This window comes from Leptolyngbya sp. AN10, assembly GCF_050565645.1.
GTDB lineage: Bacteria > Cyanobacteriota > Cyanobacteriia > Leptolyngbyales > Leptolyngbyaceae > Leptolyngbya.
This window is the reverse complement of record NZ_JBNXVP010000006.1, coordinates 225,362-326,761: the sequence shown is the minus strand read 5'-3', so window position 1 is coordinate 326,761 and position 101,400 is coordinate 225,362. Positions and strand designations below refer to the sequence as shown.

The following is a 101,400-nucleotide window of genomic DNA, read 5'->3' as shown; positions in this document are numbered from 1 at the left end:
ATCGTAGACTACGAACGACGACGACAAGCAGGCAAATCCATCGGCAGTGGACGAGTAGAAAAGGCGGTTGACCAAGTGATTGGCTATCGTCAAAAGCGCAAGGGTAAAAGTTGGAGACCCCAAGGTAGTCGCGCACTCGGATTGCTCAAGGTGCTTGAACTCAATGGCAAGTGGCAGCAGTTTTGGAGTGCTCAATCTGCCCTCGTCTGAATCAACAGATTATTTAGAGGTGGAAACAATATACGCTCAAGTCTATTACTTGAGTACTAAATGGTTAGCAATTCGCCCTATTCCTAATTTGTTAATAACTTACAGAGGGTTGCAGACCTCTGCCTCTTTCGTTCCTTCTCGATGAATCTAATTGTAGCGAAAGCGGTCTCAATTTATCTGAATGGACTACAAAGTGTATTCATTCGTGCCCTGTAGCTTCTCATGCCATCGCACGCAAGAGCAGCATTGCGACTTGGCAGCGATCTCGCTCAGACTAATTCTGCGTCGCCTTTCGCTCCATCTCATGCCAAATCGGTCATTGCGCCTTTGCTCAATCTCAGTCAGGTTGACTTTGGTACAAATCTTTCATTCCGTCTCACGCCAAATCGCTCATTGCGACTCTTGACAACTAAAACCCAGGAACTATGTCAGTTTCAAGCTGCTTTTTGGCAAAGCTCCACTCTTGTACTACTTTCCTTGTTTGGAAAAGGGGTGATCAAGCAAGGGCGATCGTGAAACCCACAGCCACTCAGGAATTAGGAATTGGCAAAGGTACTGGAAATATAACTCCCGCTCCGGTTGCCAAAATATCGAGAAGAATTCGTAGCTACTTTGGAGAACCAAGCCCTACCCCTAACAAATCAGAAGAACCTTTCTGCTAAAGGCGTTTAGATCCTTGATGCTTTGCAGCCTCGCTTTGCGTCCGCCTCCCCGTGCCCGTTTGCGTTCAGGCTTCGCCGTAATCTGACTGGCTTCATCCGCTTGCTCAAAGCTGGGTAGCAAAGCATCAAAGGCTTTGCGATTCAGCCCGGTTAACGCTCGCAGCAATCGGTCTTGGTTCAAGGCGCGTTCAAGATTGAGCATGAGACTGAGTTGACTGATTCTTCAGTACATTATCCCCTATTCCCCAACAACTCTAATAACTTTGCACAATAGCTAACCAATTTTGAACACGCAATTATTTCACAGCCGCTTCGTTCCCACTCTCAGCCGCCAATTGCTCTAATCGCTCTTGTTGGTCTTGAGAGATACAGGTTTCGATCACATCCTCTAAATCGCCTTCTAGGACTGGATTCAATGCGAAGTTCTGCCCCAGTCGGTGATCAGTTACACGATTGTCCTTGTAGTTGTAGGTGCGAATCTTTTCCGATCGCTCTCCCGTCCCAACCTGCGATCGACGCATCGAAGTAATCGCATCCTGCTGCTCTCGCAACTTAATGTCATACAACTCCGCCCAGAGCATTTGCATCGCACGTAATCAGCTTTGTTCAGTCTCCAGTATATCGATCAAGGGTTTTAGATCGATGTACATGGTGCGATAGGGCATATCTGGCGGTACGCTTTCATTGGAATCGGCAAATTCAAACCCCAGCTTAGTGTAAAAGCCAGACGCATCATAAGCAGGTTCAGTGTCTCGATCGTACAACGCATCCACGGTTACAAATCTTACACCCACGACCGGAACAATTTCAGTAGTGATGTACTCGATCGCCCATTCTACAAGATGACGACCTGCACCTTTCGCACGTCGATCGACTGCCAATAACCCAATCTTGATCGCGGGAAATGTTCGATATTTCACGCCTTCTTCTGCAAGAATTGGATCTTCAACTTGCAGTTTGTCGGCTAGAAGCGTGATGTATCCAGCTAGAGAGTCGCCAACTCGGATGATCCAGCAGTGACAAATATAAGCATCAACTTCTCGACGAATTCTGCCTTGTTTCTAGTAAGTGACGAATTCTCCTCTTAGACAACGAAACCCCTGACCAAGATTCAGGAGTTCCGGAGTGAGTCGCTCGATCGCAATCTGCGAAAAGTCGATTCCCTCAAATTTACTTTGACTGGGCATTCTTTTGGGCTTGGCGACGACGGGCAGCAATGCGTTTGGCGAGATCAAGAGCGCGATCGTTGGTCACAGCTTGACCAGATTCGATCGCGTCGATCAATTTCTTCGCTGCTTCACCGATGACTGGCTTAGATTGCGTGTGAAGAGGATATTTCATAGAAGTTTTTGAGCTTTATTCTTCTGATTGTAGCAATGTTGCTGATAGGAGTTGAGCGATCGACAATCCGTTTAGCCAGGTCAAAAGCGCGATCGTGTTATCTTGGGAACAAGTTCTCGACAAGCTTTAATCATGTCCCTTGCACAGCATCAGCAGTCTCAAGCCTATCCTTCCCCAGACGTTCTAGCGTATATGGAACGGCAGGCAGAATTGTTTGAACAATCCAAAGCGCAATGGATAGAACAATTCCTCAACCAATATGTCTGGTTTGAGGATGGGCAAGTTCTAGATTCAGATGAAAATCACGAAGCTTTAGTGTTAAGAGTATACGGAGACGGTGAACCTCGTCCGCTCTTTATCCGAAAGGTCGTCAAAGTCGAACCTCAATTTTTTGTACGATCGCCTCTCCGCCTCTCGTAACTAATGGGAACCTACCGCTACACTCGAATCGGCTCAGAGATTCCCGCAATTCCCATCATCCCACTAGAACTGATCAAGCCCGGACGATTTGAACGACCCTCAGTGATTGGGCAGGGAATTCTTGATACTGGCTCAGATTGCACTCTGATTCCAATTCCTTGGCTGATGCAGGTTCAAGCTCAAGTTGCTGACCGTCCCACACGAATTCCAGTTGGAGGAGTCGTGAGTTTAGCAATTCCTTATGAAGTTGGACTACGCTTTGATCAACATCGCCATCTTGTCTTTCGGGTCTATGGCTGTTCGATTGATGAGATTGGAGATTTAGCGATCGTTGGTCGAGATTTATTAAATCTGTATGTGGTAGAGTTCAACGGTTTAGAAGGAGTCTTTTCGATCACCTAAAACTCAGCATTCTTTTCGGCTTGGCAACGACGGGCAGTGATGCGTTTGGCGAGATTGAGAGCGCGATCGTTCGTTACAGCTTGACCAGATTCGATCGCGTCGATCAATTTCTTCGCTGCTTCACCGATGACTGGCTTGGATTGGGTGTGAAGAGGGTACTTCATATAAGTTTTTGAGCTTTATTCTTCTGATTGTAGCAATGTTGCTGATAAGAGTGGAGCGATCGACAATCCGTTTAGCCAGGTCAAGAGCGCGATCGTTGATTACGAATTGATCGGAGCGCGATCTCTTCGATTCTGATTCGCTATTTCAGCAAGTTGAAACGCTCTTCGGGCTTGTAGATTCTCCATGTAAGCAACTAACCTATCTGGAATTTGAAGCGGAAACTGTACTGCAAGCCGAAGCGCAGATACAAGGCACGTACAAAGTAGAATGTCTGCTACTGTAAATGTCTGACCCAGCAAATAAGACTTAGGATCTTTAAGCCAACTTTCTGCAACTAAAATTTGCTGATTGAATCCACTAATTGCCACTTCGACCGCTTCTGGTGAAGGTTGGTAGTATTCAACTAAACTGCCTCCGTGTTTAGCAATGATGTAGAGCGTATGGGCATCTAACTCAGTCATCACATAGAAACACATTTGGAAGAATCGCGATCGCTGCTCAAGATCTGAATTAGGAAGAAACTTTCCTTCACCATACTTTTCTGCCAAGTAAATACAAATTGCAGCACTTTCAGAGATGATGAAGCTACCATCCTGTAAACACGGAATCTTCCGCCCAGGATGTATGGCAGAGTAAGCAGAGGTTTTTGTTTGTTCAGAACGAGATTGGATAGGCTCAGTTTTGTAAGGAATGTTTAATTCATGAAGTATCCAATGAACTCGTAACGATCGTAAACTTCCGACACCGTAAACAATCAGGTTGTCCATTGATCAACCTACTTTACAGCCGCCTCATTCCCACTTTCAGCCGCTAATTGCTCTAATCGCTCTTGTTGGTCTTGAGAAATACAAGTCTCAATCACGTCTTCGAGGTCGCCTTCTAAGACTGGATTCAGTGCAAAGTTTTGTCCCAAACGGTGATCGGTCACGCGATTGTCTTTGTAGTTGTAGGTGCGAATCTTCTCCGATCGCTCTCCCGTCCCAACCTGCGATCGACGCATCGAAGTAATCGCATCCTGCTGCTCTCGCAACTTAATGTCATACAACTTCGCCCGAAGAATCTGCATCGCCCGTTCCCGGTTCTGAAGCTGCGATCGCTCTTCGGTACAAAAAACCCGAATCCCCGTCGGCTTATGAATCAAATCTACTGCGGTTTCAACTTTGTTGACGTTCTGACCACCTGCACCGCCCGATCGAGCCGTCTTCATTTCAATATCCTTCGGATCGATGTGAACTTCCACATCATCCACTTCAGGCATCACAGCCACGGTTGCGGTCGAAGTGTGAACCCGTCCGGATGCTTCTGTCACCGGAACCCGCTGCACCCGATGAACGCCCGCTTCAAATTTCAGCTTGCTATAAACGCGATCGCCCTGAACTTCCATCACCGCCTCTTTGAATCCGCCCAAGCCTTCTGCTAGTGATTCACTCGCCATTTTGACGCGCCATCCTTGACGCTCCGCAAACCGCGAATACATTCTCACCAAATCACCCGCCCAAATGCTGGCTTCATCGCCTCCAGTTCCTGCCCGAATTTCCAACATGATGTTCTTATCATCATTCGGATCGCTCGGAAGCAAGAGAATTTTTAATCGATTTTCTAATTCTTGCAGCTTGGATTGGAGTTCTTCCACTTCCATCGCTGCCATTTCTTGCATTTCAAGATCGCCGACCGACTCTTTCAAGAGTTGTCGTGCTCCAGCAAGATCTTGCTCAGTTTTGCGCCAAAGCTCATACGTATTGACCGTTTCCTCTAACGACGATCGAGATTTTGCCACGCGCTGAAACTCACCCGGATCTCTAGCGATATCCGGGTCTGCGAGTCTCCGCGTCAATTCGTTAAAGGTTTGCTCAACCGAATTTAGTTTGTCAATCAGGTATGCTTCAGCCATCGAACGCGCCTCAAAAAATAAGAAAATTTCGGTGAAAAGACAATCGCGGCAACTCAAAACGCGATCGTCAAAAGAGTTTTCAACCGAGTTGTCCTACTTTTGTTCTTCGCTGCTCATGCCATACTTCCGCAAGAACCGCTCCACACGTCCCTCAGTGTCAATAATCTTCTGAGTTCCGGTGAAAAACGGATGCGTTCCTGACCACACATCAACGTGCAATTCTGGCTTGGTCGATCCTACGGTCGCAACGTGTTCGCCGTTACAGAAAACCTTTGCTTCAGGATACCAAGTCGGATGAATGCCTTTTTTTGCCATTGCCTTTTCTCCAGTGTTCTATCTCTAGTGTAACAATTAGCGTTTCGAGAACTGGGGAGCTTTCCGAGCCTTGCGAAGACCGTATTTTCTCCGCTCTTTCGCTCTCGGATCACGGGTCAAGTAACCTTCGACTTTGAGCGGCTTCCGGTTTTCGGGATCAAGTTCGCACAAAGCACGAGCAACACCGAGTTTGATCGCGTCTGCTTGTCCGGTCAATCCGCCACCGTGAGCAGTGACTAAAATATCGTATTCGCTTTCTAAACCGAGGGTTTCTAACGGCGCTTTTGCACCTGAAAGATACTCAGCGTTGAATTGAAGATACAGATCTCCGGGCTTGCCGTTGATCGTGATCGCGCCCTCACCGGGAACGAGACGGACACGAGCGATCGCATTCTTGCGGCGACCTGTGCCCTGATACATCACTCTTCCTTCTGTCGCTTGCATGGATTATTTGTCTCCCGGAATCGTATTGATTTCTAACACTTTGGGTTGCTGTGCAGCATGAGGATGATCAGTACCTGCATACACTTTCATTTTGGTGAATAGTTGGCGACCCAGTGAATTCTTCGGCAGCATTCCTTTTACAGCTTGCTCGATGATGCGCTCTGGCAATCTTGCTTGCAGCTTTTCAAAGGATTCGGTTTTCATTCCACCCGGACGACCGGAGTGACGACGATATACTTTCTGGCTGGCTTTTTTGCCAGTGACAACGACTTTTTCCGCATTGATCACCACGACGAAATCGCCTGTGTCTAAGTGCGGGGTGTAAGTCGGTTTGTTTTTGCCGCGAAGTACCATCGCGATTTCGGTTGCCAAACGTCCGAGGCGTTGATCCGCTGCGTCCACAACGTACCAATCGCGCTGGATCTCAGCGACCGGAGGTAGGTAGGTTTTGTTTTCCATGAGCTTGGGGTTTAGTTAAAAAGGAGTCAGTTCGGGAGCAGTCGATCGAGGTGGTAAAACCAGTTTCGGCTGTGAATCAAACCAAAGTTCCGGGGGAAAAGGCATCTCAGGATAGCCCACTCTCAGCAAGCAGAGTCCTTGAGGGGGAGCCGCATACCGCACTTCGTCGCGCCGTTCTTCTGTCCACAAGCGCGTAAAGTCCTGAATCGATCGATCACCACGTCCCACTTCAACCAGCAATCCCACTAGAAGCCGCATCATGCCATACAGAAATCCACTTGCTTGGACTTCGATGTAGAGAAACGAATCTTGTCTCACACATTCCGCCGCTTGGATATCGACCCAAGCATGAGGACGGCTCGAATTTGCCCGCTGAAAAGCTGCCATGTGATGACGACCTAGCATTGGGTCTAACGCCTTCTGAATCTTAGATTCATCTAGCGGGGCGTGGTAGTAGTGCCAAGACAACGATCGAGCAAATAAGTTCGGTCGCGCCTCGGTATAGATCGTATAACGGTATCGCCGCCAGGTTGCGGAAAAGCGCGCGTGCCAGTCTGAAGGAACTGCCGCCGATGCCCGAATCAACACATCATCAGGGAGTCGAGCATTGATCACATCTGCCCATCGGTGTGCCGGGATCAGAGAAGTCACATCGAAATGTGCTATCTGAGCCGCTGCATGAACGCCCGTATCGGTTCGTCCTGCCGCGTGAATTACCATCGGATGACCAACCACAGACGCGATCGCAGTTTCAATCTCTTCCTGAACAGAGCGATGATTCGGTTGCCGTTGCCACCCATAAAAGCGAGTGCCCAAATACTGAATCAGTAGAGCAACTCTTTGCGGGGACGGCTGAGCAGTGGACATCTTAGGTCAATTCGATAATTGCCATTTCAGCATTGTCACCGCGACGACGAACCGTTCTCAAAATGCGGGTATATCCGCCTTTACGATCGGCATATCGTTGTGGGGCTTGCTCGAACAAAGCATGAACAAGCTGCTTATCGTAGATGTATCCCATCGCTTGACGACGAGCCGCGAGAGAGCCGTCTTTTGCGAGGGTGATCATTTTTTCAGCTTCCGATCGCACTGCTTGAGCGCGAATCTTGGTCGTTTGGATTCGACCGTTGCGGATCAGTTCAGTGGTTAATGCTCTGAGAAGAGCTTTCCGCTGATCCGCAGGTTTGCCCAACATTGGGACTCTACAACCGTGACGCATAGCTTTTTACTAGGATTTAGATTTTTCTTGCGGCAGGGTGATCCCCAACCGTTGTTGCAGTGCTTCGACGACTTCCTCGGCAGACTTTGCCCCGAAATTCTTTATTTCGAGTAGGTCTTCTTGGCTGTAGTCGAGCAAGTCCGCGACCGAGTTGATTTGAGCGCGTTTCAGACAGTTGTAAGCTCTGACTGAAAGTTGCAACTCTTCGATCGGGATTTGATTTTCGATCCGCTCATCGCTCATTCCATCATCATCCGAAGGCTCGAACGTGATGTCTTTCAGCGGGTTAAACAGATCAACCAGGATATTTGCCGCCTGACTCAGCGCTTCTTGCGGAGTCAAACTGCCATTTGTCCAGATTTCCATGATCAAACGGTCTTTTTCAGCCGTTCCACCTTGGCGAGCATCTTCGACGCTGTACTGCACCTTTCTCACGGGCATGAATACAGAGTCGATTTGCAAAAAGTCGAGCGCGGTATCATCAGTGAACTTGCCAGCCCCCCGATAACCTTTCCCCTTCTCAATCTTGAACTCCATCTCTAACGTTGCGTTAGGCGCGAGTGTTGCAACATATTGATCCGGATCAACCATCTCCACTTCCGAAGGCAGATCAAAGCTTTCAGCCGTCACGGTCGCTTGACCTTGAACCAAAAGCCGCCCGATCTGAGGCTGCGAAGAATACGTTCTGAACACCATTTTTTTCATGTTCAGCATGATATCCAGCACATCCTCCCGAACGCCCGGAATCGTTGCAAACTCGTGAGTTACGCCTGCAATTCTGACCGCCGTTACCGCTGCGCCTTCTAAGTTCGACAGCAACACGCGACGAAGCGCATTTCCAACCGTCGTTCCTTGTCCCCGCTCTAGCGGCTCCAAAATGAACTTACTGTATTGGCTTTGATCCTGTTCCGTCGTGGTATCAATACATTCGACCTGAAACTGTGCCACGGAGTAGCCTCCCTTTCTCCTTGAGTGTGAGGAATTATTCCTCGATTTGACATCCAACCCGTTTCGTGCCGTCCATTATAGACAGCAAAATCACGATTAAACGCGACGGCGTTTCGGCGGACGACAACCGTTGTGAGGAATCGGGGTGACATCGCGGATCAGGGTGATTTCGATTCCAGTCCCCTGTAACGCTCGAATCGCGGTTTCGCGTCCGGCTCCAGGTCCGCTCACCATCACTTCAAGCTGACGCATTCCTTGATCCATCGCGCGACGAGCGGCAGCTTCGGCAGCGGTTTGAGCCGCAAAGGGAGTTCCCTTCTTTGCACCTTTAAAGCCACTCGATCCCGCTGATGCCCAAGAGATTACCTCTCCTTGAGTATCCGAGATCGTAACGATCGTATTGTTGAAGGTCGATTGAATGTGAGCGACCCCACTGGGGATGTTCTTTTTCGCCTTGCGCGGACCCGTTTTCCGCTGCGGTTGTCTTGCCATGTCAAATCTCTTAATTTACGCTGCTACGTTCCTACAAGCTGTGATTACCCGGAGGCAATCAACCCTATTTCTTACCGGGAGCTTTTTTCTTCCCAGCAACCGTCCGACGACCGCCCCGACGAGTCCGTGCATTGGTTCGAGTCCGCTGACCCCGCACAGGCAAGCCCATCCGATGCCGCCGACCGCGATAGCAACCGATATCCATCAATCGCTTGATCGACATCGATTCAAACCGTCGCAGGTCTCCTTCAATCTGATAGCCACCTTCTACGGCTTCCCGTAGAGCGCTAACATCTGCTTCTGTGAGATCTTTTACGCGGGTGTCGGGATTGACACCTGATTTCGCGATGATTTCTCTAGACCGGGTGGGTCCAATTCCGTAGATATATCGAAGACCAATTTCCACTCGCTTGTCGCGTGGTAGGTCTACGCCCGCAATCCGCGCCACGTTGACTTCTCCCTAAAAATAGATAAACAGTCGAAAATGTCTGCCGTGTTGGGGGTTTCCCAGCGGCAGACGCACACAAGAAATCTCGTTAACCCTGGCGTTGTTTGTGCTTTGGGTTTTCACAGATCACCATGACGCGCCCTTTCCGACGGATGACGCGACATTTCTCGCAAATTCGTTTCACTGAGGCTCGTACTTTCATGCCCGTATCTCGGCAACATTACAAACACAATATCCTAACAATTTTATATAACGCTTGTCAAAGGGATCTTTTGATGCAAGGTTAGCGACCGCCTTTATTTTTGAGTCGGTAGGTGATGCGTCCTTTGGTGAGGTCGTAGGGGGTGAGTTCGACTTTGACGCGATCGCCCGGAAGGATTTTGATATAGTTGCGTCGAATTTTTCCAGAGATGTGCGCAAGCACGTTGAAGCCGTTGTCGAGGTCTACCCGAAACATGGCGTTTGGCAGCGAATCGACGACGGTTCCTTCCATTTCAATCAGGTCTTGTTTAGACAAGCGGCATTTTCCTCCAATTAGAACGGGTTGGGGTTGCATTTTACCCTATATGAGTGTAGATCATTCAGCCCCTTTTCGACATTTTTTGGGAGGAAGGGCGATCGCACGACGGCTAAATTTAAGCTCTGAAACAAACGCTCTACTGATTAACTCTCTAAACTAAAATTGAAGGGCTACACACCGAGGTCAAACTTATGACAACTCGCCAACGACGGTACAGCAAAGAAGAGTTAGCCCGACGTGGAAAAGAGCTTTATGAGTCTCAGATTCGTCAACAAGTCGAGCCAAATAACTTTGGGAAAATTGTCGCGATCGATATTGAGACCGGAGCATTTGAAGTTGACGAGGATACGTTAGTCGCATCCGATCGACTTTTAGAAAGGTATCCTGATGCTCAAACTTGGTTCATCCGAATTGGACATCGTGGAGTTCATCGCTTTGGCTGGCATCGATCGTCGGAGAAAGCATGATTACGGGTGTTGTGAATGCGAACGGTGAAGCAATGCTTCGGGTATTATTCGTCCTACACCATTTTCGGGTGGATATTTTACACAACTCAGATTGAAGAATGCGTAGGAATACTATAACTATTTACAGGCAGTAGTTATGGACAGCACTATTTCGATGAACGAACTAGACACAGAGCATCTCTTCATATATGCGGATCGTATCAACGCTTCAATTGAGACTGATCCTTCATTAGCAATAGGATCTACCAAAGAGCTAATCGAGGCTACACTCAAAACTATTCTGAATGGATGTAGTTTTAAATACGATGATAAGCAGGATGATATCCCAAAACTTTTGAAGAAGGTTCAGCAAGTTTTAGAGCTAAATCCAAATGATGTAGATGGCGCTAAGAAAGGTTCTGACGTAATAAAGAAGGTTTTGAACAATCTTGGCTCGATCGCTGTTGGTATAGCAGAATTGAGAAACCTTTACGGTTCTGGACACGGCAAAGGAGGAAGAATTCAAGGTATTACCTCTCGTCATGCAAGATTAGTTGCTAACACTGGGACAGCGTTATGTACTTTTCTCCTAGAAACCTACGAACATAGGGAGAATATTAAACTCGAACATCTAAAAGCTCAACAATGGCAAAATCTGCACACTTTGTCATTCAATCCGCCAAAGAGTGTGACGTGCATTGCTTTCCATCCAGTAGAACAAATTCTTGCAAGTGGTGGTGAAGATCACATGATAAGGATTTGGCAATTAGATACGGGAGAAGTCTGCTACCAATACAAGAGGTACTACCATAGTCAAAGTTCAGGGGATGTAAATTCTCTGACTTTTAGCCACAACGGAACGTTTATAATCAGTACAGGTTTCGTCAGTGGTACAAAATACCTGCAAGACTCAGAACAGCGCAAAGTTCAACTTCTGGACTGGGCAACTGGAAATGTTGTTACATCTTTACCGAAATCTACTCGGTTTGATTCCAAAAATTCGATCTCTCTATGCCCCGGTCAAGATGTGATCGCGTTTGACAGCATGAGAAACGTAGAGATTTACAGTTCTGATCTGAAGCAGCATCTGAAAACCTTGAAGGGGCATACCGATTCGATTAATAACCCAAGTTGCGGGTTAGGCAAGCCAGAGAAACTTTGTATCGATGAGCGCAAAGAAACCAGCGCAGCGATTGCTGCGCGTCTGGTGTAGAGCATTGCGCTTTACGTGCGAGCATTGCGCTTTACGTGCTAGGAGATAAAAGCAGAGTCGAGCGTCAGGGTGAAGATGAACGTTGCAAGTTTGAGCAGAAACCCATCCAGCGTGACGGCATGAATCGTCTTGGGAAAGCGGAGTGTGATTTGGCTAAAGACGGTTTCAATCGGATGGCGAGTGACTTGTTTGATGTACGCCATTGCAGGCGAATCGGGACGGGTAGAATTGCGCTTGCGAGCGATCTGTAAAACAATGCCATCCGTGTCGTGCAAGTCATCTTCCGCTTGATAATCAGTGTAGGCGGCATCACCATAGACCTCAGCATTCTCCGGCAGTGATAACGGCAAAGCATTGAGTCCCCGCACATCGTTGGCTTCACCAGGGAGAAAGGCAAATTCAACCGGAACACCTGCACTCGTTGCCAGTAGTTGAACGCGAATGCCATAGAAATAGCGCTTTTTGGAGGCAATATAGCCGCGATAATCTTCAGAGCGAACTAATCGAACTTGCGGAATGCGAATGTTATCGCAAAGCGGAACTGGAAAGGAATCCAGCAAGTATTCAGTCGTGGAATTGACTGACTTGAGAATAGTGCCCAAGTAGTCAAACAGGTCGAGTAATGGCAGAAACAAGCGATGCCAGCGGCGATTGAACCGGGACTTACTCAGCATCTGCGGCATTAATTCGTGGTCTTTGAGATAGTTGATTGCACTTTGATGATTGCCGCTAAAGAACCGAGCCGACACTAAGGCAGTGGTGATCACTTCGGCATCACTTAGTTGAGCGCGGCAGTCATCTTGATGTCCGATGGCTTTAAGCAAGTCGTCGGTAATTGCATAAATCGCTATAATTTCGTCAAGCATTTTTCTTCTCTTCGAGGGTCAACATCTTGAAGAGATTTTATTGGCTTTGCTCCCTGACCGCTTCTAACTAGCAACTTGGGTTAATAGACGATGGATGAAGCGGTAGCGTCCGCCAACAAGTTGGCGGAATAGCCTTAATGACCCGAAGTTAAGATCGTCAAGGAATCGCCATCTAGACGACTATCCCAGAAGCCAATAAATTCATCTCGTCCAATCAATTCTCTGAAATTCCACCAAAGTGTTCGCTCAGCACCGTCACCTACGGTATCTGTTGTAATATCACCGCCATATAGCAGAATTCGACTCAGAGCATTGTTGAACAATCGACATACCACTTCAGGCAGGTGCAGACATCCTGCACAGGCTCCGCCCAGCGTTTCTTCACAGTAGGGATCGAACATACAATCTTCTCGTTCTTCCAGCAAGCTTTTACAGGCTTGATCGAGCCGTTGTTCAAAAAAGGTTTTCAGTCCTCCAAGCGAAAACTCTTGTAAGCGATTCACAAAGACAATTGTTTGATTCAAGCTTAAAAGTAAATGCTCGGAGAGGGCTGTCTCACCAAAGCTACTTTGATCTGCAATCGCTCGAATCATTAGATGAGTTGCGCTGTGAATCGCTGAGCCAACTAGCCAAGGAATTAGGAAGCTGGCTTCTAGACGATCATTAAATGCTGGACCACTTCGACTGTGGATTCGGCTATGCCGCTCTAGTAGCCATAGAGTGGGTTCTGCAATCGTGTCAGGATTGGGAGCAAGATTGTTAATGTGCAACCAACGGACAATTCGAGCAGCATCAAACTGGAAGGACATTGCTTCAGTTGGCAGCTTATACACGGGAGCCGGAATCCAATTTCCATTTGGTGCGTCTCCGGATAATTCAAATCTACTGCGGTTAAATGCCCACAGTACGGCTGCTTCAGGTTGGTGCGACAGCCGCGTGTATCCGTATGCAAGGTGCATGATGGGTAGATTTTGAATAATTTCAACTTGATTAATGCCAAGTCTGGATCGCATATCATTTCTTGCAGCTTCCAAGTTTGCGCTGAACGCTGAACCAAGGTGAGCGAGACGCTGAATTGCATCATCAATATTTTCGCGCTTAAGGTCAAGTAGCACTCCTCGGTTGATTAACTGCTCTCGAAGAATTCGAGCATTATCCTGTTCAGGTGTTAACTCATCTCCACGATCGCGTCTTTCCTGTTCAGTCTGAGGGTCGCCCAACAGATTCAACACCTGTGGCGAAATTTTCTCTAGCGCACTTCGTAGTTCAGCTACGACGGGTCCGCCTGCGTCTTGTTCTTGAATCTTCTTTTTCTCGGCTAAAATATTCTGGATTGTGGCTTCATCCAAAAAAGCCTTCATTGACTGTATTGTTTGCTCCAAATCCTTCTGGTCTTGAGCAGTTCCCTGCCCAATCGCGCGTGCCGCATCTGAAAGATTAATTAAATTTTTGCCTCGCTCATCAATGTAACCAAGATGCAATGCTAGAAGAATCGAAAAAGCTTCGGTTTCGGGCAAAGTTTTGAAGCACTTGTCGTAATTGTCGGTAGGATCGATTCTTGAAATTGAGTGAACGACCTGTATCTTCTTATCAGAGACAGGAGAAAGCATCATTGCAGGATTGGGCTGTTTCCCTGTTTGCTCTTCCACCGCATTAGCAATTCTCGCCTGCTTCATAATGGACGTTGGAGGCAAAGCTCGAAAGATTTTTTTTGTGTGGGTACAGCCAGGAACTCTGCAACGCCAACGTTTTGAAGTAGTTCGTTCCAAAATTAAAAATTCATATCCATGTTCTGGGCACGGATCAGGGATGAGTTGAAGCATTGTGCCATCCGCATGAGCAAACACGAATGGAATTTCATTCAGCGTTGGGTGTTTGCACCGATGACAAGGCAAATCGGGTTTTTCACGCCATCGCACTTCTTCGATGTTACGAAGCGCTCCACACTTTGCACATTCTCGTACTTTGAGCCGTCTACCCTGTACCGACGAAATGTCCACAAATATAATGTCTGCGGTGCGATCAATAAAAGCTTGCATCTGAGAATCAACCATTCTCCACCGACTGAGTTCTTGTCTCACCGCATCTTTGAGATCGCGACTGAGTTTCTCTTGCTTACGAGCAAAATGCTTTGTAATTTCAGCCGTACCTGCTGGGATCGTCACAACAGCACCTGGCTCAAAGCGATGCAAAACTTGCCCTTTGGCACGAGTATATTTTGGCTTAGACATCATTCACCCCTCATCGTTGTTAGTAAACATTGACATCAATTCCAGGATCGACATCCCGAAGCGACAGCAGAAGTCGAAAATTGTAAGGAATGTCGTGCTTGGTCAAACCACTGGTTACATGCTGAACTTCCCCAGAATCTTGAACAATCTTGTTGATTTGAGATAGAAACGCATCAGTGAGAAGTTCTAATGGCTCATCGAAAACTTGCCCTTCTGCCCAATCATCTGGATTTAGTGTTGAACGTACTTCTTCGACAACCGCTTTCAAGTTGATCGGCGATCGCCCTTGTCCCGCTCCTTCAATCAAGTCACGAAGATTTTTCAACTTGTCGATTTCTGCAAGATCAATTTCTTGGCTGTTCGATCGTGAAGCTGGACCATCAATGTGCAACAAACGCCCCAAGAGTAAACCAAAGGCAGTTCGATACAGTGCATTGTGGGCGAAGCGGTCAATCGGAACGGTTTCGACCATTTGATCGAGATACTCATGCGCTTTCACGAAGTAATCGAAAATCGCACGCTCACGGGCACGAACAGGACGGAGAAGAACAAAAACCAAGCCGGGGATTGTTCGTCCTGCACGACTGGAAGCTTGAATATACTCAGCCGTCGTGTTTGTCCAGCCATAGAAAATCATCAAATTGAGTCGATCGATATCTACTCCGTGAGAAATCATACTGGTCGCAACCACATCAGATAAACGCTCCTGGCTATCCGCATCCAAATCTTTTTGCGGAGTTTCCATGCGTTGCAGCACTGCTTTAACGGTTTCTAGATCATCATCACCAGACAGGGTAACGGCTTCAGGTAGAATCGTGTTCGCCCGATCTTCGTCAAAAATTTCGCGAAGTCCAGCTTTGACTTGCTCATTGATTGAGCGCCGAATATCTGAGCCATCATTCTTTGAGTTGACGTAAGTGCAGCAGAGACTATGCTCATCGATAAATTGAAGGAATTCTGCATCGGTTAGGGTTGGTAGCCCATATTCAACTTTGAAACGTGATGGCTCACTCCGAATAATTTCTAGCTCAGTACGAATTGCTTGAAGGAGTGACATTGTGGCATCCAATGGTTGACTTCCAGTTGGACGGATGCCAACAAACCCTCTCGTGACATATTGACTGTGGGTATTTGCATAGAAACTGCGCCCTCGATCGGGTCCACGCTCTGGAAACTGAGACAGAGATCGCCAATAAAGGTGGCGAATTTGCTGCGTCGCACCCTCGATCGTGGCAGTTGCCGCTAGGATTCTAGGACGAATCGCACCTCGCTCTTGATGAATCGCATCAATGAGAGCTTCATAATGACCATCAAATGTTCCTAACTCTTCGCGCAACAGGTGTAATTCGTCCTGGAAAATTAAAGGAATTCCGGGATCAACAGAAGCTTTAGGCAGTGGTTTTAGATTGCGTCGAGTGCAGGTTCCAAAGCTTTGCTTATGGCAAGTATGGTTAGCAGCAAATCCATGCACTGTACAAACGTGGGAAATCCCACCGAATAGTGTTCTACTAGCAGGGCGAAACGTAATATTTGCGATTTTATCGAGCGTTCCAACAACGAGTGTAGGTAGGCGGCTGTAAATGTCTTCGTCAACGATGTATAGTGGAATTTCGCGTCCACAAGCCCCTTCTGACAATGGCTCATCATATCCACCGCACCGATGGCGCAATTCATTAGTATCTCGATCGATAAAAGTGTGAACCTTATCTGAGCCACAGTATGGACAGCGCATGACCATTCGGTAAGGCTGGATTGAGGATGGAACATAGTAGCCAACCTCAACGAGTGATAAATACTTGGAGGGTTTTACGCCTTCTTCCTGCATCCGTCGCTTGGCTTGAAGCACGTACCGTTGTAGCTCATCTGGCAAGTTTCGCAGGTCATTCGGACTATTTGCGCGTCCGCCATAGTATCCCACTGTAAATTCAGGTGTTTTTGCCAAATCAGACTGCTGTTCCCGAATCTCATCGGCGACAACCAGTGTTTCCAAAAAACGCTGTAACTGCTGGTAGGTCAAGAGGCGAAGCGGGTAGCGCAACCAAGAAACAACTCCCCAGTCTCTGCCGCGCAGTCGATCGAAGAAAGCTTGAGTCAAAATAACTCCCATGACTGCTTCTGATTTTCCACCTCCAGTTGGAAAGTGAACCACTGCTGCATGATCAAGTTGTGCCAAGCCGTTATTGATGAAATCTTGGTTCCACTGTCTTGCCGCTAAAGCGGCTAGGTTGCAAACGATATAAACAATCTGGAAAGGTCGCCAATTTTGATAGGCAGATTTACTTTTGGCAATGCGTTTCTGATCAATCTCAGCAAACGTCTGGTTCATTAAATTGAATGCTCGACGCAGTTTCTGATACTTGGGATTCTCTAGCACTTGAATGCCAAGCTGAAATCGAGCTACCTCTTGCTTGAACTTGTCAAGATCCTCTTGAGCTTCCTTGCTGTTATCAGTTCCGCCCTTCTGAAAATATTTTCCATCGATTAAGGCTTGCCATTCATTCTGGTAGCGCTCCATGTTCTGATGAATCGTATTCAAAACCTGAAGATCTCTGCTATTTGAAGCGAGAGCTTTAAAGGGTGCATTAAAGTCTGGAGCATAAAGGCGTTTTTGCCAATGCACAGGTAAAAACTCAGTCCAAATTCTGACTAAATTCGGCTGTGTATCATCATAGCCAGGAGTACAGTTAATGCCTTGCGCTGGAACTGTAGAATCAACTTGATAAGAAATTCGGAACCGAGATAGTTCAATCGATTGCCACGCGGTATCAGGTAGAGTAACTTCCAAATAAGCACTGAATATGCCAGCATCTCGCGGATCGCGAAAGCCTCCGATCTCTACGGTTTTATTTCTGAGAAATAGGCGAAGTCGTGGCTGCTCACCAGAGTTTCGGAGTTGTGCCTCAACTTTTACGTCATATTCGACGTAGGCAACTTGTCCGTTTTCTGGATTCTTTTCACGATCGCTCTTCTCCTTCTTCTCCTTTTTGCTCAGCACTCGCTTTCGCATATCTAGCTGAAACTGCTTTAAGTCGTGCTTTGCGTGTTCGATCTCGCTTGGTGTTAAATCATCTATTGTGCGATCGAGACCATTAATCCAAGCTTCAGGATCATGCGTATGTGCTGCAATGATTTCGTTGACCTGTTCCGCGATTGCTTCGTTTAGCTGAAGCAATCCAGATGACTTCGGTTCGACTAATTCTTGAAGGGTGCAGCAGATTTCAGCAGCGACATCGCTGCGCTGCCACAAGGTTCGTAGCGATCGTTGTTCTAGCTCCCGAAGATCGAACTTTGGTAAGAACACACTAAACTGAGCTTTTAATAAAAGCTGCTGCGAGTCTTTCTTCCAATTCTCAGTAAGGTTAATTGCCAAGCCACAGTTGCTAGGGCGGAACTGGTTTTGCTGTTGGCTACTGGTAGGAGTTTTGACCGAAGGTGGAGTTTGAGGTGATAGATAGGCAGTCGGCATCAAACGTTTCGGCTCAGTTGCCCCTGTGATTTTTTGGCGATAGTCTGAAGTTCCAGTAATATGACTACGAACTCGTTGATAAAAAGACTCGACAAACCTCAAGTGTTGCTCCTGCCGCTGTGGATCAGGAACGTTCAAGCCTTCATCACTCAAAATCTTGGACAACATTAGTGACTCCCCTTACTAACACGAAATAGCCGATTGAAAGGATAATCTGGTTTCTGAGCAAGAAATCGCGGTACAGCTTGAACTTTCAAAACCTGCATCGCATCGCGTAACTCTCCAACTGTGATAAAAACTTGCTTGTACTGAAAGACGATCTCAGTCGGGTCTCGATCTTTCCAGCCTGCTTCAGCACAGGCAGAAATCACTTGTCCTAAATGCCTGCGTTTACCGCGCAGTTTGTTTGCCGTTTGCCAGAAAGGTTCATAATGAGCATGAGCGCTTGTCGGAAGAAACCAGAAGAAATGCCCTGAGTCACGAGGAAGACTGAGTAGATCATCACCTGCCATCCAGCGTTGAATAGTTTGTTCACTAATCGTAATCCCAGTATCTTGAAAAATTTGACGGCATACTGACGACGAGTTTAGTTGTTCAACACGTTGCTTGATTGCGACGCGCCAGCCTTCTAGCTGAACTTGATACAACCAATTTTCTCTGGACTCCTCTAACAGCCCAGCTTTTTGGGCAAATAGTTCATCTCGATTCATTCCTTCAAATAGAATAACTTTGGTGTTAACACAAAGCTCTTTTACGGAAGCTGCTTGAGCGCGACTTCCGACTAGAATCAGGAACTCACTATTAGGCGACACTCGAATCCTGAAATTCTTCTCAAACTCAACTTGGTAGTGGGAGTCTATCTGATTTGACGATGGGTGAACTAAACCAGAATCTAAAGAGCGATCGCTGACTTCACCAAATTTTTCTTCTAGCTTTGACAGATCAACACTCTTAGAAAGCTTTGTTTTACCAAGGTGAATGACTTGAACTAGGTTAGGTCGATAACTATAGCCATATCTTCCGTAGAAGTCTTGTCCCGTCAATGACTTCCATGTTTTGATATGCCAAGCTCTAGAATCAATTTCGAGTCCACTCCACCAATGCTCGGCACGTTCTGCTAGAACCGACCATAACAACACATCAACTTGCCGGAAGAAAGTCGTTTGCAAAAGGTTGCGGTAACGAGCTTTGGGCTGTCCAACAACGATAAGCCTGTCTCCTCCTTGCCCTTTAAGTTCATTCAGTGTCGTTACCCTTGGTCTTCGTTCGCAGCGTTCAGCCAGAAACTTTTCCAATGCTTCAGCGGATGCGGTGTCTGAGACGGCAACGATCGTCTCATTGCCAAATGATTCGATTGCCTCAATAAATGGATTTCGAGATAACTTTTGGAGCCTGAGCGTGAGTGATCGCAGATATTGATAAAGGTCAAGTGCCTTAGGATCAGCACATCTTTCAGCCGCAGCCTGCAACTGTCGCAATGATTGTTGCAGAAACTGTTCCCACATCAATTGCATAGGTAGAATTGGAGCCAATAGCTCTCGCCAAATTGCCCAACCTTTGCTCCACACCCCTCTAAGCTCAGGTTGACGCGCTAAATCCATCAGCAAATCTGATATCTGCTCAAAAGCATCTGCAATCTCAGCTTCATCCTCGGTGTCAAAGCTAAAAGTCTTAATGGTGACTTGAGCCTCTGATAGAGATTTACATTTGCGATCGAGAGTTTGATAACTTTCCTCAATCGGGTGGGGAATGCTGCTTAAGGAAAAAGGGCTAGACTCAGTTGGATAAGACTGAAGGGCTGCAAAATCTACTGCCCATAGAAGCATTCCTCGATTGCTTTTGTTTTCCCAGAAGTCTAGGATTCGCATTGTCCAAGGTGGAACAACGCCAATCATTGGAATCCCTGCTTGTTTACAAAGATCAGCCAGTTTGTACGCTTCATTCCCGTATGACGAAGGCGATGGATAAGTTCGTCCAGAAGAATCGTCTAATACGACCAGTGAGCAGAAATTTGACTGTCTAAGTAGCGCGATCGCATCTGATAGAGATCGCGCAGTGTAAATCCTGAGACGCTGCTCTTTTGCCGATTCATCAAATTGCTGAATCGGCAAACAGATCATGCGATCGCGCAGGCTCTCAGGTTCGCTAGATGAGCGAGTGATTTTCAAATTTTGAATCTGTCCATTGTCGTGAGGACGAATCCAGATCACAAAATTTTTAGCTGAGATAGCTTGATTGGTTGAGAACGGATCTCTTTCCTCTCTAGCAAGACTTGCATAGTATGCGACTGTCAAGATACCAAGCGAAACTGGAGAGACGGGAAGACTCAAAAATAATTGCGCTCTGCAATTAATTGCTTTGGCAATCAAATAGATTAAATCTTTTTCTAGTCGATGAATTCCCAACAGATGATCTCTTGACCAGCCACCTGCTTTTGAGGGTTTTCCAGCTTTTAACCGCCCAAGTAGCGGGTCAAGAAGATGAATCGCACTGTCTAAAGATATCTGCGAGGAGAAGAACTCCCCCCAATTTTCTCGATACCAGTCTTGTCGAAGTGCCTCCCAATCTTGTATGGATTTAGATGTTAAATTCTGGGTTTGTTGCTCAGTCAGTAGAGGTTTCGTCGGCAACGGGGGAAAGCAAATACGAGGCAGGCTCGTTTGAGTCTCTTGGGGCACTTGTTCTGATGCGTTAGTAGTTGGGGGGTCGTCAACATTGTCAAAGTTAAACGATAGCTGGATGCTTCCATCCGCCGAATGGTTCTTGGCTTCCAGTCGCCTCCTAGCCATCTTCTACACCCTGATACTCTCGAAATGTGACTCACTCAAAGAATGCCCCTCTGCCTTTGCTGAAATGACAAGTAGCAAAAAGTACAGGCGCTATTAATTATGCTAAATATCGTATTTTGAGAGCGACTGCGAAGGTAGGCAAGCTTTATTGTTACTTTAAATACCTCATCCGATTCGTAAACTTCAGGACATTTCACTGAGAAAATCTAGCTGGTGTAGAAGTCCATTCATGATTCCTGTTGCGACTAGCGGCGGTACAGCATTCCCGATCGCGCAGGCAGATGAGTGGTAAGCTTGTCCTAGCTTGAATTTGTCAGGAAATCCCATTAATCGCGCCAATTCACGCGGCGAGAGTGTTCTTTCTGACTGGTAGTGATAGGCGAAATCTGCATGTCCCTGAACCGTTGGGCTGTGTCCTTCAGGCAACAAGCGACGGTACGCACTGTAATGACGACGTTGGAGAATTCCACTGGTTGGATCGTGCGGAATTTTGAACAGTAAGGGTTGCGGTAGATCCTGCCAGTTTCCACCTGGCATAATCGCTTCGAGTCGTTCTCTGGTTTCTGGACGAATACGCGGTACTCGATGTCCATCTGGTTTTCGGGCACCTTGCCTTGCCCATTTTTGGTAGGCACTCTGAGCGGGGGTTGCATAGGGGAGTTTATCTTCACCGGAGCCAGCGTCAAGAAGCGGCAAATCCGATAGAGCTTGAGATGCACTGACGAGGCGAGTATCGTTCGGATCAAGAAGCTGCGATCGCCAAGGTTCAGGCAACTTGGTGTGGTAGCTGACCTGCACCTGAGTCGTGTCTCGATGCCACCAAAATAGTTGCGAAGGAATGTCCAGTCCTCTTGAAATAACAGGGGTTCGTCCTAAATCCCATCTGAACCCCACGACAAAGAGCCGTGATCGTCGTGAAGGAGTTCCAAAATTTGCGGCTTCTATGATCGCATGGCTGACTCGATATCTGTTCCGCCCTCGCAACCGACTGAGAAATTTTGGAAATATTTGAAAATGGGCAAGCTGAGGAACATTTTCGTAGACAAAAAATAGCGGATTAATTTCACGCACAATTTCTGCAAATTGTATTGCAAGACGATTGTGGGGATCAGACTGAGTGTTCTGACCATTCCGAATTTGCGTAAAGCCCCGGCAAGGACTGCCGCCAACAACAATGTCTACGCCACCATAAAAGGCAATTTTTTCGAGTAGATCCCGAACATTCGATGCCTGAGAAAGATCCAATCTCAGCGGATGTGTCTCTTTAAAGTTCTTTTGATAGAGTTCAAGCGCAGGTTGATGATAATCTACTGCCCACACAGGCTTTACGATGCCAGTCGCTTGCACTCCCCACGATAAGCCGCCCATGCCGCAGAACAAATCCAACGCTGTTAAACTCATCAAAGCGTCTCCAGCAGAATGGGTTCGGATTGGGCAGCCAACAATCGGAGCAAAGGCATGAGTTGCTGTTGAATGATCACTCCTTCCACCAATACGCCGATTTCGACTGCATTTGACAAACCACTATCCGTCCAGTTTGCTGAACCGATATAGGCTTCGAATTCATCACGGACAATCACTTTAGAGTGAAAAGTTTGACGTACCATCCTTTCGTTGGAATCAAAGCTGTAGGCTTTCAATCGAGATAATTGTGATGCTGGCACAAGGCTACAAAGCTTTCTGAGAATGGGTAGCACAAACTCTCGACCACCAGGGGTTGCTTTCCTGAGAAGGAGTCGAATGGTGATATTTTGTTGTAGACGCGCAGCCACAAGGTCGATCAGACTGGCGACTTGGGAACTGTCAGCACTGAAGAAGGGGTTCACGATCCAAACGGTTTGAGTTGCAGAAAGAATTAAATCACGAAATACGGCTTCAGTGTGACGAATTTTGCTTCGGTTTATCCAATCTGGTTCAGTTAGCACAAGCTGAAGTTTAGGAGTGCGATTTTCACTGTCTGCAAGTGCCCACATAGCGCCCTGCACTTGGCTGACGAAAAGCCGGAAACCCTTTAGGTCGAGAATTTTTCCGTCATGATCGCAAAGCTCTAACTGTTTCAACCAGGTGCGTAAGGCGTTGGCTCTTGCTGGGTCAATTGAAGCAGCGAGTTGTTCATCCTGTACAACTGATTCCAATAGAACCAAACCCTGTGAGGCTTGATTGAGCATTCTGGCGACTCGCACTACAAGAGCCGAGTAATTTTCCGTTGAGAAATCACGTTCCATTTTTAACGCACCAGCATCAGCGAACGATTATTACCTCAGTATGTATTCTGTAATCCCTTCAGCTTAATCGTTCTTTGATATCACGCACTCCTGACAGAAAGAAATGCCCCTCATATAGAACTCATTTGGCATCTTTTTGAGATGGGGTAAAATCAAAAATAAATGCCGTACTCCAGTAGTTTAAGCGATCAAGAATGGGCAATCATTGAACCCTTGCTACCGTTATCAAATTTCAATCGTTATTCTGGGCTATTTCATAATCCTGATTTTAGTAGCGCAGTGTTTTCAGTCGGGCGTTCTCCACAATCCGCAAAACGTCCAACCGCCTTCCGAAAACGCGATCGCATGGATAAACCTGGTTGGAATCAATCAGCACTGGAAATTCAATGGCTGTGTTTGCAGCCTGGTGATGATTCCGTGGATTGGTCGATTGTGGTTCATCGTCTACGCGACTCTTCTCCCTTCCTCGATCCAGAAATGGCGACCGCGTTACCGCAACCGCTTCATCAAGCAACCCATTTCCGAGCCTACATCACGCGAATGGAGTTTGAGGAAGAGGAGGTAAGCGAAGAATTAGAAATCGATGATGAGGATGCAGACGAAGAGGGCATTTCATCGCTAGAACAATTAAGTCTGTTTTAAAAGGCAGAAATAAAGCCTTGACTTCAATAGGTAAAAATGGGTTCTCATTGAAATGCCGTTATTGTAGCGCTTCTCTGAAACGGCTCAGTAGTAAGTTGGAATAGAATTTTCGTTCGGAAATTCAGGAGATTTAGCAGGTGAGGCTTCTAGAAAACAAAATCAGAAAGGAGCTATCTGCTGATATCACTTTGTGCTTCTGACGTGCTATCTCTGCTGATGTCCGAGCGATCGCATTAGATCTCAGCCGCACCGAGATGAGATAGATCGCCCATGTAATGCTTTTCAATCACGTTAGCTCGGTTTCCAACCCATCTTGCGATCGTCGTCGGACTCTTCCCCGCCTCAATCTGAAGCGTAATGAAAGTATGCCGAGTTTGATACTGCGGACGGTAGTGGTCAATCTTCCCCTCCTTCGCCAACTTGGTCACAATGCCATCGAACCGTTTACCGTGATTCTTGCAGCCTTTCCAGACATTTGCGTTGAACGAATGAGAGTTGATTAACTTTCCAGTGACGGAAGTAAAGACTGGGGATTCTGGATCGCAGTCAGCAGGCTTGATGCTCTGCAACAGTTCAATCAGCTTAGGCAGAGAAAACAGTGGAAATTTTCTCGCTCTCTTGGTCTTCGTACATTTCCGAATGCCTTTGGAGGAGACATTGACTACGGCTTCTGAAAAGATGATGTGCTGGAAATCAGGAGTGATATGTTTCCATTGCAAGCCCACCGCTTCAGAGGTTCTTGCGCCTGTCCAAAATAGGAATTTGACAAACGGCGCGTAGTGCTTGAAGTGCCGATGGTTCTCGAAGGCAGCAATCACAGTTTCCATCTCTTCTTTTGAGAAGCTGTCAATATCTTTTAGCTGCTCAGTGTCGCTGTGTCTGAAATCCTCCCGCATTTCGGCAAAGGGATTTTCAGGAATCAGTTTGCTTCGCAGTGCCCATTTGCAGCAAGCGTTGAATTGCACCCAGATGCGGTGGGCAGTGTAACCCGAATTGTTTTCGAGTAGGTGATCTCGGATTGCGATCGCATCCTCCAATTCAACCGTCGGCAACTTCTGAATATGACCCGTCACCCTTGCATAATTGAGCTTCATCGTCGTTTCGCTCACCTTCTTCGATCGCACTTCCTTGTACCGCTCCCACAGTTGAGCAAGATCAACCTCTGGCTTTGCCTTCGGTTTCACCGCTTCAACAACCGTGAGAGTCGGTGCTTTTGGCTTGCCATACTTTTCCAGCGTGTAATCGAATCGTTCCAGCGCGATGTCAGACTCGATCAGTTTTGCTTTTGCCTCAGCCATCCTGCGATTTACATCCGTGTCAGATAGCCCTAGCGTCAAATACTTTTGTTTGCCTCCAAACAATTGCCGAGGAAGCCGCAACCTTAGCCGACCTTGAAAGACCTCGACACTCACAGAACCTTTGAAAGATTTGCCTGAATTAGCTTGGCTGTACATAATATTTATCCCAATGAAGAATACGAACGTACTCACCCTTGTCCAGACAAATATCACGTCCAAATTTCATAGTCAAACCATAGTCAAAAGGTGTCCAAAGACCTCTAAAAATACCCAATCGATCGCCTAAAAAGAAACTCCCGAAGTTTCGGGGGTTCTCTGAAAGCCTTGCTATATCTGCTCTTTAGAACGGAGAGAGAGGGATTCGAACCCTCGGTAAGTTGCCCTACACAGCATTTCCAGTGCTGTGTTAAAAGCGACCTTCTACGCCACTGTAGAAGACTTTCAGATTACAAAAAGATTAAAAATTATAAAACTTAAACCAATTTTTAAACCAATTGAGTATATTGGGGCTGAAACTTAAACCAATTCATTCGAGGGAATTATGGTTGCCAGTACAAGTAATGAGTTCAAATACTTATCGGTTATCACGATGAATAACAAGCAGTATGGAACCTTCTATCAAGCAAGACTGATATCAAAGATGGGCAGAAAGACGATCGGTTTAGGTAGCGATCGTATTCAGGCTCTTAATCTCGCTTTGATGGTAGATGAGGAGATTCATCGGTTAACCACAAATGAGCTACCGATCGAGTTGGATACCTTGAAAGCTATGGTTGAAAACCAGAAAGAGGCAACCAAGCTAAAGAAAGAGAAGGGAATCAGACTTATTGAAAAAGACTCTCTAGCTGCACTTTGGGATAAATACGTCAAGTTTCATAGAGCGATATCGGATGAGGATGATGGTTGGGGAGAGGTATATTACCTAACTCACATCAAAACAGTGACCAGTTTGATTGATCGTTGTCCAGTACAAAAACTAGAACACAAACATGAGTTGATCGAATGGCTGTTTGGCGATGAAAAACGTACTAAGAAAACAAGTCAAGACAGATTAAAGCTGATTGTTGCTGCAATTGATTGGAATTCTAAACAAGGCAATATCCCTAGAAAGTGGGGCATTGAATACAGGGATTTACTCCTTAGCATTGTTGGTAACGGTAAAAAGAAAAAGAAAAAATCAAAGATTCAAGATGAGGACGATATCGATATCTTCAGTATCAAGGAAATCTATCAGATCTTAGAAGCGTTGAAAGACGATACCTATTCACGATGCAGAGGAAAGCATAAACAGTATTACCTGTACGCTTATTTCCTCTTTCTCACTGGATGTAGACCTAATGAAGCAGTGGCGCTTAAATGGGAAAATGTTGATCTAGTCAAGAAGAAAATAAAATTCCTTGAAGGTGAGGTAAACGCAAGTGGAACAATCGTTAAAAAGCAGGGAACTAAAACTGTAAACAGCAGGCTCTTTCCTATTACTAGAGAGATAGAAAACCTGTTAAAGTCAATCCCTCATCGTAAAGGCTACGTATTTCTGAACGATCGCGGTAAGGCAATCAGTCAGCAGTCTTTCTGTCGTATCTGGCGGTTAGTACTAGAGTGTATGAATATCAGACACCGCGTGCCTTATCAGTTACGACACAGCATGATTTCTTATTACGCTAACAATGATTATCCGGTTCACAAACTCGCTGAAATTTGCGGTAATTCAGAGAAGATTATTAAGGAGCATTATCTAAGGTTGAATGTTGAGAAAATCAATCTGCCTGAGATTAATCTTGAAGACATCTAATCTCTGAAATCATCAAAATCAAAAGACCTCTAGAGACACTACTTTAGAGGTCTTTTTTATTATGGTCAAGACAATCTAGGTTAATCAGAATACTTGCTGTGTATGGCTTCTGATGCTTGGTTTGCATTCTATTGCTTGTTTATGTCTTATTACTGGTTGTGTTCCTACCCTTGGGCTAAATAATTCAATTCTTCAATTCAATTATTCTCAGCTAAACAGATTAGGTGTGATTAGATTCTGTCCTTTGTGCTGAAAAGTTCATCTATGAAGTTCAACTTTCTTACAGAGCAGTGTCTCTCTCTGACTACTGCATTCACTTTGATGTTTAATAGAATCACTATGAGTAAATCTATATTGTGTTTCTCCTAGTGGTCATTGATGTGTTCTTTCAGGGAGTAGCGACAAAATAACCCTCTCTAGATTCAGGTTTAGAGAGGGTTTTCTGTAATTTCGTGAAATGCACACTTCACTTTTTGTAGTTGTAGGGTTGCTCTTGTAGCGGTGTGTTGTCACAGGGAATACAAGCAAGTTCAAGCCCTTGTTTACCCGAAGTATTCGCGCCACATCTAGGACATACATATTTCCAGCGTTTACCGTTTTTTGAGTCATTCGGTATCTGTGCCGCTGCATTCCTTGGCTTGATCGAGAGTTTTAGATCCTTCTTGTGTTCTTTCATAAATCGCTCAAATCTCCCGCCTTGTTCAATCGATAAACTCACTGAATGACCTACTTCACTTCCTTCTCTCTCCCTATCATTGCTTGTAGGAATCAAGCCTAATTCTTTAGCCTTCGTCGCAAACTCCTTATTGTAGTAACCTTTTTTCGGTTTCGTCTTTCCGAATTCACACTGCCATACACGAATCATTTGGCGAACAAACTCTATACAAAAGTTAGTCATGTCCTTGGCTATGAGATTTTCATCGGTTAGCAATTCGTGATGATTCTTCCTAGACTGCGATCTCTCCCACTTCTCCTCTAGAAATAATCCGTCATCGCTCAGTTTATGCCTCAAGCCAAGGTAGACATCACGTGGGAGTCTGCCCTCAAAAAATTCTTGATCGAATAAGTTATAAATTCCTTGTAGCTCTGCCGACACTAGCATTGTAATGCTCATAACTAATTCATTTCTACTTAACATTTCATTAAAAAGTGTAATGCGCATTTCACAAAATGAGAAACTTAAGTAATCAGAAAATTACAAACTTAGGAATTAATTTGCAACTAAAAGGGAACTCCAGAATTACCAGAGTTCCCGCTACGAAATGTTTGAATTAGTTATACCAACAGGATAACACTGAAGAATATAACAAGACACTTTATCGTCAATTTATTTATAATACTAGAACGAACGCTGAGAGGATTACGGATACGAGTACGATAGCTCTAAAATCTCTCTCAGTAATTACAGAACTAGAATCGGCTTAACACGCTCCGAGAGCCGCTTAGATGAACATCACTGCAATGTAGTACCTATTAGGTTCTACCTTCTCTGAGCAGTAGCGCATACTCTTTTAGCCAAATTTGAAACTGTTCTCGTAAGAACATATTTGACGTTTCATAGAGTTTTTGATAATAATTCCAGTTCAGTGACTCTCAGAGTAAACAGTTTATGACCGCATACGCTAATAGCTTCTCTAATCAAGTGAGAATAGCCTGTAATCACTTCTGAGAATGGCAAGGGTATGAATCTATCTCTCTGAAGGTGAGAAGCGGTTAGAGGGCAGATGCAAGGGAGTAAGGAGAATTCAACGAAGGACGATCGCACAAAAAAAGGTAGAGATGAACCCTACCCTTTATGGTTTCTTGGAATGCGATCGCGCTTTAACTGGCAATAGGGAGAACGATCGGTACTGGTTCATAGAACAGAATCACAACCGCATCAAATCTACTGCTTTGAGTTGGTTTATGGACTTCGTGCCCTACCAGTTTCCAATGGTGGATCTCTTGTTCGTTGTCTTCATCGTCGTAGAGAACTCCAGTTTCTTCAAGGATGGAATGACGTTTTTTCACATCTGCGATAAATGACTCTACAGAGGAGTACCCCGCATAGAGTCTTCCGAGTTCAACATTGCAACGATCGGTATTTGGCTCTCGATTACATAGGATTCTCATGTGATTAACCCTTGATGTGACATTGTTTTCTGGTGTGATCAAACCAATGATCGCGTCCTGCTGCTAATCGATGGCAGTGCCATTCACTTTTAGCGGAAAAGATGCCCCATTCGTCATGATCTTCGGGGTCTTCAAGGTTGTCATAGTGCCTTACGCCAGTGGCTTGATTCTGCCACACGTAGTAGACAATTCCGCCAATAGTAGCGACACCAACGAAAATACAACCTACTCCCGTAGAACAGAGTAAAGGTGCTGCTACAGCGGGATTGGCATCAGCTTTCTTGATATAGGGAACTAGGGAAGTGCTGACAGTGAGAAGTGCGATCGACAAAGTGAGAAGCCGATCGACTTTGAAAGATTGCTTCATAATGACTTAGCTCTGTGGCTATACGGTTAGCGACAGGGTTAGGACTGAGGGAGTATTAGCCGTACTCTCTTAGTCCGTTTCTGTATTGAGAGGATTTTACCAGAGTAGGATCAGACGTTCTAGATAAAAGTTGAATTATTTAATTGAATTATTGTGTAGAACAGGCAAGAGAAGATTTTATAGATAAAAAGCTATGACTAGATCTGGTTTAATCAATAAATCTCTATTGAACCAAAGCTTAAACCAATCCGCCAAATAATAAAGGTTCCAGGATTTTTTGAGAATCGCTAGAACCTTTACTGTGTAAGAAGAAAGCGGAGAGACAGGGATTTGAACCCTGGAAGAAGTCACCCCCTTACAGCATTTCCAGTGCTGCGCCTTAAACCGCTCGGCCATCTCTCCAAGTCACAGGATTTATATCATACCAAAACTTTGTAGTTTGTAAATCTTTTTGATTTCGATCGAGGTTGAAGCCGTCGATCGCGCTAGATTTCAAGTCGATGCTGTGTCATTTTGCGGTATGAATAGTGAGTCATGCCCTCAGTTGACGTGCTATATGAGTTGGAATCGTCGCCATGTTCTCTCGCTTGCTGATTTCACGCCTGCGGAATATGATACCGTTCTGCAAACTGCAAGTAGTTTTCGGGAAGTCCTAACGCGCCGCACCAAGAAAGTGCCCACGCTGCAAGGGCAAGTGGTGGCGAATCTGTTTTTTGAACCTTCGACCCGGACTCGGAGTAGTTTTGAGCTTGCTGCAAAGCGATTATCGGCAGATACCTTGAATTTTGCTGCCAGTACGTCTTCGATTACGAAAGGGGAAACGATTCTCGATACGGCAAAAACGTATTTGGCAATGGGAACGGACATGATGGTGATTCGCCATAAAGAAGCGGGAGTGCCACAGGCGATCGCAGATGAGATGGATCGCTTAAATGTCAAAGTTGGGGTGCTGAATGCGGGAGATGGACAGCACGAACATCCATCTCAGGCATTGTTGGATCTGTTTACGATTTGTTCGTTGATTGATGTGGAAAAACCTCGATCGACATTATTAGAAGGAAAGAAGATTGCCATCGTGGGAGATATCCTGCATTCGAGAGTGGCTCGATCAAATATTTGGAGTTTGACTGCAAGTGGCGCAGAAGTTCATTTGGCTGCACCTCCGACTTTGTTGCCAAAAGAATTCGCTTCGTTCGTGAAAGAGAGTAATCCAGAAATTTCTCGCCAGTTATTCATTCACTGGACATTAGAACCTGCGTTAATTGATGCGGATTTTGTCATGACTTTGCGATTGCAGAAAGAACGAATGACGAGTTACTTACTGCCGAGTTTGCGCGAGTATCATCAACAGTTTGGAATTACCCGCGATCGTCTAAAACTCTGTAATCCGGATGTGAGAGTCTTACATCCGGGTCCGGTCAATCGGGGAGTCGAAATTAGTTCGGATTTGATGGATGATCCGGTACTAAGTTTGATTTCTCAACAAGTTACGAGCGGGGTCGCAGTGCGGATGGCGCTACTGTACTTAATGGGAGGCGGCAAAGTCGGATAGTTCTATGCGTGTAATTGGTTTAATGAGCGGAACCTCGATCGATGGAATTGATGCCGCATTAGTCGAGATTTCTGGTTCTACTGATGATCTACAAGCAACTTTGATTGCAGGCGAAACTTATCCTTATCCGGCTCAAGTGCGCGATCGTATTCTCGCAATTTGTAGTGGAGCGGCTGTGTCGATCGTGGAACTCGCAGAACTCGATGATGAGATTGCTGAACAATTCGCCCAAGCTGCTCTGCGAATTCAAGCGAATCAAACACCAGCCGTTCTAATTGGATCACATGGGCAAACAGTGTTTCATCGACCTCCAGCAGATCGATTGGGCTATAGTTTACAGCTTGGACGTGGAGCCGCGATCGCACATCGAACAAAGATTGCCACGATTAGTAACTTTAGAGCCGCAGATATCGCGATCGGGGGACAAGGTGCGCCGTTAGTTCCGCCCATTGATGCAGCTTTACTGAGACACCCGATCGAGCATTGCTGTGTCCAAAATATTGGTGGAATTGGCAATGTGACTTATTTACCGCCTGCGAAATCAGGATTGCCGATTCGAGGATGGGATACGGGACCTGGCAATATGCTGATCGATTTGGCAGTCGCACGATTTTCTGATCAGAAATACGATCGAGATGGCATTTGGGCAGCGAGTGGAACTCCAAATCAAGCATTGGTCGATCGCTGGTTACAACAAGACTTTTTCCAACAATCGCCCCCAAAATCGACCGGACGCGAACAGTTTGGATCTGAGTATCTAGAAGCTTGTTTGAGAGATGCAGAAGATCTCAGTCCAGCAGATATTTTGGCAACCTTAACGGAATTGACCGCAGCCTCGATCGCTCACAGTTACAAAACATTTTTACCGCAATTACCCGATCGTATTCTTATGTGTGGCGGCGGCAGTCGGAATACGTATCTCAAATCTCGAATTCAAGCGTTATTACCGGATAGCCAAGTAATCACAACCGATGAAGCGGGATTGAATGCGGACTTTAAAGAAGCGATCGCATTTGCGATTCTGGCGTATTGGCGATATCACGAAATTCCTGGTAATCTCCCGGAGGTCACAGGCGCACCTAAATCCGTACTTTTAGGGGAAATTCACCACGTAGGGTAAAAGACCCGCGTGGTAGCATGGGGAGCCAATCAGCCGAGAACTCGCCGTGAACCATACGTTTTTAATGGAACCAGGACGTTGGACGCTCCAGGGAAATTGGCTAGAGCGAGAAGGACTCCCGATCGCTCTTAAAGGAAAACTACTCGTCGCTTGGAGCCGTGACGACTGGTTTACGCTGATTACAAAACTGACTTTTCCGAATGACGATCGCGAAGAGATTACCCTGCAATATCGCGGGCGATTGGACACAGGCGATCGACGCTATACGTTTGTGCTGCAACACAGTTTGTTAGGGCGGATTGAAGGAGAAGGCTGGATCGCGCCAGAGTCTTTGGTGCAGCGGCATTGGGTTTTGGGCGATCGACAACGACGCAGCGGCTTTGAGACGATGTATCGGGTGAATGACGATCGATATTATTTATCCAGTACGATGCTGACGGGACACGCGCTTACCAGCATGATGGAGGCGACGTTAGAACGACAACCGGATTGATCAGCAACTGTAGAGACGCGAAATGTATAGCAGTAGAAGTTTAGATTAGGATATCCTCGAAGTTGCCCCCAAACCCCCAATTCTGGGGGCTTAAGACTCTTGCTCCCCCAAACTTGGGGGCTGGGGGGCGATCTAGAAGTGTCCTAACTGAAATAAGTACGGCTATAGTAGTTCTAATCGCGTCTCTATTTAGATTTTGGGTAACAACGATCGATTAAAATCCCATCGCGCCTGCGACCGAACTCAAATCCGGATCGACTCCCTGTTTGAAATTGTTCTCGCTGAATTTAATCGCTGAGTCCGGATCTTTCAATCCATTGCCCGTCAAGACACAAACCACGGTTGCTCCAGTTGGAACTTGATCCTTCACCTTCAGCAATCCGGCGACCGATGCCGCACTTGCAGGCTCACAGAAAATTCCTTCATTCGCTGCTAAGAGGCGATACGCTGACAAGATTTCTTCATCTGTCACCGCATTAAAGCTACTTTGACTAGCATCTCGAACCGCGATCGCTCGATTCCAATTCGCGGGATTCCCAATCCGAATCGCAGTCGCCAAGGTTTCAGGATGCGTGAATGGTTCCCCATGTACCAATGGAGCCGCTCCTGCCGCCTGAAATCCCATCATTTTCGGCAATTTCGACGATCGACCTTCTTGGTGATATTGAGTAAATCCCATCCAGTACGCGCTGATATTTCCAGCATTTCCCACCGGAATACACAGCCAATCCGGAGCATCTCCCAACACGTCCACCACTTCAAAGGCTGCGGTTTTCTGTCCTTCCAGACGATAGGGATTCACCGAATTTACGAGTGTCACCGGATAGTTCTGTGACATCTCCCGCACGATTTCTAACGCTCGATCGAAGTTTCCTTTAATCGATAAAACTTCTGCACCATATAACAATGCTTGCGCCAATTTACCCAAGGCAACATAGCCATCTGGAATCAACACAAACGCCCGCATTCCACCTCGACGGGCATAAGCCGCCGCTGCTGCTGACGTGTTCCCAGTACTCGCACAAATGACAGCTTCTGCTCCTACTTCCTTCGCTTTCGAGATCGCCATCGTCATGCCCCGATCCTTGAAGCTTCCAGTCGGGTTCAATCCGTCATACTTTACATAGACTTGAACTTGGCGACCGATTTCGTGAGCGATCGCGGGAACCGGAATCAGCGGCGTATTGCCTTCGTGTAGCGTCACAACCGGAGTTTGGTCGGTCACAGGCAAGTAACGCCGATAGCCGTGAATCAAGCCGCGCCAGGGTTGGACTCTCGGCAGTTCTTCGGACGGAAAGGGGTTTGCAAGAGACAGGCGTAAGGTCACAGGAGTCAATCGTTAAAGGTGAAATACAGTGATGAAGATCCTAGTGTACTGCGTTTGGGAACTCCCGGTTCAGACAGATTGCAATTGTAATCCCTAAGATTTTCTGATTCATCAAATTTCGCCGGAACTGTGGGGATCTGATATCGTCTAGAAGTGAGTGCCAGAATACAAACTTATATGAAGTTTAGGTTAAGATATTCTGGTGGTGTGAGTAAGTACAAATTACTAATCGATATGAACGCTTCAAACGGACAATTTAGTAACGCTGCGGTCTGTGATTCTCAGGCGGGTGCATCAGAAACCAAGATTGTGCAGGAGAAAGTGAAACTTCTCTATCCTGCTGATCAACAGGTCAAGCTTCTCGATTTGCAAGCTGAGGCTGAACTGCTCCTCAAACAGCTTCAAGCCCTCAAACAGCAAAAGACGGAGCGGACGGTTGGATCAATTTCGTAAGAATGACGTGACGGTGGAAGTGGGGAGTAGGGAGTAGCTTTGACAAGTTTCCCCACTCCCTACTCCCCACTTCTTCGTAAGATCGCCGCAGCATTCAGCGATATACTGAGGCAGTCAATTGCTTCGAGCGTTTGGATATGCGATCGTTTTGGGCTGATCCGTATTTGTGGATTCATCTGGCTGGAATTGCCGCCGTTCCGCTGGCGTTGTTGGTTTGCTTGCTAGGACTTGCAGCAGGTGATCCGATTTTGCCGTCTTGGTTGGAATTGGGACTGATCGCCGCTGCGGGAATTGCGCCGATCGCATGGATGCAGATTCAAAAGCCGTTTTATATCTACAGTTTGTTAGCGGTGGCGTTGCGTCCTGAACGATTGACGGAAGCACAGAGAAAGATTTTGGCAATGTTTTTAGTGCGTCGAAATCCAATTGCGGTTGGAGTTGCGGCGGTTGTACTGTTTTTGGTGCTGAAACAAATTTATGCGATCGCACCAATTGCAGAAGGGATTACTCCAATTCCGGGACACGGTTTGGGGTTGATCGTGGCAGCGATCGGGTTTTTTGGGAGTAATTTATTTCTGCAAGTGCCGCTGAGTGTTGCGTTAGTGATGTGGTCGAGTGATGCAGAATTCGCTCAGATTGCACCGATTGAAGTAGCAGAAATTCCTCGGCGATTGTTTGTGTTTGGTCTTCCGGTTAATGCGATCGTGCCTCCGATTCAAGAAGATTCGACGGTTCAGCGATCGCCTTGATACTCAGTCGTGAATTGCATGATTGATCGTGCCCCCTAAATCCCCCAAATTTGGGGGACTTTGAAGCCTGAATCGATTCTGGAATTAGAGAATTTTTCTATCTCAAAGTCCCCCAGAATGGGGGATTTAGGGGGCTTTAAAGCATTTCCTAAGCCTAAAAATTCCGAATAATCGCCTCTGCAAATTCAGAACACTTCAAAGGTTGATCCACAGGCGGCTCCATCAATCGCGCCAAATCGTAAGTCACTTCACGCTGAACGATCGCTTTTCCTAATCCACCTTTGATCAAGTCCGCTGCTTCTTGCCAGCCCATATATTCCAGCATCATTACACCAGACAGAATCAACGAACCCGGATTCACTCGATCGAGTCCTGCGTGTTTCGGTGCAGTTCCATGAGTCGCTTCAAAGATTGCCGAAGAATCACCAATATTTGCACCGGGAGCCATTCCCAATCCACCTGCGATCGCGGCTGCGGCATCAGAAATATAGTCCCCGTTCAAATTCATCGTTGCCAGAATCGAATACTCATCCGGACGGGTCTGAATCTGTTGGAAAATGCTATCCGCAATGCGATCGTTGACCATGACTTTCTCTTTCCATTGCCCATTGCCATGAGTTTCCCAAATGGTATCGAGAACAGACTGAACCTCTTTGCAGATCGAGGCTTGCTTGTCTGGGGTCATCGAATCATAACCCGGATCAATTTGACGAGCATTTTCCTCGATCGACAAATCTGCGTTCTTTTCTTTATTGCTCAGAATCCAAGATTCGCGCTCCGTCACACACTCCGATCGAAACTCCGTTGTCGCCAATTCATAGCCCCAATCTCGAAATGCACCTTCGGTGTACTTCATGATGTTGCCCTTGTGAACCAAAGTCACCGTTTGCTTATTTTTGGGCAATCGAAGCGCGTGTTGGATCGCTCTACGGACTAGACGCTGAGATCCTTTTTTACTAATCGGTTTGATCCCAATCCCAGAATCTAGTGGAATTTGCTTTTTGCCGTGTTCTGGAGTGCTAGGAATCAGATCCTCGTTGAGCAACTTGATTAAGCGATCGCCAATTTCACTTCCCTGTTTCCACTCAATTCCAAGATAGATATCTTCGGTGTTCTCACGATAGATAATCACGTCCAATTTCTCTGGATACCGATGCGGTGAAGGCGTTCCAGCATAGTACTTACAAGGACGAACACACGCATAGAGATCAAAGATTTGGCGTAAGGCAACGTTCAGCGATCGAATGCCACCGCCGATCGGAGTCGTCAAGGGTCCTTTAATCGCCACGCCAAATTCACGAATCGCTGCTAACGAATCTTCAGGTAAATATTGATACGTTCCATATTGTTCGCAAGCTTCATCGCCCACATAGATTTTGAACCAGGTGATTTTGCGCTTTCCGCCGTATGCCCTCTCAATTGCTGCATCAAACACTCGCTGGGAAGCGGGCCACAAGTCTATCCCCGTCCCATCCCCCCGGATGAATGGAATAATCGGATTATCGGGAACGATCGGCGATCCATTCTCAAAGGTGATTGCGGAACCCGTGGTCGGTGGTGTAATTTTTTCGTACATGGTCAAATCGTTCTCAAGTAAGATAGGTTGGGCAACAACGCGCTAGATAGGCTACCAAATTTTGCAGTCTCTTTTCTCGTTTCACGTTGGTGAATCGAACATAAAGATAAGTCTGGAAGTTCGGAATAATCAATCACTGGGATACCATGATAAGGGGAAATTTTCGGTTAAAAAGTTGACCTAATTGGGTGAACGGATTGGATGAGTTGGCTTTTCGGCTGCGATCGGACAATGAAATAAGTTTCGTCTTACGCTCTGGAGACGTGCATGAAGAAGATTTTGATTGTGGATGATGATACGGCACTGAGAACAGCATTGATTCGATATTTGGAAAAACGTGGTTATGCAGTTCGAGATGCAGCTTCAGGGACTGAAGGATTGTCTTCGTTTGAACAAGATCCGCCGGATTTGGTGGTGTCGGATGTGATCATGCCGGAAATGGACGGTCTGGAATTTTGTCGTCGTTTACGATCGCTAAGAACCGGACAACTCGTGCCGTTTATTTTTCTATCGAGTCGCGGTGAAGTTGAAGATCGCGTTCAAGGACATTCGATCGGTGCAGATGACTATTTGATCAAGCCGTTTGAACCGAGAGAGCTACTAGCGAAAATCGAAGCGCAATTAGAGCGATCGCGTCGGATGCACTCGGAAATTATTCGTCTGATGCAGCAGTCCGGGAATAGCGCTCCAGAGCCACAATCCACGCCTACGGTCGCTCCGTTACCTCTAACTCCAGCCGAAGAGAAAGTCTTTTGGGAAGTGATTCAAGGTCATACGAATAAACAGATCGGCGATCATTTATTTGTAAGTCCGCGAACTGTCCAAACGCATTTAAGTAACATCTTAAGCAAGCTGCAATTAGAGAATCGATCGCAGTTAGTTCGCTATGCGTTTGAAAAAGGCTATCGGCTTCCCGTTGAATCTGTGCCAACTGAAGAAAACGCATGAGTGTCTATTCCCTGAACGAGCTACAGAACGCGATCGAGAAAAATCCCGATCGTTGGCGACCGCTCGTTCTGACGAATGGATGTTTTGATCTCTTACATTGCGGTCATGTGCGGTATCTCAATTCAGCAAGGAAATTAGGACGATCGTTAGTCATCGGCTTAAATAGCGATGATTCAATACGAATGATTAAGCCCGATCGAATTCCGCCTCGTCCCATCATTCCAGAGATAGAACGGGCGGAAGTCCTTGCAGCACTGAAATCTGTCGATGGAGTAGTGATTTTTTCTGAAAAAACTGCTTGTGAACTGGTTGAAGCACTTCACCCAGAGATCTATGCTAAAGGAGGTGATTACAACTTACAAACCCTGCCCGAAGCCTCGATCGTTCACTCCTATGGCGGACAAGTTCGATTAATCGAGATCGAAGTCCCGTCCTCGACTAGCGCGATCGTCGATCGGATTTTGAGGGGCAACTCCCAAAACCCTTAACACCCTAACGGTTTACATGACTAATTTAGAGACTTCTTCAGCCCTCGATCTTCCCAACAGCATCGCGGCTCTCCAACTGAAGCTCCGATCTGACTCCGAAAAGGTGCAGCTTCAAACGATCGACGAACTAACCGCGCTTGGTGACGATGGCATCCCTGCGCTGATGGAATTCTTATTGGATCAGCATGAACCGGGTCGAGTCACCGCAAAGATTTATCAAACGCTTTATCGCTCTCAAATTCCGAGAGTTCTAGAATTTCTTCAGCAGCATTTTCCGACTGGAACTGTGCCGCTGAAGTCTGAGAAAAATATTGATTACACTGAACTTCAGCAGTTGCTCGCACAGCAGAAATTCCAAGAAGCCGATCGACTGACGATTCAGAAACTTTGTGAACTGGCTGGCGAATCGGCTGTGTTACGAAAATGGCTATATTTCACCGAAGTCGAGCATTTTCCGACTACCGATTTACACACGATCGATGCGCTTTGGTTAGCCCATTCCGATTACCAATTCGGCTTCTCAGTCCAGCGACAACTCTGGCTCAGTCTCGGTAAGAAGTGGGAAAAACTTTGGGCAAAGATCGGGTGGAAATCCGGATATATCTGGACACGCTACCCAGATGGATTTACCTGGAGTTTGACCGCTCCCAAAGGACATTTACCCTTGTCAAATCAATTACGCGGCGTTCGGGTGATCGCTGCCTTGCTGAATCATTCCGCCTGGGACAAGTAAAATATCCGTAATCTCATCAGGACGCATCTTCTCGATCGTGTAAACTTCCGTAATCTTCCCTGTGCGCGAACGTTGATCCATTCGCAGGTCAGGGCAATCTTTGTATAGTTACAGACGGTTTGACCGCCGTGGATTCCACCACACTTTGGTCAGACCGTTTGAGAAGTTCTTTAAATCGAGGATAGGGGTTGGAATGGGAATCCCCGAAAACAGGCTCTTTTGTCGATTAGATGGGTTAACGACTGCCGCCCGTGAGCAGCAGCGATCGTTGGTACTGACGGAACTCGGATTGCTCGATTCCGAAATTGTACCGATCTTTGAAGAAGCGACCCAGACCGTAGCTCACTCACTCGGTGCGCCGATTAGTTTGCTCGGTTTGATGATGGATCAGTCGCGACAGTGGTTCAAGTCCGCTGTGGGTCTGTCTCGCTTGGGGATCATGAATGATCTGGCACTCTCTCGCCAATTGCCGCGTGAAGAATCGTTCTGCACGTATGTGGTCGATAGTCAGCAGGTTTTAGCGATCGACGACACGCTAGATCACCCCGCATTTGCAAATTCTTTGTTATGTCAACAGTATGGGATTCGTGCGTATCTCGGTGCGCCGCTGCTTACGGTCAGTGGAGACTGCATCGGGACGCTCTGTGTGATGGATTCCCGCCCCCGTAATTTCACAGAGCGCGATGCGGAATTTCTCATGCTGACGGCGCGTTTGAGCATGAGCGAGTATGAACGACTGCAATTACTCAAGTCTCAAGCGGCTGGCACTCCGATCCCAACGATTCAACCTCCGGCTTCAGTTGCTCCCGCAAATCCGGTGAAGTTTGAACTGCTGGCTCAACTTACCCAAGAGTTACGCACCCCGCTAACTTCGGTCATGGGAATGGCAAGCGTTCTGAATCGCGAGATTTATGGACCGTTAACTAGCAAACAGAAAGAATATTTGGACATCATTCACCACAGCGGACAGTATTTGTTATCGCTGGTGAAGGAGATTCTGGAACTGTCGCAGCTTGATGATAGTAGTCGAGCGTTGAATTTAGCGTCGATCGATATCGAAATGCTCTGTCAACAGGCAATCAGCACTCTAGAGCAAGCGGCAAATCGTCGTGAACAACAAATCCGTCTCTCGGTCGAACCTGGAAATCGCATCTGGTTGCTCGACAAAGAGAAGATCCGTCAAATGTTGTATCACCTAATATTCAGCGTGATTCAATCCTCGAATGCAGGCAGTATTGTACGGCTTCATGTGTCTCAAAAAAGTAGCGGATTGCGCCTCACTGTTTGGGCATCGCATCCTTGCCTTGGAGATGGAATGGGCGGATACGGGGAAATGATGGTTCCGCAGACGAGTTTGATCGCTGCTTACGATGCTTCGAGCAGTAATGGTCATCGTGCGGGAGCCGGATTGATGCCCGTTGCCGCTCTGAGTGCGACGAAATTCACCGACCTTGATGATTCTCCAGAAATTCCTGATGCAGATGCGGTTCGGAAAAATCTCGGATTGCTTCTGAGTCGGCAACTGGCAGAAATGCACGGTGGACAAATTCTGATTCAAGGCGCATCAGAACCGGGCTATCGATATGTGATTACGCTTCCTCGATTAACCCAGTAACCTTGCCAAAACGTCAATATCGCGGATAATAAGCCCTAGCCCATTCGCTAGGGTTTTTTGCTTCAAAGCATAGGAAATTCGCGTATGAATTCGGTTTGGCAACAGGTGACATTAACGACGCTTCCCCTACGAGAATGGCGATCGGTCAGTTACGTCTATCAATGGGTCGTGGGATCGCTCTCCGGCTGGCGACAACAAAGCTGGCTAATGCGACACGGAGATGCGATCGCGGCTCTGTTAATCAGTCTCGTGTTCGCGCTTTCTCCCTTCGTTCCCACGGATTTGATCGGCTGGTTGCTGGCAACTTGCATTCTGATGTGGTTGCTGTTAACCGTTTCTGATACCGATCCTCGCGCTGGTTTTACGCCAATTCATTTGCTTGTGATGGCGTTCTGGGGAATTGCCTCGATCGCGGCTGGATTGTCTCCGCTCAAACGGCTTGCCTTTGTGGGACTGGGAAAACTTTCGCTCTATCTAATGTTTTTCATTCTGATGGCGCGAGTTTTACGATCGCCAAAACTACGATCGTTCTCGATCGCAGCTTTTCTCTTGACCGCTTTGGCAGTTAGTACCTATGGAATTCAACAGGCGATTTTTGGTGCAGATGCATTAGCGACTTGGGTTGATCCCGAATCTCCGACTGCCCAATCGACGCGGGTGTATAGCTATTTGGGCAATCCGAATCTACTCGCTGGATATCTCATGCCTGCGGTGTGGCTGTCCTTCAGCGCGATCTTTGTGTGGAAACGCTGGATGCCGAAATTTTTAGCGATCGTCATGTTCGGCATGAATACGGCTTGTTTACTCCTAACTCAGAGCCGAGGGGCTTGGATTGGATTAGTAATTGCCGTCTTGGTGCTGATTGTGCTGCTGCGATATTGGTGGAGCGCTTACTTACCAAGATTTTTGCGAGTCTGGGCATTGCCGCTGATGTTTGGTGGATTGGCAGGCGTTTTCGTCTTGGGATTTCTGTTTGTTACACCGTTTCGATATCGTGTAAGTACGATCTTTGCTGGAAGTGGCGACAGTAGTAATGCGTTTCGATTGAACGTTTGGCGATCGGTACTCGACATGATTCGCGATCGACCCATTCTGGGATTTGGTCCTGGGGATCTCGTATTCAAAAGCATGTACCCGCTTTATTCCGCCGCACGATTTAGCGCTCTGAGTGCTTACTCTGTGTTGCTAGAAATTACGGTCGAATCCGGTTTGATTGGACTCACCGCGTTTCTGTGGTTGTTGTTGGTCACGTTCAATCAAGGATTTTTGCAATTACGGCGACTGAGAGCGATCAACGATCCTGATGGGTTCTGGCTGATTGGTGCAATCACCTCGATGGCAGGCATGATGGGACATGGAATCGTAGACACCGTTTGGTATCGCCCGGAAGTGAGCGTCCTTTGGTGGTTGAGTGTCGCGCTCGTTGCCAGCTTCTATGTGCCTCATGCAGAAGAAAAGATTGTTCAAACTCCAGAACTTGCAGCCGATTCATGAAGTGCTTTCGCGGTGAAATCGATCGCTTTCTGCTCGAATCACCGCATAGCATTCACAAGAAATTGCTTCTAAAACGTATCGCTGCACGATCGTAATTCGTCCCCGACTGCACTGAATTGCCCCCGATCGAGTGAGTTCTCCCATTGCGACCGTGATCCCTGATCGACGAGTTCCTAACATTTGTGCCAGCGCTTCATGCGTAATCGTAAATTCATTCACCTGTAAGGCATTTTGAATGAGTAATAACTGTCGCGCCAATCGTTCCCGAATTGAATGAAACCGATGGCAGGCTGCTAATTGCGAAGTTTGTAATAGTAAAACTTGAACGTACTCTAATAAGATTGTTTGCAGTTCAGAACTTTGTTCAAATTCCTCTATTAGAGGCTGAATTGGCAAACGGAGAGCAGAATCCCCTACTTGAACGATCGCTTGCTGGACACTTTCACGCCGTCCCAAAATCACAGAAGTTCCAACAAAACCGTCGTGTCCGACTAGCCCAACTTCAAGTACAGAACCATTCGAGAGCAGCGTCGTCAGCGAAATCAGCGATCGGATCGGAAAATAAACGTATGAGATGACTTCCCCGATTGGGTGGAGAATTTCTTGAGTGGTCAGCGTTACAGGTTCTAGATAAACCAATAATCGCTGATAAATCTCGTGGGGAAGCGCTGCAAGCAAGCGATTTTCTAGCGCACTAGAAGCCGCGATCGAAGACATGAGAATACTCCAGAAGTAGCTGCGCGTAAGCGAGATCAGCTACGCACAAGAAGTAGAACTAGCTAGTTCCTGTGTAAAGGCGAATTCTCAAAGCTAACGGTGAATGTTTTTGCTTTATTTTTCTTTATTGTGTCGGTTTTTTAGCCTAGCGCAAATTTTAAGACAGGGGGAAAACCGTATCCATTTTGGAGAAAACACCGCTTTGGTGAATTGAAGAGAATTCTATAGCAATCCTAAATCAGTCGTGAAATCAAGATTGATCGCGCCCCCTAGCCCCCAAGTTTGGGGGAACCGGAGTCATAGCCCCCAGAATTGGGGGTTTGGGGGCGTTCCCGAATCTTACAACTCAAAACGGATTGCTATATCGATTATCCATCGCGTTGTAACAAAGGGAAAAAATGACCGACCGGACCTTGCCCCTGCCCGATCGCTAATGAGTATTCCAATGCTTTCGTGACATACTGTTTCGCGGCTTGAATTGCCGATCGCAGATCTTTTCCCAATGCCAAATTTGCCGTGATCGCTGCCGCTAAGGTGCATCCCGTTCCATGTGTATGCTTCGTATCCACTCGCTCGATCGCAAAGGTTTCGCACTGAGATCCATCAAACCAAACATCGACTCCGCGCAGTTCATCCCGCATTCCGCCACCTTTTACTAGAACCGATTTGGCTCCCAGTTCAGAAATTTGTTGAGCCGCTTTCTGCATATCTTGTAACGTGCTGATTTCAATGCCGCTGAGGAGTTGAGCCTCGTAGCGATTTGGCGTGAGAATCAGTGCTTGGGGAATCAGAAGCGTTTTGAGCGCCGCGATCGCTGCATCATCAATGAGTTGCGCTCCGGTTCGCGAAACCATGACGGGATCAACAACTAAATTTGGAATGTTTGAAGCTTGTTCAGAAACCGCTGCAATAATGCCTTCGTTCAACAGCATTCCGGTTTTTGCCGCTTGTACTCCAATATCCTGAAGTACCGCTTCAATTTGAGCCGTCACCGCTTCGGGAGGTAACGCATCTACACGGGTTACACCGATCGTATTTTGTGCGGTGATACAGGTGAGAGCGCTCGTTCCATGTACACAATGAAACGCAAAAGTTCGTAGATCGGCTTGAATTCCCGCACCGCCGCCACTGTCAGAACCCGCGATCGTTAATGCGATCGGTATCGAAGGAAGTGTCATCGCTGTCGTTTACCCAGTAAGTCTATTTTCTATGGTAAACGGTGGATTTACTTATCTTGATGCACAAGGCAGCCCGCTCGCTTTGACTCGGCAAACTTCCTCGTTGGCGTAACAAACCGAAACCGCTTTCACACCAAGAACGACCCAAGCTGCTTTGACGATGCGATCGAGTTCTTCCATCACTTGATCGACGCACCAGGGTTCGGAGCAATGCACCAGAAGCGCGTCGAATTTTGTCTCTAACAAGCAGCCAGAGAGAGTTTGAGCGTAAAGGTCTTTGAGTCGATCGATGCGAAAGTCTTCAAGCATCGACAAGTCGCGTGTCGTGAATTTCATTTTCATAGCTTAAATTCGATATGTATTGCACAGATTGAATCGGATTTGCCCAGCGATCCATACGGTAAGATCCTGGATTTTTATTTTCTACTGCGAATACAATTGCGTAAATGTACGGGTTCTACGATCGACTTGTACGGAAGCTATAGTCCATTTACAGCAATCCTGTTCGCAATTCCGGATCATTCGAGTTTGGCGATCGCGTTGCTTTAAGAGGATGTTTGAAAAGTAATCGTTCATCGCCTGAATCGCCCCTCGAATGGAATTCGGGGCTATCGGAACAAAGTCTGTTGAAACAGACTGAAGAGGATATGACGATTAGCTTTGAGTCCCCTTTAGTGGACTTTTTCCGCTAGACCGTGGTTTCTAATCACGGGCGGAACACAATCGCACCGAAGAATCTTTCTATACTTTTCAAACATCCTCTAAGATCGCCTGCTCTCAGTGATATTTCTTTAGTTTCTCACCTGTCTTTCTTGTGTGAGATGAAATTCTATGAAGCGGTTCGTTACTCTCATGCTAGAGTGACAGGCTGATTAGAAAACTTGATCATTTCACAGTCATAAATCTATAAATTGGCTGATTTTTAAGAAATTACGTTGCTCGGATGCCACACTCAAACGGGGAATTCGTCACGGCAACGATTGATCGGAGGAGAAATAGTACGGATGGCTGAATCGAAAAAGTTAAGACGATTAGCGTGGCTAGAGGGAATTCGCATTTTTGCAGCGGTGTTTCTGCTGTTCTATCACGCGCAACTTCTGTTCACGAAGTACGCCTTTACGCCTCAGCCAACGGGACTGATTGCGAATCTTCAACAGTTGTTTACAGCGACTCGCCAACTTGGGGACAGTTGGATCACTCAAGCGCTAAGTTTGCCCGTCTGGTTTGGATACCAGTTTGTGGATGTGTTTGTGTTGGTGAGCGGCTTTAGTTTGGTGCTGTCGCTGAAAGGAAAGCCGATCGAGGTGGGTCGCTTTCTCAAACGCAGATTGTTACGAATTTTGCTGCCGTTTTGGACGGTGGCTTGGTTGTCGTATCCGATTCTGTGGTTGATTGGAAAATCGACGAGTAGCTACATTCCCGATGCGTGGCATACATTTGCGGGTATGTCCTTTCCGATTCTGTTTGATTATGGCGGCGATTTGTTGTTGCCGACGAGTGGACCTTGGTGGTTTGTACCGCTGATTATTAGTTTTGCATTAATTTTTCCGGTTCTTTGGTATTTGATGAACCGTTGGGGATCTCGCAATTTATTGATTGTGAGTACTGTGATCACATTTGTGTATCGTGCATTCGCAGTTTATGTGTTTCAGGGACATCCAACTTATGCGATCGTATCTGCTGCGGCAGGTTGGCAACCCTTTGTTCACTTCATTTCTAAACTCAGCACGTTTGTGTTAGGAATGGTGATTGCGCGTCAGTATTCACAAGGCAAAGGAGTTATTTTCTGGAGATCTTCGAGAGCGTTGCTGGTTGGAGTTAGCATTTATGCGATCGGCTTTGTTGCTCAGTTTTACCGATTTGGTTGGATCTTCGATGATTTCTTCTTAGCAGTCGGGTTAACGCTCTGCTGTATGGTCATATTCCGATTTTTGAGCGATCGCTTGAATCTTGGGTCTGTAATGGTTTGGCTTGGACTTCACAGCTACAGCTATTTTCTGATTCATAATTTTGTGGTCGATCGCACTTTGAATCTCTATGTGCAGAATCAGCTTCCGCTCTACTATCAAGTGTTGCCTTGGATGGCGGTTGGAACATTGGGATTAGCGGTGATTGCCGATCGAATTACGCCTTGGATTGAGAGAACTGCGATCGCGCTTTGGCACTATACCGATGCGAGATTGACCCCGATCGCAAAGATTGGCTCTTGGGTTCCAAAAGTCGGGGAATCTGTGCTTTATCGTGGAAAACCAGGCTGGACAATTCAGAAAGTCGAGCAGGTTGTCCACGATAAAGCGTTCTACCTATGCCGGATCTCGAATGGTCAAAAGACGGTTTGGGTGAACCAAAACGATTTGAAACGAGATCAAGCACTGCAAGTGAAGTAGATTACGCGATCGATTTCATCATCACCTGATACCCTCGATCGCTGTACCCTGCCTTGCGATAAACCTTGTACGCCCGCTCATTATCCTCATGCACAGAGAGCGCAAGTGAAGGAATATTCAGCGATCGACAAACCTGTTCAACAAATTTCAATGTCCGACTGCCAATGCCTTGTCCACGATAATCAGAACGCAAATACAACTCATCGATATAAGCACCCAAACCACGAAATTCAATACTGTAGCTAAAGGTAACGGCAACATAACCGATGACATGATCGCGTTCGGTAATCAACCAAACTCTTCCCAGTGCGGGAGTACTAAGGAATTGTTGGAGTGAAACGCGATCGAGAACTGGATCGAATGGGAGTTTTTCAATTTTGTGAAACTCTCCAACCAATTCAAGTAAAACATCTACGTCTTTGGATGTTGCAGTACGGTACGCAACATTTACATCAACGGATAACATGCAAAAAATTTCCTTTTGAAATGCGACAAAAAATCGAACTTGGAACGTGAAAATTATTCGATCGCACAACAAAGTGTCGAATGCAATTTAACATTACACCGAATCAGACAAAACACTAAAAACCGTTAGTTCCAATGTGTTATGCAGAACACATCAGAAAACAACGATTCAGATTGTTTAAATTCCAATTGCAAATCACTAAATTGTGCTTCCTGACAATGCCCGCTATATGTCTGGAACTTCTTTTAGATAGTGCATAAAATCACCGTGTTTACTGCCTTTGGGCGCGGATAGCAATTCCAAAAACCAAACTAGAATTACTTCTCTGCTTTAGAGCGATCGGAATCCAAAACTTCCAAGTTTTGGCTATTCCTATTTCCAGGGTAAACTGTCCCTCGCAGTTTAGTCAACTTAACTCCGACGAAAGGAGTATGATTTTGCGGCTCGAATACAAGTCGGTAAATCGGCATTAGTTTTGATTGCTTCTCGATCGATATGTGTCAAACTCGCTCGGTGTCCCCAATCCTGCAACGTTTGAATCAAATAATTCGATTTAGGAATGTCTAATTTTCCGCGTCGTCCTATCTCGCCCAAAGTATAGAAATACGGTGGCATTTCCGCCTCTGCTTGCATCACTTCCAACAATCGGATCTGTGATATCCAATTCCAATCGGTTGCTACTTTGATCATTTCTGCAATTTGTACCGAATCATGCAGATTGCCTAACCACATTGCGCCACTTAAAACGAGCGATCGACCTTCTAACGAACAATTCGATCGACCTAATTTTCGCCATTCAACTTTCTGATAAGTTCCGCATTCATGACAAAAGCCCAAAAATCCATAGTTCTGCTCAGTCAATTGAATCGACGAAACTAACCGCACCATCACTCGATACGTTTGTCCCGTGAAATAAGAAAACACAGGAACGATTCCCATTCCGCGTGAAGCTGCTTGCTGTTGAACATTTCCCAGAATCAAGCGCAACCCTTGCTCATGGGCAGATGGATGAATTCGAGCAACCGCACCGTAGTCTGCAACACAGTTTTCTGAAGCGCGTCCGGTGACTGTTCGCCCGTCTGTACTCGTGAGATAAATTAATCCACCAATCGTACAAGCACTCAAACTGGCATGAACATACGGAACCGGAGATCCAAAGCCATCGACATCGACTAAATCATAGTAGTCTTGGCGGTTATAGCAATCGAAAAAGACTCGGATTGCATCTCGATCGCTAACTTGATACTGGTCAGTTTTCAAACCCTGCGCTAAGTTCTCACTTAACACCGCTTGAATGTCCGTATTACTATCATTTGCCCAAACAAAATCGGCTTGGCTTTCGAGAATGTATCGCAGCGATCGCACTCCACAACCTGCCATTGCATCTAAAACTCGTAAACGACCGCGATCGCGTCGATAAACAGCCGCCGCCAGCACCGCTAAATCTCTTACTGTTTCAGCATTGGGATTGTAGAACGCACTGCCGATCGTGAATGTTGCTTTTCCTTCGATCGTCATATTCAAAAGCGTAAATAGTGCATCAATTCAGCAATGAGCGCACTTGGAAGAGAAAGTCGCTGTTGCAAATCGACTAAATTTTTGTAGTTGCCGCGAACTTGGCGATCTCTAACGATCGCTCTTGCTAACACCGATCGAATCTCTGGAATCTGCGTTAATTCATTTACCGTTGCCGCGTTCAAATTCACTCGCTGAATTTGATGCAAACTGTCTGGATCGTAATAACAAAATTTCATCACAGGTTCTAACGGTTTCATCCGCTGAAGTGAAACCCCTAACGCTGCCGCCACATCTTCAACACAGAAAAACTGCATTCCTAATTCACTCAACTGCGTCAATGTTTTCGCCTGATGAATCGATAATCCAGGCAACCGTAACCAATCGTCCACACTTGCCTGATTCACATCGATTTGAATACCCAAATCCGCCGCGACCCGAATTTCCGCCAAAGATTGAAATCGATAATACGGATCGTTTTGAATCTTAGATTTCAGCAGTGCAGAAGAAAACCAGTTGAGCATCTATTTAATACGATCGAGCAATTTCCGCCGTTTCTGTTCAAATTCGTATTCTGAAATTAAACCATCTTCTCGAAGCTGATCGAGTTCGCGCAAACTTTCCGAAACACTCAGCACCGGATTCGCGGACAGTCCCACCGCAGCCACTTCATCGTTAAAATTCACATCGAACTCATCAGGATTTTGAATCAGATAAAACACCGCATCAAACAACGCCGCGATCCAGGCAATTTTACTTCCTGTGAGTGCCAGCGCCAGATAAATCAAACACCACCAGCGCTGTCCCAAATAGAGCTTATGTAAACCGACCAAATGAAACCCGCCGAACACCGGAACAACTCCGACGATCGCGAGTAACGCTGCAACTCTTCGACTTTTCGGTTTCTCCAACATAATCCCACTGCGATTCCGTGGACTTTACTATAACGAATCTGATGAATTTCGCCGCGATCGTCATCTCCGACACCGCAACAAAACACGTCGAAATATCAAGATCGGCTTACGTTCTTTCTAATTGAATAAACCATCTCTAAAAGCGGAATGAAAGAAGTCATCAGACCTGTTAGAGTAAAGTTTCAAGAAGAGCGATGACAAAATCTTATCGGAATACATGCAACCCACAGACCCCAGCAAATTTACAGATAAAGCCTGGGAAGCGATCGTACAGGCACAAGATGTCGTTCGACGCTATCGACACCAGAATTTAGAAGTCGAACATTTGATGATCAGCCTGCTAGAGCAAGAAGAGAGCTTTGCAGGAAAGATTCTAAGCAAAGCGGGCATCGAACCGAATCGACTTTTTCAACAGGTAGACGACTTTACCCGCCGTCAGCCAAAAGTTGGTAGCACCGAACAGCTTTATTTGGGGCGATATCTCGATACGATGCTCGATCGAGCCGAAGCAGCGCGAGCTTCAATGCAGGACGATTTTATTTCGATCGAACACATCGTCCAGGCGTTTGCGAATGATCCCCGTCTCGGATTAAAGATCTTCCGCAGTTTCAATGTCGATACAGCCCGACTAGACACAGCCATTCGCGATATTCGCGGGAGTCAAAAAGTGGTCGATCAAGCTCCCGAATCGCGTTATTCTGCTTTAGAAAAATTTGGCTTAGATCTCACCGAACGCGCCAAAGCAGGCAAAATCGATCCAGTGATCGGACGCGATGGCGAAATTCGTCGAGTCGTTCAAGTTCTGTCTCGGCGGACTAAAAATAATCCGGTTTTGATCGGCGAACCGGGAGTTGGAAAAACTGCGATCGCTGAAGGTCTAGCGCAACGGATCGTAAACGGTGATGTCCCCGAATCCCTCAAAAATCGCAAACTAATTTCCCTTGATATGGGATCGCTAATTGCAGGTGCAAAATATCGAGGCGAATTCGAGGATCGACTCCGAGCCGTTCTCAAAGAAGTAATCGATTCGGACGGGCAGATCGTTCTATTCATCGATGAACTTCACACGGTCGTTGGAGCGGGCGCAGGCGGTCAAGGCAATATGGATGCCGGAAACTTGCTTAAACCGATGTTGGCGCGGGGAGAATTGCGCTGTATCGGAGCAACAACCTTAGATGAGTACCGGAAGTACATCGAAAAAGATGCGGCACTAGAGCGACGATTCCAGCAAGTCGTGATCGATCAGCCCAGCGTCGAAGATACGGTTTCGATTTTGCGCGGGTTAAAAGAGCGCTACGAAGTTCACCACGGGGTGAATATCACCGATTCCGCTTTAGTTGCGGCTGCCACTTTGTCCAGTCGATACATTAGTGATCGCTTTCTTCCCGATAAAGCGATCGATCTCGTAGACGAAGCTGCCGCAAAACTCCGAATGGAGATCACCTCGAAACCAACCGAGCTAGAACAAATCGAGCGTCGCTTGAGACAGCTTGAGATGGAAAAACTCTCAGTTAAGAGCGAGGACAAGATCACCGGATTATCCGGTCTAAGCCGAAATTCCAAAGATCGACTCGAACGGCTCGAACAAGAAATCGCAGAACTCCAGCCGAAAAAAGACGCGCTCGATTCCCAGTGGCAAAACGAGAAGCAAATCCTCGAAACGATCAAATCGCTCAAGATGGAAGAAGATCAGCTTCGAGTCCAAATCGAGCAAGCTGAACGGGCGTATGATCTCAACACTGCCGCACAATTGAAGTACGGACGACTTGAAGCTTTGCAGCACGATCGAGAAAAACAAGAAGCACAACTTCTAGAACTCCAAGCAGGCGGAACCGCTCTACTACGCGAACAAGTCACCGAAGCGGACATTGCCGAAATCGTCGCTCGTTGGACAGGCATTCCTGTAACGCGGCTCCTCGAATCCGAACGCCAGAAACTCCTGAATTTAGAGAAACATCTACACGAACGAGTCATCGGACAGCACGACGCGGTTGAAGCTGTTTCTGCTGCAATTCGACGAGCACGATCGGGAATGAAAGATCCCAGTCGCCCGATCGGTTCTTTCCTGTTCATGGGTCCCACCGGAGTCGGAAAAACAGAACTCGCCCGCGCACTAGCTCAATTTCTGTTCGATTCAGACGATGCGATCGTGCGTCTTGATATGTCCGAGTACATGGAGAAACATTCAGTCTCACGCTTAGTCGGTGCGCCTCCCGGATATGTGGGCTACGACGAAGGCGGACAGTTATCAGAATCAATCCGCCGCAAGCCTTATTCAGTCGTGCTGCTCGACGAAGTAGAGAAAGCACATCCCGATGTGTTCAATATCCTGCTACAAGTGCTAGATGATGGACGCATTACTGATTCTCAAGGTCGCACCGTCGATTTTCGCAACACCGTGATCGTCATGACGAGCAATATCGGGAGTGAACACATTCTTGATGTTGCTGGCGATGATGCCCGATACGAGGAAATGCAAAAACGAGTGATGAAAGCGCTCCGCAAACATTTCCGTCCAGAGTTTCTCAACCGAATCGACGATACGATTCTCTTCCATCCATTGAACCGTGCGGAATTGGGTGAGATTGTCCGACTCCAGATTCAACGCATTCAAGGCTTACTCAGCGATCAAAAGATCGCGCTGGAATTGTCATCTGCTGCCCAAAAATATGTAGCAGATGTTGGATACGATCCAACTTATGGAGCGCGTCCACTAAAACGGGCAATTCAGCGGGAATTGCAAAACCCGATCGCAACCAAGCTGCTCGAAAATGCGTTTGTCGAAGGCGATACAATCTCGATCGATTTAGTCGATGGCAAACTTAAATTCAGCAAAAAGGAATTGGTGACGAATCCCCAACCTGTGACGGCGACTCCTGTTGCCGTGACGGAAAATTAGGGTCATTAAACCTAATGGGGTTGCAGGAAGTCGATCGCTACGAATTGAGCGGACTTCGTACTCCTCTGCAACCTCAATTGAGCACATGAGTGTAAGTCATCGTCGTCTTGACATCCTTATGACTGGCTCAGAATCTGCGAATCGTTTCCTTGAAGTCGCGTGTATCAAAGGTCTGTCCCTGACTTTGTTCGCTGTATTAGAGCAAATCTCGATTCTTAGATTTAATTCGATCGTAGACTTCCTCCATTACTGTAATGAATGATTGGTCGCGCTCCCAAAACGGTGGGTAGTCTCCCTGCTTCTTCACTAAGATGCCAGACACGCTGCTCTGAGGTGGACGTTCAATGTCTTTTGGTAATGATTTGCTGCCTTGCCAAAACTCTCTAAGCGTTGTTTCAGCAGGGATTGGCTGAACTTCAGGACGAGTGTAGAAGGATTCGACAGAGTGCAATGGAGTAGCTTGTCGATCGAGTTCAGACGAGAGTGCTTTTCCAAGCGGTGTTTTCGCAAGTTCAGATCGCAGCCTCGATCGAGAAATGCCTCGCAGTTCAAATAGTAAAAATGGATCTCGATCGAGATCTGCCGCAATTCGATAGCATACACCTGCAATGTGCTTACAGGGATTACTATAATCTGGGCAAGAACATTCAGTATGAAAGTCTTTTTTCGATTTGGGTAGTAGATTGAGGTTCAGTTGAGTAAACGCATCTTCGATGTTGTCAGGCATCTCGTTAATCAATAGTTTAGAGATGAAGCTGGCTTTCGAGGCAATATACGCGATCGCGGCTGTCCATTGTGCTTGACTGATTGGAGCGATTACAATCTCTGTTTCGTAAATCGGCTCTTTGTAAACTCCATAGTAAGGATTCACGTTGCCACGAACTTCAGCTACGATCGCACTATCGACAATCGTTAGTTTACGAATGCGATCGCTACTTCGATACGATCGACCTCGACTCAATCGCCCTGTATCGGTGAACTTCTCTAAGGCTTCGATAAATTTGTTGCCCCACCACGTTTTAGAAATCTGCGCCATGATTGTTACTCCAAGATAGTGCTGCGATTGAACGTGATTAGTTGTTTGAATGCTTCATTGTTCAATTCGGTTAACCAAGATTCATCAGAACCGACGATCGAGCTTGCTAGTTTCTTCTTATCTTCGATCATCTGATCAATCCGTTCTTCAAGCGTTCCAAGTGCAACGAATTTATGCACAAACACATTCTTTTTCTGTCCAATGCGGAATGCTCGGTCGGTGGCTTGATCTTCGACAGCGGGATTCCACCAGCGATCGAAATGAAATACATGATTTGCTTTGGTTAATGTGATTCCAACTCCACCCGCTTTGATCGACAAGATAAAAATTGCAGGTTCCGTTTCTGGGTCTTGAAACTCTGCAATCATTGTTTCGCGTTTTGCTCTCGCAGTTCCGCCATGTAGATAGTAAGTTCGATAGTGTTGGTGTTTCAGATACTTTTCGAGTGCGCCTCCAATCTCCGCAAACTGAGTGAAGACAAGAATGCTTTCGCCTTCGTCGATCGCTTCTTGGATCATTTCGCTCAGGCGTTGAAGTTTATGCGATCGCTCTGGCAAAAATTCACTCTCATCTTGCAAAAACTGCATTGGATGATTGCAAATCTGTTTGAGCTTCAGTAACGTTGCCAGGATCATCCCTTTGCGCTGAATTCCTTCTGCATCATTGATCTGATTCAGAACATCTTTTACGACTGCTTCATAGAGTGAGGCTTGCTCTTTTGTCAGATTACAGTACAGTTTTTGCTCAACTTTATCGGGTAAGTCTTGAATGATTGCTGGATCAGTCTTGACTCGCCGTAGGATAAATGGTTCGACAAGTTGTTTCAGTGTTGTAGATTTAACTCGATCGTTGTTTTTCTGAATTGGAACCTCAAACGCTTTACGAAACTGTGCTTCTTTGCCCAGATAGCCCGGATTGAGAAAGTTAAAAATCGACCAGAGATCCAGCAAGCGATTCTCGACCGGAGTTCCGGTTAGTGCAAGGCGATGTTGTGCGGGAAGCTTCAAAATCGCTTTTGTTTGGGCTGAGGCAGGATTTTTAATGTTCTGTGCTTCATCAATCACAATCCGTTGCCAAGGGGTTGAAGCGAGAAAGGAAACATCTTTGCGAATCAGCGTATACGACGTAATCACGACATCATAGTTCGCGATCGCACTTTGGAAAGCTTCGAGTGTTTGAATCCGACTGCTGCCGTGATGAATATACGATCGCAACTGAGGGGCAAACTTCTCAATCTCTTTCTGCCAGTTTCCCAGTACAGAAGTCGGTGCGATCAGTAAAGTCGGTGGAATCCGAGCCGCCTTTTTTCGAGATTTAGCCATTGCTTCGCGCTCTTGCACAAATCGAGCAATCACCTGAAACGACTTTCCCATGCCCATATCATCGGCAAGACAACCATTCAACCCTAAGCTTTCAAGATAACTGAGCCAAGAAACACCTCGTTGCTGATAGGGTCGCAATGTTCCATTTAACTGTTTCGGATCAGGTAGCACTTCAAGCTGACTCTTATCATTTAACTGAGTCAGCATTCCTGAAAGCATCGAGTCGCATGCTACTTCTAGTTCAATCCCATTGCTACCTTCTGCGGAAAGCTTGATCAAATCCATCAAGCTAAGCTCTGGATTCTCGTTTTTGTGCTTTTTCCAGAACTCTAACATTTGCTGCATTTGTGTGCGATCGAGTTGAACCCACTGCCCGCGAAACTGCACTAAGTCAGTCTTCGATCGTACAAGCTGTTCCCATTCTTTTGGACTCACCGCTTCGCCATTGATAGAAAGCTCGTACTGATAGTCAATTAAGGTATCAACCGAAAAATAGCTTTTACTTTTATCACTGCTTCCCAGTTTGCGCCCTTTTGCCTGCATCCGAACTTTCGCCCGTCGCCATCCTTGCGGAGTCCACCAAGCCGGAACGATGACTTTGTAGGCTGCATCTTCGAGTACCCAAGCAGTTTCTTGCAAGAAAGCATTCGCCTCTTCAACATCCAGTAGAATTTGAATCGGCTGATCAGTCTCCAATCCTGCCCAAAGCTTTGGATAGATTCGGGCAGCATATCCTAGCTGCATCAATAATTGCTGCTCAAAGTCTTGTCCGAATTGTTTGAGTAGAGCTTTCCGTTTTGTGGTTCGAGTCTTCCAATACTCACTTAACGGCACTCGCACCGAAGGATCTTGTCGAGCCGCTGCTTGAAATTCGAGTACCCAAGGATCTTTTGGATCTTGCGGGGATTGCAGAGCAAAACAAAGAGAAAAAGAGCTTTCAGCTTGGCTCTGAGCAATACGATCGCGCCAATTTTGCCAGTGCTGATACTGCTCTAACGTGTAGTTTGCAGGTGCGATCGAGCGCTTGAAACAATCTTGAATTAAAGTATTCGCAATCTGCTTTTCAAACGTCGCAGGAATCGGAGTTTGAAGGATGATTTCGTGCAGCAACACTTCTGAAAAATGACGCAGAAGCGCGATCGCGTTTCGCATCTGTGGCTGAGACGGACAAGATTGAAATCCAGTCGTACAAAGGAGCGGCATTCGCCCACTGTAATGTGTGAGTTCCGATTCGTAGTTTGTTGAAAGAATCTCCCAGCCTGGATAAATCTCAAAGTCTGAAGCGGTTTTGCTCTTACGTTTTGAAGTTGCGCGATAGTTTAGAGCAGGAATATACCGATCGTTGTGAAAGACGTGCTTGAAAAACTGCGTGTAGTGATACCAGAACAGTAAATCAGATCCAATCTGCACATCAATCAGATTATGCAGAGCGAGAAAATGCCACTCATTTAGCAGCTTGATGATTTGGGAAACAGGGCAGCAGTAACCCTGAACTATCCAGTACTGCCACTCCCAAGTTTCAGGCAGATCAATTTCGAGATATCGAGCCAGTTCCGGCGAAGGGCAAGGTTCCTGAGTACTGGGCAACAAAAAGAAGATTGGCGCGATCGACTTCGGTGCGATTTGCATTCCGAGTTGTTCAGTCAAAAATGTTGCTAAAGACTTCTCTAACAAATGACGAGGATGCAACGAAGCTTCTGCTTTGCGCGATTTAAGCTTCTCTAGCGTTTCTACCCACAGGTAAAATTTGCCACGTTGCACGAAGTCTGTTGCGTCATCAGGAATCCAAGTACCATGCAGAATGTGCATTTTCTCTAGACCAATCGCTGCTTTGACTTTACCAAAGCCTCGCAGAATTGCACGCCTTTTTTAAGAGTCTTGTCTCAGAGGGTGTTTGAAAAGTATAAAAAGCGGCTTTGCTGCGTTGCCAGTCCGCCCGGAAATGAATCTCCGGGCTAATGGAAGAAACCCCGCTGAAGCGGACTGGGAGAATCATTCGGAGTTCTTAGCCCAGTTTAGTGGGCTTCCCCGATTAGCCCGGAGATTCATCTCCGGGCGGGTGAATGCGATCAACGATTACTTTTCAAACACCCTCTCAGATCGATAAGGTTAGGGATCTGCCACTTAATAAAATCCCGCCGTTCATTGCACTGCCCCGCCCCGGACTGGAAGTCTACCGTGTACACACAAGTCTTGGATCGCTTCGTTTCAGTCGGCTTCAGCCCCCTAAATCCCCCAAATTTGGGGGACTTTGAAGGATGGAAGATCCTTGGAACTCTGAAAATCGCTCTTGCTCAAAGTCCTCCAGAATGGGGATTTAGGGGCGAAAGTCTCAACAACGACAGATTACTCGACTTGTGTGTACACAGTAGGAATAGAATTCGGGGCTAACTGGGCGAAGTCCGTTCCAACGGACTGAAGACTTTAACTTCAGGCTCTTCAGTCCCCTTTAGTGGACTTTGTTCTATTAGCCCCGACTTCCAGTCCGGGGTGGGATAGCGCTGAGAACAGAGCTACTCTCGTTGGAGTCTTATCTTCAAGCACCTTCCTTAGTTCAGATTGCAGCAAGGGCAGAGTACAACAAGCAACTCGCTAGTTTTTCGGAATCGCTTCTTCTAAACTTGAGTCGTTTTTACCATCTGTTGCCAACGGTGCAAAATGACGCGATCGTAAGGCTTCCAGAAAGTGGGGAGTGGGGGGTTGGGAGGTTGAACTTCGATCACCGTCTCTGGAAGTTGAGAAGGCTTTGGAGTTTGCTGTTTTGGAATCCGTTTTAGTAGCGGTTGAGTTAACGTTTTCGCGATCGCTACGACTGTAACTTTGTAAATTCCAGGGCGAAGTAACAGCGCAAAATCACCTTTCAAGCTATAAGAAATCCATCGAAACATCAGTGCATAGTCGCCTGCAAGATAACTTTTACTCAGTAGATTATTGTAAAAAACAGTATTTGCCCAACAACGAATCGAGGGCGACAACTCTGGATGGCGTTGATAAACTCTGGACATAATCAACTCATAGAAATGCGACATCGTGACACATTTCGTAGACATACTGCCGCTATATTGTCGATAACCGATTAAATATTCGGGAACGATCGCAAACTGATATCGTTCAGCAATTCGCACATACAAATCCCAATCTTCGCAAGTTTTTAGTTCAGTATTGTAATCGCCAACAGCATCGATACAACTGCGACGAAACAGAGCAGTACTGGCATTATCCAGAAAGTTATAAAACACAAGAAAGGCTAAAACATTGCCTTCAACGGGTCCCAATTGCCCAAAGGGTGAATATGCCCGAATACTGCCTGATTCAGTTAGATACATTGACCAAGAGTAAACTAAACCGACTGATTCATCGGATGTTTCTAAGCAACGAACATGCTTTTCTAACCGTTCGGGATACCAAATATCATCGGCATCGATCGGGGCAATATATTTACCAGATGACTGTTGAATCGCTAAATTTCGAGAAGCTGCAACACCGGAATTTCTTTGTTGAATCAATCGAAATCGATCGTCAGTTTGGGCATACGATCGCACAATTTCCGCAGTGCGATCGCTTGATCCATCATCGACCACAATCACTTCAAAGTCAGAGTACGTTTGCGCTTGAATAGAGTCGAGGGTATCCGAAATAAACGCTTCGGCATTGTAAGCGGCAATCACTACCGAAACCAGCGGATTAGAACTCATTCCCTTCCTCATTCAATGCACTTCAAACATTCTCAGGCGAAATTCATCACTTTGCAATGTCTCTGACAGGAACAAAATCAGTCTACAATACTTCTAACAAGAGAAGTAGGCTTTCTCTACTGTAAGGAGCAGGATACCAAAGGATAAAAACGCTACGTTAGAGTCAAGAACTCAGGGGAAATCGTCATGGATTTAGAATCACGATCGCAACGCAATCTTTCGTACATGTTATGGATGCTTGGGACTGCTTTTATTCCAGTAGGATTGAGTTTTGATTCTGGGAGTTTCTTACAGTTGCTATTCCTTGGAATCGGAATCACATTATTCTTGATGGGTCACTTTATGTTTCGTAGCGCTTGGAAAAACTAGGGCGACTTCGGCAGTACTTTTTCTAACGCTTGATACCAACGAGTTGCCATTTTCTGTTCACCCGATTCGTTTGGATGTAAGCCATCGTAAGTATCCTGCTTCGCATCAAAGTCACTGAACTGATCGACTAAAATGACCGGACTTTCTTGAGTGTTCAACGATCGAGCTAACGTTGCGATTTGTCGATTGAATTGTTGCGTTAAAGCTTCACCGTTAGATGATGGAATCAATTGCGCGAGTAAGATTTTTAAGCGCGGATTTCGTTGCCGCATGATCTGAATCAGTTTTTGCAATTCAGCGATCGTACTTTCAAAACTTTGTCCGCGCAAAATATCGTTCGTCCCCAGATGAATCAGTACAACATCTGGTTTCGCGTCTTGCGTCCACCGATCGATTTGTTCCAACACTTCATCAACTTGCCAACCCCAGTGTCCTTCATGGTCTTGGTCAAAGTCAGAATTCGGCGCATTTCCGAGATAATTCGATTTCGTTGAGCCAACAAAATTGACTCCATATCCTGCGGCTTGAAGTTTGAGCCAGAGCGGACGACGGTAACTATTGTGATTGCGATCGGCTTGTGTGATCGAATCGCCCAGCGGCATGATCCGAGTTCCCTCTGGAGTGCCGTCAACGGATGCAACAGGCGTACAACCTGATATCAGTATCAAACTTGTGATGGCACTCCAGAAGGCTTGTCTCATTCTTTTAGCAGTTTAGATTTAGGTTTAAGGAAATTGTTGAATCGTCGCCAATTAGCACGAACCACTTTCCATTGTGCGATCGTATGGAGCACAATGAACGCCAAGAACGTGTAGGACAGCCAGAAATGCGCGTTTCGACCAATATCGACCATTGCGGGATTCTGCGGAAACAGATCGGGCAGAACGATTCCAAAGAATTTCACGTTGTTGGGGCGAAACGAATTCGAGAGTAGAAATCCGCTAATCGGAACCGCCCACATAAACACGTACAAACTGGTATGTAGAGCAACCGTCTTAAACCAAGCAGCGGTGAACTTTGGAAAACGTTTCGTGTATTTCTTCCACCACACTTGTAGGAGTAGGAAAATCCGCCAAGTGAGTAGCGCCATTGTGAGAACGCCGATCGATTTATGAAAGTCGTAGAGTGAACCGCGATACGAAACAGATCGATCGAGTTGTGACATAAACGTTCCGGTCACGAATAGAACCAGATACGCCCAACTCATCCACCAGTGTACAGACATCAATTGCTTGAAGGCGCTATTCAATCTAGGTTTGAGCGCATGAACGATAGTCACAATTTCCCTCTCAAATCTAAAACTTTTGTTAAGTGTAGACGCTTGAGATTAAGTTTGTGTTGCAAACGAATAGAGTTCTCGATACACGTTTGCCAGATCGTTGAGTTGATAATGCGCGTTCAAGCCACTCGGATTCGGCAATACCCAAATCGTTGTATCGAACAGCGGCTTTTCTTGCAGTCCCATTCGTGCCTTGGGTTGCTTGAAAGCAGTTCGATACGCGCTTACTCCTAATACTGCTAAGAGCTTAGGCTGATAGTGTTCAATCTTTTCCGCCAGCACTTGATGACCGATCGATAAATCTTCGTTGGTTAATTCGTCGGCTCGTGCGGTGGCGCGTTCAGCTAAGTTGGTTAATCCAAAATCTCGATCGAGCAGTGTCCGATCTTCAAACGGGGATAACAATCGTTCGGTAAATCCCGCCAGATGGATCGCTTTCCAAAATCGGTTTCCTGGACGTGCGAAATGATGTCCCACAGCGGCACTGTAAAGACTCGGATTAATGCCGCTAAATAGGATTTTAAGATTCGGAGCAATCACATCCGGCAGGGTTGTATTGTAAGCAGCGAGCACTTCCGCTCTGGTCGGCTTGTAAATCGAGGTCATTAGAAAAGAGTTCGACAGCTTCTCTATCCTAAGAGGTGTTTTAAAGGAGATTGGTCATTGCCTGAATCGCCCCTCGAATGAATTCGGGGCTATCGGAACAAAGTCTGTTGAAACAGACTGAAGAGTTTACTACAACTCGCTTTCAGTCCCCTTTAGTGGACTTCGTTCCGATAGACCGTGATTTCCAATCACGGGCGGACAGCAACGCAGCGAAACGGTTACATCTAAAGTCTCCTTTAAGCATCAAATCTCAATGCTCGTCCTCGAACCTCTTCGTTAAATTTGCCGCGATCGTACACGACTTGACCATTCACGATCGTGACCTGCGCCCATCCGGTCAAGTCCCAACCCTCGAACGGATTCCAGCCACATTTTGCGACACCTTCCTCACGCAAGACTGGATGAGAATGGTTTAAATCTACCAATACTAAGGAGATTTATCGAAAACAAATTACCCGCTGTCTTCGGCTTCGCTCAGTCAGCTAGAGATCGCGCCCTGAGCGAAGCCGAAGGGCAGTCTTTCAAGCGGTAAGCTCTTTCGTAGAAATCTCCTAAATCCGCATCGTATCCTGGTTCGACCAAGCCTTTATTCGGAATTCGATAAGCCTTTGCAACTGCGGTAGACATCCAGTTTGCGACTTGTGCCACCGTACAGCGACCTTGAACAGCTTGCGTCAACATTACCGCTAAAGAAGTCTCAACTCCCGGCATTCCAGAAGGCGTGTTCGGATAGCCTTTCGCCTTTTCTTCCAAGGTATGAGGCGCGTGGTCGGTGGCAATAAAATCGATCGCGCCCTGGTTTAAAGCTTGCCAAAGCACCTCGTTATCGTGTGGCGATCGGATCGGTGGATTCATCTGCACCAACGTTCCAAGCTTCTCGTAGTCGTTCGTATTCAATACCAAATGTTGAGGAGTCACTTCGCACGTGACCCATTCCGGTTTGTCGCGCCATCATTAATTCCGCCTCTTCTGCCGTACTCATGTGCAAAATATGAAGGCGGCGACGGTACTTTTTAGAGAGCTTTAGAGCCAGTTGAATCAAGAGCGCCATAACTCTAAGCCTGTATCACTATTCACGATCATCGATTAAGTTCAACGCGATCGTGTTCAAATACGAAATGTCTTAATTTTGTGTTTGCGATATCGTTTTCTCATGGAACCTGAGATGTAAAATCGGCATCAAAAGGAGTGCGAAATCTAGCGGATCGGATTTCTGGTCAAAGTTTTGTACTGAAAGTTCAAATTCACCTGTGTAGATTAGACTGAGAACGAAGGTGTAAATCAACCTCACAATCTGTAATCGTTAAGGTGGTATGAATCGAGTGGATAACCCGGCTCCTAACAGAAAAGCCCGTCAGAAAGACGAAAATCCCTGGCTAGAGGGACTAAAAACAATTGGGTTGAGTGCCGTTCTAGCGATCGGGATTCGGCAATTTGTCGCAGAAGCCCGCTACATTCCGTCTGGTTCGATGTTGCCGACGTTGCAGATTAACGATCGATTGATTATCGACAAAATCAGTTATCGCTTCAATAATCCTGAACGTGGCGATATTGTTGTATTCTCTCCAACTGCTGCTCTAGAGAAACAAAATTTTCACGATGCGTTTATTAAGCGTGTGATCGGTCTTCCTGGTGAGAAAGTTCAGGTCAAAGGTGGTCGAGTCTACATCAACGATCAGCCTCTTCGCGAGGATTACATCGGCAAAGATAATGCTCCTGAGTACGAATGGGGTCCCCAAGTCGTTCCTCCCAATTCCTATCTAGTACTGGGCGATAACCGCAATAACAGTTACGACAGCCACTATTGGGGATTCGTCCCGCGTGACAAAATCATTGGTAGAGCAGTGGTGCGGTTCTGGCCTCCGAATCGAGTTGGAGAAGTTGCCCCTGATCCACAGTTCTAGAAACACCAGGCTTCCAAAACTCGTCCAGAAATGGATTGATTTAGCCAAGCCGTATTCGTGGACAGCGATCGTAAATTTGCTCGATCGACTGTCCATTTTTCATTGGGGTCAAACAGAATCAAATCACCTGACTGATTGGGTGCGATCGCGTTCAAGTTCTGTCCCAAACACTGAGCCGATCGAACAGTAAGACTCTGCCACAATTCCAAAGCCGACCAGCGACCCGATTCGACTAGGTTCGACCAGAGGAGCGGCAAAGCAAGCTCAAGTCCGATCGCACCTGGAGGAGCTTCTCCAAAAGCAACCGTTTTCTCTTCATAAGTGTACGGACTATGATCCACGGCAATCGAATCAATTACACCTTCTTTCACCGCCTGGATCAGGGCTTCTCGATCGCTTGAATTCCCCAACGGCGGATCAAGTCGCAAACTCGGATCATAAGACTGCACCGAATCGGTACTCAATAACAAATGCAGCCAGGTTGTACTTGCTGTAATCGGAACGCCGCGAGATTTTGCCGATCGAATTAATTCCACGCCTCGCGCCGTTGAGATTCGCATCAGATGAACTGGAGTTCCAATCTCTTCAATACATTCAATCAGTGCTGCAAGTGGAGCAGATTCAGCCATAATCGGCACTCCAGGCAATCCAAATCGCATCGAATTTGCGCCTTCTCGAATCACGCCTTTTCCTGCTAATCCAGGATCACAAGCCCAAAGCGCGATCGTCTTTCTCATGGGCTGTATGTATTCCAAAAGTCGTCGCACTAGAGCTAAATTTGCGATCGCTTTCCCGTCCGTAAATCCAATCACGTCTCCGGCAAGTTCCGCGAATTCAGTCATTTGTTGCCCAGCAGTGTTCAGCGTCAACGCTCCCCAGCAGTTTAGTCGAGGGAACTTCGATCGAATCTGAGTCACGATCGCAGCATGATCGATCGCGGGAGTCGTATCAGGCAACAAATTTAGGCGAGTAAATCCACCTGCGATCGCGGCTTCTTGTAACGATTCCAATGTTTCGCGTTCTTCAAATCCCGGTTCGCCACTGTGACTGTAGAGATCGATCAAACCAGGAGCGAGAACGCAACCCGAACACGATCGACGGTTCGCCGACTCCGGAATTTCTGAAGGCTCGAATGCGCGAATGATGCCATCTTCTAACAGCACATCAGTGACGCGATCGATATTGGCAACCGGATCAAGAAATCGGACTTGCTGAAGCAAAACAAACATGATTTTCAGACAGTGAGGAACAAGCGATCGAGCAATTCCCGATCCCCGTTCTATATTCAAATACGTTTTGGCGCTTTACCCCACAGTTTGTTTCAAAGAGCCATCGGATTCAACCAGCCCAAAACGGTCTTCTCTAACTGCCGCAGTTCCCGATAAATCTCCTGTCTCATCCATTGCCCGATCGCATCAATGGGCGTAAACGACGATCCCGCTTGCCATTTGAAATCGGGTCCCAACGGCGTTAAGTGCGTTCCCTTTAATCGATGAGTAGTGATCATTCCGGGATGCAAATCTTCGAGCAGTTGCGCCAACGGTAAGGATTGATCGATCGAATCATCTGCGAATTTAACAATCAGATTTCGTCGGACTGAATAGCGATCGCGAATCAGTGCTTTCGTCTCATTTGGCGAAGGTGTGAATTCGACCGAGATTCCTTGTGGCTTAAGAAATTGCGAAAATTGCTCAACAAATGGAACTGCCTCATTCGCCGCATAATTATTAAACGAAATAAAGATATTTCCCGCCCGTTCAACCGAGAACAGACTTCCAATCAACAGATGCAGCTTACAGCCCATACTGTGACCCATTCCATAAATCGGAAGATACTGAACCGAAAGCTGCGATCGAATCCCTCTCAGCGCTTTATCGAAACTGATTAATACCGATTTAGCAATTTCTGTATGATCAAAGGTATTAACAAATGGCGTAGCGACGATTAGATATCCTTGATCCCCAAGGAACTCTAGCAGTCGTCGATACGTTAATTGGGGAGCGGTTGCGACAAAAGCGCCACCGAGAAAATGAATAATTGCGATCGGTCGATCGGGGACAAGCACCCAATTACCAGAAACTTCTTGCCAATCCATGAGCGAAATACAAGATCAGGGGGTACTTCTAGCCTAGCAGCGATTTTGTAGGGAGTGGGGAGTAGGGGGTAGGGTGTAAAATTTTCTTCACTCCCCACTCCCCACTCCCTACTCCCCACTCCCTACTCCCTACTCTCCCCACCTTCGGACATTGCCTCTCATACGGTACGGTTCTACGATCTCCCTTAAATCCAGAAACCCGATACGCTCTAAGTAAGTCGCAGTGATAGTCCTGTTATGTCTGAGTGGATCTTCCCAACCTTAAGTGAAATTCTGGTCGCCAGCGGTGAAATGTTGTCGCTCCCAGAAACGCAAACGCCCGTCTCCGTTGCATCTCGCCAATTGCGGAGTGAGCGAGAATGGTTTGGCGCGATCGCGGCTCTCGAAGCTCTCCTGCAAGCAACTTCCGACGGTGGCGCGGTCTTTTCTGCTCCCCTACCGATTCTCAGTCAGCCTGAAGCGCTGTCCAACGTTTCTTCCTGGCTCTTTACTCCCAATTCAATGTTTGCGGGATTCCCCTTCCAGTTACCCTCAGCGGATGGCATTGCCGCAAATTGTGAAACAGACAAAACACTTGCACTGCTTCCGGGCGATCCCCTCGCTTCTGAGCCGTTCTGCTTGGCTCTGACTCAAAAATTCAGCCTGCTAATGGTTCAAGGTGAGAATGCGTCTAGTGATCCCACGTTCCTATTCTCGTTTGATCCCGAAGTCATCGATCGAGCTTGGCAAACCCTCCGATTGCGCGTGGTCTTGATGAATCCCGCTCAACTTCCCACGCTCGATCGCTTATACAAAACGTTTCCACCTGTTGAACCCAAATACAAGCTCGTCTCGCAATTTACTCATGCGCTCTTAAGTTATCTGCCTGATCCGATCGCAGAAACCGAAAAGCGCAGAATCCGCGATCCCCATCCTCTGCAAATCCCCACTTCCGATGTGTTAGCGGGTGCGGACATCGAACTCTTGCAAGCGATCTCGCACGAAGTTCGTACACCATTAACGACAATTCGCACTTTGACGCGATTGTTGTTACGACGAAAAGATTTGCCTGCGGATGCGGTGAAACGATTGGAAGTCATCGATCGAGAATGCAGCGAACAAATCGATCGGTTCAATCTAATCTGCCATGCGGTCGAACTTGAAACCTCAGCCACTAAAATTTCGTCTCTTGCGACGACTTCGCTGGAAGAAGTTTTAGAGCAAAGCATCCCGCGCTGGCAAAAACAAGCGAATCAGCGCAATCTCACGCTTGATGTCATTCTGCCGCAGCATATCCCGTCCGTGATGAGCGATCCGACGATGTTGGATCAGGCGCTAACGAGTTTGATTGAGCGATCGGCGCGAAGTTTGCCATCAGGCGGATCAATTCAAGTCGAAGTGTCGCTTGCTGGACATCAATTGAAGTTACAGCTTCAACCTCAAGCGCAGGAAGTCGATCGTTCTCATCGAATGCCGCTCTTGAAATCCCTGGGTCAAGTCTTGATGTTTCAGCCAGAAACGGGCAGTTTGAGCCTGAACCTGAATGTTACTAAGAATATTTTTCAGGCTTTAGGCGGAAAGCTGATTGTCCGAGAACGCCCGGAACAAGGGGAAGTCTTTACGCTGTTTCTCCCCTTGGAACCGAGTAAGGCAGCCTCAGAAGTTCGAGTTTAAGACAACTTTAAGCAGTGTTAATCTCCGGCTTAGTCAAAGAGTCGGAGATTTTTTATGAACGATCTCAGCGATTTTAATGACAAGTATTTGCAAAAACGGCTAAGTTCGAGTATGTTGATCCTTAGAGGTTATTGAATATTATTGGCAATAGCCCGGTTGTCGTTTCACATCGAACCATGACTCAGGACCACCAATCTAGCGAATTTCGCTTCTCCGGTAAGTTTCTCGGTTACGTCTTCAAAGATGGCTACAAAATCAAGCGACTCCTGCTTGAGACTTCAGAAGGCGAGTTTTCCATCAAAATAACGAAACTAGCGAGGGCTTCTCTACGACAGACCTTGCTTCCTGGAGAACAAATTCAAGTCGGTGGTTGGCAAAAAACCGATCGCAAAACGAACACGCTAAAATTCAAAGCCTATTGGATTCAACCCACTTCATTCCAAGCCTCGATTGAAGCCGCGATGTCTCTGACACATACGACCGCGCCTAAACCAACCGCTTCCAAATCTCAAAAATCTGGCAAAGAAGCAATTCTGATGTGCCAAAAATCAAGCTGTATGAAACGCGGCAAAGCAGTCTGTAAAGCGATCGAAACTGCACTCAGCGATCGAGGACTCGACGAGCAGGTGCAAATCAAAGGAACAGGCTGTATGAAAGCTTGCGGCAAAGCTCCTGTCGTGTTTATGCCTGGAAAGAACCGCTACACCAAACTCAATCCGAAAGATGTCTCGACTTTGATTGACGAGCATTTCGCACCAATTGTCAAACCTGCACCCATTCCAGCACCCATTGAAGTCGTTCAACCGATCGAAGTCGAACCCGCTCCGAGGCTCGTCTCGGTCTAACCCCGCTTGGGGGCAGCATCGAATGATCGAGCGATCGCATTCCACACCAATTTCCGTCGCATATCCGTTCCGTAGGGCAAAACGCGCACAGGCAAATTATCGGGACGTGGCGCATATTTCGTGAACCACGTATAGCGATCGCTGATTCCCCAAGTTAAAACCGCAATCACCGCTCGTTCATCCAGCGCCACTGACAGGAATTCCTCATACGCCTGAGCCACCGCACGATCGCGCTCCTGAAGATCGGCGGGGAGATAGCGATCGCTAGCATCCAATTCTGTGATCATGATCTTCAGTCCCATCCCTGCTACTTCGCTCAGGAAGTCTCTGAATTTCTTCTGATTAAATCGCTTGTCTGCGGCATCTAAATGCCCCTGAATTCCCAAAGCATGAATGGGAGCATTCCGAGACTTGAGCCATTCTATCAACTTCAGAACTGCGGCTCTCGTTTTGTTATCTGTGGGACTGTCATAAGTGAGGTATCCCTCGTTGTACATCAACATAGCCTTGGGATCAGCCGCCCCTGCTGCTTTGAAGGCGATGTCAATATAGTTTTTGTCAAGTAGCTTGAACCATTGAGTCGTGAAGTGAAGTCTGTCGTCTCGATTGCTCCATTCTGCTGCGATCGCTTCGTTTACCACATCCCAAGAATGAATCCGCCCTGCATAGTGTTTTACAACCGTATCGATGTGCTTGACCAACACTTGCTCCGCGTTCTGGGCTGTGATGTCCTTTAACCACTCCGGATTCGATTGATTCCAGACGAGGGTATGTCCTCGAAACAACATTCCGTGCTGTTTTGCAAATTGCGCTAGCCAATCGCTGCTCGTGAAATCAAAGCGATCGGGTGAAGGTCGCAATGCTGCCCATTTCAATTCATTTTCAGGCACTAATATGCCACAATCTTCAGCAAAAACTTGAGCATATTCTGTGTCTTTAGTCAGTGCGCCATAGTTCCCTGCTGCACCGTAAATGATGCCCTTCGCGGCTGCACGTTGCTTTAAACTCAGATTTCCTTTAATGGGAAAATCCTCAGGCGGCTCACTAAATGCCATACCTGAGAATTGACTAGCATGAGTGCAACCCGCACCCAGAAACGCACCGAAACCAAGCTGCAATGTTTGTCTTCTTGACAGGTTCATGGTTTTTTCTCCTGATTGGTGAACCAGAATTCGATGCTCCGCTGCGACTGACCGAATAAGAGTACGATCGACCAATCCCAAAGTAAGATTCGTCGATCGTACTCACTTACACTCGGTTATAGTCTTTCCAATACTGGATCAACTTCGGATTTGCCTTTTGGAACAAGTTCCAGCGATCGGATTTTAAGAGTTTGTTGTACTTTCTGGGTGAAGTTACTTTGAAAACCGCAGCCAGCGATCGTAACCAAAATGATCTCAATCCAGTCTTTTGTAGAAACCGAGCAATCATCTCATTGCGGTTAATGGTTGTATCAATTAACAGCACCGGAAACCGAGTCGTCGCAACATATCGCCAAAACTTCAGCCGCTCTCCTGGTGAGGCAAAGAACTCAGTATTGTAAATGTGGGTGTGACGCTCAGAAGGAGCAGGTTTCTCAGTGTAGTAGTAGAAATTGACTGCCTTGCGGATCATTCCGTCTGGCATCGTCACGTCTGCCACACTGTGGTAAGCATATCGAGTGTTCTCAAATACCACACAGCGATTGAACAAAGGGGGAAGATCAATGCTGTTTTGAATCTTCTGATCCCACAGGCTGATCTCCCCACCATAGCCTGGTTTCCAGCCCACGTTAAAGTAGACTAACAAAGTTAAACGGCGGTAGAAATGCGTCGTCAGGTGACGATTGCGATCGCGGTGAATCTTGTGGACTCCACCTTTTTTCGCTGCCAACAACCCTGCACCTTGATACTCTGGATCACAGTACAACGGTTGCTCGACACCAAACACCTCACGTAACTGCTCTCTAAACTCCGCAGATTCCAGATACTTGAACAGACGCTTCAGACCGGGACGGCTTGAAATCACTGCATCGTGAGGATTCGAGTGCCAACCATCGAGTAGCTGATAGTCTGGCGAGTGACGAGGCATCTCATCTAATTTAGGAAACTCATGTTCAACCTGCTCCGCTAGATCCTCATCGAGAAAGTTATCGATAACGATGTAGGGATAGGGGTCACGAATGACCTTAACAGTACTCAGAGTTTGCGTTTGCGGCATAAGAACCTCATCGAAGAACACGAAATCGGTGAATGAAATGAATGGGTAGATTGAGGGGGCTGAATGTTCAGAACAAGGCTAAATCTTGCTTAAACCCAATCGTTTTTTGCAAGACTCGATCAAAACACGCGACAAGAACAAAGGATTGCCCAGGATGTATCGCTGCCACAGCCGACCGGGTTTTGTTAACAACCGAGTTAACCATTCAAATCCCAAATCAGTGAGCCAGCGAGGACCGCGATAAACGGCTCCAGTGTAGAAATCTAGACAGGCTCCCAAGGGCAAAAAGACTCTTGTATCGACTCGATCGAAGTTATCGACAATCCAACGTTCTTGGAGTGGCATTCCAAACCCAACATATAAAACGTCCGGCTTGAACTGGTTAATTTGATCAATCACCGCATCGTTTTCTGCGCCTGTTTTTGCAAAGTAACCATGATGACCCTGAATTTTTAGATTCGGCGCGATCGCGCTTAACTTGTCGATCGCTCGATCTGTCACTCCAGGTCTTCCCGCCAACAAGAACAATGAAACGCCTTCTTGTTCACAAGCTTTTGCTAAAGACTCAATGTAGTCTGGACAAGTCATCCGATGACAAGAGCATACATCATAACCATTGAGTTTTGCACCTAGTAGCACTCCAAATCCATCACAAAACACATAGTTCGACTGATTGATAAAGCGCCGATACCAAGGCTTAGAGCAAGCAAAGTTCATCGCCCGAACATTCACATTCGCAACAATTGTTTTTTGATTGATCTGAGCCGATTCAACAATACAACTAATCAGATCTCTAACGGTCAGTTTGTGAAACCGAGTCTTTAAGAGAACAATCTCTTCAAATCGTTTTTCGGCAGAAGTGACAGTATTCATAGTCTCCGAGAATTACTGAGTTGCGGAGAATTGATCGGTTGGGCAGTAAGAGATCGAGAACCGCGAGTAGAAGGAGGCGTATACAACGCTTGGAAGATTTGACTAGCAAATTGCTGGGCGGTGTTGTGATCAGCAAATTGCTTTTGCTTCACGGGATTGCAGAGTTCGCCTGGAACTTCGAGCAGGAACCGCATCATGGCTTGCGCGATTTGTTCTGGTGAAGCGGCATCGATCGTCAGTCCTAACTGATAGCGTCGAGTTAGCTCTCCGATTACACCAAAGTCTGAAGCAAGCACAGGCTTTTGAGCGGCGGCTGCACGAACTAAAATTGCACTCATTCCGATGTGACGCTGGTAAGGCACGAGCACCACATCGGAAATTTGGAAGTAAGGATGAATGGCTTCATCCGGAACAAAGCCAAACTGAGTCACAATCTGAACTGGGTGCGATCGCGTTATTTGATCAATTCGCGCTTCAAGCTGTTCGCGAGCTTCTCCGGTAATCGTTCCAGCCAGTACTACCGTCATCCGACGACACAAGGCAGGCGGCAACTGTTCGATCGCTTCTAAAGTTTCTTTCAGTCCTTTGCGATCGTTTTCTAATGCCCCAAACATCAGAAAAACGCTCCGACCTGGCTCAATTCCTAACTGGGTTCTGAGTGCTTCAGCTTCCGCATCCGTGTGATTGTATCGCTGCACGGGATCAGCCAAATGGACAGCTTTTGAAGTGTTATACACCTGATTGATGTAGTCTACCGCGAACTGGTCGAGGCAGAAGACCGTTTGCAGTTTGGGTAACGGTAAAAATCGCGCTAAACAAACGCGATCGCGCCATTGCCAAAAGCTCTCTTTTCCCTCCAAACAATAGTTTGGGAAGACCGCATAGTGCAAAATCGGGCGGAAGTAGATCACACTCATCGCACAAGGAAGCTTCACTCCTAACGCCATCCGAAGCAAAACGCGATCGAGGTACATCAGAAAAACATGTGTGGTTTCGAGCGAAATTGCATACTTGCGAATGATCTTCCACTCCTGGAATGCGCGAATAATGCGTCCTTTGAACGAACTTCCAAGCTCGTCGCTGCTGACTAGCTTGGTTTGTTCTGCTTTCGAGATCGAGACAAATCGAATATTGGTACGCTGATCTGCGAGAGCAACAATCTGTGGGTGTCGCTGAATGAAGACTTGAGACACCAATACATCTAAATGTCCTGGTAAATCATTCTCACACCAATATTTCACCAAATGCTGAATGTACCCTGGATGGTGTCCACGAGCATCCAGATCGAAAATCATAAATCGATCCTGCTGTCCAGCTTGGTGTGGATTTTTCTCGGATCGCATAGCATACCGTTCTGACATAACTTAAAGTGCCTCAACCTTGGCAGCGGTGTTTGATCAATTCAAAGCTAGGAGCAATCATCATGCGATCGACAATTGCGATCGACATAGACCTACTTCATACCAGGGGCAATGCTGTCTGTGCGGTATGAGGTAGAACCTTACTGGATCAATTTCAATAGATGATTGCAACCTGATGAATGAGCAAAACGGATGCAGCTCTCACCTTCTGTCTTTAACTTCTGTCTTTAACTTCTGTCTTTAACTTCTGTCTTTGACTTCTGTTGATGAGCAGACAAGCCGTTTTATCTGAGATATCTGTGTGCTGTCTAATGCAATCTAGATAGATGCAATGGCGTTTAACTGTTATTGAAAACTAAACTGCAACCGCTAATCGATTGAGTTCGGCTGCGACCATTTCTTCAAAGATGTCCGACAAGCTGCGTGTGATCGACCACTCAGGAAAATCCGTTTTCAGCTTGCGTAAATCAGAGATATAGCAAATGTGATCGCCAATTCGGTTTTGATCGACGTACACCCAGTTCACTTTCCGACCGCTAATCGATTCGATCCAGTCGAAGGCTTCCATCATCGAAACGCTGTTGTCGCGTCCTCCGCCTAGATTGTATACTTCACCCGGTTTTGGATTCCGCCGGAAAGCTTCAAAGGCTTGGATTACGTCATAACTATGAATGTTGTCGCGGACTTGCTTCCCTTTATAGCCAAAAACTTTGTAGGTGCTCCCGGTCAGTGCAACTTTTACTAGGTATGATAAAAATCCATGAAGTTCGACACCAGAGTGTGAAGGTCCGGTTAAGCAGCCTCCCCGGAACACGCCTACTTTCATGCCGAAGTAGCGACCATATTCCTGAGCAACCACATCAGCAGCCGTTTTCGACGCACCAAACAGAGAGTGCAAAGTTCGATCGATTCTGCAAGCCTCAGCGACTCCATGAAAATCTTCGGGATTCGCGTAGTCGTACCGTTTCTCCAGTTCGATCCGTGGAATCTCGTTGGGCGAATCCCCATAGACCTTGTTCGTACTCATGTGAATGAACACGGCTTCTGGGCAGAACTGGCGCGTCGCTTCGAGTAGATTCACGGTTCCCAAAGCGTTCACTTCAAAGTCTAATAACGGAATCTGACACGCTTTATCGTGAGAAGGCTGCGCTGCACAGTGAATAATCAGATCAAAAGTGTGCGCCTGAAATAGCTCAAACACCCCTTCACGATCGCGAATATCAACGCTGTAGTGCTCGAACTGAGAGGTCTTATCTTGTAAGCGCTTCAGGTTCCAAAGGGTGTCACCTTGCGCCCCGAAGAACGTTGCTCTCATGTTGTTGTCTACTCCAATCACCTGATGCCCAGTGCGATCGTAATATTCAACCGCTTCCGAACCGATCAAGCCACTAGAGCCAGTAATCAATACTTTCATGTGGTCTCGTCTTGCTGTGACACTAAATGCTCAGGAGTCTAAATAGTTTCCCTGATGTAACGCAATCGTTTCATTAGAATTTCATGCTCACTTCAAGACAGGTAAAATTACATAATCAGTATTATCACTGGTATGGTTCGCAATTTTCTTACCTGTTCCTAATGATTCAGATCAGCACCAAACTTTGCAATAATGGATAGAAAATTAGGATACATCAGCCTTTAGACTCTATTTTCTTGTGTGATTGTGAACAGATGCCTAACCGCATATCCGTCTACAGAGGCACTGGTTTTTTGCGTAATTACACTGTGACATTTATTTTTCCTATGGGTTTCTGCGTGCAAAGTCACGTAAAGCATTGATGAAGCCTACTTTGCGCCTTTTTGGTTCTACGTATTAAGATTCAGCGTAACTAAGATGTCCATGAAGGTGAATACATTCCCCCTATGCATTCGCTTGGATATCGCTGTGAGTGAGCAGATTTGCGAGTGTCAAGACTCTATGAATATAGGGATTGACAAAGGTGCCTTAGTTTTGCCCGTTCTTGCAAAAAGCCAATTATTTTTGCTCGATCGCAGTCTCACAGTTGAATTTTTTGCACATTCCGATTTGTGCAGCATCTACCTTGGTTCCATCCTCCGTGCGTTCCAAACATTATGGCTTTTCAAGTTTCTCCTCCCCCGGAATCCCTTAATCCCGACGTAATCGCTTCAGAGAAGCGACCAGCGAGAGATCTCCGTGCTCCAGTTTCGTTTCAAGTGCGTCAAGGTAGTTTTATCGGCTGGCTCCGGATTTTCATGTTACTGGTGCTGGATCTGTCAATGATGTATGCCGCATGGCGAATCGCACAGGTGAGTGGAACGGATCTCAGTGTGTCGCTGCATATTGAGGATCGAGTTATCTCCTATTCCCCGACTGCTTTTTTGACGATCGGGGTTTTCGGTGTGGTAGGGCTATACCGAGAAGGCGAAGGCTGGCGAGATGCGACCAAGGTAATGACCACGCTGCTATTGGTACACAGCGCGATCGCATTCACGACCTTGCTTCCTAACCCATCGCAAGCGGGTGTGCTTGTCCCGTTTGCTTTGTTTGCGGTCTTGAGCGTGGCGCTGACCATCACTAGCCGATTTTTGATGCACTGGGCGATTCAGAGTGTGCGTCATGTTGGAGTAGTTCGTCATCCGATCTTTATCTTCTGTCAGCCGGATCAAGCCAAGCGAGTTATGCCAATTCTGGGACGGAAGCATCACTACACGGTCAGCGGATGGAACGATCCACAGCAGTTGAATGATGAGTACCGAGCATCAACCATTCGGCGACTCAGGCAATTGGGAGTCTGTGAGGTCTTTCTCTGTTCTCAACTTCCTGCTAGAGAATTGATGCTGATTTACTGGGATTTGCGAAATGCTGGAATCACCCTTCATATCTGCGTTCTCGTTGTTAATCCGGTTCTAGAGTCGCAGCTTTGGCAGATGCCAGAACTCTATACAGCGACCTTTGCACCGCCCACGATCGCAGGAATCGAATTCCAAATCAAGCGATTCTTTGACTTTATTGCTTCTGTAGTATTCCTATCGCTGACCTTCCCGATTTACCTCATCATTGCAATTCTGATTCGGCTCGATTCTCCGGGGCCGATCTTTTTCCGTCAAACTCGCATCGGCTTGCAGAATCGACCCTTCAAAGTTTGGAAATTCCGAACAATGGTGGTGAATGCGGCTGAACTTCAGAAAGAACTCGAAAGCAAGAACGAGAATCGGGATGGGGTGCTGTTCAAGATGAAAGACGATCCGCGTGTGACTCGCGTAGGTAAGTTCTTACGTCGCTATAGCTTAGATGAACTCCCACAAATCTTTAATGTGCTGTTTGGTGAAATGAGCTTTGTTGGACCGAGACCGCTTCCTTTACGCGATGTCGAGAAGTTTTCAGAGCATGACTACATTCGCCATGCGGTGCTTCCTGGAATTACTGGAATGTGGCAAGTTTCGGGTCGATCGGACATTGATAATTTCGAGGATGTGCTGCGCCTCGACATGGTTTACATCAAAGACTGGTCGCTCTGGTTAGATTTGAGAATCATCTTGCAAACAATTCGAGTAGTTCTACAAAAAACTGGTGCGTACTAAATAAAGTTCTCAGATGACAGATTGGCTTAGGTGGTACTCATGATAGAGCGGGATCAGGTTGCAACCAATATTTCACGGGTGATAGAACGGTCGATCGCAGTTCACCCAAAGACGGCGATCGCGCTCAAACTCATTGCTAATTGCAGGAGGGAGCCGTGAACGTTTTACTTGCAAGTAGTCATGATATTGATGGTGGTGCAGCACGAGCAGCTTATCGCCTGCACCAGGGATTGCAACAGATTGGAGTTTCTTCTCAAATGCTCGTACAATCGAAAACGAGTGGAGATTCCTCTGTGATTGCGCCTAAAACCCAGATTGCACAAGGAATTGCGAAAGCGAGACTTACCTTTGATGCACTGCCACTGAAACGCTACAAGCATCGGCAAAAGACGACGTTTTCTGTTCAATGGTTGCCTGATAAAGTTGCTGCTCAAATCAATCAATTGAATCCTGATGTCGTCAACTTACACTGGGTGAATGATGCGTTTGTGCAGATTGAATCGATCGCGAAATTAGACCGTCCGATCGTGTGGTCGCTGCATGATATGTGGGCATTTACGGGCGGCTGTCACTATACAGATGAATGCGATCGCTATACAAAATCCTGTGGTCATTGTCCCCAACTTCAAAGTCAGAAAGCGCAAGATCTTTCTCGATCGATTTGGCAACGAAAAGCAAAATCTTGGAGGTCTGCCGATTTAACGATCGTGGCACTCAGTCAATGGTTAGCGGACTGTGCGCGATCGAGTGCTTTGTTTCAAGATTTGCGAGTTGAAGTGATTCCAAATGGGATTGATACAACTCGCTATCGCCCCATTCATAAAGTCTTTGCCCGTGAAGTTCTCGGCTTACCTCAAGACAAACATCTAGCACTGTTTGGAGCAACCGCAGGAACGACCGATCCCCGAAAAGGGTTTCACCTCTTGCAACCTGCTTTACAAAGTTTGGCGCAATCTGGTTGGGGCGATTCTCTAGAGTTAGTCGTCTTCGGATCAGATCGACCTGAGAACCCACCAGAATTCGGCATGAACGTGCATTATCTTGGAACCTTCCGAGATGATCTGTCGTTATCGCTCCTGTACTCCGCAGCCGATGTTTTCATCCTGCCTTCAACTCAAGAGAACTTGGCAAATACCATCATGGAAGCGATGGCTTGTGGAACTCCCTGTGTGGCATTTGAGATCGGTGGAATGCCCGATTTAATTGAGCATCAGAAAAGTGGTTATCTAGCAAAAGCTTATTGGATTGATGACTTGGCGAAGGGCATTGTCTGGTCGATCGAAGATCCCGATCGACATCAGCAACTGAGTTCGCGCAGTCGAGCAAAAGTGGAGCAAGAATTTACTCAAGACAGACAAGCACATCGCTATCGATCGCTGTTTGAAGACCTGCATTCTCAGCGAAAACAACGATAACGACTGGATGGAGATGCCCCTTAACTAAGATTGACCAGAAGCAGAGGAGACAGAGCCTTGAAACTCAGAGATTTACAACTTTTAGCCCAAAAGATCGAGCCGTGGTTGGTCGGAATTTACCTCATCTATTTTCTAGGTATCGCGGTTCCTCCGAGAGCAGTGGGAATAGCGAACGCGGCAAGTTACGGTATTCTGTTCATTCTGCTTGTCATCTCCGGCTGTTGGCGACAGTTACTCTTCGGAATGACCAGAGATATTCCGCTTTTAGCACTGCACTTGATGTCTGTTGTTTCAATCCTCTGGTCTGTTGCTCCTGAATTCACGGCAGACGAACCAAAAGCTTTTCTAAGAGCAGGTTTATTTGGAGTCTATCTAGCAGTTCGCTTTGGGCTAACCGGACAGATGATGCTGCTGGCTCGAATTATGGGGATCGCAGTCTTTCTGAGTTTACTCGCTGGCATTGTAGCTCCATCCTACGGAATCGAGACGATGGGTGAATCTGCTGGATTTTGGAAAGGAATTTTTCAATTCAAGAATTTGTTCGCATCTAACATGGCGTTTGCAGTCCTAACCCTACTGCTATTCGGATTGAGTCGTCCGAAATGGCGGGGACTGGTTTGGGGACTGGGCGCGATCGCATTTGCACTCTTGTTACTGAGCCGAGGGAAAACTGGGCTGGCTTCGCTCTTAATCACGCTCTATCTCTTACCGTTCCTTGGCGTTGTCAAGCAGTACTACAAAACTCGTGTGGTGAGTGTTGCGCTGATCTTGATTACGAGTTTAATCGGTGGGCTGCTTGTGTTCTTGAATCTGCGATTTATTGTGGTTGAGGTGTTAGGCAAGAGTTTGGAATTTAACGGACGGCTTCCACTTTGGAGCATGATGCTCGATAAAGGGCTGGATCATTTCTGGCTAGGTCATGGTTATGCGGCATTCTGGACTTCGGGTGCGTCTTTTCAAATTTTGACTCAGACTTGGGCGTATGAGACGTACCGATTAGGGATTCGCTTTAATGCTCACAATGGTTATATTGATTTGTTCTTGCAGTTGGGAATTGTTGGGCTGAGTCTCTACCTGATTAGCTTAGGAACATTGTTCTTCCGAGCGATTTACCTACTAATGCGGCAGAAGTCGATCGAGGTTTTTTGGGTGCTGCTGACGCTCGTCCTGAGTTCACTCCTCAGCTTTGCCGATAGTTTGAGTGTTGGGACTGGAGGGGCGATGTGGAGTTTGTATGTAGCTTTCTCAACCTCGATCGCGATTCAGTATCGTCGTCTGAAAATTGACGATCGTATCAGTGAAACCAATCCTCCTGAACCTTCTTTAGCACCGAACTTATCGGCTGCGAATCTGAGAAGCTCATAATTTATGTTTAAGCGCATTGGTACAATGAAAGTCTTAGTTCTAACGACGGTCTTACCTGCTCGGAAGCTTCACGGGAGCGAAGTCGCATCGCAAAACATTATCGAAGCGCTTCAGCAAAATGGCTGTGAGGTGACTGTTCTTGGCTATGGGCGAAAAGAAGATGGTGAACTCCACGTCGCCCCGCATGAAGTGTTAGTGAGTGAACGATCAGTCGAAACGAAACAAGCCAAACTCAAGGCGATGGGCTGGTTTGCACTAAGTCTGCTCAAGCAGCTTCCTTACTCTTCTGCGAAGTATATTTCAAGTGACTATATCAAGCGAGTACAGTCCTTGCTCAACACACAGTCCTATGATGCGATCGTGATTGATCATGCTCAAATGGGTTGGTTGCTCGCTGTAATCCGGCATCCGAAAATGGCGCTGATTGCTCACAATTTAGAGCATGAAATGTATCAGCAACACTTTGAACGATCGCAGAATCGTCTTGCAAAATGGATTTACGGTCGCGAAGCTGGTTTAGTCAAACAGCTTGAAGCGAAAGTTGCTTCATCGGCTCAAGAAGTTTGGACTTTGACGCATCATGATGCCAGCTATTTTGCTCAATTTTCTCAAGCAAGAGCACTAAGCTTACCGTCCAGCTTTGCCAATCTTCAAACCGAGCCGATCGAGAAAGCGTTCGATATTGGCATCATTGGAAGCTGGTCATGGAAACCGAATGAAGAAGGACTGCGTTGGTTCCTAGAGACGGTTTATCCCTTGTTGCCCGATTCTTTAACGATTCATGTGGCGGGACGTGGAGCCGATTGGGTGAGTGAAGACTATCCACAAATTCACTATCGCGGATTTGTGGAAGACTCGAAAGCATTTATGATGCAAGCGCGAGTGATGGCGATTCCAACTTTGAGCGGCGGCGGCATTCAGATTAAAACCTTGGACGCGATCGCTTCTGGATCTCAGATTGTGGGAACAGCAACCGCGTTTAGAGGAATTGCAAATCCACCTCGAACTGTCTCGATCGCGGATCAACCTCAGAAATTTGCTCAATCCTTGATTGCTGCGGTCGGGTTAGAGCAATCGATCGAAGATCTAGACGAAGCTCAGCAATGGTATCGCGATCGACAAGCTCAATTTTTAAGCGAAATGGGAGAAGCGATCGACCATCTGAAACCATCCATTTCATCCATCAAGACGCTTCCATCACCGTCTAAATTCAGGACGTAAATGATTAGTAGGTTGGCATTGGGTCTAGACCATAACCAGCAAAAAGACCATTTTTGACAAAGATAGCAGTGTTGAACCGTGAATTTACAGGAATGAAATCGACAGTAATTCACTCGAAACTTCATACATGGCTTCTTAATAAGAAATTGGCACCAGATCCCCTCGCTTTTAGTGAAGAAAACATAAAGTCATGAATGCTGACTTGCCTCACTTACTTGAAATCACGTATATCTCTTACTAACGCTCCACATTGGATTTTCACTGAGATTTCCTGAACATGATTAACTATCTCAACAAGTTTCTGTACATTGTGGGAGATGCCAAGAAGCATTTACTTCCACTGATCGGTGTTTTTGTTTTAGCATCCCTGCTAGAAACTTTTGGGATTGGTTTAATTGGTCCTTTCCTGTGGTTGTCCTCTAACCCAGATGCCGTCAAAACCATTCCTGTGGTGGACAAAGCCTATGAAATTTCAGGGTTTCCATCAACTCAACAGTTCATTCCTATTCTTGGAATTGCACTCGTCATCACATTCATTACTAAGTCTCTACTCTATTTTTTCGCACGGCATCACATTTCCAAATTTGGACTAGAGCAACAGGCGAGAGTGATATTAAGGCTTCTGAATGCTTACTTATCTGCCCCCTATACTTTCCATCTCAGTCGGGACAGTGCTGGTCTAATCAATACTCTAATTCAAGAAACGCAGAATTTTTGTCATCGATGCACGCTCCCTCTGCTAGAGTCGCTCTCAAACCTTATCACTGCTGCTTTCTTGGTGTTACTGCTTGCAAAGACAAGCTCGTTTTTGTTTGTCATGATTCTAGTAATTGTCTTGCCTACATTCCTGCTGTTTTACCTTTTCAAGAAGAAGGCTAAGCGATGGGGTAGGGAGGTCACTGAGTCAACTCATGGCATGATTCGGGTGATTAACCATAGTTTAGGAGGCGTGAAAGAGACCTACGCAATCGGCTGTAAGTCTTATTTCATGGAGCAGATGCGCGAACAAGCATACAGAAATGCAAGTTCCGTTACTAAAACCTTTAGTATGCAAGTTTTACCTAAGATCTCCATTGAGACTCTCATGGTTTCATTTGTTGTGCTTCTGGTCGCTGTCTATCCAATCCTATCTGGTCAGAAGGTTGAAACAATTTTGCCGCTTTTGAGTATTTTTGCTGTCGCATCCATGCGTTTAATTCCGGCAGTGAGTCAGTCACTCACAGCGTTTGCGCTGATTCAAACATCGGGTTATACACTCGACATCATCTATGGCGACTTGAAGAGCTTAGAGTCTCCAAACAATACTTACTTTAGTAAAGACGAAAGGTTGAATTTAGATCGTCAGAGCAGTGACCAATCGGGGTACAAGCCGTCAATGACTTTTACTGAGAGTGTTGAACTCAAGCAGGTCACTTACTCCTATCCGAACACCACAAAGGCATCGATCAAAGATATCTCTTTCAGGATTGGTAAAGGGGAGTCAATTGGCTTAATTGGGAAATCTGGGGCTGGTAAAACAACCTTGGTGGACGTGATTTTAGGTCTATTAGAACCAACAAGTGGAGATTTGTTGTTAGATGGAGTTTCAATTTACGAAAACTTTCAATCCTGGAGAAATTTGATTGGGTATATCCCGCAATCTATTTTCTTGATGGATGACACAGTTGAAAAAAACATTGCTTTTGGTGTTCCTGATCACCTAATTGACAAGCAAAAAGTTGACAAGGTAATTAAAATGGCTCAACTGACTGATCTAGTTGACCATTTACCCGATGGACTAAGAACATTTGTTGGCGAGAGAGGAGTGCGCTTGTCAGGGGGTCAGCGTCAACGAATTGGTATTGCCAGAGCGCTATATCATGATAGTGAAATTCTGATTCTTGATGAGGCGACTGCTGCATTAGATAATGAAACTGAGAAGTTAGTCTCTGAATCAATCCAACACCTGTCTGGCATCAAGACGCTGATTATTATTGCTCATCGCCTCTCGACAGTTGAACATTGCGACCAAATTTATGTGCTAGAAGGAGGCAAACTTGCAAGGTCTGGTAGTTATCATGAGATCGTTTTGAATCGGTAGAATGGTGTGAATCTACTTTGATACGAAGTCCTGAGTTGACTACTTCAAAGTTTCCTGCAAAGTTGCGATCGCAAAACTCTATTCGGATCTGTTTTAAGCGACTCGAAGAACGGTTGGAGGTCATGAAGAGAGCTTTTTCTCCGACCTATATCACATTGAAAATTTCTCGTTTAGTGAGTTCCTTTCCGTCTTCCTCCGAATGTTCAAAATCAGAATTCATCTTGCCTGTTCATGAAGAATCCAAACGTTATTTTTCTATCAGATCTAGGTAACAATCCCTACCGCAATTTGTTAATTGATAATCTGAAATGTGAGGGATTTAGAGTCGTGGATTATTTCCCGACCTCTATTTTCCTACCCAAAATCTGGGGCAAAGTTAAGCCTGAAATTTTACATTTGCATCACATCCACTTCTTTTTCCTTAGCTCCAGCCCATTCAAACGTTGGATTAAATTCTTCATCTTTATAATTCAAATTCTGATCTTGAAATTAGTCAACGTAAAAGTTGTTTGGACTGTTCATGAGTGGTCAGATAAATATCAAGGTGAGTGGGGTGAAATTTATCCTTTCTGGAGCGTAAGCTTTGGTCGATTGTTTGATGGTATTATCGCCCATTGCCAAACCACAAAGAATGCTGTTATTAGAGACCTGAAAATCAAGAACCAGCGCAAAGTCTTTGTTGTACCGCATGGAAATTATATTGATGCTTATAAGAATGACTGCGACCAGGTTCGTGCACGCCAGTTACTAGCTGTTCCACAAGAGCCTGTGGTTTTCCTACTATTTGGCAATATCTATCGCTCAAAGGGGACATTGGAAGCGATCGAAGCTTTCAAGCAACTTCCTAAGAGTGCTGCATTCCTTCTCATTGCAGGCTTGCCCGTTGAAGATGATATTGAAGAAATGATTCGCCATCAAATTAAGGGCTATGACAATGTTCTGTTCACTCCTAAACCTATTGATGATGATGATGTCCAAATCTACATGAATGCTTGTGATTGTTTTATGGTTCCCTACAAGGTTTTTACAACCTCCGGAGTGACCTTGCTTGGTATGTCTTTTGGTAAAGCTTGTATCGCCCCAAGAATGGGCTACTTTAGCGATGTCTTAGATGAATCTGGTGCGTTTCTTTATGACCCAGAAGATCAAGACGGACTACTTCACGCGATGAAGTTTGCGGTAGAACGACAGGCATCGCTGGCTAGGATGGGTAAATCTAATTTGGAAAAAGCTCAACAATGGAGCTGGGAATACGTTGGGGCAGAGACAGCTAGGGTATACCGCTGGTGTTTTGGAAAAATCTAGGCTACAAGACAGCAGAACGGAAGCGACTCGCATTGAATTGAGGCTGAGCTTGTCACCTTCTGGTCATAATTGGATGCAACACTAAATCCCGGATTTGTTGCGCGAGATAAACATTTTCTGTGATTCAGATGATTTATCTCACGCTGATGAAGGGTTGTGAGGAGGTTGATTCTACTTCAACGTCCTGTTACGTCCTATTGTGCGAGGATTTAGTTCTACATGCGAATAAACAACACATTCGCGAGATTTCGCTTCCCCATTTTGCTCAGTTGCATCTTGCTATCCCTTAATCTATCAGCCTGCCAAGAAGTGGTCTCCAGCCTATCGGAGGATTCTCAGCGAAAACGATCGAGCCAAGAGCAACCCGATTCCGACGATTCGATTACAGTGCTGCGGTGGGCAATTATTGGTCAAGAAAGTGGCAGAAATTTTCGGGCGATCAATCCCCATTCCGGTGCGCTAGGGTACGCCCAAGTCATGCCCAACAATTTACCGAAATGGTCACGAGAAGCTTTAGGATATGTGCTTTCAAGAGACCAGTTTCTCAGTCGCCCGGATTTGCAAATTGCAATTATCGATCACAAACTGAACCAATATTGGCAACGATCGATTATCGCAGCAGCGGGAGATGAAGCGATCGCAGTTCGACGAGTTGCAGCTTGGTGGTATAGTGGCAATCCGAATTTATATCGATCGACCCACACTCAGTTCTACAATGGCTACCGTTATCCCAGCATCGCGGAGTATTGTTGGCGCGTGTTGCAGAAGTATCAAGGATTAGTGAGTCAAACTGCCACAAAAGGATTGGGAACTTAGGAGATTTATCGAAAACAAATTACCCGCTGTCTTCGGCTTCGCTCAGTCAGCTAGAGATCGCGCCCTGAGCGAAGCCGAAGGGCAGTCTTTCAAGCGGTAAGCTCTTTCGTAGAAATCTCCTTAGTTCGGTTTCGGGCTGGGTTTTGGAGATTTGACTGCTTTAGGTGCAGCTTTGGGAGAAGGCGGCGCAGACGGAACCGGAACAATACTCGGCTTCGGACTGGGAGTAACAACCGCTGGAGCCGCTTTCTCTCCCAAAATTCCGGGAGTGCCTGTATCAAACACTCCTGCCACACAAGCGATCATCATCGTTGCTAACGTACCAACAAACAGCGCTTTCCAGCCTAGCTCAGAGATATCCTTGCGACGGGAAGGAATCAGCGCGATCGTGCCTCCCACAAAAATTCCGACCGAGGCTAAATGAGCAAATCCAGAGAGTGCGTAACTAACAATGAGAACGGCTCGATCGCTGATCGGATTCTCTGGTCTTGCTGCGGCTGCGGCTAAAGCTTGATACGGAGGAATGGCAGTTTCTAACAATCGTCGCCCGATGATGACTGAAGATTCCCAAAGCTCATTCCATTCCAGTGAAACACCTGTGAGGAAGGTAAACGGCAGAAATAAAGCTCCGGCAATATTCGCTAAGGTCACAACTTTGAAGAAGTCCCCGATCGGAGCAGGCAGAGTTGCAAGTCCGCCAAAGATTTGATTAATCAAAGAAACTAAACCGAGAATCAGGATCAGAACAGCCGCGATCGACACTGCCATTTTCACCCCGTCCAGCGCTCCCATGATTGCAGCATCTAATGGACTAACGCGCTCTTCTTCAATCTGAATCACTTCTTCGAGCATTTCGCCATCTTCTGCCAGCCATTTCTTTTCATCTTTAGGAATACCGCCCATCGTCAAAGGCTTCTCGGTTTCTGGCACAAGAATCTTAGACAGAACGAAACAGGCAGGAATTGCAATGATCGAAGCCGAAACCAAGTGCCCAAGAATGTTTGGAAAGACCGGACGTAAGAAACTGACATAAATTGCCAACGTTGAAGAGGCAGCGGTTCCGAAGCAACAAGACAGAATCGCGCACAATTCGCTGCGAGTCATCTTGGGAAGATAGGGTTTAACGACGATCGCAGCTTCAATCCCGACAAAAATATTCGCGGCTCCACTTAAGGCTTCGGCTCCACTCAATCGCATCGTCCAGTAGAACACTTTCGCGAATAGATTTGTTACGACCTGAATCACACCCAAATTTTGCAGCAACGCCATCAACCCAGAGAAAAATATCACCGTTGGCAGTGCTCGAAACGCGAAGATATAGCCCAAATTTACGTCTGGAGTTTGTCCAGCAGCAGGCACAATATTTCGCCCAAACACAAATCGCGCTCCCGCATCTGCCGCTGTAAAAACGCTATCCAAAAGGTTACTGAAAACCTGAAGGGCATCACGAGTTCCAGGAACGGCAAATACCATTGCACCGAGCGCTAATTGCAGCAAGATTCCAGCGGCAACAACGCGCCAGGGAAAGACTTTCGCGTGACGATCTTCCGAGAATAACCAGGCGATCGCACATAAGCCGAAGATTCCAGCGAGGGAGACGAGATTAAGTAAGCTCATGGGTAGAGGCGAACAAATGATACAGGATTGAGAGTGCCCCTAGAAAGATACCTAAGATTTTTCATTTCGGCACAACAATCTCGTTGCTCTCTAGCGGAATGATCTCGAAACTCCGATTCCACGTCATAATGAGGTCAGCGTTAACCGACCCAACACATGATGGACGCTTTTGAACCTGTTCCGCCTACCTGGACACAAACGGCGGTCCATTCGTTTTCTTTCACTTGTCCAACCTGTCACAAGTCTTCTAAGGAATCCGATCGCGTTTGGATCAATCGTCGATCGCCTGTGTTCACGGAGGACTACCGCAAAAAATGGCAGGAGTTTTATCACTGTCAATGCGGGCAGGTGTGGTGGGCTTGGAGCAATGAGCGCCCCCCTAGCGAACTTGGCAATCGCGAAGATGAACCGCGCCGCAGTCGATTTGATTCGTTTAACCCTTTTGACGATTTTTAGGCATCAAGTCTCGAATCTCTTGCAGAATGGGCAATGAAGGTAAAGTCCTCGATCCTGGCTGTGTGAGGATGCCGTGTCGCGGACTCAAGAGGAATGCTAGGAAAAATAATCCAGATGCGACCATGACGATCGCGGCTCCGGATGGCAAATTGTAAAAATAGCTCAGATACATGCCACTAATGCTAGAGAGAATCCCGATCGCGGCTCCTAAAATCATCACATGATGCAATCGTTTAACTAATAAATAAGCGGTTGCACCGGGTGTAATTAGAAGCGATAAAACTAAAATTACTCCAACGGCTTTCATACTGGCAACGATCGTTAAAGCAATCAGCACCATTAAGCCGAGATTTAATAAATTTGTCGGAAGTCCTGCAGCTTGTGCGCCCAAAGAATCGAATGTGTAGAAGAGTAGTTCTTTATAGAAGAGAAATACGATCGCTAAAATTACCGTAGCAATAATCGCTGTATCTCGAACATCGCCGAGCGTAACACCTAAAATATTACCGAATAGAAAATGATTCAAATCGATTTTGTTATCTTTCTGAATCACTGTGATCAACGTAATTCCTAATGCAAAGAAGGCACTAAAGACAATGCCCATTGCAGCATCTTCTTTAATCGGAGATCGCGCTCGTATCCAAGCAATAATGACAGTACTGAGAACGCCCGCGATAAAAGCACCGACAAAAATATTAAATCCAAATAGAAATGCGATCGCTAATCCGGGTAAAACAGAGTGACTAATCGCATCTCCTAATAGAGCTAACCGCTGAACGATTAGGTAACTTCCTACGATCGCGCAAATCAATCCGACGAGGATTGCAATGATTAGCGATCGCTGCATGAATCCGTATTGTAAAGGCTCAATCAGGACACTCATGGTTAAGCCGCTTCCGAGAAAAAGACAACTCTACCACCGTAAGCCTGTTCGAGATTTTCCTGAGTCAAGACTTGCTGACGGGTTCCACTTGCAACCAGCGATTTGTTGAGCAAAATCAAATCATCGAAGTGTGTGATCGATTCGCCCAGATCGTGATTCACAACCAGAATTAATTTATTCTCGCGGGTCAATTCTTTGAACACATCGAACATAATCGTCTGTGTTTTCTGATCAATTCCCACAAACGGCTCGTCAAAGCAAAAGACTTCTGCCTGTTGTGCCAGTGCGCGTGCGAGAAAGACTCTTTGCTGTTGACCACCGGATAAATCAGAAATGGCTCGATCGCGAAATTCGATCATTCCAACTCGTTCCAATGCTTGGGTTGCCAATCTCCGACTCACTGAAGAATAGCGCTGGAACCATCCCGTTTTCTTGGTGCGTCCCATCATCACAACATCCCAAACCGTGACTGGGTAGCTCCAATCAATTTGCGATCGTTGCGGTACATAAGCAACTTGATCCAATTGATCGACTAACGGCTTTCCTTGATAAAGCACCTTGCCATTTACTGCCGGAATCAAACCCAACATGGCTTTGATCAGCGTACTTTTTCCCGCTCCATTCGGTCCAAAGATTCCAACTAAGCGACCGGGTTTCACAGAGAAACTGACATCAGTGAGCGCATCGATCGATCGATACTTCACGCTCAGGTTATCGACCACCAGATTCGACGTGGCTTGTTGCGCTTGGGTGTGCACTGTGAATCGGGGATTGGGACTCGCGTTATCAAAAAAGGAAGCCGATTGCATAACAAGTTCTCCAGTCAAAAATGAAAGAAAAATGAAAGCTAATGTTACTAAGTTACCGCAGAAAATGAAAGAATTATGAAAGCTGAGAAAAATTCTAAGGTTTCCTGATCCTAACTTTGAGTTTAGGCAAGGTGCGATCGAGTGCAATCACCTTTGGGGAAGACGATCGCATTCGCCTCATGGCACATCTATGATGGAATCTGCATTTATTTCGGAATAGCGCCTTGAATCAGTTTTCTTTTCAATGTCAGGCTCACTGCAAACACACTCACGCCCGCGCTGGAGTTTTCCACACCCCGCATGGCATTGTTGAAACGCCTCGCTTTATGCCCGTGGGAACGTTGGCGAATGTCAAAACAATTACTCCTGCCCAACTCGAAGAGACAGGGGCACAGATGGTGCTATCGAATACCTATCATTTGCACTTGCAGCCTGGGGAAGACATTGTAGAAAAAGCGGGTGGAGTGCATCGGTTTATGAATTGGTCGAAACCGATGCTGACTGATTCTGGCGGGTTTCAGGTCTTTAGCTTGAGTGAAATGCGATCGATTACCGATGAAGGTGTGACGTTTCGATCGCCTCGTGATGGTCAAATGATCAAAATTACGCCAGAGAAGTCGATCGAGATTCAAAACGCATTAGGCGCGGATGTAATCATGGCGTTCGATGAATGTCCACCACCGGGAGTCGGACGTGATGCCACCGAGAAAGCGACGAGCCGAACTTATGAATGGCTCAAACGCTGTGTTGAGGCGCATAAACGACCTGATCAAGCCTTGTTTGGAATTGTTCAAGGTGGAGAGTTTTTAGACCTCAGAGCCGAAGCGGTTCGACAATTAGCTGACTTAGATTTACCTGGATACGCGATCGGGGGAGTTAGCGTGGGAGAAGCTCCAGAAATTATCGATCGAGTCGTTCAAGCTACAACGCCGTTATTACCCGAAGATAAGCCGCGTTATCTAATGGGAGTGGGCACGTATCGAGAAATGGCACGAGCGATCGCGGCAGGAATGGATTTATTCGACTGTGTGATTCCAACTCGGTTAGCACGACACGGAGCGGCTTTAGTGCAGGGAGAACGCTGGAATTTGAAGAATGCTAGATTTCGGGAGGATTTTACGTCGATCGATGAAACTTGCCCGTGTTACACCTGCCAGAATTTCAGTCGGGCTTATGTGAGTCATTTACTGCGATCGCAAGAACTTTTGGCGTATACGCTCATCTCGATTCACAACATCACCGAACTAATTCGATTCACCCAACGGATTCGAGCCGCGATTTTCAACGGCACATTTCATACTGAATTTGCACAATGGCTCAAACCAGTTGAAGCTAGATAACGCGCTGCGCCAGAAACGTATCAAATCGACGCACTACCATCGCCATTCACTTTCGTCCCACCGCGTCGAGGTTTCATCGTCTAGCAATCCCTTGTCTGGGTGTTCTGCTATGACTGCCTTGATCGCGGCTTCCCAGCCCGCCCGTGGATGCGTTGCAGGTCGAATAATCAGTTGATTTTGCTGCACTTCAATCTCAACCTCGCCCGTGATGCCACTCTGCTCCAGAAGCCAGTTCGGAATTCTGATCCCTTGAGAATTTCCAACCTTCACAATTTGAGTTCTAATGGTTGTACTCATACGGCTTCTAGAAATGTAATTACATTGTATTGATAGAGAACTGGATCAACTAGAGTCGATCGTCGAATCATGTTAAAATCCGTATCAATTATGAGTCCTGTGTTGGAGAGGTCATCGAGTCATGGAAGCAGCAATGCTACTCGCAAAATTGCCCGAAGCTTATGCCATTTTTGATCCGCTGGTAGATATTCTGCCTGTGATTCCTGTGTTCTTTCTGTTGCTGGCGTTTGTGTGGCAAGCAGCGGTCGGTTTCAAATAAATCACTGGAACAAAAGATAAAAAAAGAGGGGGCGATTTTGACCCCCTTTTTTGCAAGTTCTAATCGTCAGTTAGGATAAAAGAAAAAATTCGATTCATGAACATCACGCTTCAATCGGAACAAGAGCAATTCGTTCAAGCCTTAATCGAATCGGGACAGTTTGCGAACGCGGAAGAAGTTATTCAAACTGCAATTCGATCGCTGTTTGAACAAAATCGTCTTGCCATTGAATGCGCCAAACTTGACCCTCAAGAAGAACAAGCGATCGCCGAAGAAGGAATGGAATTTGAGCTAGAGACATGGGGCGAATATTAAGAGGCGAAATCTGGTGGGCGGATCTCAATCCGGTTCGTGGACGAGAACAGGCAGGAATCCGACCTGTTTTGATCATCAGTCAAGACACGTTTAATCAACGTTCAGGAACCGTAATCGCTTTGGCGGTGACAAGTCAAGAACCTAAAGCCGCGTTTCCGCTAACTTTGGAATTAACAAGCGCACAGTTGCCAAAGCGATCGTGGGTAAAGATTAGTCAAATCGGCACACTTTCTACTGAACGATTGGATACAAAGATCAGTAGTGTTTCAGCAGAAGAACTGGAGCAAATTATCGAAGGACTGAATCAACTGGTGGGATGAGATTACTTGCGTCCGCCGATCGCTTTTTGAAATGCAGGACGTTCAGCGATTCGCTTCATATAATCCAAAACGTTCGGATATTCGCTCAAATCAAGACGCAACATCAGCGGAATGTACGCCAACATTGAACCGACTGCGACATCTGACACGGTAAATTCATCGCCTGCAATAAACTTCCGCTTTCCGAAAATTTCATCCAGCGGCTGCATCAATCGCGGCATTTCTCGCTCTCGATTGGATTCGACAAAAACCCCAGGTCCTAAAGTGGCATTGGCAAACAAAACCCACTGAGCCGCGATCGCTCTTTGATTCAAATCCGCTTGACCGTATCGATCGTGCAAATATAGCAAAATTGCGCCCGACTCCCAGAGTTTGAGATCGCCATCGACGATCGCGGGAACTTTGGCAAACGGATTGATTTCGCAAAAGTCCGGTTGTCGGTGTTCTCCAGCCTGCATATCGAGCATGACGAACTCGTAAGGAATCTCTAATTCTTCGAGATACCATTGCACGATCGAGGCTCGACTCCGCGCACCACCATACAGCTTAAGCATAGTTACAGAACTTCGTGAGTGTACTTATGTTGTTTTACATTATCCTCAGTTTTTACAATGCGCTGTGAGTTGAGTACGCGCTTGCGATCGATTGAGAAATTAAAATCGGTTCGCGTTGTGCCTGCTGGAATGTGAGATTGAGCGCTGTTTTTAGCTTTGTACGTCCGAGCGGATGAAGTGGCACGAAAAGCGAAATCGTCGCAGAATTGGACATCAGCGGGGAAATTTTCGGGCGCACGAAACGCATCTTCAGAGATCACCGTTCCGATCGTCGTTGCGGCTGCCAATTGATATGAAGTGGGAATGCCTTTGACGATCGCTTCGAGTGCGGCTGAGGGAATCGGTTCGACGACATGGACTTCGTGAACGCCATCATCGTCTTTGATGAAGCAAGTGGCTAAACCGACCACGAGATAATCATCGCTTGCGAGGTCAGCGGTGTAGGGGTAAGAAACAGTTGTGGTCATAAGATTGAGACGTGATGAAGGGAGTTTTCAAGTTCTGCGATCGTATCAACCGCGATCCATCCAATTTTGAGAAAGACGTAATTCTTAACCCCACTCCCCACTCCTCACATCCAATGCTCTCATCATGCAAAACTAGAGGACAATGAATTTGCCAGCTAAAACTTGGACTCAGAAAAGAAGCTATCATGACCTTCAAAACCGTGACAACACAGCCGTTTTCCGATCAAAAGCCGGGAACATCTGGCTTGCGGAAACTCGTAACCGTCTTTCAGCAACCGCATTATCTCGAAAATTTTGTGCAGGCGATTTTTGATAGTATTGGCGATTTTGCAGGGCAAACCTTGGTTCTAGGCGGCGATGGTCGCTTCTATAATCGGCAAGCCGTTCAAATTATTCTGAAAATGGCGGCAGCGAATGGATTTGGGCGCGTCAAAGTCGGTCAAGGTGGCATTCTTTCGACTCCTGCGACTTCTGCTGTGATTCGGAAATATAGCGCTTTTGGCGGCATCATTCTGTCTGCAAGCCACAATCCGGGCGGTCCTGATGGCGATTTTGGGATTAAGTACAACGTTGAGAATGGCGGTCCCGCTCCAGAGAAAGTCACTGATGCGATTTACGATCGCAGTAAAACCATCACCGAGTACAAAATTTCCGATGCGCCAGATGTAAATTTAGACATCCTTGGAACGACGCAACTCGACGGCATGACTGTGGAAGTTATTGATTCGGTGATTGATTATGCAGCACTGATGGAATCGCTGTTTGACTTCGATCGGATTCGTCAATTGCTCACAGGTGGCAAGTTTCGGATGTGCATGGATTCACTTCATGCGGTGACGGGTTCGTATGCTCACGCAATTTTTGAAGGGCGATTGGGCGCACCGGAAGGAACGGTACAAAATGGAACCCCGCTGGAAGATTTTGGCGGCGGACATCCTGATCCGAATTTGGTGTACGCGCATGATTTAGTTGAAGTGATGTTTGGTGAGAATGCGCCCGATTTTGGAGCCGCTTCGGATGGAGATGGCGATCGTAATATGATTCTCGGTCGGCACTTTTTCGTCACTCCAAGTGATAGTTTGGCAGTGTTAGCGGCGAATGCGACTTTAGTTCCGGGCTATCGAAATGGACTGGCGGGAATTGCTCGATCGATGCCGACTTCACAAGCTCCCGATCGAGTGGCTGCAAAACTTGGAATTGATTGCTACGAAACGCCGACCGGATGGAAGTTTTTTGGTAATTTGCTCGATGCGGATAAAGCCACTCTTTGCGGTGAAGAAAGCTTTGGAACCGGATCGAATCACATTCGGGAAAAAGATGGATTGTGGGCAGTCTTGTTCTGGTTGAACATTTTTGCGGTGACTGGGAAATCCGTAGAAGAATTGATGCGAGAGCATTGGAGAACTTACGGGCGGAACTACTATTCTCGACATGACTATGAAGCGATCGATAGCGATCGGGCAAATACATTGATCACGCAATTGAGAGAGAAGCTCCCGACGCTGAAAGGTCAGAAGTTTGGTAGCTACGAAGTCGAGTACAGTGATGACTTTAGCTATACTGACCCGATCGATGGCAGTGTCAGTCAGAAACAGGGAGTTCGGATTGGTTTTACGGATGGATCGCGGATTGTGTTTCGATTGTCTGGGACGGGAACACAGGGCGCGACATTGCGACTGTATGTAGAACGGTATGAGGCTGATCCGGCGAAACATGAGGCTGATCCACAGGTGGCATTGGCGGAATTGATTCAGATTGCGGATTCGGTAGCTCGGATTAAAGAGTTGACGGGAATGGATCAACCGACCGTGATTACTTGATTTCAAGCTAAAACGTTCTCAGCCTTCAAGTCCTATTCGCTCAGGTGTTTTGTTACTTCGTTTTAGTCGGCTAATGCCCCCTAAATCCCCCAAATTTGGGGGACTTTGAAAGTAGAAACAGGATCATAAAGCACTAAACTTTTCTGGTCTCAAAGTCCCCCAGAATGGGGGATTTAGGGGGCTGAAGCTGATTCAACCGAAGCACACAATTAGGAAGAAGGTTAGGGCAACTAAGGCATCGTTTTCTAAGTCAGAAACTTAAAGTTCTACTCGTTTTCCTATGGCACGTCGTACACTCATTCATCTTGCAAGTTTATTGCTCGTACTCACAGGATCGATGACACCTGCACAAAGTAATCCAATTCCGCTTGCAACCTCCGAAGCCCGAATTCGCCAGCGACAGGAACAATTACGCCTCATTTCTCCCGCTGCTTATGATCTGAGCCGTTATCCAGTCACAGATTCCAACGAACGACATTGGCGACAATTACTCTGGGCAACCGCAGTGATTGAACCTCAAGATCCTTATGTTAGAGATACGATCGCTCAAATTCTCACGCTCACTCCACAAAGGCTTTCTCCCGCTCAGTCTCGTACTGTTGAGATGTCACTACAGATTGCAACACAGCTTTATCTGAGCAATCCAACGCCAAATTTACAACAGCAATTTGTTCAAACGATCGCACAAAGCTCTAATCCGAACTGGGTTGCAATGTCGCTCTCTGCACTCGCAAAAGGGGGCGCACCTGTTCCGCAACAACAACAATGGATTGATTCAATTGCTCAACGGTTTCCGAAATGGTATGAGAACGTCAGCCTCTACACCACAATTAAAGACCTCACAACTGTTGCAGAAACGCCGCCAATTCAGGCTCTATTAAATTGGACGATCGTACCAAATCAGCAGCAGCTTTATGTCTTTTGTAATCGCGATCGCTCTAAACTCTGTACTGCTTTTCTCAGAGATCGAACGGGGCGATTTGTGCGCGGAAATCGGGGAGCTTGGTCAATGCCACTTTTGACTCGATCGCTGCATAATCTGTCCTGGAATTTCTCACGCGGCTACACTCCTCAAGGCATCTATCGTATTGAAGGAACCATTCCACAGCCTGATACTGATTATTTCCGCGCTTATGGTTTTTATCCGTTAGTGAATCTATTTGCACCGCTTGAACCTGGAGTGAAAGAGTTTATTCCCGGACGAAAAGGAACGCTCACCGGAAAGCTTGAAGGCTATAACGCATTGTTGCCTCCGAGTTGGCGAAACTACTTCCCGATTCAAGCAAGCTACTGGGCGGGAATGTTCGGACGAAGCTTGTTTAGAATTCATGGCAGCGGAGAAGATCCGAAGTTTTTCACGAACAATCAACGTTATCCGCAAAGTGAAGGTTGGAATCCTGCGATCGGGTGTCTTTCTGCGCTCGAATTGTATGACAGTACCGGACGGGTGCAGTTTGCTCACATGCCCGATTTGCTCAGTCGGTTAGGCGCGAATCCTAGAGGCTATCTGATTGTTGTAGAATCACCTGAATCACCAGACGCGATCGCGGCTCAAATTGATGCCCTTCAAACCTATGCGTATCATTAGTGTTCTATTCTCGCTTGCTTTGATGGTTGGAGCGACAAAACCAACATTGGCTCAATCTGCCGCAGACTACCGCCAGCAGGGAATTCAGTATCGCGCTCAAGAACAATTTCCCCAAGCGATCGCAGCTTTCCAAAAAGCAGTTGAACTCGACCAAAAGAATCTTCCCGGTCGCATTGGATTAGGTTGGACATTGCATCTTGCCAATCGACGTTCTGAAGCGATCGACGTTTTGCAAAACACAATTCCCTACAATCCCTACAACATTGAAACCTTTAATGCACTTGGCATCGCGTACTTAGTAAACGGTGATCTAATCAATGCGATCGCGGCTCACACTTGGGCAACCATGCTCGATCAAAACAATGAAATTCCTTACTTCAATCTGAGCCTAGCGTATGAGCGATTAGCAATGTACGATTGGTCAGTGGAATGTGCGAAACGGGCGGCAGAACTAGAACCGAACAATCCGCATCCTTGGATTGCACTCGCGATCGCATACCAAGGACAAGGCGATCAAACCTCTGCAAAACAAATCTTTCAGCAAGCAGTTAATGTTGATCCAAGATATGGCGATCGTGCTTCTCTGAGCTATCTATCCAGAGCCGCCTTTAGCCCCGAACAAATTAAAACGGCTCAACAACTTCTCACCACAATTCAATGACATTTACTTACCACACACCTCAACAGCCAGAAGAGCTAAAACAATTAGGAAACATTCTAGTTCAATGTTTTAATTCAACAGGTGAGCCTGTTTTTCTCAATCGGCTTGGTATTGAAAACACTCGCATCTTAAAAAGTGATGGTGAGATTGCAGGCGGTTTAGGATTGCTGTCTCTGGGGCAATGGTATAACGGAGCTAACATTCCGATGGTCGGTATTGCTGGAGTGGGAATTGCACCAGAATATCGAGGAAAAGGAACTGCGATCGCACTGATGCAATCCGTTCTCGAAGAACTTTATGTCAAAGAAATCCCAATTTCTGTATTGTTCTCAGCGGCTCAACCTTTGTATCGAAAAGCAGGCTACGAGCAATCTGGAGCGCTTTGTACTTGGGAAGTTGATACAGCTACGATTCAAAGCCAGAAGCATACCTTAGAAGTTCGATCGCTGAATTTAGATTCTGATGTGTTTGAGGAACTCTACAATCAGCAAGCTCATCTGAATCAGGGATTTCTCGATCGTAATTCTGTAATTTGGCAAAACATCAAAGATACTCCAGTGTATGCCTATCAATTTGAAGATGAAGGTTACATTATCTTTGAGCAGAAGGAGAACTACATCAACATCAAAGATTGGGTGTTGCTGACTCCTGCGGCTGTGAGACAGTTTTGGACATTTTTATCAAATCATCGATCGCAAACCGATCGTATCGAGTGGAAAAGCTCCCCAGTTGATGTACTAAATCTCGCTTTACCCGATCAAACGGCTCGAATCAAATGGCTCAGATGTTGGATGCTTCGGATTGTTCATCTACAACAAGCACTCCAACAGCGGAACTATCCAAATATTGATGCTGAATTGCATTTAAACATTCAAGATTCAATCCTGCCGAACAATCGAGGGAAGTTCATTCTCACGGTTGAAAATGGTCGTGGAACAGTTACATCTGGAGGACGCGGAGATCTGGAAATGGAAATACGATCGCTTTCTCCACTCTACACAGGACTTTTCACAGCCGAACAATTAGCATTTTCAGGACTGTTAACCGGAACACCTGAAGCGATTCAAACGGCTACTCGAATCTTTCCTGGTTCCACCCCGTGGATGCCTGATTTTTTCTAGATATACTAAAGAAAATTTCATTCCTCACAATGGTCAACACTCTAGCCATCTCAGAAGACATCACAACCTTTCGCCAAGTTCAAGAGAAACTGGGATTGGTGCTGAGTGACAATCCTGAATTCTTCTCAGAATGGCTCACTGAGTTGCCGCCTTTGTCTGAGGCAATTCAAGTCAGACTCGATCAAGTTCGACAAAATTATCTCTACCAGATTTCAGACGGAATTCTTTTAGAAGAAACAATCAAAATGGTTGTGCTATCTCCATTGTTGGAATTAGCAGGATTCTATCAAGCTCCGTATAAATTTCGTGCAGAAGTTTCTGTGCAAGTTGAGGCGTTAGGCGACAACGATGAAGTCTTAACTGGACGGATTGATGCTTTAGTTTTACAGGAAAGACTATGGGTAATTCTGATTGAATCTAAAAAGACAACGTTTGATTTAGAAGTGGCATTGCCTCAAACATTAGGTTATATGGCAACTGCTCCAGATCGAGAAAAACCGTTGTATGGCATGGTGATGAATGGAAGCAGTTACCTATTTGTGAAACTGTGGAATCAACAGTATGGAATTTCAGATTTGTTTGCGACTCGATCGCCCTATCGCAATAATTTGCATGAAGTTCTGAAAATCCTACAGCACTTGGGACAGTTGACTTTGAATTGATATCACCTCGCACAATGGTAGGATAACGAGGTCGTTTTCTGCCATTGATTATGTCGATCTCGCTTCGTGTCACCGATCCTCATCATGATTTAGTTATCCAGCCTCCCGCTGGCGGTGTCTCGCTGCAAGGTCGCATTCGCATTCCGGGAGACAAATCGATTTCGCATCGGGCATTGATGTTGGGAGCTTTGGCGCAAGGAGAAACGACGATTCGAGGCTTGCTACTGGGGGAAGATCCGCGCAGTACTGCCAGTTGTTTTCGGGCAATGGGAGCAGAAATTTCAGAATTGAACACTGAAGAAGTTCGCGTCAAAGGCATCGGACTAGGGAATCTATCTGAGCCGATTGACGTTCTAAATGCTGGCAATTCTGGAACGACTTTGCGCTTGATGCTCGGAATTTTAGCTTCGCATCCCGATCGCTTTTTCACCGTAACGGGCGATAGTTCACTCTGCTCTCGTCCAATGTCTCGTGTGGTCAAACCGCTGCAACAAATGGGCGCACAAATCTGGGGACGTAAGCAAAATTCGCTTGCACCGTTAGCAATTCAGGGACAAGCATTAAAACCGATTCACTATCATTCCCCGATCGCATCTGCTCAGGTGAAATCTTGCATTCTTCTAGCAGGATTGATGACTGAGGGGCAAACAACGGTCACTGAACCTGCTCTGTCTCGTGACCATAGTGAACGAATGTTACGCGCCTTTGGAGCTGATTTAACCGTTGATCCTGATACGAATAGGGTGACTATCACTGGACAAGCGAAGTTAACTGGACAAACTGTGATTGTTCCGGGTGATATTAGTTCTGCTGCATTTTGGTTAGTGGCAGGTGCGATCGTACCGGGATCAGATTTAACGATCGAGAATGTTGGTATCAATCCCACTCGCACCGGAGTGTTAGAAATTCTCGAACGCATGGGAGCAGATATCACACTTGAAAATTCTCGCGAAGTCGCAGGCGAACCCGTTGCAGATTTGCGAGTCCGACACAGCAAATTAAAAGCCTGTGAAATCTCTGGCGATGTGATTCCTCGATTGATTGATGAAATTCCGATTTTGGCAGTCGCGGCGATATTCGCTGAAGGAACAACGATCGTGAAAGATGCAGAAGAGTTGCGCGTCAAAGAAAGCGATCGTATTACCGTAATGGCAACACAACTCAATCAAATGGGCGCATCGGTCAAAGAACTTCCAGACGGTATGGAAATTACAGGGGGAATTCCGCTAAAAGGAACTGAGGTTGATAGTTACACCGATCACCGAATTGCGATGAGCTTAGCGATCGCGGCTCTAAATGCGTCCGGCACAACGACAATTCACCGAGCAGAAGCGGCTGCCATTTCGTATCCAGACTTCACAACGACTTTGCAACAGGCGATCGCCTAATGAATTTTGAAATTATCGGTGACATCGACAACATCGAAACAATTGCTAGTGGGAAAGGAATTCGCGATTTGGCTCGGTTGCGGAAACAGTACGGTAGAGCAAAGTGGCGAAAACTGAAGGGAACAGCGATGATTAGACTAGAAAGCGGAGATATTCGTTTAGCTGAACTACATTGGTACGAAGCTCATGGCATTGGACGCAAAGAAATGAAACGTAAACGATACCTGGATTAGAGCGATGCAAGAAGAAACATCACGATTTGCAGTTTGCATCAAGAACGATGGCTATCCGGCATCTCTGGAACTTCACAAGTTATATCGAATTGTTCCAGATGACGGCGCTGCGAAAGACGGTGATATTCGGATTATCGATGAAAGTGGCGAGGATTATTTGTATCCTGCCAGCTATTTTCTAGAGCTTGATTTGCCAAAGACTGCGAAAGAGATTTTGCTAAAAACAGCCTAGTTTCGCGACCTTTGTAAAGTTGCAATTCAAAACGCTGTTGCTTATCCTCTAAGTGGAAGTGGAAATAGTTTAGGTGATTCTCATGCCGAGTCAACACGCGATCGTGATTGGTGGAAGTATTGCAGGACTGCTTGCGGCTCGTGTGTTGTCGGAGCAGTTTGAACGGGTGATGATTGTCGATCGCGATCAGCTTCCTTTATCGGCTGATCCGCGTCGGGGTGTGCCGCAGTCTGTTCAACCTCATGTGTTGTATGCCAAAGGCTATCGGATTCTGGAAGAACTCTTTCCTGGGATCGGAGAAGATTTGACGGCGGCAGGAGCGGTTTCGTTTGATTGGGGTCAGGATTTTCTGTTTTTTCAGGCAGGCACGTGGACACCTAGAACAGAAACACCTACAGAATTAAAGTCTTTTACTTGTACTCGTCCTTTGCTCGAAAGTACCATTCGACAACGAGTGAGCAAGCTGCCGAATGTGGAATTTTTAGAACAGCAGCGAGTGATTGGATTGTTGGGCGATCGCGCTTCGATCCGAGGAATTAAAACTCAGCAAAAGGATCTTATGGCTCAACTCGTGGTTGATGCGAGTGGTCGGAGTAGTCAACTACCTCAATGGTTACAATCTCTAGGATTGACTTCGCCCCGTTCGACGGTGGTTGATCCCGGTTTGGGATATGCGACTCGTCGCTGTCGAATTCCCGCTAGGGATCAACCGGATGGCAAAGTCTTGTTAATTAGTCAGGAGCCGCCCAATCAACCGCGTTTAGGATATTTAGCGCAAGTTGAGGCGGATCAATGGATTGCCACATTGGGGGGCTATGGAAAAGACTATCCGCCGACTGATCACGAAGGCTTTTTACAGTTCGCTCAGAGTTTAGATAATCCTGCGTTTTATCGAGCGATCGTAGATTCTGAGCCGTTGTCTGAAGTTCAAGTGCATCGAGCAACCGTGAATCGGCTGTATCACTATGAAGAGATCCAAATGCCGAATGGATTGATCGCGATCGGAGATTCGGTCTGTGCTCTGTGTCCGATCTATGGTCAGGGAATGACGGTGAGTGCATTGTCGGCATTAGTGCTTCGTCGCTGGCTTGAACAATCCAAGACGAGTCAAGATTTTCAGAAACAACTGGCTCGAAATAATACGTTTCCTTGGTCACTTGCGACCGGATTCGATTCTAAGTTCCCGACGACAAAAGGCGCGATCGCTCCAAATCGATTCAGCAAAGTGTTCCAAGCTTATGCCGATCGACTAATGATTTGCGCTCAGAAAGATGTCTCAATTCATCTAGAATTTTTGCAAATGGCGCACATGCTGAAATCTCCAAGCGTTCTGCTCAATCCAAGATTAGTCATGAAAGCGCTAATGAGTTCTTAGGGATGTTTGAGAAGGATAAAAAGCGGCTTTGCTGCGTTGCGAGTCCGCCCGGAAATGAATCTCCGGGCTAATGGAGGAAACCCCGCTGAAGCGGGCTAAGAGAGTCATACGAAGTTCTTAGCCCAGTTTAGTGGGCTTCCCCCGATTAGCCCGGAGATTCATTTCCGGGCGGGTGAATGCGATGAACGATTGCTTTTCAAACACTCTCTTAAGGATGTGAATTTAATCACTCCGAACGTTTGCTTGGCGAATAGAATTCGCAGCTACACAGACAAAACCCGCCGTTGCGGGTTAAGAAACTGGCTGTTAGTCCGCTTGGGGCGGACTTTGTTTGTATCGTCGCGAATTCTATTCGCCGGACTTAATTTAATTCACGACCCTTAGCATTAGCTTTGAAGTTTCAGTGTGAATCATGATCGTAATAATTTGAAAGTCGATCGCGCTTGCTTCTCCCGGTTTTGTGCCTGTTCCCGCATTGACTGGATACGCTGGAAAACAAGCCCCACTCACACTCAATCGAATGGCACTCCCGTTTGGAATGCAAATACAAACGGGCTGCAATGGAATTCGATAACTAGAGAATTCAGGATTGTTGCTGCTGAGATACCCTTGCGAAAAGTTCATCACAGTGCCGTTTGGTTTCACTTCCGAAAGTACAGCACACAGATCGAAACTGGCTGAATCTGAACTTGCATGAAGTTCAACAATCATTTCACCAACTAAATGCAAGTCTGTTTCTAAAGGTGCTGTAGTGTAAGTCAGAACATCACTTCGGGCATCAATGTTTGATCGCTCAAATGCTCCACAAGGATAAGCCACATGACCCCCCAAAGCTGGAACAGGTCGCCAAGGATCATGAACAATCACATCGATCGCACTTTCTGAAATCTCTGAACTTAGCTGTCCGTCTCGATCGTCCATTGATGCGAGTCCCGAACTATTCAGATAGAAAATAGTTTGATCAGCTTTCGGAAATTCAGAGAACGATCGCCATTGATTGCTCCCCATTTCAAACAATTGCACAGGTGGATCAGAGAGGGGTTTATCTTTGAGCCAGTGATCGAACCAACGAATTTGAGCGCGATCGCAAAAACTCACGGCATCGGCTCCATAATAGACTGCTCCAACTTTTCGTCCCCAAGGTAGATGCGCCCAAACTCCAGCGATTAGATGAGCTTGCTTGGTGGAAAGATACGATCGCAAAGTTCCCCGCATATAAGTATCGAACCAGCCACCGATGTAGAGCATGGGAATGTCGATCGAACTTACATCTACAGATAGTTTCTGCCAGTAGGATTCAGAGCAATCGAGCCAATCTTGATAGTACGCATCATAGTGAGCATACTTTTGCAGAATCTCAGGATGTGCAGGAATACGATCGCTTAATGGCAGATTCTTCGCGGCTCTAGAGAGTTCCAAAAATGCAGTTTCATCGCCTTTCAATCTCGCGGTTTCTGCCGCCAGTTGAATCGCCCATCCTAAGTTCGCGAACAAACAAAACGCGCTATTCTCATAAGCCCAATCTTGATAAAGCTCGGGAGCTAACATTGCAGGACAAATTGCTTTCAACGGTTCAGGACGATCGAGAGCAGCATACAGTTGAGTCATTCCCTGATAGGAAAATCCATACATTCCAACTTTGCCATTGCTACGAGGCAAATTCGCTGCCCAATTGACCGTTTCAAACCCGTCTACAGTTTCGTTCTCAAATAGCTTAAATTCGCCCTCTGATGTGCCCCGACCTCGTACATCTTGAATGACTACAATATAGCCCTGAGCCGCGTACCAAATTGGATGAGCATAAACGACTGTCGATGCGATCGCACGTCCATACGGCTGCCGCATCAATAACACCGGAAATGTTCCTTCAGCATCGGGATAGTACACATCCGCATCTAACCGAATGCGATCGCGGGTATACATCGAAAGAGTTTGCTTCGGCAGAACTTTAACCATAAGACAATTGCGGAACCGTCGATCGACGTAATACAGCTAAGTCTTCCTCATCCAATTCGAC

General features: G+C 46.5%; 104 protein-coding genes and 1 tRNA gene (1 of these 105 running past the window's edge). 44 read left to right on the top strand and 61 right to left on the bottom strand.

The window, feature by feature from the left end; translation table 11 throughout:
- On the top strand, window positions 1-210 hold a 210-nt coding region (locus ACQ4M5_RS11645), incomplete at its 5' end, for a hypothetical protein (RefSeq protein ID WP_430675775.1).
- 222 nt (window positions 211-432) lie between these two features.
- Window positions 433-726, top strand: a complete 294-nt coding sequence (locus ACQ4M5_RS11640; protein WP_430675774.1) for a hypothetical protein — start codon at window positions 433-435, stop codon at window positions 724-726.
- Window positions 727-843: 117 nt separating this feature from the next.
- On the opposite strand, the gene ACQ4M5_RS11635 is transcribed toward ACQ4M5_RS11640, so the two are convergent.
- The 4 genes from ACQ4M5_RS11635 to ACQ4M5_RS11620 form a co-directional block, all read right to left on the bottom strand.
- Window positions 844-1,074 carry a hypothetical protein gene (locus ACQ4M5_RS11635; RefSeq protein ID WP_430675773.1) on the bottom strand — a complete coding sequence of 77 codons (231 nt, stop codon included), beginning with the start codon at window positions 1,072-1,074 and terminating at the stop codon, window positions 844-846.
- Between the two features lie 94 nt (window positions 1,075-1,168).
- Window positions 1,169-1,459, bottom strand: coding sequence for a hypothetical protein (locus ACQ4M5_RS11630; protein WP_430675772.1), 291 nt, complete (start codon window positions 1,457-1,459; stop codon window positions 1,169-1,171).
- A gap of 9 nt (window positions 1,460-1,468) precedes the next feature.
- On the bottom strand, window positions 1,469-1,792 hold the full coding sequence (locus ACQ4M5_RS11625; protein WP_430675771.1) for a hypothetical protein: 324 nt from the start codon (window positions 1,790-1,792) through the stop codon (window positions 1,469-1,471).
- A gap of 250 nt (window positions 1,793-2,042) precedes the next feature.
- Window positions 2,043-2,213 carry a hypothetical protein gene (locus ACQ4M5_RS11620; RefSeq protein WP_430675770.1) on the bottom strand — a complete coding sequence of 57 codons (171 nt, stop codon included), beginning with the start codon at window positions 2,211-2,213 and terminating at the stop codon, window positions 2,043-2,045.
- Window positions 2,214-2,345: 132 nt separating this feature from the next.
- On the opposite strand from ACQ4M5_RS11620, the gene ACQ4M5_RS11615 reads away from it, so the two are divergent.
- Both ACQ4M5_RS11615 and ACQ4M5_RS11610 read left to right on the top strand, forming a co-directional pair.
- Window positions 2,346-2,633 (top strand): hypothetical protein, encoded by a 288-nt coding sequence (locus tag ACQ4M5_RS11615; RefSeq protein ID WP_430675769.1) that lies wholly within the window; start codon window positions 2,346-2,348, stop codon window positions 2,631-2,633.
- A gap of 3 nt (window positions 2,634-2,636) precedes the next feature.
- On the top strand, window positions 2,637-3,035 hold the full coding sequence (locus ACQ4M5_RS11610) for a hypothetical protein (RefSeq protein ID WP_430675768.1): 399 nt from the start codon (window positions 2,637-2,639) through the stop codon (window positions 3,033-3,035).
- On the opposite strand, the gene ACQ4M5_RS11605 is transcribed toward ACQ4M5_RS11610, so the two are convergent.
- The 13 genes from ACQ4M5_RS11605 to infA all read right to left on the bottom strand — a co-directional run bounded on the left by ACQ4M5_RS11605 (window position 3,032) and on the right by infA (window position 9,933).
- Window positions 3,032-3,199, bottom strand: coding sequence for a hypothetical protein (locus ACQ4M5_RS11605; protein WP_430675767.1), 168 nt, complete (start codon window positions 3,197-3,199; stop codon window positions 3,032-3,034). The two genes, ACQ4M5_RS11610 and ACQ4M5_RS11605, sit on opposite strands and share 4 nt — an antisense overlap.
- A 99-nt stretch (window positions 3,200-3,298) precedes the next feature.
- Complete coding sequence (locus tag ACQ4M5_RS11600) at window positions 3,299-3,967, bottom strand: glutathione S-transferase family protein (protein WP_430675766.1); 669 nt, start codon at window positions 3,965-3,967, stop codon at window positions 3,299-3,301.
- An 8-nt stretch (window positions 3,968-3,975) separates the two neighbouring features.
- Window positions 3,976-5,091 carry a peptide chain release factor 1 gene (prfA, locus tag ACQ4M5_RS11595; protein WP_430675765.1) on the bottom strand — a complete coding sequence of 372 codons (1,116 nt, stop codon included), beginning with the start codon at window positions 5,089-5,091 and terminating at the stop codon, window positions 3,976-3,978.
- A 93-nt stretch (window positions 5,092-5,184) separates the two neighbouring features.
- Window positions 5,185-5,406 carry a 50S ribosomal protein L31 gene (gene rpmE, locus ACQ4M5_RS11590; protein WP_430675764.1) on the bottom strand — a complete coding sequence of 74 codons (222 nt, stop codon included), beginning with the start codon at window positions 5,404-5,406 and terminating at the stop codon, window positions 5,185-5,187.
- 36 nt (window positions 5,407-5,442) lie between these two features.
- Window positions 5,443-5,850 (bottom strand): 30S ribosomal protein S9, encoded by a 408-nt coding sequence (gene rpsI, locus ACQ4M5_RS11585; protein WP_430675763.1) that lies wholly within the window; start codon window positions 5,848-5,850, stop codon window positions 5,443-5,445.
- A 3-nt stretch (window positions 5,851-5,853) separates the two neighbouring features.
- A complete protein-coding gene (gene rplM / locus ACQ4M5_RS11580; protein ID WP_430675762.1) occupies window positions 5,854-6,309 on the bottom strand; it encodes a 50S ribosomal protein L13 in 456 nt (151 codons plus the stop codon).
- 15 nt (window positions 6,310-6,324) lie between these two features.
- Complete coding sequence (gene truA, locus ACQ4M5_RS11575; RefSeq protein WP_430675761.1) at window positions 6,325-7,176, bottom strand: tRNA pseudouridine(38-40) synthase TruA; 852 nt, start codon at window positions 7,174-7,176, stop codon at window positions 6,325-6,327.
- A 1-nt stretch (window position 7,177) separates the two neighbouring features.
- Window positions 7,178-7,528, bottom strand: a complete 351-nt coding sequence (gene rplQ, locus ACQ4M5_RS11570; protein WP_059000914.1) for a 50S ribosomal protein L17 — start codon at window positions 7,526-7,528, stop codon at window positions 7,178-7,180.
- Between the two features lie 9 nt (window positions 7,529-7,537).
- On the bottom strand, window positions 7,538-8,476 hold the full coding sequence (locus tag ACQ4M5_RS11565) for a DNA-directed RNA polymerase subunit alpha (RefSeq protein ID WP_430675760.1): 939 nt from the start codon (window positions 8,474-8,476) through the stop codon (window positions 7,538-7,540).
- Between the two features lie 96 nt (window positions 8,477-8,572).
- Window positions 8,573-8,968: a 30S ribosomal protein S11 gene (gene rpsK / locus ACQ4M5_RS11560; RefSeq protein WP_059000915.1), complete on the bottom strand. Its 396-nt coding sequence runs from the start codon at window positions 8,966-8,968 to the stop codon at window positions 8,573-8,575.
- A 64-nt stretch (window positions 8,969-9,032) separates the two neighbouring features.
- Entirely contained in the window at window positions 9,033-9,416 is a 384-nt protein-coding gene (gene rpsM / locus ACQ4M5_RS11555; protein ID WP_430675759.1) for a 30S ribosomal protein S13, read from the bottom strand.
- Window positions 9,417-9,504: 88 nt separating this feature from the next.
- Window positions 9,505-9,618: a 50S ribosomal protein L36 gene (gene rpmJ / locus ACQ4M5_RS11550; RefSeq protein WP_071596180.1), complete on the bottom strand. Its 114-nt coding sequence runs from the start codon at window positions 9,616-9,618 to the stop codon at window positions 9,505-9,507.
- Window positions 9,619-9,699: 81 nt separating this feature from the next.
- Window positions 9,700-9,933 (bottom strand): translation initiation factor IF-1, encoded by a 234-nt coding sequence (infA, locus tag ACQ4M5_RS11545; RefSeq protein ID WP_059002063.1) that lies wholly within the window; start codon window positions 9,931-9,933, stop codon window positions 9,700-9,702.
- A gap of 194 nt (window positions 9,934-10,127) precedes the next feature.
- On the opposite strand from infA, the gene ACQ4M5_RS11540 reads away from it, so the two are divergent.
- Window positions 10,128-10,403, top strand: a complete 276-nt coding sequence (locus tag ACQ4M5_RS11540; RefSeq protein ID WP_430675758.1) for a hypothetical protein — start codon at window positions 10,128-10,130, stop codon at window positions 10,401-10,403.
- Window positions 10,404-10,539: 136 nt separating this feature from the next.
- Window positions 10,540-11,595 (top strand): abortive infection family protein, encoded by a 1,056-nt coding sequence (locus ACQ4M5_RS11535; RefSeq protein ID WP_430675757.1) that lies wholly within the window; start codon window positions 10,540-10,542, stop codon window positions 11,593-11,595.
- 38 nt (window positions 11,596-11,633) lie between these two features.
- Here ACQ4M5_RS11535 and ACQ4M5_RS11530 read toward each other — a convergent pair whose 3' ends face one another.
- The 6 genes from ACQ4M5_RS11530 to ACQ4M5_RS11505 all read right to left on the bottom strand — a co-directional run bounded on the left by ACQ4M5_RS11530 (window position 11,634) and on the right by ACQ4M5_RS11505 (window position 23,172).
- Entirely contained in the window at window positions 11,634-12,461 is an 828-nt protein-coding gene (locus tag ACQ4M5_RS11530) for an IS982 family transposase (protein WP_430675756.1), read from the bottom strand.
- Between the two features lie 134 nt (window positions 12,462-12,595).
- Window positions 12,596-14,692, bottom strand: coding sequence for a hypothetical protein (locus tag ACQ4M5_RS11525; RefSeq protein WP_430675755.1), 2,097 nt, complete (start codon window positions 14,690-14,692; stop codon window positions 12,596-12,598).
- Window positions 14,693-14,711: 19 nt separating this feature from the next.
- On the bottom strand, window positions 14,712-18,326 hold the full coding sequence (locus ACQ4M5_RS11520) for a helicase-related protein (RefSeq protein ID WP_430675754.1): 3,615 nt from the start codon (window positions 18,324-18,326) through the stop codon (window positions 14,712-14,714).
- Window positions 18,326-20,836, bottom strand: coding sequence for a hypothetical protein (locus ACQ4M5_RS11515; protein ID WP_430675753.1), 2,511 nt, complete (start codon window positions 20,834-20,836; stop codon window positions 18,326-18,328). Before ACQ4M5_RS11515 ends, ACQ4M5_RS11520 begins: the two co-directional genes overlap by 1 nt.
- 294 nt (window positions 20,837-21,130) lie before the next feature.
- A complete protein-coding gene (locus ACQ4M5_RS11510; RefSeq protein ID WP_430675752.1) occupies window positions 21,131-22,348 on the bottom strand; it encodes a DNA cytosine methyltransferase in 1,218 nt (405 codons plus the stop codon).
- On the bottom strand, window positions 22,348-23,172 hold the full coding sequence (locus tag ACQ4M5_RS11505) for a phospholipase D-like domain-containing protein (protein WP_430675751.1): 825 nt from the start codon (window positions 23,170-23,172) through the stop codon (window positions 22,348-22,350). The genes ACQ4M5_RS11510 and ACQ4M5_RS11505 overlap by 1 nt, the downstream gene beginning before the upstream one ends.
- Before the next feature lie 162 nt (window positions 23,173-23,334).
- Between ACQ4M5_RS11505 and ACQ4M5_RS11500 the strand changes: the two genes are divergently transcribed.
- The gene (locus ACQ4M5_RS11500) at window positions 23,335-23,814 is read left to right on the top strand and encodes an RNaseH domain-containing protein (protein ID WP_430675750.1); all 480 of its coding nucleotides are present in this window, start codon (window positions 23,335-23,337) and stop codon (window positions 23,812-23,814) included.
- Window positions 23,815-24,047: 233 nt separating this feature from the next.
- Here ACQ4M5_RS11500 and ACQ4M5_RS11495 read toward each other — a convergent pair whose 3' ends face one another.
- Window positions 24,048-25,268, bottom strand: coding sequence for an Arm DNA-binding domain-containing protein (locus tag ACQ4M5_RS11495; RefSeq protein ID WP_430675749.1), 1,221 nt, complete (start codon window positions 25,266-25,268; stop codon window positions 24,048-24,050).
- Window positions 25,269-25,653: 385 nt separating this feature from the next.
- Here ACQ4M5_RS11495 and ACQ4M5_RS11490 point away from each other — a divergent pair, with 385 nt between their 5' ends.
- The gene (locus ACQ4M5_RS11490; protein WP_430675748.1) at window positions 25,654-26,904 is read left to right on the top strand and encodes a tyrosine-type recombinase/integrase; all 1,251 of its coding nucleotides are present in this window, start codon (window positions 25,654-25,656) and stop codon (window positions 26,902-26,904) included.
- A gap of 466 nt (window positions 26,905-27,370) precedes the next feature.
- Here the strand turns inward: ACQ4M5_RS11490 and ACQ4M5_RS11485 are convergent, their stop codons facing one another.
- From ACQ4M5_RS11485 to ACQ4M5_RS11470, 4 genes are all read right to left on the bottom strand, one after another.
- Entirely contained in the window at window positions 27,371-28,066 is a 696-nt protein-coding gene (locus tag ACQ4M5_RS11485) for a hypothetical protein (protein WP_430675747.1), read from the bottom strand.
- A 659-nt stretch (window positions 28,067-28,725) separates the two neighbouring features.
- A complete protein-coding gene (locus ACQ4M5_RS11480) occupies window positions 28,726-29,016 on the bottom strand; it encodes a hypothetical protein (protein ID WP_430675746.1) in 291 nt (96 codons plus the stop codon).
- A 4-nt stretch (window positions 29,017-29,020) separates the two neighbouring features.
- Window positions 29,021-29,383 (bottom strand): hypothetical protein, encoded by a 363-nt coding sequence (locus ACQ4M5_RS11475; RefSeq protein WP_430675745.1) that lies wholly within the window; start codon window positions 29,381-29,383, stop codon window positions 29,021-29,023.
- A 315-nt stretch (window positions 29,384-29,698) separates the two neighbouring features.
- A tRNA-Ser gene (locus tag ACQ4M5_RS11470) sits at window positions 29,699-29,785 on the bottom strand.
- Window positions 29,786-29,834: 49 nt separating this feature from the next.
- On the opposite strand from ACQ4M5_RS11470, the gene ACQ4M5_RS11465 reads away from it, so the two are divergent.
- From ACQ4M5_RS11465 to ACQ4M5_RS11455, 3 genes are read left to right on the top strand one after another with little or no spacing between them, the layout of a single operon-like run.
- A complete protein-coding gene (locus ACQ4M5_RS11465) occupies window positions 29,835-30,935 on the top strand; it encodes an aspartate carbamoyltransferase catalytic subunit (RefSeq protein ID WP_430675744.1) in 1,101 nt (366 codons plus the stop codon).
- Window positions 30,936-30,939: 4 nt separating this feature from the next.
- On the top strand, window positions 30,940-32,055 hold the full coding sequence (locus ACQ4M5_RS11460; protein WP_430675743.1) for an anhydro-N-acetylmuramic acid kinase: 1,116 nt from the start codon (window positions 30,940-30,942) through the stop codon (window positions 32,053-32,055).
- Between the two features lie 46 nt (window positions 32,056-32,101).
- Complete coding sequence (locus tag ACQ4M5_RS11455) at window positions 32,102-32,548, top strand: hypothetical protein (RefSeq protein WP_430675742.1); 447 nt, start codon at window positions 32,102-32,104, stop codon at window positions 32,546-32,548.
- Between the two features lie 214 nt (window positions 32,549-32,762).
- On the opposite strand, the gene thrC is transcribed toward ACQ4M5_RS11455, so the two are convergent.
- Window positions 32,763-33,875, bottom strand: a complete 1,113-nt coding sequence (gene thrC / locus ACQ4M5_RS11450; protein ID WP_430675778.1) for a threonine synthase — start codon at window positions 33,873-33,875, stop codon at window positions 32,763-32,765.
- A gap of 234 nt (window positions 33,876-34,109) precedes the next feature.
- On the opposite strand from thrC, the gene ACQ4M5_RS11445 reads away from it, so the two are divergent.
- Together ACQ4M5_RS11445 and ACQ4M5_RS11440 are read left to right on the top strand one after the other, a co-directional pair.
- On the top strand, window positions 34,110-34,328 hold the full coding sequence (locus tag ACQ4M5_RS11445; protein ID WP_430675741.1) for a hypothetical protein: 219 nt from the start codon (window positions 34,110-34,112) through the stop codon (window positions 34,326-34,328).
- A 137-nt stretch (window positions 34,329-34,465) separates the two neighbouring features.
- The gene (locus ACQ4M5_RS11440; RefSeq protein ID WP_430675740.1) at window positions 34,466-35,077 is read left to right on the top strand and encodes a low-complexity tail membrane protein; all 612 of its coding nucleotides are present in this window, start codon (window positions 34,466-34,468) and stop codon (window positions 35,075-35,077) included.
- Window positions 35,078-35,231: 154 nt separating this feature from the next.
- Here the strand turns inward: ACQ4M5_RS11440 and ACQ4M5_RS11435 are convergent, their stop codons facing one another.
- Window positions 35,232-36,653 carry an NADP-dependent isocitrate dehydrogenase gene (locus ACQ4M5_RS11435; protein WP_430675739.1) on the bottom strand — a complete coding sequence of 474 codons (1,422 nt, stop codon included), beginning with the start codon at window positions 36,651-36,653 and terminating at the stop codon, window positions 35,232-35,234.
- Between the two features lie 267 nt (window positions 36,654-36,920).
- Here ACQ4M5_RS11435 and ACQ4M5_RS11430 point away from each other — a divergent pair, with 267 nt between their 5' ends.
- From ACQ4M5_RS11430 to ACQ4M5_RS11410, 5 genes are all read left to right on the top strand, one after another.
- The gene (locus ACQ4M5_RS11430; protein ID WP_430675738.1) at window positions 36,921-37,601 is read left to right on the top strand and encodes a response regulator transcription factor; all 681 of its coding nucleotides are present in this window, start codon (window positions 36,921-36,923) and stop codon (window positions 37,599-37,601) included.
- Window positions 37,598-38,089 carry an adenylyltransferase/cytidyltransferase family protein gene (locus ACQ4M5_RS11425; RefSeq protein ID WP_430675737.1) on the top strand — a complete coding sequence of 164 codons (492 nt, stop codon included), beginning with the start codon at window positions 37,598-37,600 and terminating at the stop codon, window positions 38,087-38,089. The genes ACQ4M5_RS11430 and ACQ4M5_RS11425 overlap by 4 nt, the downstream gene beginning before the upstream one ends.
- A gap of 16 nt (window positions 38,090-38,105) precedes the next feature.
- On the top strand, window positions 38,106-38,822 hold the full coding sequence (locus tag ACQ4M5_RS11420) for a GUN4 N-terminal ARM-like repeat domain-containing protein (protein WP_430675736.1): 717 nt from the start codon (window positions 38,106-38,108) through the stop codon (window positions 38,820-38,822).
- 193 nt (window positions 38,823-39,015) lie between these two features.
- Window positions 39,016-40,437, top strand: coding sequence for a GAF domain-containing sensor histidine kinase (locus ACQ4M5_RS11415; protein ID WP_430675735.1), 1,422 nt, complete (start codon window positions 39,016-39,018; stop codon window positions 40,435-40,437).
- An 84-nt stretch (window positions 40,438-40,521) separates the two neighbouring features.
- On the top strand, window positions 40,522-41,931 hold the full coding sequence (locus ACQ4M5_RS11410) for an IctB family putative bicarbonate transporter (protein ID WP_430675734.1): 1,410 nt from the start codon (window positions 40,522-40,524) through the stop codon (window positions 41,929-41,931).
- Here the strand turns inward: ACQ4M5_RS11410 and ACQ4M5_RS11405 are convergent.
- From ACQ4M5_RS11405 to ACQ4M5_RS11395, 3 genes are all read right to left on the bottom strand, one after another.
- The gene (locus ACQ4M5_RS11405; protein WP_430675733.1) at window positions 41,926-42,648 is read right to left on the bottom strand and encodes a Crp/Fnr family transcriptional regulator; all 723 of its coding nucleotides are present in this window, start codon (window positions 42,646-42,648) and stop codon (window positions 41,926-41,928) included. The genes ACQ4M5_RS11410 and ACQ4M5_RS11405 overlap by 6 nt on opposite strands.
- Window positions 42,649-43,016: 368 nt before the next feature.
- On the bottom strand, window positions 43,017-43,826 hold the full coding sequence (thiD, locus tag ACQ4M5_RS11400) for a bifunctional hydroxymethylpyrimidine kinase/phosphomethylpyrimidine kinase (RefSeq protein ID WP_430675732.1): 810 nt from the start codon (window positions 43,824-43,826) through the stop codon (window positions 43,017-43,019).
- Between the two features lie 51 nt (window positions 43,827-43,877).
- Complete coding sequence (locus tag ACQ4M5_RS11395) at window positions 43,878-44,168, bottom strand: hypothetical protein (RefSeq protein WP_430675731.1); 291 nt, start codon at window positions 44,166-44,168, stop codon at window positions 43,878-43,880.
- Window positions 44,169-44,830: 662 nt separating this feature from the next.
- Between ACQ4M5_RS11395 and ACQ4M5_RS11390 the strand changes: the two genes are divergently transcribed.
- Window positions 44,831-46,213: an acyltransferase family protein gene (locus ACQ4M5_RS11390; protein ID WP_430675730.1), complete on the top strand. Its 1,383-nt coding sequence runs from the start codon at window positions 44,831-44,833 to the stop codon at window positions 46,211-46,213.
- A gap of 1 nt (window position 46,214) precedes the next feature.
- On the opposite strand, the gene ACQ4M5_RS11385 is transcribed toward ACQ4M5_RS11390, so the two are convergent.
- The 4 genes from ACQ4M5_RS11385 to ACQ4M5_RS11370 form a co-directional block, all read right to left on the bottom strand.
- Entirely contained in the window at window positions 46,215-46,679 is a 465-nt protein-coding gene (locus tag ACQ4M5_RS11385) for an N-acetyltransferase family protein (protein ID WP_430675729.1), read from the bottom strand.
- A 411-nt stretch (window positions 46,680-47,090) separates the two neighbouring features.
- On the bottom strand, window positions 47,091-48,197 hold the full coding sequence (locus ACQ4M5_RS11380) for a tRNA (guanine-N1)-methyltransferase (protein WP_430675728.1): 1,107 nt from the start codon (window positions 48,195-48,197) through the stop codon (window positions 47,091-47,093).
- A gap of 2 nt (window positions 48,198-48,199) precedes the next feature.
- A complete protein-coding gene (locus ACQ4M5_RS11375; protein WP_430675727.1) occupies window positions 48,200-48,718 on the bottom strand; it encodes a helix-hairpin-helix domain-containing protein in 519 nt (172 codons plus the stop codon).
- Entirely contained in the window at window positions 48,719-49,108 is a 390-nt protein-coding gene (locus ACQ4M5_RS11370; protein WP_430675726.1) for an SHOCT domain-containing protein, read from the bottom strand.
- Between the two features lie 217 nt (window positions 49,109-49,325).
- Between ACQ4M5_RS11370 and clpB the strand changes: the two genes are divergently transcribed.
- Window positions 49,326-52,007 carry an ATP-dependent chaperone ClpB gene (gene clpB, locus ACQ4M5_RS11365; protein WP_430675725.1) on the top strand — a complete coding sequence of 894 codons (2,682 nt, stop codon included), beginning with the start codon at window positions 49,326-49,328 and terminating at the stop codon, window positions 52,005-52,007.
- Between the two features lie 196 nt (window positions 52,008-52,203).
- On the opposite strand, the gene ACQ4M5_RS11360 is transcribed toward clpB, so the two are convergent.
- The 9 genes from ACQ4M5_RS11360 to ACQ4M5_RS11320 all read right to left on the bottom strand — a co-directional run bounded on the left by ACQ4M5_RS11360 (window position 52,204) and on the right by ACQ4M5_RS11320 (window position 61,365).
- The gene (locus ACQ4M5_RS11360; RefSeq protein ID WP_430675724.1) at window positions 52,204-53,043 is read right to left on the bottom strand and encodes an SWIM zinc finger family protein; all 840 of its coding nucleotides are present in this window, start codon (window positions 53,041-53,043) and stop codon (window positions 52,204-52,206) included.
- A gap of 5 nt (window positions 53,044-53,048) precedes the next feature.
- Window positions 53,049-56,174: a DEAD/DEAH box helicase gene (locus ACQ4M5_RS11355; protein WP_430675723.1), complete on the bottom strand. Its 3,126-nt coding sequence runs from the start codon at window positions 56,172-56,174 to the stop codon at window positions 53,049-53,051.
- A gap of 806 nt (window positions 56,175-56,980) precedes the next feature.
- Window positions 56,981-58,060 (bottom strand): glycosyltransferase family 2 protein, encoded by a 1,080-nt coding sequence (locus ACQ4M5_RS11350; RefSeq protein ID WP_430675722.1) that lies wholly within the window; start codon window positions 58,058-58,060, stop codon window positions 56,981-56,983.
- 365 nt (window positions 58,061-58,425) lie between these two features.
- Window positions 58,426-59,130: an SGNH/GDSL hydrolase family protein gene (locus ACQ4M5_RS11345; RefSeq protein ID WP_430675721.1), complete on the bottom strand. Its 705-nt coding sequence runs from the start codon at window positions 59,128-59,130 to the stop codon at window positions 58,426-58,428.
- Window positions 59,127-59,708 carry a cytochrome b gene (locus ACQ4M5_RS11340; RefSeq protein WP_430675720.1) on the bottom strand — a complete coding sequence of 194 codons (582 nt, stop codon included), beginning with the start codon at window positions 59,706-59,708 and terminating at the stop codon, window positions 59,127-59,129. The genes ACQ4M5_RS11345 and ACQ4M5_RS11340 overlap by 4 nt, the downstream gene beginning before the upstream one ends.
- Before the next feature lie 48 nt (window positions 59,709-59,756).
- On the bottom strand, window positions 59,757-60,314 hold the full coding sequence (gene mug / locus ACQ4M5_RS11335; protein ID WP_430675719.1) for a G/U mismatch-specific DNA glycosylase: 558 nt from the start codon (window positions 60,312-60,314) through the stop codon (window positions 59,757-59,759).
- A 236-nt stretch (window positions 60,315-60,550) separates the two neighbouring features.
- Window positions 60,551-60,739 (bottom strand): hypothetical protein, encoded by a 189-nt coding sequence (locus ACQ4M5_RS11330; protein ID WP_430675718.1) that lies wholly within the window; start codon window positions 60,737-60,739, stop codon window positions 60,551-60,553.
- 49 nt (window positions 60,740-60,788) lie between these two features.
- Window positions 60,789-61,169, bottom strand: coding sequence for an amidohydrolase family protein (locus tag ACQ4M5_RS11325; RefSeq protein ID WP_430675717.1), 381 nt, complete (start codon window positions 61,167-61,169; stop codon window positions 60,789-60,791).
- Window positions 61,138-61,365, bottom strand: coding sequence for a hypothetical protein (locus ACQ4M5_RS11320; protein WP_430675716.1), 228 nt, complete (start codon window positions 61,363-61,365; stop codon window positions 61,138-61,140). Before ACQ4M5_RS11320 ends, ACQ4M5_RS11325 begins: the two co-directional genes overlap by 32 nt.
- 262 nt (window positions 61,366-61,627) lie before the next feature.
- Between ACQ4M5_RS11320 and lepB the strand changes: the two genes are divergently transcribed.
- Complete coding sequence (gene lepB / locus ACQ4M5_RS11315; RefSeq protein ID WP_430675715.1) at window positions 61,628-62,218, top strand: signal peptidase I; 591 nt, start codon at window positions 61,628-61,630, stop codon at window positions 62,216-62,218.
- On the opposite strand, the gene ACQ4M5_RS11310 is transcribed toward lepB, so the two are convergent.
- Window positions 62,215-63,447 (bottom strand): dihydroorotase, encoded by a 1,233-nt coding sequence (locus ACQ4M5_RS11310; RefSeq protein ID WP_430675714.1) that lies wholly within the window; start codon window positions 63,445-63,447, stop codon window positions 62,215-62,217. The genes lepB and ACQ4M5_RS11310 overlap by 4 nt on opposite strands.
- Before the next feature lie 92 nt (window positions 63,448-63,539).
- Window positions 63,540-64,313, bottom strand: coding sequence for a DUF1350 family protein (locus ACQ4M5_RS11305; protein ID WP_430675713.1), 774 nt, complete (start codon window positions 64,311-64,313; stop codon window positions 63,540-63,542).
- 237 nt (window positions 64,314-64,550) lie between these two features.
- Here ACQ4M5_RS11305 and ACQ4M5_RS11300 point away from each other — a divergent pair, with 237 nt between their 5' ends.
- Both ACQ4M5_RS11300 and ACQ4M5_RS11295 read left to right on the top strand, forming a co-directional pair.
- A complete protein-coding gene (locus ACQ4M5_RS11300; protein ID WP_430675712.1) occupies window positions 64,551-65,966 on the top strand; it encodes a sensor histidine kinase in 1,416 nt (471 codons plus the stop codon).
- Between the two features lie 176 nt (window positions 65,967-66,142).
- Entirely contained in the window at window positions 66,143-66,811 is a 669-nt protein-coding gene (locus ACQ4M5_RS11295; protein ID WP_430675711.1) for a (2Fe-2S) ferredoxin domain-containing protein, read from the top strand.
- On the opposite strand, the gene ACQ4M5_RS11290 is transcribed toward ACQ4M5_RS11295, so the two are convergent.
- The 5 genes from ACQ4M5_RS11290 to ACQ4M5_RS11270 form a co-directional block, all read right to left on the bottom strand.
- The gene (locus tag ACQ4M5_RS11290; protein ID WP_430675710.1) at window positions 66,808-67,953 is read right to left on the bottom strand and encodes an endo-1,4-beta-xylanase; all 1,146 of its coding nucleotides are present in this window, start codon (window positions 67,951-67,953) and stop codon (window positions 66,808-66,810) included. The two genes, ACQ4M5_RS11295 and ACQ4M5_RS11290, sit on opposite strands and share 4 nt — an antisense overlap.
- Window positions 67,954-68,059: 106 nt before the next feature.
- Complete coding sequence (locus tag ACQ4M5_RS11285) at window positions 68,060-69,010, bottom strand: 2OG-Fe(II) oxygenase (RefSeq protein WP_430675709.1); 951 nt, start codon at window positions 69,008-69,010, stop codon at window positions 68,060-68,062.
- A gap of 78 nt (window positions 69,011-69,088) precedes the next feature.
- Window positions 69,089-69,883 (bottom strand): WecB/TagA/CpsF family glycosyltransferase, encoded by a 795-nt coding sequence (locus ACQ4M5_RS11280; RefSeq protein ID WP_430675708.1) that lies wholly within the window; start codon window positions 69,881-69,883, stop codon window positions 69,089-69,091.
- On the bottom strand, window positions 69,880-71,244 hold the full coding sequence (locus ACQ4M5_RS11275; RefSeq protein WP_430675707.1) for a glycosyltransferase family 4 protein: 1,365 nt from the start codon (window positions 71,242-71,244) through the stop codon (window positions 69,880-69,882). The genes ACQ4M5_RS11280 and ACQ4M5_RS11275 overlap by 4 nt, the downstream gene beginning before the upstream one ends.
- Window positions 71,245-71,599: 355 nt before the next feature.
- Window positions 71,600-72,658, bottom strand: a complete 1,059-nt coding sequence (locus ACQ4M5_RS11270) for an NAD-dependent epimerase/dehydratase family protein (protein WP_430675706.1) — start codon at window positions 72,656-72,658, stop codon at window positions 71,600-71,602.
- Window positions 72,659-73,314: 656 nt separating this feature from the next.
- Here ACQ4M5_RS11270 and ACQ4M5_RS11265 point away from each other — a divergent pair.
- From ACQ4M5_RS11265 to ACQ4M5_RS11235, 7 genes are all read left to right on the top strand, one after another.
- On the top strand, window positions 73,315-74,784 hold the full coding sequence (locus tag ACQ4M5_RS11265) for a sugar transferase (RefSeq protein ID WP_430675705.1): 1,470 nt from the start codon (window positions 73,315-73,317) through the stop codon (window positions 74,782-74,784).
- A 155-nt stretch (window positions 74,785-74,939) separates the two neighbouring features.
- The gene (locus tag ACQ4M5_RS11260; RefSeq protein ID WP_430675704.1) at window positions 74,940-76,199 is read left to right on the top strand and encodes a glycosyltransferase family 4 protein; all 1,260 of its coding nucleotides are present in this window, start codon (window positions 74,940-74,942) and stop codon (window positions 76,197-76,199) included.
- Between the two features lie 57 nt (window positions 76,200-76,256).
- Window positions 76,257-77,564: an O-antigen ligase family protein gene (locus tag ACQ4M5_RS11255; protein WP_430675703.1), complete on the top strand. Its 1,308-nt coding sequence runs from the start codon at window positions 76,257-76,259 to the stop codon at window positions 77,562-77,564.
- Window positions 77,565-77,567: 3 nt separating this feature from the next.
- Window positions 77,568-78,785, top strand: a complete 1,218-nt coding sequence (locus tag ACQ4M5_RS11250; RefSeq protein ID WP_430675702.1) for a glycosyltransferase — start codon at window positions 77,568-77,570, stop codon at window positions 78,783-78,785.
- Window positions 78,786-79,062: 277 nt separating this feature from the next.
- The gene (locus tag ACQ4M5_RS11245; protein WP_430675701.1) at window positions 79,063-80,865 is read left to right on the top strand and encodes an ABC transporter ATP-binding protein; all 1,803 of its coding nucleotides are present in this window, start codon (window positions 79,063-79,065) and stop codon (window positions 80,863-80,865) included.
- A gap of 231 nt (window positions 80,866-81,096) precedes the next feature.
- A complete protein-coding gene (locus ACQ4M5_RS11240; RefSeq protein WP_430675700.1) occupies window positions 81,097-82,170 on the top strand; it encodes a glycosyltransferase family 4 protein in 1,074 nt (357 codons plus the stop codon).
- Window positions 82,171-82,446: 276 nt separating this feature from the next.
- Complete coding sequence (locus tag ACQ4M5_RS11235) at window positions 82,447-82,986, top strand: hypothetical protein (protein ID WP_430675699.1); 540 nt, start codon at window positions 82,447-82,449, stop codon at window positions 82,984-82,986.
- A gap of 120 nt (window positions 82,987-83,106) precedes the next feature.
- On the opposite strand, the gene ACQ4M5_RS11230 is transcribed toward ACQ4M5_RS11235, so the two are convergent.
- Window positions 83,107-84,603 (bottom strand): NupC/NupG family nucleoside CNT transporter, encoded by a 1,497-nt coding sequence (locus tag ACQ4M5_RS11230; RefSeq protein WP_430675698.1) that lies wholly within the window; start codon window positions 84,601-84,603, stop codon window positions 83,107-83,109.
- Window positions 84,604-84,759: 156 nt separating this feature from the next.
- Between ACQ4M5_RS11230 and ACQ4M5_RS11225 the strand changes: the two genes are divergently transcribed.
- Window positions 84,760-85,059: a hypothetical protein gene (locus ACQ4M5_RS11225; RefSeq protein ID WP_430675697.1), complete on the top strand. Its 300-nt coding sequence runs from the start codon at window positions 84,760-84,762 to the stop codon at window positions 85,057-85,059.
- On the opposite strand, the gene ACQ4M5_RS11220 is transcribed toward ACQ4M5_RS11225, so the two are convergent.
- Together ACQ4M5_RS11220 and ACQ4M5_RS11215 are read right to left on the bottom strand one after the other, a co-directional pair.
- Window positions 85,037-85,942, bottom strand: a complete 906-nt coding sequence (locus ACQ4M5_RS11220; RefSeq protein ID WP_430675696.1) for a metal ABC transporter permease — start codon at window positions 85,940-85,942, stop codon at window positions 85,037-85,039. The two genes, ACQ4M5_RS11225 and ACQ4M5_RS11220, sit on opposite strands and share 23 nt — an antisense overlap.
- Window positions 85,943-85,944: 2 nt before the next feature.
- Window positions 85,945-86,751: a metal ABC transporter ATP-binding protein gene (locus ACQ4M5_RS11215; RefSeq protein WP_430675695.1), complete on the bottom strand. Its 807-nt coding sequence runs from the start codon at window positions 86,749-86,751 to the stop codon at window positions 85,945-85,947.
- Window positions 86,752-86,975: 224 nt separating this feature from the next.
- Between ACQ4M5_RS11215 and tgt the strand changes: the two genes are divergently transcribed.
- Entirely contained in the window at window positions 86,976-88,091 is a 1,116-nt protein-coding gene (tgt, locus tag ACQ4M5_RS11210; protein WP_430675694.1) for a tRNA guanosine(34) transglycosylase Tgt, read from the top strand.
- Window positions 88,092-88,124: 33 nt separating this feature from the next.
- Here the strand turns inward: tgt and ACQ4M5_RS11205 are convergent, their stop codons facing one another.
- Window positions 88,125-88,388, bottom strand: coding sequence for an AbrB/MazE/SpoVT family DNA-binding domain-containing protein (locus ACQ4M5_RS11205; RefSeq protein ID WP_430675693.1), 264 nt, complete (start codon window positions 88,386-88,388; stop codon window positions 88,125-88,127).
- Between the two features lie 121 nt (window positions 88,389-88,509).
- Between ACQ4M5_RS11205 and ACQ4M5_RS11200 the strand changes: the two genes are divergently transcribed.
- The 3 genes from ACQ4M5_RS11200 (at window position 88,510) to ACQ4M5_RS11190 (ending at window position 89,282) form a co-directional block, all read left to right on the top strand.
- Window positions 88,510-88,647, top strand: a complete 138-nt coding sequence (locus ACQ4M5_RS11200; protein ID WP_430675692.1) for a photosystem II reaction center protein K — start codon at window positions 88,510-88,512, stop codon at window positions 88,645-88,647.
- 96 nt (window positions 88,648-88,743) lie between these two features.
- Window positions 88,744-88,962 (top strand): ribbon-helix-helix domain-containing protein, encoded by a 219-nt coding sequence (locus ACQ4M5_RS11195; protein WP_430675691.1) that lies wholly within the window; start codon window positions 88,744-88,746, stop codon window positions 88,960-88,962.
- On the top strand, window positions 88,947-89,282 hold the full coding sequence (locus tag ACQ4M5_RS11190) for a type II toxin-antitoxin system PemK/MazF family toxin (protein WP_430675690.1): 336 nt from the start codon (window positions 88,947-88,949) through the stop codon (window positions 89,280-89,282). Before ACQ4M5_RS11195 ends, ACQ4M5_RS11190 begins: the two co-directional genes overlap by 16 nt.
- Window positions 89,283-89,284: 2 nt before the next feature.
- Here the strand turns inward: ACQ4M5_RS11190 and ACQ4M5_RS11185 are convergent, their stop codons facing one another.
- Both ACQ4M5_RS11185 and ACQ4M5_RS11180 read right to left on the bottom strand, forming a co-directional pair.
- Window positions 89,285-89,836: a glutathione S-transferase family protein gene (locus ACQ4M5_RS11185; protein ID WP_430675689.1), complete on the bottom strand. Its 552-nt coding sequence runs from the start codon at window positions 89,834-89,836 to the stop codon at window positions 89,285-89,287.
- A 2-nt stretch (window positions 89,837-89,838) separates the two neighbouring features.
- The gene (locus tag ACQ4M5_RS11180) at window positions 89,839-90,303 is read right to left on the bottom strand and encodes a hypothetical protein (RefSeq protein ID WP_430675688.1); all 465 of its coding nucleotides are present in this window, start codon (window positions 90,301-90,303) and stop codon (window positions 89,839-89,841) included.
- A 185-nt stretch (window positions 90,304-90,488) separates the two neighbouring features.
- Here ACQ4M5_RS11180 and ACQ4M5_RS11175 point away from each other — a divergent pair, with 185 nt between their 5' ends.
- The 9 genes from ACQ4M5_RS11175 to ACQ4M5_RS11135 all read left to right on the top strand — a co-directional run bounded on the left by ACQ4M5_RS11175 (window position 90,489) and on the right by ACQ4M5_RS11135 (window position 99,383).
- The gene (locus tag ACQ4M5_RS11175; protein WP_430675687.1) at window positions 90,489-92,123 is read left to right on the top strand and encodes an alpha-D-glucose phosphate-specific phosphoglucomutase; all 1,635 of its coding nucleotides are present in this window, start codon (window positions 90,489-90,491) and stop codon (window positions 92,121-92,123) included.
- 280 nt (window positions 92,124-92,403) lie between these two features.
- Entirely contained in the window at window positions 92,404-93,711 is a 1,308-nt protein-coding gene (locus tag ACQ4M5_RS11170) for a hypothetical protein (RefSeq protein WP_430675686.1), read from the top strand.
- Window positions 93,698-94,372 carry a tetratricopeptide repeat protein gene (locus ACQ4M5_RS11165; RefSeq protein ID WP_430675685.1) on the top strand — a complete coding sequence of 225 codons (675 nt, stop codon included), beginning with the start codon at window positions 93,698-93,700 and terminating at the stop codon, window positions 94,370-94,372. Before ACQ4M5_RS11170 ends, ACQ4M5_RS11165 begins: the two co-directional genes overlap by 14 nt.
- Complete coding sequence (locus ACQ4M5_RS11160) at window positions 94,369-95,493, top strand: GNAT family N-acetyltransferase (RefSeq protein ID WP_430675684.1); 1,125 nt, start codon at window positions 94,369-94,371, stop codon at window positions 95,491-95,493. Before ACQ4M5_RS11165 ends, ACQ4M5_RS11160 begins: the two co-directional genes overlap by 4 nt.
- A 29-nt stretch (window positions 95,494-95,522) precedes the next feature.
- Complete coding sequence (locus tag ACQ4M5_RS11155) at window positions 95,523-96,155, top strand: type I restriction endonuclease subunit R (protein ID WP_430675683.1); 633 nt, start codon at window positions 95,523-95,525, stop codon at window positions 96,153-96,155.
- 50 nt (window positions 96,156-96,205) lie between these two features.
- Window positions 96,206-97,543, top strand: coding sequence for a 3-phosphoshikimate 1-carboxyvinyltransferase (gene aroA, locus ACQ4M5_RS11150; RefSeq protein WP_430675682.1), 1,338 nt, complete (start codon window positions 96,206-96,208; stop codon window positions 97,541-97,543).
- Entirely contained in the window at window positions 97,543-97,776 is a 234-nt protein-coding gene (locus tag ACQ4M5_RS11145) for a hypothetical protein (protein ID WP_430675681.1), read from the top strand. The genes aroA and ACQ4M5_RS11145 overlap by 1 nt, the downstream gene beginning before the upstream one ends.
- A 4-nt stretch (window positions 97,777-97,780) precedes the next feature.
- Window positions 97,781-98,008, top strand: coding sequence for a hypothetical protein (locus ACQ4M5_RS11140; protein ID WP_430675680.1), 228 nt, complete (start codon window positions 97,781-97,783; stop codon window positions 98,006-98,008).
- Window positions 98,009-98,090: 82 nt separating this feature from the next.
- Window positions 98,091-99,383, top strand: a complete 1,293-nt coding sequence (locus ACQ4M5_RS11135) for an FAD-dependent oxidoreductase (RefSeq protein ID WP_430675679.1) — start codon at window positions 98,091-98,093, stop codon at window positions 99,381-99,383.
- 366 nt (window positions 99,384-99,749) lie between these two features.
- Here the strand turns inward: ACQ4M5_RS11135 and ACQ4M5_RS11130 are convergent, their stop codons facing one another.
- Both ACQ4M5_RS11130 and ACQ4M5_RS11125 read right to left on the bottom strand, forming a co-directional pair.
- A complete protein-coding gene (locus tag ACQ4M5_RS11130; RefSeq protein WP_430675678.1) occupies window positions 99,750-101,339 on the bottom strand; it encodes a CocE/NonD family hydrolase in 1,590 nt (529 codons plus the stop codon).
- Window positions 101,332-101,400, bottom strand: the 3' end of a protein-coding gene (locus ACQ4M5_RS11125; protein ID WP_430675677.1) for a cupin domain-containing protein. 390 nt of this gene lie beyond the right edge of the window; the window shows 69 of its 459 coding nt (coding positions 391-459); the start codon falls outside the window, past its right edge — the gene reads right to left on this strand; its stop codon occupies window positions 101,332-101,334. The genes ACQ4M5_RS11130 and ACQ4M5_RS11125 overlap by 8 nt, the downstream gene beginning before the upstream one ends.

What these genes read in the sequence shown, in the direction of transcription:
- ACQ4M5_RS11490 (WP_430675748.1), top strand. Translation starts at nt 25,654, where the DNA reads ATGGTTGCCAGTACAAGTAATGAGTTCAAATACTTATCGGTTATCACG.
- prfA (WP_430675765.1), bottom strand. Translation starts at nt 5,091, where the DNA reads ATGGCTGAAGCATACCTGATTGACAAACTAAATTCGGTTGAGCAAACC.
- ACQ4M5_RS11495 (WP_430675749.1), bottom strand. Translation starts at nt 25,268, where the DNA reads ATGTACAGCCAAGCTAATTCAGGCAAATCTTTCAAAGGTTCTGTGAGT.
- ACQ4M5_RS11185 (WP_430675689.1), bottom strand. Translation starts at nt 89,836, where the DNA reads ATGCTTAAGCTGTATGGTGGTGCGCGGAGTCGAGCCTCGATCGTGCAA.
- ACQ4M5_RS11280 (WP_430675708.1), bottom strand. Translation starts at nt 69,883, where the DNA reads ATGAATACTGTCACTTCTGCCGAAAAACGATTTGAAGAGATTGTTCTC.
- ACQ4M5_RS11505 (WP_430675751.1), bottom strand. Translation starts at nt 23,172, where the DNA reads ATGGAACGTGATTTCTCAACGGAAAATTACTCGGCTCTTGTAGTGCGA.
- ACQ4M5_RS11230 (WP_430675698.1), bottom strand. Translation starts at nt 84,603, where the DNA reads ATGAGCTTACTTAATCTCGTCTCCCTCGCTGGAATCTTCGGCTTATGT.
- ACQ4M5_RS11370 (WP_430675726.1), bottom strand. Translation starts at nt 49,108, where the DNA reads ATGTTGGAGAAACCGAAAAGTCGAAGAGTTGCAGCGTTACTCGCGATC.
- ACQ4M5_RS11380 (WP_430675728.1), bottom strand. Translation starts at nt 48,197, where the DNA reads ATGACGATCGAAGGAAAAGCAACATTCACGATCGGCAGTGCGTTCTAC.
- rpsI (WP_430675763.1), bottom strand. Translation starts at nt 5,850, where the DNA reads ATGCAAGCGACAGAAGGAAGAGTGATGTATCAGGGCACAGGTCGCCGC.
- ACQ4M5_RS11510 (WP_430675752.1), bottom strand. Translation starts at nt 22,348, where the DNA reads ATGAGTTTAACAGCGTTGGATTTGTTCTGCGGCATGGGCGGCTTATCG.
- ACQ4M5_RS11215 (WP_430675695.1), bottom strand. Translation starts at nt 86,751, where the DNA reads ATGCAATCGGCTTCCTTTTTTGATAACGCGAGTCCCAATCCCCGATTC.
- ACQ4M5_RS11355 (WP_430675723.1), bottom strand. Translation starts at nt 56,174, where the DNA reads ATGCACATTCTGCATGGTACTTGGATTCCTGATGACGCAACAGACTTC.
- ACQ4M5_RS11405 (WP_430675733.1), bottom strand. Translation starts at nt 42,648, where the DNA reads ATGTCTTCGATCGCGGCTTCTAGTGCGCTAGAAAATCGCTTGCTTGCA.
- ACQ4M5_RS11390 (WP_430675730.1), top strand. Translation starts at nt 44,831, where the DNA reads ATGGCTGAATCGAAAAAGTTAAGACGATTAGCGTGGCTAGAGGGAATT.
- ACQ4M5_RS11245 (WP_430675701.1), top strand. Translation starts at nt 79,063, where the DNA reads ATGATTAACTATCTCAACAAGTTTCTGTACATTGTGGGAGATGCCAAG.
- ACQ4M5_RS11300 (WP_430675712.1), top strand. Translation starts at nt 64,551, where the DNA reads ATGTCTGAGTGGATCTTCCCAACCTTAAGTGAAATTCTGGTCGCCAGC.
- ACQ4M5_RS11345 (WP_430675721.1), bottom strand. Translation starts at nt 59,130, where the DNA reads ATGAGACAAGCCTTCTGGAGTGCCATCACAAGTTTGATACTGATATCA.
- ACQ4M5_RS11460 (WP_430675743.1), top strand. Translation starts at nt 30,940, where the DNA reads ATGCGTGTAATTGGTTTAATGAGCGGAACCTCGATCGATGGAATTGAT.
- ACQ4M5_RS11525 (WP_430675755.1), bottom strand. Translation starts at nt 14,692, where the DNA reads ATGTCTAAGCCAAAATATACTCGTGCCAAAGGGCAAGTTTTGCATCGC.
- ACQ4M5_RS11350 (WP_430675722.1), bottom strand. Translation starts at nt 58,060, where the DNA reads ATGAGTTCTAATCCGCTGGTTTCGGTAGTGATTGCCGCTTACAATGCC.
- ACQ4M5_RS11620 (WP_430675770.1), bottom strand. Translation starts at nt 2,213, where the DNA reads ATGAAATATCCTCTTCACACGCAATCTAAGCCAGTCATCGGTGAAGCA.
- ACQ4M5_RS11445 (WP_430675741.1), top strand. Translation starts at nt 34,110, where the DNA reads ATGAACGCTTCAAACGGACAATTTAGTAACGCTGCGGTCTGTGATTCT.
- ACQ4M5_RS11440 (WP_430675740.1), top strand. Translation starts at nt 34,466, where the DNA reads ATGCGATCGTTTTGGGCTGATCCGTATTTGTGGATTCATCTGGCTGGA.
- ACQ4M5_RS11220 (WP_430675696.1), bottom strand. Translation starts at nt 85,942, where the DNA reads ATGAGTGTCCTGATTGAGCCTTTACAATACGGATTCATGCAGCGATCG.
- ACQ4M5_RS11360 (WP_430675724.1), bottom strand. Translation starts at nt 53,043, where the DNA reads ATGGCGCAGATTTCTAAAACGTGGTGGGGCAACAAATTTATCGAAGCC.
- ACQ4M5_RS11275 (WP_430675707.1), bottom strand. Translation starts at nt 71,244, where the DNA reads ATGTCAGAACGGTATGCTATGCGATCCGAGAAAAATCCACACCAAGCT.
- ACQ4M5_RS11415 (WP_430675735.1), top strand. Translation starts at nt 39,016, where the DNA reads ATGGGAATCCCCGAAAACAGGCTCTTTTGTCGATTAGATGGGTTAACG.
- ACQ4M5_RS11385 (WP_430675729.1), bottom strand. Translation starts at nt 46,679, where the DNA reads ATGTTATCCGTTGATGTAAATGTTGCGTACCGTACTGCAACATCCAAA.
- ACQ4M5_RS11200 (WP_430675692.1), top strand. Translation starts at nt 88,510, where the DNA reads ATGGAAGCAGCAATGCTACTCGCAAAATTGCCCGAAGCTTATGCCATT.
- ACQ4M5_RS11265 (WP_430675705.1), top strand. Translation starts at nt 73,315, where the DNA reads ATGGCTTTTCAAGTTTCTCCTCCCCCGGAATCCCTTAATCCCGACGTA.
- ACQ4M5_RS11180 (WP_430675688.1), bottom strand. Translation starts at nt 90,303, where the DNA reads ATGACCACAACTGTTTCTTACCCCTACACCGCTGACCTCGCAAGCGAT.
- ACQ4M5_RS11190 (WP_430675690.1), top strand. Translation starts at nt 88,947, where the DNA reads ATGGGGCGAATATTAAGAGGCGAAATCTGGTGGGCGGATCTCAATCCG.
- ACQ4M5_RS11320 (WP_430675716.1), bottom strand. Translation starts at nt 61,365, where the DNA reads ATGGCGCTCTTGATTCAACTGGCTCTAAAGCTCTCTAAAAAGTACCGT.
- ACQ4M5_RS11305 (WP_430675713.1), bottom strand. Translation starts at nt 64,313, where the DNA reads ATGGATTGGCAAGAAGTTTCTGGTAATTGGGTGCTTGTCCCCGATCGA.
- ACQ4M5_RS11480 (WP_430675746.1), bottom strand. Translation starts at nt 29,016, where the DNA reads ATGAGAATCCTATGTAATCGAGAGCCAAATACCGATCGTTGCAATGTT.
- ACQ4M5_RS11615 (WP_430675769.1), top strand. Translation starts at nt 2,346, where the DNA reads ATGTCCCTTGCACAGCATCAGCAGTCTCAAGCCTATCCTTCCCCAGAC.
- ACQ4M5_RS11295 (WP_430675711.1), top strand. Translation starts at nt 66,143, where the DNA reads ATGACTCAGGACCACCAATCTAGCGAATTTCGCTTCTCCGGTAAGTTT.
- ACQ4M5_RS11395 (WP_430675731.1), bottom strand. Translation starts at nt 44,168, where the DNA reads ATGAAAATGAAATTCACGACACGCGACTTGTCGATGCTTGAAGACTTT.
- rpsK (WP_059000915.1), bottom strand. Translation starts at nt 8,968, where the DNA reads ATGGCAAGACAACCGCAGCGGAAAACGGGTCCGCGCAAGGCGAAAAAG.
- ACQ4M5_RS11420 (WP_430675736.1), top strand. Translation starts at nt 38,106, where the DNA reads ATGACTAATTTAGAGACTTCTTCAGCCCTCGATCTTCCCAACAGCATC.
- ACQ4M5_RS11540 (WP_430675758.1), top strand. Translation starts at nt 10,128, where the DNA reads ATGACAACTCGCCAACGACGGTACAGCAAAGAAGAGTTAGCCCGACGT.
- ACQ4M5_RS11600 (WP_430675766.1), bottom strand. Translation starts at nt 3,967, where the DNA reads ATGGACAACCTGATTGTTTACGGTGTCGGAAGTTTACGATCGTTACGA.
- rpmJ (WP_071596180.1), bottom strand. Translation starts at nt 9,618, where the DNA reads ATGAAAGTACGAGCCTCAGTGAAACGAATTTGCGAGAAATGTCGCGTC.
- ACQ4M5_RS11205 (WP_430675693.1), bottom strand. Translation starts at nt 88,388, where the DNA reads ATGAGTACAACCATTAGAACTCAAATTGTGAAGGTTGGAAATTCTCAA.
- ACQ4M5_RS11250 (WP_430675702.1), top strand. Translation starts at nt 77,568, where the DNA reads ATGTTTAAGCGCATTGGTACAATGAAAGTCTTAGTTCTAACGACGGTC.
- ACQ4M5_RS11285 (WP_430675709.1), bottom strand. Translation starts at nt 69,010, where the DNA reads ATGCCGCAAACGCAAACTCTGAGTACTGTTAAGGTCATTCGTGACCCC.
- ACQ4M5_RS11410 (WP_430675734.1), top strand. Translation starts at nt 40,522, where the DNA reads ATGAATTCGGTTTGGCAACAGGTGACATTAACGACGCTTCCCCTACGA.
- lepB (WP_430675715.1), top strand. Translation starts at nt 61,628, where the DNA reads ATGAATCGAGTGGATAACCCGGCTCCTAACAGAAAAGCCCGTCAGAAA.
- ACQ4M5_RS11425 (WP_430675737.1), top strand. Translation starts at nt 37,598, where the DNA reads ATGAGTGTCTATTCCCTGAACGAGCTACAGAACGCGATCGAGAAAAAT.
- ACQ4M5_RS11610 (WP_430675768.1), top strand. Translation starts at nt 2,637, where the DNA reads ATGGGAACCTACCGCTACACTCGAATCGGCTCAGAGATTCCCGCAATT.
- ACQ4M5_RS11530 (WP_430675756.1), bottom strand. Translation starts at nt 12,461, where the DNA reads ATGCTTGACGAAATTATAGCGATTTATGCAATTACCGACGACTTGCTT.
- ACQ4M5_RS11535 (WP_430675757.1), top strand. Translation starts at nt 10,540, where the DNA reads ATGGACAGCACTATTTCGATGAACGAACTAGACACAGAGCATCTCTTC.
- ACQ4M5_RS11240 (WP_430675700.1), top strand. Translation starts at nt 81,097, where the DNA reads ATGAAGAATCCAAACGTTATTTTTCTATCAGATCTAGGTAACAATCCC.
- ACQ4M5_RS11225 (WP_430675697.1), top strand. Translation starts at nt 84,760, where the DNA reads ATGATGGACGCTTTTGAACCTGTTCCGCCTACCTGGACACAAACGGCG.
- ACQ4M5_RS11375 (WP_430675727.1), bottom strand. Translation starts at nt 48,718, where the DNA reads ATGCTCAACTGGTTTTCTTCTGCACTGCTGAAATCTAAGATTCAAAAC.
- ACQ4M5_RS11135 (WP_430675679.1), top strand. Translation starts at nt 98,091, where the DNA reads ATGCCGAGTCAACACGCGATCGTGATTGGTGGAAGTATTGCAGGACTG.
- truA (WP_430675761.1), bottom strand. Translation starts at nt 7,176, where the DNA reads ATGTCCACTGCTCAGCCGTCCCCGCAAAGAGTTGCTCTACTGATTCAG.
- rpmE (WP_430675764.1), bottom strand. Translation starts at nt 5,406, where the DNA reads ATGGCAAAAAAAGGCATTCATCCGACTTGGTATCCTGAAGCAAAGGTT.
- ACQ4M5_RS11630 (WP_430675772.1), bottom strand. Translation starts at nt 1,459, where the DNA reads ATGCAAATGCTCTGGGCGGAGTTGTATGACATTAAGTTGCGAGAGCAG.
- ACQ4M5_RS11170 (WP_430675686.1), top strand. Translation starts at nt 92,404, where the DNA reads ATGGCACGTCGTACACTCATTCATCTTGCAAGTTTATTGCTCGTACTC.
- clpB (WP_430675725.1), top strand. Translation starts at nt 49,326, where the DNA reads ATGCAACCCACAGACCCCAGCAAATTTACAGATAAAGCCTGGGAAGCG.
- rplQ (WP_059000914.1), bottom strand. Translation starts at nt 7,528, where the DNA reads ATGCGTCACGGTTGTAGAGTCCCAATGTTGGGCAAACCTGCGGATCAG.
- ACQ4M5_RS11175 (WP_430675687.1), top strand. Translation starts at nt 90,489, where the DNA reads ATGACCTTCAAAACCGTGACAACACAGCCGTTTTCCGATCAAAAGCCG.
- ACQ4M5_RS11640 (WP_430675774.1), top strand. Translation starts at nt 433, where the DNA reads ATGCCATCGCACGCAAGAGCAGCATTGCGACTTGGCAGCGATCTCGCT.
- ACQ4M5_RS11140 (WP_430675680.1), top strand. Translation starts at nt 97,781, where the DNA reads ATGCAAGAAGAAACATCACGATTTGCAGTTTGCATCAAGAACGATGGC.
- ACQ4M5_RS11500 (WP_430675750.1), top strand. Translation starts at nt 23,335, where the DNA reads ATGCCGTACTCCAGTAGTTTAAGCGATCAAGAATGGGCAATCATTGAA.
- ACQ4M5_RS11310 (WP_430675714.1), bottom strand. Translation starts at nt 63,447, where the DNA reads ATGTTTGTTTTGCTTCAGCAAGTCCGATTTCTTGATCCGGTTGCCAAT.
- ACQ4M5_RS11435 (WP_430675739.1), bottom strand. Translation starts at nt 36,653, where the DNA reads ATGTACGAAAAAATTACACCACCGACCACGGGTTCCGCAATCACCTTT.
- ACQ4M5_RS11165 (WP_430675685.1), top strand. Translation starts at nt 93,698, where the DNA reads ATGCGTATCATTAGTGTTCTATTCTCGCTTGCTTTGATGGTTGGAGCG.
- rplM (WP_430675762.1), bottom strand. Translation starts at nt 6,309, where the DNA reads ATGGAAAACAAAACCTACCTACCTCCGGTCGCTGAGATCCAGCGCGAT.
- ACQ4M5_RS11520 (WP_430675754.1), bottom strand. Translation starts at nt 18,326, where the DNA reads ATGTTGTCCAAGATTTTGAGTGATGAAGGCTTGAACGTTCCTGATCCA.
- mug (WP_430675719.1), bottom strand. Translation starts at nt 60,314, where the DNA reads ATGACCTCGATTTACAAGCCGACCAGAGCGGAAGTGCTCGCTGCTTAC.
- thiD (WP_430675732.1), bottom strand. Translation starts at nt 43,826, where the DNA reads ATGACACTTCCTTCGATACCGATCGCATTAACGATCGCGGGTTCTGAC.
- ACQ4M5_RS11290 (WP_430675710.1), bottom strand. Translation starts at nt 67,953, where the DNA reads ATGAACCTGTCAAGAAGACAAACATTGCAGCTTGGTTTCGGTGCGTTT.
- ACQ4M5_RS11475 (WP_430675745.1), bottom strand. Translation starts at nt 29,383, where the DNA reads ATGAAGCAATCTTTCAAAGTCGATCGGCTTCTCACTTTGTCGATCGCA.
- ACQ4M5_RS11325 (WP_430675717.1), bottom strand. Translation starts at nt 61,169, where the DNA reads ATGAATCCACCGATCCGATCGCCACACGATAACGAGGTGCTTTGGCAA.
- ACQ4M5_RS11195 (WP_430675691.1), top strand. Translation starts at nt 88,744, where the DNA reads ATGAACATCACGCTTCAATCGGAACAAGAGCAATTCGTTCAAGCCTTA.
- ACQ4M5_RS11430 (WP_430675738.1), top strand. Translation starts at nt 36,921, where the DNA reads ATGAAGAAGATTTTGATTGTGGATGATGATACGGCACTGAGAACAGCA.
- ACQ4M5_RS11145 (WP_430675681.1), top strand. Translation starts at nt 97,543, where the DNA reads ATGAATTTTGAAATTATCGGTGACATCGACAACATCGAAACAATTGCT.
- ACQ4M5_RS11635 (WP_430675773.1), bottom strand. Translation starts at nt 1,074, where the DNA reads ATGCTCAATCTTGAACGCGCCTTGAACCAAGACCGATTGCTGCGAGCG.
- ACQ4M5_RS11605 (WP_430675767.1), bottom strand. Translation starts at nt 3,199, where the DNA reads ATGAAGTACCCTCTTCACACCCAATCCAAGCCAGTCATCGGTGAAGCA.
- aroA (WP_430675682.1), top strand. Translation starts at nt 96,206, where the DNA reads ATGTCGATCTCGCTTCGTGTCACCGATCCTCATCATGATTTAGTTATC.
- ACQ4M5_RS11155 (WP_430675683.1), top strand. Translation starts at nt 95,523, where the DNA reads ATGGTCAACACTCTAGCCATCTCAGAAGACATCACAACCTTTCGCCAA.
- ACQ4M5_RS11130 (WP_430675678.1), bottom strand. Translation starts at nt 101,339, where the DNA reads ATGGTTAAAGTTCTGCCGAAGCAAACTCTTTCGATGTATACCCGCGAT.
- ACQ4M5_RS11160 (WP_430675684.1), top strand. Translation starts at nt 94,369, where the DNA reads ATGACATTTACTTACCACACACCTCAACAGCCAGAAGAGCTAAAACAA.
- ACQ4M5_RS11485 (WP_430675747.1), bottom strand. Translation starts at nt 28,066, where the DNA reads ATGCGCATTACACTTTTTAATGAAATGTTAAGTAGAAATGAATTAGTT.
- ACQ4M5_RS11270 (WP_430675706.1), bottom strand. Translation starts at nt 72,658, where the DNA reads ATGAAAGTATTGATTACTGGCTCTAGTGGCTTGATCGGTTCGGAAGCG.